The organism is Chromobacterium sp. CCUG 30098, assembly GCF_059916605.1.
The window spans coordinates 107,464-219,136 of sequence record NZ_JAUCGS010000008.1; the positions used below are offsets into that span (position 1 = coordinate 107,464).

General features: G+C 64.4%; 109 protein-coding genes (2 of these 109 running past the window's edge). 36 read left to right on the plus strand and 73 right to left on the minus strand.

Annotated elements, in window-relative coordinates; translation table 11 throughout:
• The 11 genes from QUG03_RS17720 to QUG03_RS17770 form a co-directional block, all read left to right on the plus strand.
• Positions 1–427 carry the 3' end of a hypothetical protein gene (locus QUG03_RS17720; RefSeq protein ID WP_500820572.1) on the plus strand. 449 nt of this gene lie to the left of the window's left edge, so the window shows 427 of its 876 coding nt (coding positions 450–876); its start codon lies off the left edge, out of view; the stop codon is at positions 425–427.
• A 163-nt stretch (positions 428–590) separates the two neighbouring features.
• Positions 591–824 carry a helix-turn-helix transcriptional regulator gene (locus QUG03_RS17725; protein WP_500820573.1) on the plus strand — a complete coding sequence of 78 codons (234 nt, stop codon included), beginning with the start codon at positions 591–593 and terminating at the stop codon, positions 822–824.
• Positions 824–1,585: a KilA-N domain-containing protein gene (locus tag QUG03_RS17730; RefSeq protein ID WP_337883922.1), complete on the plus strand. Its 762-nt coding sequence runs from the start codon at positions 824–826 to the stop codon at positions 1,583–1,585. The genes QUG03_RS17725 and QUG03_RS17730 overlap by 1 nt, the downstream gene beginning before the upstream one ends.
• A gap of 281 nt (positions 1,586–1,866) precedes the next feature.
• Complete coding sequence (locus tag QUG03_RS17735; protein WP_019102716.1) at positions 1,867–2,070, plus strand: hypothetical protein; 204 nt, start codon at positions 1,867–1,869, stop codon at positions 2,068–2,070.
• Between the two features lie 90 nt (positions 2,071–2,160).
• A complete protein-coding gene (locus QUG03_RS17740) occupies positions 2,161–5,043 on the plus strand; it encodes a DUF927 domain-containing protein (protein ID WP_500820574.1) in 2,883 nt (960 codons plus the stop codon).
• The gene (locus QUG03_RS17745) at positions 5,040–5,774 is read left to right on the plus strand and encodes a hypothetical protein (RefSeq protein ID WP_500820575.1); all 735 of its coding nucleotides are present in this window, start codon (positions 5,040–5,042) and stop codon (positions 5,772–5,774) included. The genes QUG03_RS17740 and QUG03_RS17745 overlap by 4 nt, the downstream gene beginning before the upstream one ends.
• Positions 5,771–6,124 carry a hypothetical protein gene (locus tag QUG03_RS17750; protein ID WP_500820576.1) on the plus strand — a complete coding sequence of 118 codons (354 nt, stop codon included), beginning with the start codon at positions 5,771–5,773 and terminating at the stop codon, positions 6,122–6,124. Before QUG03_RS17745 ends, QUG03_RS17750 begins: the two co-directional genes overlap by 4 nt.
• 527 nt (positions 6,125–6,651) lie before the next feature.
• Positions 6,652–7,089: a hypothetical protein gene (locus QUG03_RS17755; protein ID WP_500820577.1), complete on the plus strand. Its 438-nt coding sequence runs from the start codon at positions 6,652–6,654 to the stop codon at positions 7,087–7,089.
• An 81-nt stretch (positions 7,090–7,170) separates the two neighbouring features.
• The gene (locus tag QUG03_RS17760) at positions 7,171–7,779 is read left to right on the plus strand and encodes a hypothetical protein (RefSeq protein ID WP_500820579.1); all 609 of its coding nucleotides are present in this window, start codon (positions 7,171–7,173) and stop codon (positions 7,777–7,779) included.
• Between the two features lie 415 nt (positions 7,780–8,194).
• Positions 8,195–9,898, plus strand: coding sequence for a sensor domain-containing diguanylate cyclase (locus QUG03_RS17765; protein ID WP_500820580.1), 1,704 nt, complete (start codon positions 8,195–8,197; stop codon positions 9,896–9,898).
• Between the two features lie 88 nt (positions 9,899–9,986).
• Positions 9,987–10,169 (plus strand): hypothetical protein, encoded by a 183-nt coding sequence (locus QUG03_RS17770; protein WP_500820581.1) that lies wholly within the window; start codon positions 9,987–9,989, stop codon positions 10,167–10,169.
• Positions 10,170–10,239: 70 nt separating this feature from the next.
• Here the strand turns inward: QUG03_RS17770 and argS are convergent, their stop codons facing one another.
• The 12 genes from argS to QUG03_RS17830 form a co-directional block, all read right to left on the minus strand.
• Positions 10,240–11,958 (minus strand): arginine--tRNA ligase, encoded by a 1,719-nt coding sequence (argS, locus tag QUG03_RS17775; RefSeq protein ID WP_107799585.1) that lies wholly within the window; start codon positions 11,956–11,958, stop codon positions 10,240–10,242.
• Positions 11,959–12,125: 167 nt separating this feature from the next.
• A complete protein-coding gene (locus QUG03_RS17780) occupies positions 12,126–13,160 on the minus strand; it encodes an MBL fold metallo-hydrolase (protein WP_500820582.1) in 1,035 nt (344 codons plus the stop codon).
• A gap of 108 nt (positions 13,161–13,268) precedes the next feature.
• Positions 13,269–14,108 (minus strand): ABC transporter permease subunit, encoded by an 840-nt coding sequence (locus tag QUG03_RS17785; RefSeq protein ID WP_500820583.1) that lies wholly within the window; start codon positions 14,106–14,108, stop codon positions 13,269–13,271.
• Positions 14,105–15,013 (minus strand): ABC transporter permease subunit, encoded by a 909-nt coding sequence (locus QUG03_RS17790; protein WP_500820584.1) that lies wholly within the window; start codon positions 15,011–15,013, stop codon positions 14,105–14,107. The genes QUG03_RS17785 and QUG03_RS17790 overlap by 4 nt, the downstream gene beginning before the upstream one ends.
• A gap of 292 nt (positions 15,014–15,305) precedes the next feature.
• Positions 15,306–16,400 carry a polyamine ABC transporter substrate-binding protein gene (locus tag QUG03_RS17795; RefSeq protein ID WP_107799589.1) on the minus strand — a complete coding sequence of 365 codons (1,095 nt, stop codon included), beginning with the start codon at positions 16,398–16,400 and terminating at the stop codon, positions 15,306–15,308.
• A 742-nt stretch (positions 16,401–17,142) separates the two neighbouring features.
• Positions 17,143–18,486, minus strand: a complete 1,344-nt coding sequence (trhP, locus tag QUG03_RS17800; protein ID WP_500820585.1) for a prephenate-dependent tRNA uridine(34) hydroxylase TrhP — start codon at positions 18,484–18,486, stop codon at positions 17,143–17,145.
• A 32-nt stretch (positions 18,487–18,518) separates the two neighbouring features.
• Positions 18,519–18,938, minus strand: a complete 420-nt coding sequence (locus QUG03_RS17805; protein ID WP_107799591.1) for a hypothetical protein — start codon at positions 18,936–18,938, stop codon at positions 18,519–18,521.
• Positions 18,939–19,104: 166 nt separating this feature from the next.
• On the minus strand, positions 19,105–19,320 hold the full coding sequence (locus QUG03_RS17810) for a hypothetical protein (RefSeq protein ID WP_227107940.1): 216 nt from the start codon (positions 19,318–19,320) through the stop codon (positions 19,105–19,107).
• A gap of 32 nt (positions 19,321–19,352) precedes the next feature.
• Complete coding sequence (locus QUG03_RS17815; RefSeq protein ID WP_500820586.1) at positions 19,353–20,186, minus strand: ferritin-like domain-containing protein; 834 nt, start codon at positions 20,184–20,186, stop codon at positions 19,353–19,355.
• Between the two features lie 157 nt (positions 20,187–20,343).
• The gene (locus tag QUG03_RS17820) at positions 20,344–24,207 is read right to left on the minus strand and encodes an ATP-binding protein (protein WP_500820587.1); all 3,864 of its coding nucleotides are present in this window, start codon (positions 24,205–24,207) and stop codon (positions 20,344–20,346) included.
• A 10-nt stretch (positions 24,208–24,217) separates the two neighbouring features.
• Entirely contained in the window at positions 24,218–24,949 is a 732-nt protein-coding gene (locus QUG03_RS17825; protein WP_107799595.1) for a response regulator, read from the minus strand.
• Positions 24,946–26,160 (minus strand): EAL domain-containing response regulator, encoded by a 1,215-nt coding sequence (locus QUG03_RS17830; RefSeq protein WP_158274294.1) that lies wholly within the window; start codon positions 26,158–26,160, stop codon positions 24,946–24,948. The genes QUG03_RS17825 and QUG03_RS17830 overlap by 4 nt, the downstream gene beginning before the upstream one ends.
• Positions 26,161–26,366: 206 nt before the next feature.
• Between QUG03_RS17830 and fliW the strand changes: the two genes are divergently transcribed.
• Both fliW and QUG03_RS17840 read left to right on the plus strand, forming a co-directional pair.
• Entirely contained in the window at positions 26,367–26,801 is a 435-nt protein-coding gene (gene fliW, locus QUG03_RS17835) for a flagellar assembly protein FliW (protein ID WP_107799597.1), read from the plus strand.
• Entirely contained in the window at positions 26,801–27,367 is a 567-nt protein-coding gene (locus QUG03_RS17840; RefSeq protein ID WP_500820588.1) for a DNA-3-methyladenine glycosylase I, read from the plus strand. The genes fliW and QUG03_RS17840 overlap by 1 nt, the downstream gene beginning before the upstream one ends.
• 59 nt (positions 27,368–27,426) lie before the next feature.
• Here QUG03_RS17840 and clpB read toward each other — a convergent pair whose 3' ends face one another.
• Positions 27,427–30,006, minus strand: coding sequence for an ATP-dependent chaperone ClpB (clpB, locus tag QUG03_RS17845; RefSeq protein WP_107799599.1), 2,580 nt, complete (start codon positions 30,004–30,006; stop codon positions 27,427–27,429).
• Between the two features lie 244 nt (positions 30,007–30,250).
• Between clpB and QUG03_RS17850 the strand changes: the two genes are divergently transcribed.
• Complete coding sequence (locus QUG03_RS17850; RefSeq protein ID WP_253314886.1) at positions 30,251–30,733, plus strand: hypothetical protein; 483 nt, start codon at positions 30,251–30,253, stop codon at positions 30,731–30,733.
• A gap of 159 nt (positions 30,734–30,892) precedes the next feature.
• On the opposite strand, the gene QUG03_RS17855 is transcribed toward QUG03_RS17850, so the two are convergent.
• Complete coding sequence (locus QUG03_RS17855) at positions 30,893–31,390, minus strand: LexA family protein (RefSeq protein WP_253314885.1); 498 nt, start codon at positions 31,388–31,390, stop codon at positions 30,893–30,895.
• A 10-nt stretch (positions 31,391–31,400) separates the two neighbouring features.
• Positions 31,401–32,441, minus strand: a complete 1,041-nt coding sequence (selD, locus tag QUG03_RS17860) for a selenide, water dikinase SelD (protein ID WP_107799602.1) — start codon at positions 32,439–32,441, stop codon at positions 31,401–31,403.
• A gap of 20 nt (positions 32,442–32,461) precedes the next feature.
• Here selD and mnmH point away from each other — a divergent pair, with 20 nt between their 5' ends.
• Together mnmH and mnmC are read left to right on the plus strand one after the other, a co-directional pair.
• Entirely contained in the window at positions 32,462–33,499 is a 1,038-nt protein-coding gene (mnmH, locus tag QUG03_RS17865; protein ID WP_500820589.1) for a tRNA 2-selenouridine(34) synthase MnmH, read from the plus strand.
• 100 nt (positions 33,500–33,599) lie between these two features.
• Positions 33,600–35,585: a bifunctional tRNA (5-methylaminomethyl-2-thiouridine)(34)-methyltransferase MnmC2/FAD-dependent 5-carboxymethylaminomethyl-2-thiouridine(34) oxidoreductase MnmC1 gene (gene mnmC / locus QUG03_RS17870; protein WP_227107926.1), complete on the plus strand. Its 1,986-nt coding sequence runs from the start codon at positions 33,600–33,602 to the stop codon at positions 35,583–35,585.
• 71 nt (positions 35,586–35,656) lie between these two features.
• On the opposite strand, the gene QUG03_RS17875 is transcribed toward mnmC, so the two are convergent.
• Positions 35,657–36,085 (minus strand): acyl-CoA thioesterase, encoded by a 429-nt coding sequence (locus QUG03_RS17875; RefSeq protein ID WP_107801826.1) that lies wholly within the window; start codon positions 36,083–36,085, stop codon positions 35,657–35,659.
• A gap of 1,037 nt (positions 36,086–37,122) precedes the next feature.
• Between QUG03_RS17875 and QUG03_RS17880 the strand changes: the two genes are divergently transcribed.
• On the plus strand, positions 37,123–37,851 hold the full coding sequence (locus tag QUG03_RS17880; protein ID WP_488877470.1) for a peptidylprolyl isomerase: 729 nt from the start codon (positions 37,123–37,125) through the stop codon (positions 37,849–37,851).
• A 60-nt stretch (positions 37,852–37,911) separates the two neighbouring features.
• On the opposite strand, the gene QUG03_RS17885 is transcribed toward QUG03_RS17880, so the two are convergent.
• Positions 37,912–39,153: a chitinase gene (locus QUG03_RS17885; protein WP_488877469.1), complete on the minus strand. Its 1,242-nt coding sequence runs from the start codon at positions 39,151–39,153 to the stop codon at positions 37,912–37,914.
• A 222-nt stretch (positions 39,154–39,375) separates the two neighbouring features.
• Between QUG03_RS17885 and QUG03_RS17890 the strand changes: the two genes are divergently transcribed.
• Positions 39,376–39,960, plus strand: a complete 585-nt coding sequence (locus QUG03_RS17890) for a LysE family translocator (RefSeq protein ID WP_488877468.1) — start codon at positions 39,376–39,378, stop codon at positions 39,958–39,960.
• Here the strand turns inward: QUG03_RS17890 and QUG03_RS17895 are convergent.
• The 5 genes from QUG03_RS17895 to QUG03_RS17915 form a co-directional block, all read right to left on the minus strand.
• Entirely contained in the window at positions 39,934–40,797 is an 864-nt protein-coding gene (locus tag QUG03_RS17895; protein WP_500820590.1) for an AraC family transcriptional regulator, read from the minus strand. The genes QUG03_RS17890 and QUG03_RS17895 overlap by 27 nt on opposite strands.
• 3 nt (positions 40,798–40,800) lie before the next feature.
• Positions 40,801–41,565 carry a YdcF family protein gene (locus QUG03_RS17900; RefSeq protein ID WP_107799609.1) on the minus strand — a complete coding sequence of 255 codons (765 nt, stop codon included), beginning with the start codon at positions 41,563–41,565 and terminating at the stop codon, positions 40,801–40,803.
• 53 nt (positions 41,566–41,618) lie between these two features.
• The gene (locus QUG03_RS17905) at positions 41,619–42,701 is read right to left on the minus strand and encodes a type 1 periplasmic-binding domain-containing protein (RefSeq protein ID WP_227107920.1); all 1,083 of its coding nucleotides are present in this window, start codon (positions 42,699–42,701) and stop codon (positions 41,619–41,621) included.
• Between the two features lie 25 nt (positions 42,702–42,726).
• Positions 42,727–43,581, minus strand: a complete 855-nt coding sequence (locus QUG03_RS17910; RefSeq protein WP_500820591.1) for a hypothetical protein — start codon at positions 43,579–43,581, stop codon at positions 42,727–42,729.
• 208 nt (positions 43,582–43,789) lie between these two features.
• Positions 43,790–44,821 (minus strand): flagellin N-terminal helical domain-containing protein, encoded by a 1,032-nt coding sequence (locus QUG03_RS17915; protein ID WP_227107918.1) that lies wholly within the window; start codon positions 44,819–44,821, stop codon positions 43,790–43,792.
• A gap of 229 nt (positions 44,822–45,050) precedes the next feature.
• Here QUG03_RS17915 and QUG03_RS17920 point away from each other — a divergent pair, with 229 nt between their 5' ends.
• Entirely contained in the window at positions 45,051–45,800 is a 750-nt protein-coding gene (locus QUG03_RS17920; protein WP_227107917.1) for an MgtC/SapB family protein, read from the plus strand.
• Between the two features lie 105 nt (positions 45,801–45,905).
• Complete coding sequence (locus QUG03_RS17925; RefSeq protein ID WP_500820592.1) at positions 45,906–46,931, plus strand: SPM autocatalytic domain-containing protein; 1,026 nt, start codon at positions 45,906–45,908, stop codon at positions 46,929–46,931.
• Between the two features lie 64 nt (positions 46,932–46,995).
• Here QUG03_RS17925 and flgL read toward each other — a convergent pair whose 3' ends face one another.
• From flgL to flgB, 11 genes are all read right to left on the minus strand, one after another.
• Positions 46,996–47,919 carry a flagellar hook-associated protein FlgL gene (gene flgL / locus QUG03_RS17930; RefSeq protein ID WP_227107915.1) on the minus strand — a complete coding sequence of 308 codons (924 nt, stop codon included), beginning with the start codon at positions 47,917–47,919 and terminating at the stop codon, positions 46,996–46,998.
• Positions 47,920–47,929: 10 nt separating this feature from the next.
• Positions 47,930–49,711, minus strand: a complete 1,782-nt coding sequence (flgK, locus tag QUG03_RS17935) for a flagellar hook-associated protein FlgK (RefSeq protein WP_500820593.1) — start codon at positions 49,709–49,711, stop codon at positions 47,930–47,932.
• Positions 49,712–49,792: 81 nt separating this feature from the next.
• Entirely contained in the window at positions 49,793–50,779 is a 987-nt protein-coding gene (gene flgJ, locus QUG03_RS17940; RefSeq protein WP_500820594.1) for a flagellar assembly peptidoglycan hydrolase FlgJ, read from the minus strand.
• A gap of 94 nt (positions 50,780–50,873) precedes the next feature.
• Positions 50,874–51,950 (minus strand): flagellar basal body P-ring protein FlgI, encoded by a 1,077-nt coding sequence (locus tag QUG03_RS17945; protein ID WP_370445216.1) that lies wholly within the window; start codon positions 51,948–51,950, stop codon positions 50,874–50,876.
• An 80-nt stretch (positions 51,951–52,030) separates the two neighbouring features.
• On the minus strand, positions 52,031–52,711 hold the full coding sequence (locus QUG03_RS17950; protein WP_500820595.1) for a flagellar basal body L-ring protein FlgH: 681 nt from the start codon (positions 52,709–52,711) through the stop codon (positions 52,031–52,033).
• 58 nt (positions 52,712–52,769) lie between these two features.
• Positions 52,770–53,552 (minus strand): flagellar basal-body rod protein FlgG, encoded by a 783-nt coding sequence (gene flgG, locus QUG03_RS17955; RefSeq protein WP_253314873.1) that lies wholly within the window; start codon positions 53,550–53,552, stop codon positions 52,770–52,772.
• Between the two features lie 72 nt (positions 53,553–53,624).
• Positions 53,625–54,368, minus strand: a complete 744-nt coding sequence (locus tag QUG03_RS17960) for a flagellar basal body rod protein FlgF (protein ID WP_107799621.1) — start codon at positions 54,366–54,368, stop codon at positions 53,625–53,627.
• A gap of 17 nt (positions 54,369–54,385) precedes the next feature.
• Entirely contained in the window at positions 54,386–55,630 is a 1,245-nt protein-coding gene (flgE, locus tag QUG03_RS17965) for a flagellar hook protein FlgE (protein ID WP_081546719.1), read from the minus strand.
• A gap of 36 nt (positions 55,631–55,666) precedes the next feature.
• Entirely contained in the window at positions 55,667–56,377 is a 711-nt protein-coding gene (locus QUG03_RS17970; RefSeq protein ID WP_227107912.1) for a flagellar hook assembly protein FlgD, read from the minus strand.
• An 11-nt stretch (positions 56,378–56,388) separates the two neighbouring features.
• Positions 56,389–56,799 (minus strand): flagellar basal body rod protein FlgC, encoded by a 411-nt coding sequence (gene flgC, locus QUG03_RS17975; protein ID WP_019102824.1) that lies wholly within the window; start codon positions 56,797–56,799, stop codon positions 56,389–56,391.
• Positions 56,799–57,212 (minus strand): flagellar basal body rod protein FlgB, encoded by a 414-nt coding sequence (gene flgB / locus QUG03_RS17980; protein ID WP_019102825.1) that lies wholly within the window; start codon positions 57,210–57,212, stop codon positions 56,799–56,801. Before flgB ends, flgC begins: the two co-directional genes overlap by 1 nt.
• 301 nt (positions 57,213–57,513) lie before the next feature.
• Between flgB and QUG03_RS17985 the strand changes: the two genes are divergently transcribed.
• Positions 57,514–58,311 (plus strand): response regulator, encoded by a 798-nt coding sequence (locus tag QUG03_RS17985; protein ID WP_107799623.1) that lies wholly within the window; start codon positions 57,514–57,516, stop codon positions 58,309–58,311.
• 23 nt (positions 58,312–58,334) lie between these two features.
• Here the strand turns inward: QUG03_RS17985 and QUG03_RS17990 are convergent, their stop codons facing one another.
• Positions 58,335–59,162: an AcrVA2 family anti-CRISPR protein gene (locus QUG03_RS17990; protein ID WP_500820596.1), complete on the minus strand. Its 828-nt coding sequence runs from the start codon at positions 59,160–59,162 to the stop codon at positions 58,335–58,337.
• A 76-nt stretch (positions 59,163–59,238) separates the two neighbouring features.
• A complete protein-coding gene (locus QUG03_RS17995) occupies positions 59,239–60,768 on the minus strand; it encodes an EAL domain-containing protein (RefSeq protein ID WP_500820597.1) in 1,530 nt (509 codons plus the stop codon).
• 519 nt (positions 60,769–61,287) lie between these two features.
• On the opposite strand from QUG03_RS17995, the gene QUG03_RS18000 reads away from it, so the two are divergent.
• Positions 61,288–62,607, plus strand: coding sequence for a DEAD/DEAH box helicase (locus tag QUG03_RS18000; protein WP_107799626.1), 1,320 nt, complete (start codon positions 61,288–61,290; stop codon positions 62,605–62,607).
• Between the two features lie 71 nt (positions 62,608–62,678).
• Here the strand turns inward: QUG03_RS18000 and QUG03_RS18005 are convergent, their stop codons facing one another.
• Both QUG03_RS18005 and QUG03_RS18010 read right to left on the minus strand, forming a co-directional pair.
• Positions 62,679–64,361, minus strand: a complete 1,683-nt coding sequence (locus QUG03_RS18005; protein ID WP_500820598.1) for a glycoside hydrolase family 9 protein — start codon at positions 64,359–64,361, stop codon at positions 62,679–62,681.
• A gap of 128 nt (positions 64,362–64,489) precedes the next feature.
• Entirely contained in the window at positions 64,490–65,701 is a 1,212-nt protein-coding gene (locus tag QUG03_RS18010; protein ID WP_227107905.1) for an ROK family transcriptional regulator, read from the minus strand.
• A 232-nt stretch (positions 65,702–65,933) separates the two neighbouring features.
• On the opposite strand from QUG03_RS18010, the gene QUG03_RS18015 reads away from it, so the two are divergent.
• The 4 genes from QUG03_RS18015 to QUG03_RS18030 are packed head-to-tail and all read left to right on the plus strand — an operon-like array spanning position 65,934 to position 69,824.
• Positions 65,934–66,800, plus strand: coding sequence for a glucosamine kinase nucleotide-binding domain-containing protein (locus QUG03_RS18015; RefSeq protein ID WP_500820599.1), 867 nt, complete (start codon positions 65,934–65,936; stop codon positions 66,798–66,800).
• 28 nt (positions 66,801–66,828) lie between these two features.
• Positions 66,829–68,073 carry an ABC transporter substrate-binding protein gene (locus QUG03_RS18020; protein WP_107799630.1) on the plus strand — a complete coding sequence of 415 codons (1,245 nt, stop codon included), beginning with the start codon at positions 66,829–66,831 and terminating at the stop codon, positions 68,071–68,073.
• A gap of 10 nt (positions 68,074–68,083) precedes the next feature.
• Positions 68,084–68,950, plus strand: a complete 867-nt coding sequence (locus QUG03_RS18025; protein WP_500820600.1) for a carbohydrate ABC transporter permease — start codon at positions 68,084–68,086, stop codon at positions 68,948–68,950.
• A gap of 16 nt (positions 68,951–68,966) precedes the next feature.
• Complete coding sequence (locus QUG03_RS18030; protein WP_500820601.1) at positions 68,967–69,824, plus strand: carbohydrate ABC transporter permease; 858 nt, start codon at positions 68,967–68,969, stop codon at positions 69,822–69,824.
• Between the two features lie 19 nt (positions 69,825–69,843).
• Here the strand turns inward: QUG03_RS18030 and QUG03_RS18035 are convergent, their stop codons facing one another.
• From QUG03_RS18035 to hmpA, 3 genes are all read right to left on the minus strand, one after another.
• A complete protein-coding gene (locus QUG03_RS18035) occupies positions 69,844–70,701 on the minus strand; it encodes an endonuclease (protein ID WP_500820602.1) in 858 nt (285 codons plus the stop codon).
• Between the two features lie 96 nt (positions 70,702–70,797).
• Positions 70,798–71,247, minus strand: a complete 450-nt coding sequence (locus QUG03_RS18040) for an Rrf2 family transcriptional regulator (protein ID WP_235088217.1) — start codon at positions 71,245–71,247, stop codon at positions 70,798–70,800.
• A 198-nt stretch (positions 71,248–71,445) separates the two neighbouring features.
• Positions 71,446–72,663, minus strand: coding sequence for an NO-inducible flavohemoprotein (gene hmpA, locus QUG03_RS18045; RefSeq protein ID WP_500820603.1), 1,218 nt, complete (start codon positions 72,661–72,663; stop codon positions 71,446–71,448).
• Positions 72,664–72,911: 248 nt separating this feature from the next.
• Between hmpA and QUG03_RS18050 the strand changes: the two genes are divergently transcribed.
• The 7 genes from QUG03_RS18050 (at position 72,912) to crcB (ending at position 78,350) form a co-directional block, all read left to right on the plus strand.
• On the plus strand, positions 72,912–73,691 hold the full coding sequence (locus QUG03_RS18050; RefSeq protein ID WP_500820604.1) for an oxygen-binding di-iron domain-containing protein: 780 nt from the start codon (positions 72,912–72,914) through the stop codon (positions 73,689–73,691).
• Entirely contained in the window at positions 73,684–75,069 is a 1,386-nt protein-coding gene (locus tag QUG03_RS18055; protein ID WP_500820605.1) for a type IV pilus assembly protein FimV, read from the plus strand. Before QUG03_RS18050 ends, QUG03_RS18055 begins: the two co-directional genes overlap by 8 nt.
• 8 nt (positions 75,070–75,077) lie before the next feature.
• Entirely contained in the window at positions 75,078–76,130 is a 1,053-nt protein-coding gene (locus QUG03_RS18060; protein ID WP_500820606.1) for a hypothetical protein, read from the plus strand.
• 18 nt (positions 76,131–76,148) lie between these two features.
• Entirely contained in the window at positions 76,149–76,697 is a 549-nt protein-coding gene (locus tag QUG03_RS18065) for a GTP-binding protein (RefSeq protein WP_107799639.1), read from the plus strand.
• Positions 76,694–77,326 (plus strand): peptidase M23, encoded by a 633-nt coding sequence (locus QUG03_RS18070; RefSeq protein WP_227107887.1) that lies wholly within the window; start codon positions 76,694–76,696, stop codon positions 77,324–77,326. The genes QUG03_RS18065 and QUG03_RS18070 overlap by 4 nt, the downstream gene beginning before the upstream one ends.
• A 48-nt stretch (positions 77,327–77,374) precedes the next feature.
• Positions 77,375–77,737, plus strand: a complete 363-nt coding sequence (locus QUG03_RS18075) for a roadblock/LC7 domain-containing protein (protein ID WP_048410238.1) — start codon at positions 77,375–77,377, stop codon at positions 77,735–77,737.
• A gap of 223 nt (positions 77,738–77,960) precedes the next feature.
• On the plus strand, positions 77,961–78,350 hold the full coding sequence (crcB, locus tag QUG03_RS18080) for a fluoride efflux transporter CrcB (protein ID WP_107799641.1): 390 nt from the start codon (positions 77,961–77,963) through the stop codon (positions 78,348–78,350).
• Positions 78,351–78,476: 126 nt separating this feature from the next.
• On the opposite strand, the gene pcp is transcribed toward crcB, so the two are convergent.
• The 7 genes from pcp to pxpB all read right to left on the minus strand — a co-directional run bounded on the left by pcp (position 78,477) and on the right by pxpB (position 84,207).
• Positions 78,477–79,121, minus strand: coding sequence for a pyroglutamyl-peptidase I (gene pcp / locus QUG03_RS18085; protein WP_500820607.1), 645 nt, complete (start codon positions 79,119–79,121; stop codon positions 78,477–78,479).
• Positions 79,118–80,128, minus strand: coding sequence for a DUF2891 domain-containing protein (locus tag QUG03_RS18090; RefSeq protein ID WP_500820608.1), 1,011 nt, complete (start codon positions 80,126–80,128; stop codon positions 79,118–79,120). Before QUG03_RS18090 ends, pcp begins: the two co-directional genes overlap by 4 nt.
• A 9-nt stretch (positions 80,129–80,137) precedes the next feature.
• A complete protein-coding gene (locus QUG03_RS18095; protein ID WP_486635371.1) occupies positions 80,138–81,124 on the minus strand; it encodes a DUF979 domain-containing protein in 987 nt (328 codons plus the stop codon).
• Positions 81,121–81,834, minus strand: coding sequence for a DUF969 domain-containing protein (locus QUG03_RS18100; RefSeq protein WP_107799645.1), 714 nt, complete (start codon positions 81,832–81,834; stop codon positions 81,121–81,123). The genes QUG03_RS18095 and QUG03_RS18100 overlap by 4 nt, the downstream gene beginning before the upstream one ends.
• A gap of 63 nt (positions 81,835–81,897) precedes the next feature.
• Positions 81,898–82,635 carry a 5-oxoprolinase subunit PxpA gene (gene pxpA, locus QUG03_RS18105; protein ID WP_500820609.1) on the minus strand — a complete coding sequence of 246 codons (738 nt, stop codon included), beginning with the start codon at positions 82,633–82,635 and terminating at the stop codon, positions 81,898–81,900.
• A complete protein-coding gene (locus QUG03_RS18110; protein ID WP_500820610.1) occupies positions 82,620–83,552 on the minus strand; it encodes a 5-oxoprolinase subunit C family protein in 933 nt (310 codons plus the stop codon). The genes pxpA and QUG03_RS18110 overlap by 16 nt, the downstream gene beginning before the upstream one ends.
• Positions 83,545–84,207, minus strand: coding sequence for a 5-oxoprolinase subunit PxpB (gene pxpB, locus QUG03_RS18115; RefSeq protein WP_227107880.1), 663 nt, complete (start codon positions 84,205–84,207; stop codon positions 83,545–83,547). Before pxpB ends, QUG03_RS18110 begins: the two co-directional genes overlap by 8 nt.
• A 155-nt stretch (positions 84,208–84,362) precedes the next feature.
• Here pxpB and QUG03_RS18120 point away from each other — a divergent pair, with 155 nt between their 5' ends.
• The 3 genes from QUG03_RS18120 to QUG03_RS18130 all read left to right on the plus strand — a co-directional run bounded on the left by QUG03_RS18120 (position 84,363) and on the right by QUG03_RS18130 (position 88,666).
• Complete coding sequence (locus QUG03_RS18120; protein ID WP_081546777.1) at positions 84,363–84,872, plus strand: winged helix DNA-binding protein; 510 nt, start codon at positions 84,363–84,365, stop codon at positions 84,870–84,872.
• Positions 84,873–85,351: 479 nt separating this feature from the next.
• On the plus strand, positions 85,352–87,775 hold the full coding sequence (locus QUG03_RS18125; RefSeq protein ID WP_107799649.1) for a putative bifunctional diguanylate cyclase/phosphodiesterase: 2,424 nt from the start codon (positions 85,352–85,354) through the stop codon (positions 87,773–87,775).
• A gap of 96 nt (positions 87,776–87,871) precedes the next feature.
• Complete coding sequence (locus QUG03_RS18130) at positions 87,872–88,666, plus strand: iron-containing redox enzyme family protein (RefSeq protein ID WP_500820611.1); 795 nt, start codon at positions 87,872–87,874, stop codon at positions 88,664–88,666.
• 117 nt (positions 88,667–88,783) lie between these two features.
• Here QUG03_RS18130 and gltX read toward each other — a convergent pair whose 3' ends face one another.
• From gltX to QUG03_RS18260, 26 genes are all read right to left on the minus strand, one after another.
• Complete coding sequence (gltX, locus tag QUG03_RS18135) at positions 88,784–90,169, minus strand: glutamate--tRNA ligase (RefSeq protein WP_500820612.1); 1,386 nt, start codon at positions 90,167–90,169, stop codon at positions 88,784–88,786.
• A 120-nt stretch (positions 90,170–90,289) separates the two neighbouring features.
• Entirely contained in the window at positions 90,290–91,321 is a 1,032-nt protein-coding gene (locus QUG03_RS18140) for a substrate-binding domain-containing protein (RefSeq protein ID WP_227107874.1), read from the minus strand.
• A 134-nt stretch (positions 91,322–91,455) separates the two neighbouring features.
• On the minus strand, positions 91,456–92,394 hold the full coding sequence (rbsB, locus tag QUG03_RS18145) for a ribose ABC transporter substrate-binding protein RbsB (RefSeq protein ID WP_107799653.1): 939 nt from the start codon (positions 92,392–92,394) through the stop codon (positions 91,456–91,458).
• 235 nt (positions 92,395–92,629) lie between these two features.
• Positions 92,630–93,568 carry an ABC transporter permease gene (locus QUG03_RS18150; protein ID WP_019099980.1) on the minus strand — a complete coding sequence of 313 codons (939 nt, stop codon included), beginning with the start codon at positions 93,566–93,568 and terminating at the stop codon, positions 92,630–92,632.
• 66 nt (positions 93,569–93,634) lie between these two features.
• Positions 93,635–95,128 (minus strand): sugar ABC transporter ATP-binding protein, encoded by a 1,494-nt coding sequence (locus QUG03_RS18155; RefSeq protein WP_235088190.1) that lies wholly within the window; start codon positions 95,126–95,128, stop codon positions 93,635–93,637.
• Positions 95,129–95,139: 11 nt separating this feature from the next.
• Positions 95,140–95,538, minus strand: coding sequence for a D-ribose pyranase (gene rbsD, locus QUG03_RS18160; RefSeq protein ID WP_107799654.1), 399 nt, complete (start codon positions 95,536–95,538; stop codon positions 95,140–95,142).
• The gene (locus QUG03_RS18165; RefSeq protein WP_500820613.1) at positions 95,535–96,422 is read right to left on the minus strand and encodes a ribokinase; all 888 of its coding nucleotides are present in this window, start codon (positions 96,420–96,422) and stop codon (positions 95,535–95,537) included. Before QUG03_RS18165 ends, rbsD begins: the two co-directional genes overlap by 4 nt.
• A gap of 296 nt (positions 96,423–96,718) precedes the next feature.
• Positions 96,719–97,444 (minus strand): YebC/PmpR family DNA-binding transcriptional regulator, encoded by a 726-nt coding sequence (locus QUG03_RS18170; protein WP_107799656.1) that lies wholly within the window; start codon positions 97,442–97,444, stop codon positions 96,719–96,721.
• A 97-nt stretch (positions 97,445–97,541) separates the two neighbouring features.
• Positions 97,542–98,318 carry a flagellar biosynthetic protein FliR gene (fliR, locus tag QUG03_RS18175; RefSeq protein ID WP_107799657.1) on the minus strand — a complete coding sequence of 259 codons (777 nt, stop codon included), beginning with the start codon at positions 98,316–98,318 and terminating at the stop codon, positions 97,542–97,544.
• Positions 98,318–98,587 (minus strand): flagellar biosynthesis protein FliQ, encoded by a 270-nt coding sequence (gene fliQ / locus QUG03_RS18180; RefSeq protein ID WP_019099986.1) that lies wholly within the window; start codon positions 98,585–98,587, stop codon positions 98,318–98,320. Before fliQ ends, fliR begins: the two co-directional genes overlap by 1 nt.
• Positions 98,588–98,658: 71 nt before the next feature.
• Complete coding sequence (fliP, locus tag QUG03_RS18185) at positions 98,659–99,405, minus strand: flagellar type III secretion system pore protein FliP (RefSeq protein ID WP_107799658.1); 747 nt, start codon at positions 99,403–99,405, stop codon at positions 98,659–98,661.
• The gene (fliO, locus tag QUG03_RS18190; protein WP_233246691.1) at positions 99,402–99,851 is read right to left on the minus strand and encodes a flagellar biosynthetic protein FliO; all 450 of its coding nucleotides are present in this window, start codon (positions 99,849–99,851) and stop codon (positions 99,402–99,404) included. Before fliO ends, fliP begins: the two co-directional genes overlap by 4 nt.
• Positions 99,852–99,862: 11 nt before the next feature.
• Positions 99,863–100,312, minus strand: a complete 450-nt coding sequence (fliN, locus tag QUG03_RS18195; protein WP_048414031.1) for a flagellar motor switch protein FliN — start codon at positions 100,310–100,312, stop codon at positions 99,863–99,865.
• A 29-nt stretch (positions 100,313–100,341) separates the two neighbouring features.
• Positions 100,342–101,343, minus strand: coding sequence for a flagellar motor switch protein FliM (gene fliM, locus QUG03_RS18200; RefSeq protein WP_048413985.1), 1,002 nt, complete (start codon positions 101,341–101,343; stop codon positions 100,342–100,344).
• Between the two features lie 5 nt (positions 101,344–101,348).
• Positions 101,349–101,810: a flagellar basal body-associated FliL family protein gene (locus QUG03_RS18205; RefSeq protein ID WP_227107866.1), complete on the minus strand. Its 462-nt coding sequence runs from the start codon at positions 101,808–101,810 to the stop codon at positions 101,349–101,351.
• Between the two features lie 166 nt (positions 101,811–101,976).
• On the minus strand, positions 101,977–102,918 hold the full coding sequence (locus QUG03_RS18210) for a flagellar hook-length control protein FliK (protein ID WP_227107864.1): 942 nt from the start codon (positions 102,916–102,918) through the stop codon (positions 101,977–101,979).
• A 73-nt stretch (positions 102,919–102,991) separates the two neighbouring features.
• Positions 102,992–103,441, minus strand: a complete 450-nt coding sequence (gene fliJ, locus QUG03_RS18215; RefSeq protein WP_107799662.1) for a flagellar export protein FliJ — start codon at positions 103,439–103,441, stop codon at positions 102,992–102,994.
• A 9-nt stretch (positions 103,442–103,450) separates the two neighbouring features.
• Complete coding sequence (fliI, locus tag QUG03_RS18220) at positions 103,451–104,845, minus strand: flagellar protein export ATPase FliI (protein WP_227107860.1); 1,395 nt, start codon at positions 104,843–104,845, stop codon at positions 103,451–103,453.
• Positions 104,826–105,653, minus strand: a complete 828-nt coding sequence (locus tag QUG03_RS18225; RefSeq protein ID WP_107799664.1) for a flagellar assembly protein FliH — start codon at positions 105,651–105,653, stop codon at positions 104,826–104,828. Before QUG03_RS18225 ends, fliI begins: the two co-directional genes overlap by 20 nt.
• The gene (gene fliG, locus QUG03_RS18230; protein WP_048413990.1) at positions 105,634–106,632 is read right to left on the minus strand and encodes a flagellar motor switch protein FliG; all 999 of its coding nucleotides are present in this window, start codon (positions 106,630–106,632) and stop codon (positions 105,634–105,636) included. Before fliG ends, QUG03_RS18225 begins: the two co-directional genes overlap by 20 nt.
• On the minus strand, positions 106,625–108,319 hold the full coding sequence (fliF, locus tag QUG03_RS18235; protein WP_227107856.1) for a flagellar basal-body MS-ring/collar protein FliF: 1,695 nt from the start codon (positions 108,317–108,319) through the stop codon (positions 106,625–106,627). Before fliF ends, fliG begins: the two co-directional genes overlap by 8 nt.
• A gap of 101 nt (positions 108,320–108,420) precedes the next feature.
• Entirely contained in the window at positions 108,421–108,741 is a 321-nt protein-coding gene (gene fliE, locus QUG03_RS18240; protein ID WP_019099998.1) for a flagellar hook-basal body complex protein FliE, read from the minus strand.
• 2 nt (positions 108,742–108,743) lie between these two features.
• Positions 108,744–110,120, minus strand: coding sequence for a sigma-54-dependent transcriptional regulator (locus tag QUG03_RS18245; RefSeq protein WP_107799666.1), 1,377 nt, complete (start codon positions 110,118–110,120; stop codon positions 108,744–108,746).
• A 22-nt stretch (positions 110,121–110,142) separates the two neighbouring features.
• Positions 110,143–110,850: a chemotaxis protein CheB gene (locus QUG03_RS18250; RefSeq protein WP_107799667.1), complete on the minus strand. Its 708-nt coding sequence runs from the start codon at positions 110,848–110,850 to the stop codon at positions 110,143–110,145.
• 70 nt (positions 110,851–110,920) lie between these two features.
• Positions 110,921–111,418: a low molecular weight protein-tyrosine-phosphatase gene (locus tag QUG03_RS18255; protein WP_255701213.1), complete on the minus strand. Its 498-nt coding sequence runs from the start codon at positions 111,416–111,418 to the stop codon at positions 110,921–110,923.
• 129 nt (positions 111,419–111,547) lie between these two features.
• Positions 111,548–111,673, minus strand: the final stretch of a protein-coding gene (locus QUG03_RS18260; protein ID WP_107799668.1) for an ATP-binding protein. 2,100 nt of this gene lie beyond the right edge of the window; the window shows 126 of its 2,226 coding nt (coding positions 2,101–2,226); the start codon falls outside the window, past its right edge; its stop codon occupies positions 111,548–111,550.

The following is a 111,673-nucleotide window of genomic DNA, read 5'->3' on the forward strand; positions in this document are numbered from 1 at the left end:
CAAAAAGCTTGAAGCATCTGAAGCTCGAGAGGTAAAGCTAAAGCAAGAGTTGGCGACCTTGAAATCCGAATATGACGCTCTGCTTCAACAAGCAATTGATGAGCACACCTCTCGGCTGGAAATATCGCACCAGCTTAATGAGCAAGAGAGACAACCCCAAAAGCCCCACACAAATATATCCCGTGAAGCCACACTTCCGCCTCTAATCTCATTAGCAATCCAAGTCTTTCAAGAACACTGGCAAGGACAGTTGGAGCCATCAGAAGAAGTTCGGGCCAGAGCGAACCAAGACTCCATAGTACAAGGGCTACAAGAACAATACCCAGAACTGACTCAAGCCGTTGCAAAGGCTATCGACAAAGTAGCTTCGCCTATCGACCGAAACCCCAAAAATCAATCCGGAAAATATCAATTGGGGAAGAAATGAATCATTACCCTCAGGGGAAAAAGTCCAACAACAACGAGACTTTAATCATACCCTGAGGGTACCGCCCCCCCCTCAACCCTGAACCTTTCTAGTGTTGCCATGTGGGTATAGGAATGAGCTTTCATTAGGCCGTCAATCACGACGTGCCATAGGAAAGCGCCTCATGCAAACACAAGTCATAACCCTTCCCCAAACAGGCTATATTCGACAGTCAATATTGGTTGGCGACAACAAAACTGGGATGCCTGGTGTCCTGCCGTTTTCAGCCTCCACTCTATGGCGCCGTGTTCGCGCCGGCACCTTCCCCGCTCCGATTAAGCTTTCCGAACGTGTCACAGCGTGGAAGGCAGAAGCAATCCGCCAATGGCTCGATGAGCAAGACAAGGAGGCCGCATAATGGCCAAGCTCATTCAAGTCCAATACCAGGGCCTGGCCCAGCACTTCACCGCGGATGCATGGTTCAACGCCACCCGCGCCGCCGGCCACTTTGGCAAGGAGCCCAGCGACTGGCTCCACCAGCGCGATACCGTCGATTACCTGGCCGCACTGGCCCAGCACCAAGGCAATTCCGAGTTTGTGCAGGAGTTGAATAAAATCAGCACCTTGCCCAGCACATCGGGTGCGTCTCGCGCCAAGCTCCTAAAACTGGCCAAGCAAACCGGCTTCGTCAGAAGCAAGCCCGGCAACCCCGACACCGGCGGCGGCACCTGGCTGCATCCTAAGTTGGCCACCGCCTTTGCCCGCTGGCTGGATGTGCGCTTTGCCATCTGGTGTGACGAGCAGATAGACCAACTCATCCGCGGCGCCAGTAGCCCAGAGAGCTGGGCCCTGGCCCGCCACGATGCCGGCGCGCGCTTCCGCGGCGTGTGCGACATGGTGAACCTCTCGCGGATGGCGGCCGGCAAAAGCACCGCCCAGCACCACTACAGTAATGAGGCGCGGCTTCTCAACTGGGTGCTAACCGGTCAGTTTGATTCGGTGGACCGTGACCGGCTAAGCAAGGCCGATTTGCGCCTGCTTGAACTGCTGGAAGCCCAAGATATGGTGCTTCTGGGCATGGGCAAGAGCTACGACGAGCGCAAGCACGACCTGCTAAGCTTTGCTCAGGTCCAACGCCAGCGGCTGGCCGCCAACGACACCGGGAGGCTTTCTGCATGAGCCGCCTTGCCACCTTCCCCCTACCGCGCAATAATGCCCATGTCCCGCCCTCTTGCGGGACCGGGTTTGGCGACCTGGATCACAATGGCGGACTGCCGCCACATGCGGCATTTTTTGCGTCCGTACACCGCTATAGTCACGTCCAGTTTCGGGCAGGCCGTAGCGGGGAGCCCGATAAGGGCTGCCAGTTCCATTGTGCTGGTTCGCCAACCCCGTTACGTGCCTGCTCTCTCCGTTTGGCGACGGGAGGCAGGTTCCAAACTCACAATGGAAACCTACTCATGTCTATCACCAACCACACCCATTCCGTCCCCGGCACGCGCGACGCCACCGGCAAGACCGTTCACGCCCACTTGGCAATCACCCTATATACCGATGGCAGCATGCGCTATCACAGCCACGGCAGTACCGCCGACATGCTGGCCGCCTTCAAGCGGGAGATCGAGCGCATGGACGCCGGCACGCCCACCGCCACCCCAAGCTAACCCTCTCTCCACAATTTGACCTGGGGCGGCCCTGACCACCGAACGGACACGTTTCCGGGCGCGGGCCTCCCTACGTCCGAAAGGCATGCAATGAGCAGCAACACCGAGCACATTCGCCAGGCGCTCCAGCACCTAGACGCCCATGAGCGGGAAGGCTGGGTGCTGATGGCCATGGCCATCAAGTCCGAGCTGGGCGAAGCCGGCTTCCCTATCTGGGACGACTGGAGCCAGACTTCCAACAACTACCAGGCCAAGGCCGCCAGAGCCGTCTGGAAGTCGATCAAGCCGGCCGGGCGCGTCACCATCGCCAGCCTGTTTGCCGAGGCCATCCGCCAAGGCTACCGACCAGAGCAGCCCTACACCGCGCCGAGTGCTGAAGAGCGGGCCCGCCTTGACGCTGAGCGCGCCGCGGCACTGGCCGAGGCCGAAGTACTGGCCGAGCAGCAGCGCCAAGCAGCCAAGCTCAAGGCCGCCCACCTGTGGAGCCGGGGGCATAGCATCAGCGCCCAGCACCCCTATCTGAGCCGCAAAGGCATGGTGCCGACCGGCGCGGCCCAACTGCGCGACATGCTGCTGATCCCCCTGCGAGCCGCCGGCGAACTGGTCAACCTGCAGATCATCGGCGCCGACGGCGGCAAACGATTCCTGACCGGTGGCCAGGTCAAAGGGGCATCGCTGGTGTTGGGCCGGCTCAAGAACGCTGACACGGTGCTGATGTGCGAAGGCTGGGCCACCGGCTGCAGCTTGCACCAGGCCACCGGGCGGCCGGTAGTAGTGACTTTCAACGCCCACAACCTAGTGACGGTAGCGGAGCGTTTGGCCGGCACCCTGCCGCCGGCGGTGCACGTCATCGTGTGCGGCGACAGCGACACCAGCCAGACCGGCCAGCAGGCGGCCGCCAAAGCGGCCACCTTATTACAGCCACGCGCGCAGGTCGTGGTGCCGCCGTTCTCCCCCGAGCTGGTGGCGCAATTCCAGCAGCAGCATCAGACACTGCCGAGCGACTTCAACGACCTGCACCAACTGGCCGGCCTGGAAGCCGTCATCGAGAGCGTTTTTCGGGGTGACTGTTTTTTGGTGGGAACAGTGGGAACAGTGGGAACAGTGGGAACAGAACCGCTACAACCCAAGCCAGACGAGGCTTTCAGCTGTTCCCATTTTTCCGTTCCCACTCCCGAGTGTTCCCACTTTTTGCCGGCAAACAGCCCTTCCGCGCCGGCGGATGGCTCCCCTTTCTTCATCGTGGAAGGCATTCCCGGGCAGCGAGATGGCGTGTATTGGGTGCCACCGGCGGAGGACGGCAAAGATCCGGCGCCGCCCTGGTGGCTGGCCTCGCCACTGCATGTGCTGGCCGAAACGCGCGATGCCCAGCAGTCCAATTGGGGCCGCTTGCTGGAGTGGCGCGACAACGACGGCCATGCCCACCGCTGGGCCTGCCCGGTAGAGATGCTGGCCGCCAGCGACACCACCGACTTTCGCCGCGAACTGGTGCGGGGTGGCCTGACCATCTCCACCAGCACTAAGGCGCGTCTGAAGCTGGTGGACTATGTGCTGAGCCACCGCCAGGCCGCCGCCACCCGGCTGCGCTGCGTGTCCCGCATCGGCTGGCACGATCTGCGCTATGTGCTGCCCGGCCAGGTCTTTGGCCAGCAGGATGGCGAAGGCGTGATTTACCAGGGTGCGGACAGCGGCGACTTTGACCAGGCCGGCACCTTGGCCCAGTGGCAAGCTCACGTCGCCGCGGCGGCGGCCGGCAACAGCCGCATCGTGTTCGCTATCGCCGTCGCATTCGCGGGGGTACTGGCCGACATGGCCGGCGAGTCCGGCGGCGGCTTCCACTTCGTCGGCACCACCTCCAAAGGCAAGACTTCCACCCTGCTGGATCCGGCGGCCAGCGTCTGGGGCCACCCGGACCAGTTCGCCAAGAAGTGGCGCACCACCCAGAACGGACTTGAGGCGCTGTGCCTGGGCCGCAATGATGGCTTGCTGATCCTGGATGAGCTGGCGCAGATTGCCGCCGCTGACGCCGGCGGCGCGGCCTACCTGATTGCCAACGGCCAGGCCAAGGCGCGCATGAGCAAAGAAGGCGGCAACCGACCAGCCCACACCTGGCGCGTGATGTTGTTGTCGGCCGGGGAGATCGACTTGGCCCAGCACATGGCCGAAGCCGGCAAGCACGCCAAGGGCGGCCAGATCGCACGCTTACCGGCCATCCCTGCCGATGCCGGCGCAGGCCTGGGCACGCTGGAGCTGCTACACCAGCACGACAGCGGCCAGGCCTTTGCCGACGCCATGAAGGCCCACACCCGGCAACTCCATGGCACCGCCGGCCCGGCCTTTCTCGCCGCGCTGACTCCGCCCGAGGCGCTGGACGAGATCCGGCACGACATCAAAGCCAGCATCACCGGCTTGATTGAGTTTCTGGGCGTGCCGGCCGGCGCCGCGCAAGAGGTGGGCCGCGTCGCCGCGCGCTTCGCCCTGGTGGCATTTGCCGGCGAACTGGCCACCCGTTACGGCGTCACCGGCTGGCGCCCGGGCGAGGCCGCACAGGCAGCCCGGCGTTGCTTTCGAGAATGGCTGGCCGAGAACAATACCGGCATGGCCGCCGATGACCGCGCGCTGTTCGCTCAAGTCAGCGGCTTCATGCAAGCCCACAGTTCGACGCGCTTCCCTCCGCATGACGCGGCGCCGGAGGTGCTGGCCCGACACCTGAACCGCGCCGGCTTCACCTTCACAGACGATCAAGGCGTGCTGCAGTTCTGGGTACTGTCTGAACCGTTCAAGAAAGAGTTGTGCCGCGGCTACACACCACTGATCGCCGCCCGGGCGCTGCTGCGTTGCGGCTGGCTGCTACCCGGCGACACCGAGGGTAACAAGCGGCGCAGCACCCGCAAGAAGCGGATCAAGGCGCTGGATTCTGCAACCGTGAACGTGTACGTGCTGACCAGCGCGACACTGGAGGGCGAAGAATGACCTTACCCAAATGGCTGAGCACCACCCTGCACCCGGACGACAAAACCGCCCCGGACAACTCAAAAAGTGGGAACACGGGAACGGGGGAACAAAAAGTGGGAACGTCTGAAATCCAAGCCCAGAAAGGGTTTCAGGAAGTTGTTCCCACTGTTCCCACTGTTCCCACCAAAAAACAGTCACCCCTGAAAATTGATCAGGAGGAGGAAAAAACACCCCCTGGCCTGCCCGATGACCTTCGGCGGCGTGTTGCCCAGATTTGCCAACTTGAGCGCTGGGACGCTGCCGCACGCATCGCATGGCAACACACCCTCCGCCGGCAACTGGATCTGGACCGGGTGCCGGTGGCCGAGCTGGTGTCTTGCCTGGATGCCCACCTCACGCGACACCATACCCACCCTGCCGACCGCGAAGCTTTCGAAGAGCGCGCCGCCATCATGGAGCACGACGGCGGCTTGCCCCGCGCGCTGGCCGAGACGCTGGCCGCACAAGAAGGCAACTGCATGAACTGCGCCCATTGGCTGGGGGTGCAGGCTTACAGCGAGAACCGGTATCAGGCGCTGACCGCCGCCGGCCTGCCGGGCAAACCGCGCTCCGTCGTCATGGGCCAGTGCCGCCATCATCACCGCCCCTGGCGCGTCAGCAACCTGCCATCAGACCCGGGCTATCAGCACTGGCACTTCCTGGGCATCTGCCACTACCAACCCCTCCAACACTGGGAGCAAGCCGCATGACCTCATCCATTGATACCAACGACCATTTCAAACCGAACCCGGAAGACCCTGAGGGCGGCTACCTGCTGAGCATGCCGGCCACGCTCCTACTACTTGCCGGCCTGATGCATGACCACAGCGACGGCACACCAGAAGGCCGGGACCGAGCACGACGCATCTTGGAAGCCACCATCGCCCTGTTTCGTGCCCACCGATACCCTCGGGCCGAGTATCTGGAAACCTGGCTGATGAGCGAACAGGTCAACACTCGCCGCGCCTTCCCGCTGCTGGTGGAAGCCTGCGCGGCGGTAGGCAATCAGGCGGTAACGGAGATCATTCAGCGCGGGCTGAGCGAGATCCGGAAACCCTAGGCCACGCCACCAAACCGGCACATATGGGGCGCCGGTGCGCTCCATTTTGTACTCAACCGCAGGAGAAACACGCATGGTTCCACCCCGCCCCAGCCGACGCGCCAGCCTGTCGCAACGCGTTCTGTGGTTGCTTGAGGACGCCGGCGCACACCGCCGCGGGCTGACGCTGAACGAGATACAAACCTACCTGGAAGACTATGAGGAGCTGGGGGCACTGTCGGCCTGCATGGTACGCCTGGTAAGGCTGGGCCGCGTTCGGGCTGAGTTCACCGAGCGAACCACCGCGCGCGGCCGGCGCCAGGTGAAGTGCTACCGCTTGGAAGCCCCAAGGGAGGGGGGGTGAAATCCTTCAGGGATACCGACACAGGCGGAACCGCGTGCTTCGGTCTGTATTTTTTACCGCGAAATAAAAAATTTAGGGGGTAGCGAAATGGTACGCGGGCTTTCACGAGTGGCGTCAGACTGCTATCCTAACGTCATCAAAATCTATGCGCCGAAGCCTCTCAATAGACAAGGAAGCTCTCTCCATGGAACCGCCTATCATTGTGGCTATTGTCACAGGCATTTGTAGCATCCTAATCGCCATTGGCTCATTCTACTGGACCAAGAAAAAGGAACGCGATGCCGATTGGCGCAAACAAAAGCTGGAGCATTACAGAGAATTCTTGGATGCGCTAAGCGGAATTGTCGGTACTGACTCAACTCCAGATGGGCAAAAGAGATGGACCCGTGCTTGCAACACCCTTGTTCTTGTCGCCTCACAGGCTGTCATAGCTGCATTAATGCAGTATCAGCAAACGACAGCTCGCAACAACCCAAATTCATCCCACGAAGAACATGACCAAAGCTTGAACAAGCTCATACTAGCCATTCGCAAAGATCTAGACATTTCACCCGCTGACGACCCCGAGGTGTTTAATTTTCAGCTTTGGTGCTCAGGAACAAACGAAACTCAGACTATCTGACCCAATTAAAATTACCACACTTAAAGACCACATCAGATAGAGGTGCGCCTCATATAGCCATATGATTTCGGAGCCCACAAAATGAATTCCGCATGGGATGTAGCAAAAGAGGTATTTTACACACTAGGATCCATTGCCGGAGTTATTGCACTATCAAGACCTGTACTTGAGTCAAAACATAACAGAGACATAGAGCGCATTAAAAGCATCACTTCGGACATATCAGAAGAACTACTATCAGATTTAGCCTATAGACTATGGTACAGCCGCTTAATTCCCAAAGATCACTTAGAGCCGCTAACCAGGATACAAAATGAAGCAGACACAGGCCACAGCAGACTAGTATTTACAGGAATTACAGCCCCTCTGATCAATTCAGAAATTGAAACATTGCTATTAAATTACCAAAGGCTTCGCACTTACATTCAGGTTCCGTACTGGCTCCCTTTCACAGACAAAGACAATGAAGAGAAAGACTACTGGAGCTTCAACAAAGAGTTGTTTTTGAAAGAATATGGATCAACATTTGACTACAGCCAGCCATTGCGAGAAGCAGCGACATGTGTTGATGAAATCCGAAAATCACAAAGACGTCTAATAATTATTTCAGAAATGCATTTCCTTGAAACACCGTTTGCAAAGTACATTTTGCCACGCCGCTCAATAAAACAAGATATAAAAGCCATTTAATTGTGTCCTTCAAAAATAGATAAAACCAGATAATCAATGAGGATATAGTCTCAGCAATAATACACTCCCAACCTTGTACACTATCGCCTCAATAACTAGCGACCAAACAGTATCTGTAAAGACAATGCAGAACAACAGACCAAGGTACAAAACGGGAAGAGTCAATTAGAGATTCGGGGGCACAAATGGGGGCACAAATAGAAAAACAAATAAAATATCAATTTAAAATCAATAGCTTTACGCTTGATTTATGTAGACGCCGCCACCACCACACCGCTTCATGACCCGTCATGAAGACTCGGAAACCCCGATAGCTCAAGGCTTTCGGGGTTTTTTGTCGCCTCAGCCTCGGCAAGGCGGCCCCCGCCCCGCCGCCCATCTATAATCCAGTCATTCCCATCTCCGCAAAGCGACCATGCCTCGCCTGTTGCCCAATTTGCCGGACAGTTTCCGGCTACGGCTGACCGCGCTGTTCGGCGGGCTGTTTCTCGCCTCGGCGCTGCTGGCCGCGCTCTTCCTGGATCAAGTGCTGAGCAGCCGCATCGTGCAGAACCAGGGCGTGGCCATGCATGCGCTGGCCGACAACATCGCCAAGGCCATCTCCACCAATCTGCAGGAACGCCATCGCGAAGTCTTGCTGCTGGCGCAGACGCCCGCCTACGTCCGCGCGCCGCTGGACGGCGACGACCTGCGCCAAAGCCTGGAACGCACCAAGCGGGCCTACCGCTACTACGCCTGGATTGGCATCACCGACCCGGACGGCAACATCGTTTCCGCCACCAGCGGCATGCTGCAGGGCCAAAGCGCGGCCAAGCGCCCCTGGTTCATCCACGGCCGCCAGGCTCCCTTTGTCGGCGACGTACACCAGGCCGTGCTCTTGGCCAAGCTCATGCCCTCCACCGCGAACCATGGAGAGCCGCTGCGCTTCGTCGACTTCGCCTCGCCGATTTACGACCCCGCCGGCAAATTGCGCGGGGTGCTGGCCACGCACGCGCTCTGGGCCTGGGTGGAGGAAACGATACGGGAACGCCTGCCCGCCAAGACGTCTCAGCAGGTCTTCATCATCGACAAGCGCGACAATACGCTGTCGCCCTTCGAGGCGATAGGCAAGGAGCGCCCGCCCGCGCCCCTGCCTTCCGGCCGGGATTTTCAGCTCGGCGTCTGGCCCGACGGCAAGAATTACCTGTATAGCGAGGCCTGGGTGCGCGAGGCCGGGCTGGACTGGCGCGTGGTCGTCCGGCAGCCGCAAGGGCAGGCCTTGGCGGCCTTGAACCAGTTGCGCGCCAGCCTGATCCTGCTGGGCCTGGTCGCCACCTTGCTGCTGATGGTCGCCGTTTATCGGCTGGCCGCCCTGTTCAGCACACCGCTGGAACAATTGGCCGGCATCGCCCGACGCATCGGCCAGGGAGAGGAACACGCCGATTGGACGCTGCCCAGCGGCGCTCAGGAACTGCGCCAGCTGTCGCAGGCGATGCGAAGCATGGCCACCGCCCTGCTGGCCCGCAAACAGGAGCTGACCGACATCAACGCCAAGCTGGAGCAGCTCGTGGAGGAGCGCACCGAGTCCCTGCGCGAGGTCAACCACGAGCTGGTGCGCACCGCCACGCGATTGGCGCAGCAGGCGCGCAGCGACGCGCTCACCGGACTGAACAACCGCATGGCCTGCAACGAACAGCTCAGGGAAGAGCACCTGCGCTACGGGCGCAGCGGCGCGCCCTACTCGGTGTTGTTGCTGGACGTCGACCACTTCAAGCGCGTCAACGATCATTTTGGACACGACGCCGGCGACCGCGTGCTATGCCACATCGCCCGACTCCTGCAAGCCACCGCCCGCCTCACGGACTTCACCGCCCGCTACGGCGGCGAAGAGTTCCTGCTGCTGCTGCCCGACACCGACGACAAGGGCGCCGCGGTGCTGGCCGAAAAAATCCGCGCCGCCGTCGAACACTCGCCGGCGCCGGACGCCGGCAAGGTCACCCTCAGCATCGGCCTGGCCATGGCCCGCCCCGCCGACGCCCAGCCTGAAGCCGTGGTCAAGCGCGCCGACCAGGCCCTGTACCGCGCCAAGGCCAACGGCCGCAACCAGGTTGCGCTGGACACCACGGACGGATCGCATTAAAAGTGAGCCATCGGCCCGGCCGAATCATGACAAAGAGATTCCGCCCGGCGCTGACCGCGCCCGCCACCCTAACACCAAGGATGTGAAGATGAAAGAGCAAACGCCGCCGCCCAAATATCAGATCAAACCGGAAACCTCAACCCCGCCCCTGCCGGCGGGCCTGTCCAAGGTGCTGGATATGCTCAGCGACGCGATGCGCGCCAAAGAGGCTGAGCCGGCCGCGGACGCAAACGCGGAAGCCGGCACCGGCAAGCCGCCCCCGGCGCGCTGAACGCCCGACGCGCATGAAAAATGCCGCCGGCGCAAAGCGCGGGCGGCATGCTTGAAGCGGGAAGACCGGTTTACATCGAGGCCAACACCTTGATGCCCAACAGATCCAGACCGGTTTTCAGCGTCTTGCCGGTCAAAGCGGCCAGCTGCAGACGGCTGGCGCGGACTTCGCCCTCGCTCTTGAGAATGGGGCAAGCCTCGTAGAAGCGCGAGAACAGCGTGGCGATGTTGTACAGATACTGGGACAGGTAGTGCGGATAGCAACCGTCCACCACCGCCTGCAAAGTGTCTTCGAACTGAGCCAGCGCGGCGGCCAGGTGCTTCTCCGCCGGCTCGGTGATCACGATGGCGGCGTTGGCATCGTAGCCGTCGGCCTTGCGGAACACGCTCTGCACGCGAGTGTAGGCGTATTGCAGATAGGGCGCGGTATTGCCCTCGAAGGCCAGCATGGTGTCCCAGTTGAAGATGTAGTCGCTCATGCGGTTCTTGGACAGATCGGCGTACTTGACCGCGCCGATGCCCACGGCGGCGGCGATGTCGCGGCGCTCCGCTTCCGGCAGATCCGGATTCTTCTCCGTCACCAGCGCGAAGGCGCGCTCTTCCGCTTCCTGCAACAGCTCGATCAGCTTGACCGTGCCGCCGGAACGGGTCTTGAACGGCTTGCCGTCGTCGCCCATCATCACGCCGAAGCCGACATGCTCCAGCTTCATGCTCTCCGGCGCGAAGCCGGCCTTGCGGCAGATGGAGAACATCTGGGCGAAATGCTGGCTCTGGCGCGCGTCCACCACATAGATGACGCGGTCCAGGTTCAGGGTCTTATGGCGATAACGCACCGCGCCCAGATCGGTGGTGGTGTACAGATAGCCGCCGTCCTTTTTCTGGATGATCACGCCCATGGGCTTGTCTTCCTGGGTGCGGAACTCTTCCAGGAACACCACTTGGGCGCCGTCGTCCTCGCTCAGCAGGCTGGCCGCGCGCAATTCGTCGACGATGACCGGCAGGTCGTCGTTGTACGAGGACTCGCCGCGCACGTGCTCGCGCTTGAGGCCGACGTTGAGCTTCTGGTACACCGCCTCGCAATGCTTCAGCGACACGTCGACGAACTGCTCCCACAGCTTCAGCACGTCCTGGTCGCCGCCTTGCAGCTTGACCACGTAGTCGCGGGCGCGGTTGGCGAAGTCTTCGCTTTCGTCGAAACGCACTTTGGCGTTGCGGTAGAAGGTTTCCAGGTCGGACAGCTGCAATTCGGCGTCGCCGGCGTGGCTGGTTTCCACCAGGTAGGCGGTCAGCATGCCGAACTGGGTGCCCCAGTCGCCCACGTGGTTGGCGCGCACCACGTCGTGGCCGACAAACTCCATCACCCGGGCCAGCGCGTCGCCGATGATGCTGGAACGCAGATGGCCAACGTGCATTTCCTTGGCCAGGTTGGGCGAGGAGTACTCCACCATCACGCGCTGCGGCGCAACGCGGCTGATGCCAAGCTTGTCGTCTTTCAGGGCGGCTTCGCTTCGTCGGGCAAGATATTCAGGGGCTAGATGAATATTGATGAAACCCGGGCCGGCGATTTCCACCTTGTCGGCGATGCCGGCAAGATCCAGCGCGGCGACCACTTTCTGGGCCAGTTCGCGCGGGTTGGTTTTCAGCAGTTTGGCGGCGCTCATGACGCCGTTGGCCTGATAGTCGCCGAATTCCGGCTTGGACGCCGGCTGCACCACGGCGGGCGCGTCCGGCGCGCCGGCTGCCGCCAGAGCGGCCTGCACCCGTTGATTGATGAGTTGAAGAATAGTCATTAGAGCCCCAAGAATTGCCGCGAAAACGAAAATTAGTCTTCGCTTCTGAAAAAAACTACTTGTTGATTGTATTCCCGCTTGCCATCAGGGGCAATGCTTGCAACCAAGCCGCGTCGGTAAAATAAGCCTCAAGCGGCGGCGTTTGGGATTTCCTGCCAAGATAGGGCTTAAAACCAGCGGGTTTCGCCCATGGCCGGCAGTTGGAACCTCGATGCGGGGATATTCCATTGCGCTAGCGCGGCGGCGAGATCGTCCTGTGGTTGGTCCAGCGGCTCGTCGGTCAGAATGAAGCTGCCCCAATGCACCGCCCAGGCGGCGCGCGCGCCGGTGTCCAGCAGAATGCGCACCGCCTCTTCCGGATTCACATGCTGAGGATGAAGAAACCAGCGCGGCTCGTAAGCGCCTATCGGCAGCAAGGCAAGGTCCGCGGCGCCGATGCGCTCGCCGATCAGCCGGAACAAGGACTCCTGATAACCGGTGTCGCCCGGATACCAGAACTGAAGCCCGTCGCCACGCACGGCGAAGCCGCCCCACAGCGCGCGGTTTTCATCGCCCATCATCCAGCGCTTGCTCCAATGATGGGCCGGCGTCAGTTCCGCCTCCACGCCGCCCAGACGGCAACGCTGCCACCAGTCCAACTCCTGAATCCGCGACGCCGGCACGCCGGCGCGCCGCAGGGTCGCGCCCACGCCCAGCGGCGCGGCGAACTGCGGGCAGCCGGCCGGCTGGCGCGCCAGACTGCGCACGGTGTTGAAATCGAGATGATCGTAATGGTTGTGGGTGATCAGCACCAGATCGATGGCCGGCAGCTCCCGCAAAGCCATCGGCGGCGGCGACTGCCGCGCCGGCCCCGCCCACTGAAACGGAGAAGCGCGTTGCGACCAGATCGGGTCGATCAGAATGTTCTTGCCGCACAGCTGGATGAAGCTGGTGGCGTGGGCGACCCAGGTCAGCGACGGCCGGTCGCGGTTGGCGTTCAGCGCGGCCAGCTCCGGCGCCTGGCGCGGGATGCGCTCCAGCCTGTGCGTCACTGCCGGCATGCGGCTGCGCTGCCACTCCCAGCGCAACACGTCGGCCAGGCTTGGTTGGCGGAACGGAAACAGATTGCGGTAGCCGTCCGCCTGATGATGCGGCTGCCGCGGGTCCGGCCGGTAGACGGGCAGCGGCCAGCGGTCTTGCAGCCAGGACTTCAATCGCGACATGACGTCACCATACCGAAAGAATTCCGGCATTGTCGCCGATGAAAGAGGAAAACAAAAGACGGCCGGCGCCGCCGTCTCGCCGACGGCGCCGGCCCGCCTCCCCCGCGGTCAGCCTTGGGCGAAGGCCAGCTTCATTTCGCGCTCGCGCTTGCGTTCCGCCGCGCGCATATAGAAGTTGGCGGCGATGACGCCGACGGAGACGAAGAGAATGAACAAGGTGGCCAGCGCGTTCATTTCCGGGTTCAAGCCCAGCCTCACCCGCGAGAAGATCACCATGGGCAAGGTGGTGGAGCCGGGGCCGGACAGGAAGGCGGTCAGCACCAGATCGTCCAGCGACAGCGTGAACGACAGCAGCCAGCCGGAAATCAGCGCCTGGGAGATCAGCGGCAGCGTGATCACGAAGAACACCTTCAAAGGCCGCGCCCCCAAGTCCATCGCCGCCTCTTCCAGCGACAGATTGAGCTCCCTCACCCGCGACTGCACCACGATGGCGACATAGGACACGCACAACATAACATGACCGATCCAGATGGTGAACACCCCTCGGCCCTCCGGCCAGCCAAAAGCCTGCTCCATGGCGACGAAGAGCAGCAACAGCGAGATGCCCTGAATCACTTCCGGAATCACCAGCGGCGCGTTGACCATGCCGGCGAACAAGGGAAACATGCGGAAGCGGCCAAAACGCGCCAGCACGAAACCGGCCCAGGTGCCGATCACCACCGAGGCGGTGGCGGTCATCAGGGCGATCTTGACGCTGAGCCAGGCCGCGTTGATCAACTCCTCGTCCTCCAGCAGCGCGGCGTACCACTTGGTGGAGAACCCGGACCACACCGTCACCAGCTTGGATTCGTTGAAAGAGAACAGAATCAGCAGCGCGATGGGCAGATAGAGAAAGACGTAGCCCAGGCCCAGCACCAGGAAGGACAGCGGCTTGTTCGGCTTGATCATTTCGCGGCCTCCATATTCTTGACCTGGTAGTGCTGGAACAGCGCCATCGGCACCAGCAACAGCAGCACCATCGCGCAAGTCACCGTCGCCGCCATCGGCCAGTCCATATTGTTGAAGAACTCATCCCACATCACGCGGCCTATCATCAGCGTGTCGGAACCGCCCAGCAGCTCCGGAATCACGTACTCGCCCACCGCCGGAATGAACACCAGCAGGCTGCCGGCGATGATGCCGTTCTTGGACAGCGGCAAGGTCACCAGGACAAATGCCTTCCACGGCTTGGCGCCCAGATCGTAGGCCGCCTCCAGCAAGCGCAGGTCCATTTTCACCAGATGGGCGTACAAGGGCATGATCATGAACGGCAGGTAGGAGAACACCATGCCGATATACACCGCCCAATTGGTGTGATACAGCCGCAGCGGCGTGTCGATCACCCCCAGCCACAACAGGAACTGATTAAGAAAGCCGTCGTTCTTCAAAATGCCGATCCAGGCGTAAACCCGGATCAGGTAAGAGGTCCAGAACGGCAGAATCACCAGCATCATCAGGGTGTCGCGCGCGCGGTCTGAGGCCCGGGCGATGTAATAAGCCATCGGATAGCCGATCAACAGACAGAGCAGCGTGGAGACGAAGGCCATCTTCACCGAACTGATGTAGGTGGCGAAGTACAAGTCGTCGCTCAACATGAACTTGTAGTGGCTGATGTTCAGCGCGATGGAGAAGACGTCGTCTTCCAGCTTGGTGAGCGGGGTGTAGGGCGGGATGCCCAGTTGCTGCTGCGAGAAACTGATGCCCACCACCAGCAGGAAGGGCAGCAGGAAAAACACGAACAGGAAGATGAACGGGATGCCGATGACGGTGGTCCGTCCGCTGGGCAACCATTGTTTTAATTTTAAACTTTTCATGTCAGCACCACGTGGCCGGCGCGTTCCGGCTTGGCTTGCATTGCTTGTCTTGCCGGCGGCCCCTCCCATCTGACGCGGGCGGTGGCTGGGCGGCTTCCTCTTGATCTCTCCTCGGAGTCCGGTCCGGCCCGCTGCTCGCTAGGCCGGAAAGCCGGCTCCAGACCACCCACAGCCGACGGCTGGATGGCCCGGGACTATTCTCCACGCTGCGCCGGACGCGGCCGCCCGCGGGCCGCGCGGCGCGGGCCCGGGGTGGCGGATCGGCATGGGTTCGTCAGGTCCGGTCTTGCGGTCAATGACCGGTCTTAAGCTGTGTCCACAGCCGGTTTTGCAGGCGCATGATGTCCGCCGGCAAGGGCTTGAGCAGGAACAGCGTCTTCACCACCGCCTCCGGCGGATACACCGCCGGATCGTTGGCGATTTCCGGCTTCACGAATTTGCGCGCGGCGGCGTTGGCGGTGGGATAGAACACTTCATTGGTGATCGCGGCGTTGACTTCCGGCGACTGGATGTAATTGATCCATTTGTGCGCCGCCTCCGGATGCGGCGCGTCCTTGGGCACCACCATCACGTCGAACCAGAGCGGCGCGCCGCTCTTGGGGATCACATAAGCCAGCTGGTAAGGCCGCTTGGCCTCGCGGGCGCGGTGCTTGGCGATGTTGATGTCGCCGGAGAAGCCCAGCGCCAGGCAGATGTCGCCGTTGGCCAGGTCGTTGATGTAGCCCGAGGAGTTGAACTGGGTGATGTAGGGCCGGATTTTCTTCAGCGCGGCGAAGGCGGCCTGGTAGTCGGCGGGGTTCTTGCTGTTCGGGTCCTTGCCCAGATGGTGCAAGGCGACGGCGAACACGTCGTTGGCCTGGTCCAGCACCGACACGCCGCAGCCTTTCAGCTTGGACACGTATTTGGGATCGAACAGGATGTCCCAGCTGTCCAGCGGCGTGTCCTTGCCCAGCGCCGCCTTGACCTTGTTCAGGTTATAGCCCAGGCCGTCGGTGCCGTAGGCCCAGGGCACGCCGTGGGCGTTGCCCGGGTCCGCGTCGACGATCTTGGCCATCAAGGCCTTGTCCAGATTGGCCAGATTGGGCAGCTTGGATTTGTCCAGCTTCTGATAGATGCCGGCCTCGATCTGCTTGGCCATGAAGTTGGACGTGGGCGCCACGACGTCGTAACCGGCACGCCCTGTCAGCATCTTGGCCTGCAAGGTGTCGTCGCTGTCGTAAACGTCGTACTTGACCTTGATGCCGCTCTGTTTTTCAAACCCGGGGATGGTGGACTTGGCGATGTAGTCCGACCAGTTGTACACGTTCAGCGCCTTGTCTTCCGCCTGCGCGCCCATCGCGGGGAGCAGCAGCAGCGAACAACACAGATTGCGAACCAGCTTCTTCATGACAGGTTTCCTCAATGGAACGACCGCAGCCGGCGTAGGCGCGGCCTGACCGACGACAAGTTCAGCGCCGCCCTCCTCGCCCGTTGCCGGGCCATGACGCCGCTCCCTCTCCCTTGGCGGCGGAAGCCGCCCAAGGCCCAAGGCGATGCCTGCGCGCCGAAACGCCGTTGCCGGCGACTGCCGACGACACGCGCCGCATTGCCAACTTACACTGCATCGCGCGAGATTCCAGCTGTCCGTTCGCTACGATTTGTAAGAGCCGGCCCTCAAGCCGCCGCGCATCGGGATGAGGCGCGCGGCTCGCGAGCGCTCCCGAGATCGCGGACAACTTCCACGCGCCAGCTCCAAGCGACAAGGTGCCAAGGGTCATTATGGCCCGCGCGCCGTCGAAACGACGACGCGCGGACAAGGGAAACCTGTGCGGAAAACCGGCTGGCGCCGCCCCCAACAGGCTGCGGCCGGCCTCCATCGTCTCCTCTTCTTTCTCATCTCTCCGCGTCCAGTGTGTGTTTAATAAAATTCACACATCTATCTGTAACGCCATTACTTTTTAACCATGTTTTTAGAGCTGCGCAACTTTTATCGATGCTGCCGCGCAAAAAAATAAACACGATTACCACAGACTGTGCTCGTCACGTTAACTATGTTCAACATTCAACAGCCCGTTTCCCAAGCTGGCGGCCATGAAAAACGGGCGGCCGCAATGGCCGCCCGCTTAGGCGAAAATCCGCGTCGACGCGCTTCAGAACAGCCGCGCCAGCAAGGCCTTTTCCTTGCCATGCATGCCGGGGATCTTGACCTGCATGCCGTTGCCGGCCGCCACTTCCACCGGCTGGTCCTTGCGCGTCATCTGCGCCAGCTCGATGATCTGATTGCCGCTGGGGTGGATCACTTCGATGCGATCGCCCACCGCGAAGCGGTTCTTCACCTCGATCAGCGCCCAGCCGCCGGCGTCCACCGACAGCACGTCGCCGACGTACTGGCTCTGCTTGGCCTTGGAATGGCCGGTGAGGTAGTTCTGGTATTCCTGGGTCTGGTGACGCTCCAGGAAGCCCGGGGTGTAGCCGCGGTTGGCGAGGCCGTCCAGCTCGGCCAGCAGGCCGAGGTCGAACGGGCGGCCGGCCACGGCGTCGTCGATCGCCTTACGGTAGACCTGGGCCGCGCGCGCCACGTAGTACAAGCTCTTGGTGCGGCCCTCGATCTTCAGCGAATCCACGCCGATTTTGGCCAGCTTCTCCACCTGCTCCACCGCGCGCAGGTCCTTGGAGTTCATGATGTAGGTGCCGTGCTCGTCTTCGATGATGGGCATCAGTTCGCCGGGACGGCTGCCTTCTTCGATCAGATAGGTCTTGTCCGCCAGCGGATGGCGCTCGGCGCCGCCGCAGGAGGCGAAACTCTGATTGGCCTCTTCCAGCGCCTTGTTGAAGTCGAACTGGATGGTCTGCACATCGCCGGCGTCGTCGCCCTGAGTGTCGTGCACCTTGTAATCCCAGCGGCAGGCGTTGGTACAGGTGCCCTGGTTCGGATCGCGGTGATTGAAGTAGCCGGACAGCAGGCAGCGGCCGGAGTAAGCGATGCACAGCGCGCCGTGCACGAAGACTTCCAGCTCGATGTCCGGGCATTGCTGGCGGATTTCGGCAATCTCGTCCAAGCTCAGTTCGCGCGACAGAATGATGCGCGACACGCCCAGCTTCTGCCAGAACTTGACGCCCATGTAATTGACGGTATTGGCCTGCACCGACAAATGGATGGGCACTTCCGGCCATTTTTCGCGCACCATCATGATCAGGCCGGGATCGGCCATGATCAGCGCGTCCGGCTTCATCGCGATCACCGGCTCCATATCGGCCATATAGGTCTTGATCTTGCTGTTGTGCGGCAAGAGGTTGCTGGCGACGAAGAACAGTTTGCCGCGCGCGTGGGCTTCGTCTATGCCCTGCTTCAGCTCTTCCAGCTTGAAGTCGTTGTTGCGGGCGCGCAGGCTGTAACGCGGCTGGCCGGCGTAAACGGCGTCGGCGCCGAAGTCGTAGGCGGCGCGCATCTTGTCCAGCGTGCCGGCCGGCAACAGAAGTTCTGGTGCTTTCATTGTTTATTCTGTGGGTTCGTTGAGCGGTGGGCTCAGTGCAGCAGACAGGACATCGGCAGCGGCTCGCGGTCCGGCTCGACAAAGCCTTTGCGCGCCGAATCGTCGTCCAGGCGCTCTGAAGAATAGTGTTGCAGAATCACGGCGCGGGGGTCGGCCAGCATGTCCGGGCAGTGGCTGGCGAACGCCTCCCAATCGTCCAGCAACTGCGGCTGGCTGGCCATCCGGCTGTACAGAATCACCAGGATGGCCATGGTCAGGGTGTGGTGGTACTTCATCGCCGCGCCGTTCACCATGGCGAAACGGGACAGCGCGCGCGCGCAGCGGGCGGCGGCTTCCGGCGCCGGATATTGGCGGCGGTAGGCCCAGGCGGCGTACAGGTGCGCGCGGTGGTTGAAGTCGGATGCAGGCAGCGCGTTGGTTTCCAATTGGCGCAGGAATGCCTGATGGTCCATGACTCGGTTTCTCCGAAAATTCCAAAAAGCAAAGGCTCCACCCAATGTGGAGCCCTGACCCTTATCGATACGGGGGCGATTATGCGCGGCCTGCCGGTGGCAGTCAAGTCCGCGCGCCGTCCGCAAGCAACACTTTAAGCCGCTGTTTTAAAAATCCTTTTCCGGTTTAAGGTCTTTTCGCCAATGCCAACAAAGCGCTGAACTGGCAGATCAGGGCCAGCAGCATCGCCAGCGGACACAGAATGGCCAGCAAGGGGCCGGGGCCGCCGTCCAGGCCGCGCCACAGCGCCGAGCTGAGCGCAAAGGCCAAGGTGCTGAGCAGCAGCACCGTCATGGCGAAGCGCCGCTGCCTTTGCATCTTCTTAAACAAATTCAATAGCATGTTTCATCGTTCCAGGTGAGGCCGCCGGCATTCTAGCCGGCTGGAGCTGTATCGTCTTCGCACAAGGCGCGCAGCGCTTCCAGCTCCTTGGCTGAAAACCCCGCCCGCTCGCGGGCGGCCAGATTATAGGCCCCGCGGTAAAGCTGGACATCGTGGCGCCGCAGCAGTTCCTGAAAACAGGCCTCCGGCTCCAGCCCCCGCTGCCGGCACAGCCGGCCGAACCAGGCGTTGCCGATGCGCACATGCCCCACTTCCTCCCGCAGGATGATGTCCAGCACCGCCACGCTCGCGTGATCGCCAATGCCGGCCAGCCGCCGCTGAATGCCCGGCGTCACGTCCAGGCCGCGCGCCTCCAGCACCCTGGGCACCAGGGCCATCCGCGCCAGCGGGTCGTAATCGGTCTTGCAGCTCATCGCCCACAGGCCGTTGTGAGCGGGGAAATCGCCGTAGTCGTGGCCCAGCTCCCGCAGACGCCGCAGCAGGAGGGAGAAGTGGCGCGCTTCTTCCGCGGCGACTTGCAACCAGTCGCTGACGAAGGCGTCCGGCATCTCGCGGAAACGCCAAGCGGCGTCCAGCGCCAGGTTGACCGCGTTGAATTCGATATGGGCGATGGCGTGGAGCAGCGCGGCGTGCCCCTGCCGGGAGGACAGGCTGCGCTTGGGCACCTTGGACGGATGGACCAGTTCCGGCAGCGGCGGCCGCCCGGCCTCCGGCAAAGGATAGGCCGGCGGCGCGTCCGCGCGGCGCGGCAACGCGTCTAGACGCCAGCCGTGCAAGACCGCCGTCGTCAGCGTCATCTTGCGCTCGACGTCGCCGCACAGCAGCGCCGCTTCCAACTGCGGGTAAAGAGATGTCGACTCGCTCATGGCCGGGTATTTTAGCCGATCTCGCCTCGCCTCAGAACCTGTTCAAAGTCTAGCGGCCTGCGACAAAGAAAGCGGTTTCGCTCATGCGGCGCATGGGCATTTCAATGCCCGGCTCCCCCGCCGCGTCGTCGGCGCGCTGCGGACTTTGAACCGTACCTCAGGCCGGATTGGTTTCATTCTGCCTGGCCAGCCAGGCCTCGAACTCGGCCAGCGCGGCGTCGAAAGCCGGCATCAAGGCCGCCACCTGCTCCATCGCCTGGGCCTTGCCCGCCTTTTCCACCGCTTCGGCCGCCTCGCCCAAGGCCTTGATGCCCACCATGCGGCTGGCGCCCTTGACCCGGTGGGCGGCGAAGCTGACGCGGTCGCTGGAGCCTTCCGCGATGGCGCTGCGCAGCTCGGCCACGTCCTCGGCGTTGCCTTGCTGGAAGTCGCGCAGGATTTCCAACTCCACTTGCAGCTCGCCGTTGCTGTACACCTGCAGCACGGAGCGGTCCACCGGCCCGTCTTCCGGCCCGCCCTCAGGTTCGGCCTCGGCGGGCGGCGCCGCCGTTTTTGCCCCGGCCTCCGCCGTCGTCCACTTTTGCAGCGCGGCGGACAGCTCCGCAATCGACAGCGGCTTGGTCAGAAAATCATCCATGCCGGCTTCCCGGGTCTTGTCCAGCTCCTCCTTGGCGGCGTTGGCGGTGCAGGCGACGATGGGAATACGGCTTCCTTCCGCTTCCTCCTGTTCGCGCGCGCGCACCAGCCGCGCCAGCTGATAACCGTCTATGCCCGGCATATGGCAATCGGTCAGGATCATCGAGTAGCGGCCGGACTGCCATTTGGCGAAAGCCTGCTCGCCGTCCTCGGCCCATTCCGCCGCATAACCCAGCTTTTCCAGCTGCTTGAGGGTGAGCTTGCGGTTGGTGGGATTGTCCTCGGCGAACAAGATGGGCAGCGCGCTCCGCTCCGGCGACGGCGCCGCGGTTTCGACCTCCTCTTCGCGCGGCGTCTCCGCCGGCACGTGGACCTGGGGCAGGCTGACCGGGGCCACCACTTGTTCCGACCACTCCGCCTCCAGCAGCAAACGCGCGCAACTGCCCTGGCCCAGCTCGCTCTCCAGTTCCACATGACCGCCCATCAAGCCGGCCAGCCGCCGGCAGATGGCCAGGCCCAGGCCGGTGCCGCCAAACCGCCGGGTGGTGTCGGAGTCCGCCTGGGTGAAGGGCTGGAACAGCCTGGACAAGCTGTCCTCGGACATGCCGATGCCGCTGTCCTCCACCTCGAAGCTGAGCGACTGGTAATTGGCCATGGTGCTGAGCACCTTGACGCGTATGGTCACGCCGCCCTGAGCGGTGAACTTGATCGCGTTGCTGATGAAGTTCTGCAAAATCTGCCGGACGCGCAAGGGGTCCAGCACCAGCGTCGGCGCCAGTTGCTCATCCACTTCTAACTGGAAATCCAGCCCCTTCTTATAGGCGTTTTCCTGGTACAGGCTGCGGATGCTCTCCAGAAACGGCCGCGTCGCCGTCGGCGCGGTGACGATCTCCAGCTTGTCGGCCTCGATCTTGGAGAAATCCAGGATGTCGTCGATCAGCCGCAGCAGCGTGTGCGCGGAATCGTGTATCGTCGCCACCGCGTCCCGCTGCTCGCCGTCCAGCCGGGTCATGTTCAACAGTTCCAACATGCCCAGCACCCCGTTCATCGGCGTGCGGATCTCGTGGCTCATGGTGGCGAGGAAGGCGCTCTTGGCGCGGTTGGCGGCATTGGCCTGGTCCCGCGCCATGCGCAGTTCGAATTCGGCCATCTTGCGTTCCGTGATGTCCAGGCAAGCCAGGATCATCACGCCCTCCACCGTTTCCGTCGCCACCATCTGGCCTTCGAACAGGACCCAGATCGGGAGGCCCGCGCCGGTCAGGCATTCCAGTTCGCAGTGGATGCGGGTGCCCTGACGCATTTGCTGCAAGTGCTCGGTCAACTCTATCCAGCCTTGATCCGACGCCATCAGCTCCATCAAATGCATGCCCACCAGGCCGTAATCGCCGACGTCGAAAATCATCTCCGCCGTCTGGTTGGAGCGGGAAATCTGCAATTGCTCGTTCAGGCGCAGCAAACCCACCGGAGACGAGGCGAACACCGCCTCCTCTTCCTGCAACACGGTGCGCAACTGCGCCTCCGACACCTTGCGTCGCGCTTCCTCATCGTAAAAGCCCAGGATATTGGCGTAGGCGCCGATCAGCGGCTGCATGCCCACGCCCAGACGGAACACGTCCGGCTGCTGCATGCACACCGCCGCGGCGACATCGCCGCCCAGCATCACCGGCAGGGAAATCCAGGTGGAGCGCTCGCTCAGCAGCTGGAACAATTGGCTGAGCGGAGCCGCCGCGTGGGTGACCTCCTGCAGCGACGGCAATTCCGGCGGCCAGCTGCCGGCCTGCAAACGCAGGGATTGCCCGCATTCGTCCAGCGGCGACCAGGCCACCAACAGGCATTCGCGGGCGCCTGTGTGATGGCAGAACACGCGGTGCAACTCCTCGAACACCTTGTCGCGCGGCTCCCGCGCCAGCAGCATGCCCTCCACCACCGAAATCGCCGACAACAGTTCCACGCTGCGCTCCAGCGAGGTTTCGGCCTGCCGTCTTTGTTGCTCGTTGCGCACCGTCAGCATGCGCCAGCCGTGGTCTCGGCTATTGCTGAACTGGCTGAGCGAGATCGCCACGTAGAAGCGTTCGCCGTTGGCGGGCAAGCCTTCTCCGGCCAAGGCCACGGTTTCCTGATCGTTCAAGGCCTGGGTCAGATGCGCGGCGCCGCCCGGCACCTCCAGCAAGCTATAGGCCGACATGCCGTGCAAGGCCGCTTGCGGATAGCCAAACATCTTGCCGGCCCCGGCGTTGGCGATTTCGATCCGACCGTTGCGATTGACGATCAACACCGCGTCGCCGGAGGCATCCAGCATATGCTTCAGCGCGGACAGCGGCCGCAATACGCGGCGCACCATGTAGTACAGCAACACCAGCACCAGGCTCAGCGCCAGCACGCCGAACAAGCCGTCGCGCACCATGCGCAGCAGATAAGTGCGCCGGCTTTCGTCAATGCGCTCGGCCGTCATCCGCTCCACCATGCCGAAGGTGCGCCGCAGCTCCTCATCCAGTTCCAGCAAGTTGACGCGGAAATTCGTGACCTGACGGAAAGACTGAACGCCGTCTATCTGTTCGTATTGCAGTTTGACGACCAGTTGCAGCTTCAGCGTCAAGGTGGTCAGATTGGTGAACGCCGCTTTCAAGGCGTCGTCGTGCACGCCCAGGATCACCGGGCGCAGCTGCTCCACCATGACCATGGCGGAGCTGAGCCGGAAGGCCAGATCGTCCTCGATGTCGCGGTTCATCCGGTGCCCCAGCTGCTCGCGCATGATCAGCGCCACCGCGTTGCCGCGCAATTGCCCACCCAGCTGCCACAGGCTCTGCTTGATCATCATCAGGCTGTTGAGCGTGGGATCGCCCTGACTGGCCAGCTGCGCCATGTCCGCGGCCAGGATGCCGCCGGCCTCGTTACGCATCCGCGCGGTGGCCAGGTAGAGCAGATTGCTCAGCGATTCGTTCTGAAAATCCGGCTGGCTCAATATCTTTGTGGTTTCATCGCGCAGCACCTTGAAATCGTGGGCCAGATTACGCAGCCGCCCCTGGCTGGAGGCGTCCGCCCCGGTCATGACGGGAACCGACGCCAGCGCCACCACGAACTTGGCGTCGGTGTCGCGGGCTAGCTGCTTCAGTTCTTCCTGTTGTTGCGGCGTAGGCGGCGATTTTGCCGTCAGCAGCAGCCGCAGCTTGCTGCTCTCCAGGTTTTCCGCGCTGACCGCCTGATACAAGGCCGAGATGTCTCGATTGAGCTCGGCCACGTGCCGGGCCCTGCGATAGGAGTCCCAGGACTCGTCCAACAGACGCAAAATGGCCCCGGTCTGCAGCACGCCCAGCAATAAGACGATCAGGATCACCGCGCGGCGGATGGATTTGATGTGCTCCTGACGCGGCCTGGAAAACTTCATCGACGGCCGCTCAGAGCTCACGTGACGACTCGGCCTCCGTCTCGGAAACCTCCTCGACGAAGAGCCGCAAAACACCGTAGCGGTCGCTGAAATCGCGCAGCACCGTGATCTGGTTGGCGGAGATGGCCGCGCCGCGCGGCAGCAGCAAATGGCCGTGCTTGCTGTGCAGGTCCTGAGCCAGCACCGCGCCCGCCTTCACCGTGAGCAGGCTGACCGCCATGCCAGGCGGCGCTTCGGGCAGCGCCGGAGCGTCGAACAGCCGGCCGAAAACCTTGCGGTCGTATTCGGTGCCGGTGGACACGCCGTAGTAGCTGAACGGATCGATCTCCGGCCGCTTGCGCTGCATCGCCGCCACGATGGCCTTCTCCACATCGGCCGGCTTCGGCGGCTTGACCACGAAGCCGTCTGCGTGCAACTGGCTGGCCAGCACCACATTGCTGCGGTCCGCATGGCCGGACAGGAACACAAAGGGCAGATTGGAAGGATTCATGGTGTGGCCGCAGCGCAGTTCCTTGAGCAGATCCATGCCGTTCATCGGCGCCATCTGCACATCGCACAGCACCAGGTCCACCATGCGGATATCCAGCAAGCGCATCGACGCGGTGCCGTCCGCGGTCTGGAAGATGGCGTCCGAGCGCATGCCCATGGTCTGCAAAGCCTGACTGATCAAGGAGCGCACCAGAGTCTGGTCGTCCACGACCAATATCCGCATCCGCGAGAAGTCCACCGCCGCGATACTCATCCCGCGCCCCCTTCCGCCGCCGCGGTTTCCTGACTCCGCCGCAAATAGTCGCTCAATTCGTTTTCACGCACCGGCAAGGCCATATAAGCGCCTTGCACGCAGGGGCAACCCATCTCCTGCGCCAGCGTCACATCCTCCTCCTCGTCCACCCCGCTGGCGGTGATGGCTCCCGGCGGCAAGCCGTAGATGCGCAAGAAACGCAGCGCCTGCGGGTCCGCGCCCAGCATGGCGCGTATCCATTGCAGGGATTCGATGGGGATGTTCACATGGTCGAACGGCAGCTTGAGCATATTGCTCTGGGTCAGCGAACCGCTGCCGAAATGATCGGCGATCAGCCGGAAGCCCAGATACTTGATCTTGGCGACGTTCTCGAAAGCCTGGGCCGGCGATTGCTGCCCCAGCCCCTCGGCCAGCTCGAAACCCAGCAAGCGCGGCGGCACGCCGCGCTGCTGCAACTGGGCATGGCAGTGGTCGAACAGGTTCTCGCTCTCCAAACAGGCTTTGTCTATGCGCACGTTGACGCCGCACTCCTCGCCCAGACCCTGCTGGCGCAGGCTGGCCAACAGGCTGGCGATGCGGGCCACCAGCTCCTCCAGCACCAGGGCGGAGACCCCCTTGCGGCGCGCCAGCACATTGAAAAGACCGGCGCCCCACTCCACCCGCCCCTGCGGCCGAATCAGGGCCGTCACGTCGAAGCCGGCGAGCCGATGGCCGGGCAGGCCCAGGATGGGTTCGATCTCCAGCTTGAATTCGCCGGAGCAGACGTCGGCGAAAAAGCCCTCCACGTCCAGCTGCTGCACCTGGTAGGCGCGCTCCAGATCGTTGAACACGCTGTTGAGCGCGGTGAGAAAGGACTCCGCCGAGTACGGCTTGGACAGGAAGCGGGTGCTGCCTATGCCCAGGCTGCAAGCCATCTCGCTGATGGTGTTCAGGGTTTTGCCGTCATAGCCGGAAATGATCAGCAAGGCCGCCCGGTAGCCGAGCAAGGCCACGTGCTTGATGAAGTCGATGCCGTTCATGCCCGGCATGCCGATATCGGTGACGATCAGGTCGTAGTGGTTCTCCCCGATGCTGCGCAGCGCCTCGGCCGGGTCGCTGAACTCGTCGATGGCCACTTCGTAGCGACTAAAGAAACTGGCCTGACGGGAAATCAGTTTCCGCAGCACCAGCTGGTCTTCAAGAATCAGAAACCGCTTGGCGGGCAAGCTCATGGGATCTCCCCTTAGCATCGCGCGCGGGCGCCCTGCCGGCTGTCCGCAACCCAATTTAGATACGACATTCGAGTAATATTGATATAGGCCGATAAGCCCTCGGCCACAACCACGGCTTGCAATCTTCGCGCGCGGCGGCGTTCCGCTTGTGCAATTGCCGTCGTCGCCATGCATAATGAGAGCATTGTCACGCCAGGAGGCACGCCATGCGGTTCCAGTCCAGCCAGCTCGGCCAAGTCGATATCGACGAGAGCACCGTCATCACCTTCCCGCGCGGCATTCCCGCGCTGGAAAACTGCACCCGCTTCAAGCTGTTCCACAACGCCACCCAGGCCCAGCCGCAGGTGTTCTGGCTGCAATCGCTGGACGACGCCGGCGTCATCTTCAGCATCACCACTCCGGAAGCGCTGGACATCCGCTATGAGATAGAGCTGGACGACGCCGAAGTGGCCGAGCTGCAATTGCAGCGGCCGCAGGATGTGGCCATTCTGCTGATGCTGAGCAATCAGGCCGATGAACAGCACCCGGCGCTGTCCACGATGAAGGCGAACATCCGCAATCCTCTGGTGATCAATCTGCAAAGCCGCACCGGCCTGCAAAAAGTGGGGCTGCAGTGCGACATCCTGCTGCATAACCGCTGATGCCGGCCCCGGCCCGCTGCGCCTGGTGCGGCGACGATCCGCTCTACGTCGCCTATCACGACGAGGAATGGGGATGTCCCGAGCGCGACGACCGCAAGCTGTTCGAGATGCTGATTCTGGAAGGCGCGCAGGCCGGCCTGTCCTGGATCACCATCCTGCGCAAGCGCGACGGCTACCGCCGCGCTTTTCACGGCTTCGACCCGGTCAAGATGGCGGCGATGGACGACGGCGACGTTGAGCGCCTGATGCAGGACGCCGGCATCGTGCGCAACCGGCTGAAGATCCGGAGCGCCATCCGCAACGCCAAGGTGTTTCTGCAGATGCAGCGGCAACACGGCAGTTTCGCCGACTGGCTGTGGGCGCATGTGGACGGCCGGCCGATACTGCGCTGCCGCGACGACGAGCGGGTGCCCGCCAGCACCGAGCTGTCCGACCGCATCAGCAAGGCGCTGAAAAAAGCCGGCATGAACTTCGTCGGCAGCACGGTGATTTACGCCTATCTGCAGGCCTGCGGCGTGGTCAACGACCACATGTCAGCCTGCTTCCGCCACCCCGATCGCGGCTGAGCGCGCCGCCCAAAGAAAAAGCCCGGATTCCCGGGCTTTTTTTACGAGCGGGCCTGCGTTCAGGCAAAGCTCAGATGGCCGTCCCGCGCTTCCACCAGGATGGTGGATTTCGGCGGGTATTCGCCGGCCAGGATGGCCTTGGCCAACGGGTTTTCCAGTTCGGACTGGATCGCCCGCTTCAAGGGCCGCGCGCCGTAGACCGGATCGAAGCCGGCTTCGGACAGCAAGGCCAGCGCCTCCTCGCTGATCTGCAAGTCCAGATCCAGCTTGGCCAGCCGGCGCTCCAGGCTCTTGAGCTGGATGCGGGCGATGGACTTGATGTGCTGCTCGCCCAGGCCGTGGAACACCACCACCTCGTCGATGCGGTTGATGAACTCCGGCCGGAACTGGGTTTTTACCTCCGCCATCACCGCCAGCTTGATCACCTGGTAATCGTCGCTATCCATCGCCTGGATCTGCTGGCTGCCGATATTGGACGTCATCACCACCACGGTGTTCTTGAAATCCACGGTACGGCCCTGGCCGTCGGTCAGACGGCCGTCGTCCAGCACTTGCAGCAGGATGTTGAACACGTCCGGATGCGCTTTCTCCACCTCGTCCAGCAAGATCACGCTATACGGCTTGCGGCGCACCTGCTCGGTCAGATAGCCGCCCTCCTCGTAACCGACATAGCCCGGCGGCGCGCCGATCAAGCGGGACACCGAATGCTTCTCCATATACTCGGACATGTCGATGCGGATCAGGTGATCTTCGCTGTCGAACATAAAGCCGGCCAAGGTCTTGCACAGCTCGGTCTTGCCCACGCCGGTCGGCCCCAGGAACAGGAAGGAGCCGTAAGGCTTGTTGGGATCGGCCAGCCCGGAACGGGAGCGACGGATGGCGTCGGCCACCGCGCTGACCGCCTCGTCCTGCCCCACCACGCGCTGATGCAGCACCTCCTCCATGCGCAACAGCTTGTCGCGCTCGCCTTCCAGCATCTTGGACACCGGAATGCCGGTGGCGCGGCTGACCACTTCCGCGATCTCCTCCGCCCCCACCTGGGTGCGCAGCAAACGGTTGGGCCTGGCCTGCTCGCCGGCGCCGGCCGCCTCGGCGTCCTGCAGCCGCGCCTCCAGCTGTGGCAGCTTGCCGTACTGCAGTTCCGCCAGCTTCTGCCAATCGCCCTTGCGTTTCAGGTCCTCCATCTCCACCTTGAGGCGCTCGATTTCCTCCTTGATGCTCTGCGAGCCCTGTTGCGCGGCTTTTTCCGCCTTCCAGATCTCGTCCAGGTCCGCATAGGCGCGCGACAGTTCCGCGATCTCGTCCTCGATCAGCTTCAGCCGCTTTTGCGAGGCCTCGTCGCTTTCCTTGTTCACCGCCTCGCGCTCGATCTTCAGCTGGATCAGCCGGCGGTCCAGCCTGTCCATCTCTTCCGGCTTGGAATCCAGCTCCATCTTGATGCGGCTGGCGGCCTCGTCGATCAAATCGATGGCCTTGTCCGGCAAGAAGCGGTCGGTGATGTAGCGCTGCGACAGCTCGGCGGCGGCGACGATGGCCGGGTCTGTGATGTCCACGCCATGATGGATTTCATACTTTTCCTGCAAGCCGCGCAGGATGGCGATGGTGTCCTCCACCGAGGGCTCGCCGACCAGCACTTTCTGGAAGCGGCGTTCCAGCGCCGCGTCCTTCTCGATGTAACGGCGGTATTCGTCCAGCGTGGTGGCGCCGATGCAATGCAGCTCCCCGCGCGCCAGCGCCGGCTTCAACATATTGCCGGCGTCCATCGCGCCCTCCGCCTTGCCCGCGCCCACCAGGGTGTGGATCTCGTCGATGAAGATCAGGGTCTGGCCGTCGTCCTTGGCCAGATCGTTCAACACCGCTTTCAGCCGCTCTTCGAATTCGCCGCGAAACTTGGCGCCGGCGATCAGCGCCGCCAGATCCAACACCAGCAGGCGCTTGTTCTTCAGGCTTTCCGGCACTTCGCCGTTGACGATGCGCTGGGCCAGGCCCTCGACGATGGCGGTCTTGCCGACGCCGGGCTCGCCGATCAACACCGGGTTGTTCTTGGTGCGGCGCTGCAATACCTGGATGGCGCGGCGGATCTCGTCATCGCGGCCTATCACCGGGTCCAGTTTGCCCAGGCGCGCGCGCTCGGTCAGGTCCTGGGTGTACTTCTTCAAGGCTTCGCGCTGGCTCTCCGCGTCCTGGCTGGACACGCTTGCGCCGCCGCGCACCGCGTCGATCGCGGCCTGGATCGCCGCCGGCTGGCCGCCGTGCTCTTTCAGCAGCCGCGCGGCCTCGCCCTTGTCCTGGCTCAGCGCGGACAGGAACAGCTCGCTGGCGATGAATTCGTCGCCCAGCTTCATCGCCGCCTTGTCGCTCAGGTTCAGCAGATTGGCCAAATCCCGCGAGACAGTGATCTCGCCGCCATTGCCCTGCACCCGCGGCAGGCGCTGCAAAGCCTGGTTCAAGCCGGCTTTCAGGCCGGGCACGTTGACGCCGGCGCGCGCCAGCAGGCCGGCGATGCCGCCGTCGGCGTCGTCCAGCATGGCCAACAGCAGATGCTGCGGCTCGATGTAAGCATGGTCTTGAGACAAGGCCAGGCTCTGGGCATCCCCCAGCGCCTGCTGGAACTTGGTCGTCAGCTTGTCGAATCGCATGGAGTGGCTCCTTCGGAAGATTGATAAACACTATCTGGGCATGGCCAGTTGCTTTTCAAGCCTCGCAATCGTCGATCTTGAACCCGATTTTCCCTCAGACGCATTTTATTTATGGCTTTGGCAAAAAATTTAATCTATGCATTAAATCAAGAGCGGAACCGGACTGGCCCAACAAGAGCCGCCCACCCAAGTCCCGAGCCGCCTGACTTGCGTAATCGCTTATCTTCCTTAAAGGGGTATCACCATGAAGCCACTCCTGACCGCCGGCCTGCTATTGACCGCCTGTTCCCTGGCCCACGCCGACAATGATCTTTCCTTGCTGGCCTACGGCGCGTCCATACACAGCCAATGCAGCGGCAAGCGTTGTGATTTCAACGGAGAAAACCCCGGCCTCGGGCTGGAATGGGCGCCGCTGGGCAACGACGCGGACGGCCGCTGGATCGGCCGCGTCGGCTCTTATCGCGACTCCTTCCGCGAAACGGCCTGGTTCGTCGCCGGCGGCTGGCGCAAGGAATGGCAGTTGGGATCCAGCCCGCTCTACGCCGGCACCACCTTATTGGTCGGTTATCTGGACGGCTCCGGCGTCAAGCAGGTGGTCGCCTTCCCCATGCTCAGCATAGGCACTCGCAAACTGGCGCTGGAAGTGGGCTATGTGCCCAAGATGGACTACACCCCGCACAAGACGCGGGTTGCCGTCACCACCTTCAGCCTGCGCTGGACCTTTTAAGAACCTGTTCAAAGCCTGCCGTGCTTCGGCGATACGACGTTGAGAACACCTTCGAAATGCTCATAGACCCTATGTGCATTCCGCTTGCTCAGCCGTTTTCGCCTGGTATCGCCCTAGCTCGCAAGACTTTGAAATAGGCGCTAAGCCGCGCCGGCAAACTCAGCGCAGCGAACGCACCACCGAGCTGACCACGCCCCAGATCTCGACATCGGTCTCCGCCTGTAAATCGGCGTAGCCCGGCTGAGCGGCGCGCAAGCAGGCGCGATCAGGGCTCAGGTGCAGCCGGCGCACCAGGAATTCCTCGCCCGCCACCGCCACCACCACATCGTTGTGACGCGGCGGCAGCATGCGATCGACAATCAGCAAGTCGCCGTCGAAAATGCCGGCCCCGGCCATCGCGTCGCCGGCGACGCGCACGAAGAAACTGGTGTCCGGGTGCTGGATCAACAAATCGTTGAGGTTGAGCGAACGCTCGAGATAGTCGTCGGCCGGCGATGGGAAACCCGCCGCCACGCTGCCGTCGAACCAAGGAATCTGGGCGTCGTCGGCGCTGGCGCGCCGCGCGCCGCTCACCCGGCCGGGCGCCAGCCGCGCCAGCTCCGTCAAGGGCCGGTCGCGGGCGGCCAGCCGCAGGCGCTCCGGACGCGCGTCTTTCACGTCGCGCCGCTCAGCGGACGATGACGCGGGCCTCGCCCGCGGCCAGGCGGCCGATCTTGGCCGCATAGCCGAAACCGGCGCGCTGGAAACGCGCCAACACCTCGTCGGCCTGTTCCGGCGCCACCGCCGCCAGCAAACCGCCGCTGGTCTGCGGGTCGGCCAAGAGCCGCAGCTGCCACTCCGGCAGCCCCGCGCCAAAATCGACGTGCTCGCCGAAACTGGCCAGATTGCGCTCGATCGCGCCCGGACCGCAGCCTTGCTCCGCGAAAGCGCGCGCCTCCTCGATCACCGGCACCGCGGCCATATCGATGTGCGCCGCCAGCTTGGCGCCCTTGCACACCTCCAGCGCATGGCCCAACAGGCCGAAACCGGTGACGTCGGTCAGCGCGTGCACGCCGTCCATGGCCGCCAGTTCCGCTCCGACGGTATTCAATTTGGTGGTGGAAGCGATCAAGGCCTGATAGCCCTTATCGTCCAGCTCCCCTTTCTTCATCGCCTGCGCCAGCACGCCCACGCCCAGGCCCTTGCCCAGGATCAGCACATCGCCGTCGCGCGCCTCGCTATTGCGCTTGAGCTGGTCCGGATGCACCACGCCCAAGGCCACCAGACCGTAGATCGGCTCGGGGGAATCGATGGAATGGCCGCCGGCGAGCGGGATGCCCGCGGCGTGGCATACCGACTCTCCGCCGGCAAGAATGTCGCGGATGGTTTCCACCGGCAACACCTTCACCGGCATGCCGACAATGGCCAAGGCCATGATGGGCGTCGCGCCCATCGCGTAAATGTCGGACAGCGCGTTGGTGGCGGCGATGCGGCCAAAGTCACGGGCGTCGTCGACGATGGGCATGAAAAAATCAGTGGTCGCCACAATGGCTTGCGAGGCGTTCAACTGATACACCGCGGCGTCGTCGCTGGTTTCCGCCCCCACCAATAGATTGGGGAAAACCATTTTTTCCTTGGCCGTCGACAAAATGGACTCCAGCACCGCCGGGGCAATTTTGCAGCCGCAGCCGCCGCCGTGAGACAATTGCGTCAATTTGATTTCAGCCATTTGCGGACTCCGCCATATTTATGCTTTTCAAGGTCGCGAACGTATCACAGCTTGGGCAGTTTGACGAGATCATCGACGTCCGATCTCCGGCGGAATTTGCCGAAGATCATATCCCCGGCGCCATTAACTGCCCGGTTCTGGACAACGACGAGCGGATTCGCGTCGGCACGCTGTATAAACAGGTTTCCCCATTCGAAGCGCGCAAGGTCGGCGCCGCGCTGGCGGCCAAGAATATCGCCCGCCATATCGAAGAGCGCTTCGCCGATCGCCCCAAATCCTGGCGCCCGCTGATCTGCTGCTGGCGCGGCGGCCAGCGTTCCGGCTCCATGGCCCTGATCTTCGCCCAGATAGGCTGGCCCGCGCATCAGCTGGAGGGCGGCTACAAAGCCTATCGCCGCCAGGCGCTGCAATGGCTGGAGGAACTGCCCGGCCAGCTCAAGCTGCGCGTGATCTGCGGCCCCACCGGCTCCGGCAAAAGCCGCTTGCTGCAGGCGCTGGCGCGCGCCGGCCACCAGGTGCTGGATCTGGAGCAGCTGGCCAATCACCGCGGCTCGGTGCTGGGCCGCCTGCCGGACTTGCCCCAGCCGCCGCAAAAATGGTTCGACACCCTGCTGCTGCAACAGATCCGCGGCCTGGATTCCGACCGACCCGTCTTCATCGAATCGGAAAGCAAGAAGGTCGGCTTCGTCACCCTGCCCGACTCGCTGTACCGCCAGATGCACCAAGGCGACTGCCTGCTGATCGACGTGCCTTTGGCGGAGCGCGTGCGCTTTTTGCTGGAGGATTACGACTTCTACCTGCGAGACCCCGAAACCTTGATCCGCCAACTGGGCTTCTTGAAAGGGCTGCACTCGGGCGAACAGCTGGACGCCTGGAACCAGTTGATCCGGGCCGGGCGCTTCGACGCCCTGGTGGCGGAGCTGCTGGCCAAGCACTACGACCCGCTCTACTACCGCTCGCTGGGCAAGCATTACCCGCAGCTGGCCAAGACCTCGCCTTTGCGGCTGGACAGCCTGGCTCCGGAGCAACTGGACCTGGCCGCGGCGCGGATAGTCTGAACAGAGGCCGCGGCGCCGCTCATCAGCGGCGCAAAACTGCGGTATCATCAGAACATCCTAATTCACCCGCGGCGCCGCGCCGCGCCCCGACTCCGCGCGCATGACCCCACACGCTCAACTTGACTGGCACGACGGTCAACCGGTTTCCCTCGCCTTCGGCGACGTCTACTTCTCCCGCGCTTCCGGCCTGGACGAGACCCGCCATGTCTTCCTGCGACACAACCGCTTGGCCGAGCGCTTCGCCGAACTGCCCGCCGGCGGCCACTTCGCCATTGCCGAAACCGGCTTCGGCACCGGCCTGAACTTTTTATGCGCGTGGGAATGCTTTTTGCAATACGCGCCGGCCGATACGCGCCTGCACTTCATCAGCGCGGAGAAGTTTCCGCTGACCCCGCGCGATCTGGCCCGGGCGCTGGCGCTCTGGCCCCAGCTCGCCGGCCTGGCGCAGCAGCTGCTGGCCCAATACCAGTCCCTGCCTCCGGGCTGGCACCGCCTGCTGCTCAGCCAGGGGCGCGTCACGCTGACCTTGCTGATCGGCGATGTCCTGGAAGTGCTGCCGGAGGTGGACGCTCGCGTGGACGCCTGGTTCCTCGACGGCTTCGCCCCGTCCAAGAACCCGGACATGTGGCAAGCGGAGCTGTTCCAGACCATGGCGCGGCTCTCCGCGCCCGGCGCCACCTTCGCCACCTTCACCAGCGCCGGTTTCGTGCGTCGCGGCTTGAGCGAGGCCGGCTTCGCCGTCAGCAAGACCGCCGGCTTCGGCCATAAGCGGGAAATGAGCCACGGCCATCTGCAAACCCTGCCCGACGGCGAATGGTCGCCTCCGTGGTTCGCCCGCCCGGCGCGGCGCCACGGGGAACGCAGCGCCATCGTCATCGGCGGCGGCATCGCCGGCGCCGCCAGCGCCTACAGCCTGGCCTGCCGCGGCTGGCAGGTCACCGTGGTGGAACGCCTGCCCGAACTCGCGCGCGGCGCCTCCGGCAACCCGCAAGGCGTGCTGTACACCAAGCTGTCCCCGCACTTCACCCCGCTGACCCGCCTGATCCTGTCCGGCTACGGCTATAGCCTGCGCACGCTGAAAACCCAGCTGCCGGAGGACGACGCGCACTGGCGCGGCTGCGGCGTCTTGCAACTGGCCTACGACGCGGCCGAGGCGGAACGCCAGCAAGGGCTGGCCGCGGCCGGCTTCGGCGAAGACTTCCTGCGCCCGGTCGACGCGCGGGAAGCCAGCGAGCTGGCCGGCGTCGAGCTGCAGCACGGCGGCCTGTTCTTTCCGCAGGGCGGCTGGGTCAATCCGCCCGCCCTGGTGCGCAAGCTGGTGGAGCATCCCAATATCCAGGTCCGCACCAGCCGCACCATCGTGGAGCTGGACTACAACCCGCTGGACAAGAGCTGGGTCGCCATCGGCGATGAAGGCTCGGTGGCCATCGGTTCCGTGGTCATTCTGGCCGGCGCGGCGGAAACCGGTGCCTTCGACGCCACCCAGCACCTGCCCTTGAAAAAGATTCGCGGCCAGGTCACCGTGACGCGCGCCACCGAACACAGCGAGGCGCTGCGCACCGTGCTGTGCGGCGAAGGCTATATCTCCCCGGCCCGCTTCGGCGAACACTGCCTGGGCGCCACCTTCAAATTCAACACCGAAGATCTCGGCGTCAACCTGTTCGAGCATCAGGAAAACCTGCAGATGCTGGCGGGACTCGCGCCCAGCCTGTACCAGGCCCTGGGGGGCGAAAGCCTGCTGGACAAAGCCCTGGCCGGACGCGCCGCGCTGCGTTGCACCAGCCCGGACTATCTGCCCATCGTCGGACCGGTCGCCCACGCGCAAGGCCTGATCGACGCCTATCTGCCGCTGAGCAAGGACGCTTCCTTGAAGCTGACCGCCGCCGCGCCCTGGATAGACGGCCTCTACGTCAACACCGCCCATGGTTCGCGCGGCATGATCACCGCGCCGCTGTCGGGCGAAATACTCGCCGCCCTGCTGGAGGACGAACCGGCCCCGGTGGCCCGCAGCCTGATGCAGGCCACCCACCCCAGCCGTTTCCTGATGCGCGATCTGATGCGCAACAAAGTGCCGCGGCAAAGCTGACCCGGCGGCAGCCGGGCGCGAAAAAGCCCCCGCCGCGCCAAGGCGACGGGGGCCGGAAAAACCCGGTCATCTCAAGCGGCGGACTTGGCCGCCGTCTCCACCGCCGCGCGAATGTCCTCCGGGATGGCGACCGACTTGCCCGCCTGATAATCCACCCACACCAGCGTCACCTCGCCGCTGGCGTACACCACGCCGGGATCGTCGCGCCGATAAAAATGATGGCGCAGCTTCAAGCTGCTGCGTCCCAGTTTTTCCAGTTCGATGCTAATGTCTAGCGTGGCCGGATAGGTGATCTCCTTGCGGAACACGCAGGCGGTGCCCGCCAGCACCGGACCGCAGCCTGAGGGGTCGATGCCGTGCCCCAGGCTTTCCAGCCAATCCAGGCGGATCTGCTCCAGATAACGGAAATAGTACGTATTGTTCAGATGCCCGACGGCGTCCATATCGCCCCAACGCATCACGATGCTGCGGGTATCGATAACCGGGTAATGCTTGTCCACGCTGTTCCCCTTGAAAGACGAGCCGGCGCGGCGTCCATAGGCGCGCCGTTCACGGCCGGCGCGCCATGATTGTTTGCACTGCGTCATGATAGCGGCCAATCCCGTCCGGGTCACATAGCGTCACATAAAACACAACAAATCCAAATATCCGGCCTCGAAACAAATCGGCATACTGGTTTCCGTCAGCAGCCAGGGCTCGCAAGAGTCCTGATCTGGCATGATCAGCGCGCGGGTTCTGTTGGAAATTACCTACCCCTTCTGGCCGGCGCGTTGGTCTCCTGAGCGAAGGTGCAAATTGGGGCCCCATCTGGGGCTCTTTTTTTATGCTTCGCCCTCCCTCAGCCAGACCTGCGCGCCAATTCATTGCGCAAATGTTAAGCCCGCCCCGATTTCATCACAGCCCGTCACACAAGCCCCCAATAATCACTCTATTTGGCCCGTGCCGGCAGGCGCATACTGCGTCCATCGAATCGGCTCTCCCCCGAGGGCGGTTCGATACGATCGAAGCGCTGCCGGCTGTGGATACACGCCCACCGGCAACCGCGACGATCACCTGAGCGAAGGTGCAATTCAGAGCCCCCTGATCGGGGCTCTTTTTTTATGCTCCCTTCCCGGCGGCGCGAGCCAAGCCGGCATGCTTTCGTGTTATGCTCTGAGGGCTGGGCAAAAAAAGAGGCCGCACGGAGGCGGCCCAAACGGGGATCTCAATTCACCAAGTGTCCAAGCCCAAGCTTGGCGCACCAGAACGAAGTACAGACGGACGACGTCTACGTACACATGAACATCAAGACTCGGCAAGCGGCGTACAAGCATGAGCAGCCAACCGGGTTTTCATGCAAGCCCTGAAGCTGCATGGCTCGTATACTAGCGATTAAGCGACCGGGCAAATATAAGATTATTCTTAAAATTTTCGCGCTTTATTCCAACGCCCCTCGATAAGACTCGCCGCCTTTCTTGACAAGCGCGGCGAACGCTTTTTAAATCGCACATTTCCCGCCCTTGGGCGCATCCCTCATCTACCATCACAGGAAATCTCCATGACCATTCGAGTCAACGGCATCGAAATCACCGAAGACACGGTGCAAGCGGAACAAGCCCACTACGCTGACGCGCCGAACCCGCGCGACGCCGCCGTTCAGGAGTTGGTCCTGCGCGAACTGCTGTTGCAGAAAGCTAAGTCCCTCGGCATCGACACCGCCGACCAAGGCGCCGCCATCGGCGCCTTGCTGGAACAGGAACTGCACGTTGACGCCGTGGACGAGGCCGCATGCCTGGCCTTCTACAATCAATACCCCGAGCGCTTCAGCAGCGGCGAGTCCGCCGTGGCCAGCCACATTCTGTTCCCGCTGGGCGAAGGCCTGGCCGGCAGCCTGGCCAAAGCCAAGGCGGAAGGCGTGCTGGAAGAAATCAAGGCCAATCCGGCCCGCTTCGCCGACCTGGCCCGCGAACACTCCACCTGCCCGTCCGGCCAGCAAGGCGGCAGCCTGGGCCAGTTCGGCCGCGGCCAGATGGTGCCGGAATTCGAACAAGCGGTATTCAACACCGCCGCCGGCCAGCTCGCGCCGGATCTGGTGCAGACCCAGTTCGGCTACCACATCATCCAGGTTCAAGAGCGCCACGAGGGCGGCAAGGTGAGCTTTGAGGAAATCAAGGACCGCCTGCAGCAATACCTGAACGACATGGCCGGCAACAAGGCGATGCAGGCCTATCTGGGCCAGCTAGTCACCGCCGCTCAGATCGAAGGCTATGCGATGCCGGCGCTGTAAGCCACGGCTCGAACCCGTACAAAACCGAGGCGCAATCGCGCCCCGGTTTTTTTACGTCCATCAGTTGCGGCCGCGCAGCGAGGCCCCCACCGGCCGCGAGAACGGGAAGCCGTCCTTGCGGTCCCAGTTGATCGACCAGCTCATGACGCCGCGAAACGACGGGTAGGCCTGACTCGGCTTGACGCTGCCGCAATTTTTCAAGGCCATCAGGCAATCCAGCGACTTGATCACGGTATCCGCGCTGACAAAGCCGGAATTGGCGGAACTGCGGCCGGAAGGCACGCCGAAAGCCACCTGATCCGGCCGCAAACCCTTGAAGCTGCCCGAAGCGCCGTAAGCCAGCGGGAAGCCCTCGATCAACATCTTGCTGCCGCCCACCAACATGTCCACGCTGCCCTCAGCCAATGCGGCGTTGGAATAAGGCGTGTTCAGCCCGCCGTTGTTGTAGTACTGGACATGGATCACGCTCAAATCGTCGCGCAACGCGTCGATGATGGGCAGATAAGCGCCCCAGATGCTGCCGTAGGCGACATAGCCGCCCTGGACATAGGGGTGCTCCGGCGCCATGGACAGGTAGAAACCCGCCCCCACCTTGGCCTTCAACTGCTTCACCGCGCCAATCAGATTGCCGATGATGGGCGCGCCTTGCGACACCCCGCTTTCCAGATCCAGATCGATGCCGTCGAAACCGAATTTGACGATGATGGCGTAGAGGCTATTGACGAAATTCTGGGCTTGCGCCGGAGTGTTCAGCGTGACCGAGCCATTCTGCCCGCCCAGCGACAGCACCACCTTCTTGCCCTTGGCCTGCTTGGCGCGAACATCCTGGATGAACTGAGCTTCGGAGCCTGCCTTGGGATCCAGCGCGAAGCTGAGCTTGCCGTTGCCCGCGTCGTCGGCGAAGGCCACCGCGATCACGTCCCAATCGTCGCTGACCTGGCTCAGCGGATAAGCGTCGCCGCTGGGGTTGGCGAAATTGTGCCAATAGCCCACCAAAGCATGTTTGGCGAACGGCGCGGATGGCCCAGGAGCGGGAGACGGCGTCGGCTCCGGCGTTGGCTCCGGCGCCCCCGCGCAACTGCCTCCCGCCAGCCACAGAGTCGGCGACGCCGGAGGATTCCAGTTGGCGCCGACATGGGCGGTATGCTCCACCCGCGCGGTGTAGTTGGCCGCGGCATACGCGACCGTGTCGCCGGTCCGATAGCTGGCGCCCTCCTGCCATGCCGGGCAGATCGCCCACGCCTGCCCCGCCGCCAGCGCGCACGCGGACGCCCGCATCACGGTTATCCAGTTCAACGACATGCGTCTTCCTCCTTGGATTGCAGCGTCCGCGTCGGCGCGCGCAGGAGACGGGAGCCAAACGGGACGTCAGCCCAGACCTTGCTGGTATTTAATTGGTATTACATTAAACCATTCATGTCAAAGGCATTTTTTGATAAACCTCTCCGACAGGTCAATTTTCTACAATACGCCCCGCCCTCGCCCGGCTACTTTGTCCGCATCGCCCACCCTTCAGGACACATCATGAATCAGACTCTCGCCATGGCCGGCTTCGCGCTGGCCGCCTCCATCACGCCCGGCCCGGTCAATATCGTCGCGCTCAGTTGCGGCGCTCAGCATGGCGCGCGCGCCGGCATGCGCCATGTCGGCGGCGCCACCGTCGGCTTCACCCTGCTTCTGTTGCTGACCGGCCTGGGCCTGGAACAGACCCTGCGGCAATGGCCGGCGCTGACGCAGGCGCTGCAATGGGCCGGCGTGGCGTTCTTGCTCTATATGGCGTATCAATTGGCTCGCAGCGACGGCACGCTGGACTGGGACAAAAGCGGCGTCCAACCCGGCTGGTGGCGGGGCGCGGCGATTCAATGGCTGAACCCCAAGGCCTGGGTCGCGGCGCTGGCGGGCTGCGCCGCGTTCACCTCGGGCCAAGACGCAATGGCCTTATGGCGCTTCGCCGCGCTTTACTTTCTGATTTGCTACGCCTCGGTAGCTTGCTGGGTTCTGGCCGGCGCCTGGCTCGGACAGAAACTGGCCTCGGCTGGGCGGCTGCGCCGCTTCAACCAAGCGATGGCGGTCTTGCTGGGACTAAGCGCGCTGGGCTTGTTGACCTGAGCCCGCGCGGTACTGTCCCGGCGTGGCGGCCACGTACTGCTTGAAGATTTTATGCAGATGAGCTTGATCGGAGAAGCCGACGGCCTGCGCCACCTCCGCCAAGGGCAGGCCGCCGCGCATCAGCCGCCGCGCCAGCTGCACCCGCTGATTCAGCAGAAAGCCATGAGGCGTGACGCCATAACGCCGCTTGAACGCGCGGATCAGATAGGAGGCCGACAAGTCCGCCGCCGCGCAGATCTCCTCCAAGCGCAAGGCTTGATCGCAATGCGCGGCGATATATTCCGCCGCGCGCGCCAAACGCTGATTCGATTCCGCCGCCGGCTCGACGGCCAAGCCCAATACCCGGTGCGCGCCGTCGAAGAAGGCGGTGGCCGCCGCGTCTTTCTCCAAGAGCTCCCGCCCCTCCGCGCACAGCACATCGAACAAGGCGTTGAAGCCGGAGAACAGCCGCGGGTCCCGGCTCGCCGCCTCGCCAAAGGGACGAAAGCCGCCGGCCTGGCCCTGACCCAGCCTTTGCTGCAAGCCGCCCAGCCAGCCCACATCCACATACAGCATGCGATAGGACCAGGCCTGCCCCGCCACCGGATTGCAGGCATGGATGTCGCCCGGATTCATCAACACCAAGGCGCCCCGCTCGCTGCGGCGCACCTTGCCGTTGAAGTAGTCGCAGGCGCCGGCGGTGATGACGCCCAGGGAAAACGTCTCATGCGCGTGCCTGGCGTAACAGACGCGGCGTCCGTCCGCCACTGAGCGCGCCTCGAACTGCGGCAAGGCCGCGTCGCGCCAGAAGCGATGATCGACGCTTGGCCGCGCGGGCGCGGCGGATTGCGTCGGCATGGGCTACTCTCCCTTCATCCGGTAAAACAGCATGCCCAGCCATTCCCTCAACGCGGCGTGGCACTCCTGCATCGCTCGGCCGCTAGGCAGATACCAGGCGACGCCGCCGCCGTCGTAGCGGATAAAGGCGGTTGGCGCGGCGGTGACTTCCAAACCCTGACGCTGGAAAAACGGCAAGGCTCGGCGCAAATGCCAGCCCTGGCTGACCAGCGCAATCCGCTTGATCCCGGCCGCGCGCAGCAATTCGGCGGAGTAGCGGGCGTTTTCCAGCGTGGTGTTGGAACGCGTCTCCACCCAACGGGGGACGATGCCGTATTCCTCGCGCAGGACCCGAGCCATCACCGCGCCTTCGGCTTCCCCGCCCATCGGCGCGCCGCCGGTCAGCAGTATCGGCTTGCCGCTTTGATGCGCCAGCCGCGCGGCGTAACGCAGCCGCGCCAGCGAGTCCGCGCCCGGTTCCATGCCGCCGTATTCCGGCGCGGGCTTCTTGCCGCCGGACAAGACCACGATGGCCTCCGCCCGGCTCAACGGCTCCGCGCCTATCACCGGATAGCGTTCCAGGCCCCGGTTCAGCCACATCGCCATCATCGGCGTGCTCAAGGCGTACAGGCCCGCCATGCCCAAGGTCAGCAGGCCGGCGCCCAGGCGCCGCCAGCGGCGGCGCAGCCCCAGTCCCAGCAAGATCAGCAACAACATGTTCAGCGGCGGCAGCAAGAAGGCGCCCAACACCAAATGGACCAGCGCCTGCGTGGAAATCGTGGAGATCATGGGGATGACGATGCGTGGATTGAGCGCCAGTTAAGCACGCGTCGCGCGGCAAATCAATGCCGCGGGAACCAAATGGCCGCGTAGGCGCGGCGGTAGCCGTTGGCCGGATCGTAGCCGATGCTCAGATAACTGTCGCGTATCGTCTGTTTGACCAAGAGATGCGGCTGGGTGACGTACAGGCTGGGCGGCTGGCGGGCAAAGGCGCGGTTCAGCTCATCGGCCATCTGCCAGCCATGCAAGTGCAAAGGCTCGGCGATGGTCGCCTCCTGCATCAGGCCCGCCCGAATCCGCCTCATCGCGCTCAGCGAGCCGTCGCCCAGCGAAATATTGACGACGGAGGCGTTCAGCTTGCCCAGCGGATAACCGATGGAGTCGTAATACAGATCGTTGATACCTATGCTGTGGGTCCAGGCCTTGCCGTGGCGCCGATACAGTTCCGCCACCCGCGCCGGCAACAGCTGCTGGACCTGAGCCAGCGAGATGTCTTCCACCGCCAGCACCTTGCAGCGCCGGCACGTCTGCAGCTGCCGCACCGCCTGCCGGGTTTTGGCGGTGGCGATGGCGAAACGGCTGTCGGTGAACAGCACCACGCCGACCGGGCCGCGGCTGCTGGCCGCGATGTAATCGGCGGCGGCTTGCGCCGCGGCCAAGGGGCTGGTGGAGATATTCGTGAACAGCAGTCCGGGCACCGGGCCGGGCTTGTCTCCGGCATGCCAGCCGAGCACGGGCACGCCCAGCGCGTGCAGGCCTTGAATCTGCGGCTGGAATTCCTGGGCGTCGAAACCGCCCAAAGCCACGGCGGCCGGCCGCTCCCGCTGCGCGCGCTCCAGAAACTGGAGCAAGGAATTCCGCTGCCCCTGCCCATCCAGCAGCGTCACGCGCCAGCCCAGCAAACGCCCCGCCTCGGCCAGGCCCCGGTAAACCCCGACCACGCCGCCGTTGCGCAAGTCCGACGCCAAAAACCAGACGCTGCGGCCAGGCTGCGCCGCGGGTCCGCTGACGGGGCCGTCCCACTCGGTCCACTCTCGCGCCGGATTATCCCGGGCTGGCGGCGCGCCGGCGCCCTTGGCCGCCGGATCGGCGGCGACCGGCTCCACGCTCAGCAGGCACAGAAGCAGTATGAGAAGGCGCAACATGGACCCACTATAGACCACGGCCGGGTCAAAGCGGCGCACCGTCTCCCGCCAGCAACTGGCCGGCCACTTCCGCCGCCACCGCAAACAGCAGCGGCGACAGACGCTGCGCCTGCAAACCCGTTGCGCCGTGCCGGCTGATCGCCAAGCCGCTCCACGGCATGCGCTCGCCGATCAAGCAAGCGGTGAGCCTGCCTCCGCCTCGCTCCGCCGCGGCCTCAATCTCCGGCAGGCGCCGACGCAGAGCCCGGCACACCTCGGCCTCGGCCACAAAGGCCAGCGCCACCCCGGCCGCCACGCGGCGGATGCGCAGGCAGAATGCGCCGATTCCCGGCGCCGTCAGCCACAGCAGCAGGTCCAGTTCGTCCTGTTCCGGCTCGGACTCGCGCTCCAGCGCGTCCTCTACGCTCAAGGTCAGCGCCGGACCGCCCCACAGCCAAAACGGCAGAGTCAGCGGCAAGGGCGGCTCGCCGGCGGCCTGCCTGAGGCCGGCCAGAGCCAGCTCCGGCAACTGCTGCAACAAGGCGCCCGGCAGATGGCTGCCGCCCGCCTGCTGGAACTGGGTCGCGGCCTGGGTCAAGCGTCCCAGCAAAGCCTGCCGCCAGGACTGCGCCAATTCGGCGGCGGCCGGCTGAGGTCTCGCCAACTTCGGCATCGCGGCCTGCTCCAGCTGCCAGGCCCGCGCCGGCGCTTCGCCACCGCTGTCGCCATCCGGCTTTTCCATCGACAGCGACAGTTCCAGCCGCGGCTGCGTGGCCAGCACCAGTACTTTCAACACCGTTCCCGGCGTCAGCTCCGCCAGACCTTGCGGCCATGTCGGCAGGGCCAGCTGGACGCCGTCGCCGCTCAACAGCGGACGGCCGTCCGCGGTACGGCTCAGCACCGCTTCCCACTGCCGGCCCGGCGTCAGTTCCGCGCCCGGCTGCGCGCCGTTCGAGATCGGCGCGCTCGGCGTAACCGGGGTCGCCGCCGTGATCGCTCTGATTGAAATCGCCTTGCCCCTTCACAAAAGCCCGCTCGCATGACGCAAAAAAAGCCAGCCGCGTACGCAGCTGGCTCCAGATTCGCGCCGGATCGACGCTGAATCGCGATTACTGCAGCAGGGACATCGCCAGGCTGCTCATGCTGCCGCTTTGCTTCAGCATGGAAGTGCCGGCTTGCATCAGCATTTGCTTGGAAGTCATGCTGGCGCTTTCGTTGGCGTAGTCGGTGTCCATGATGCGGCCTTTGGCGGCCAGGGTGTTGTTGTTCACGTTGGCCAGGTTGTTGTTCACGTGGTCCAGACGGTTGGCGTTGGCGCCCAGGGAGGAGCGAACCGAACCTACCGAATCCAGAGCGGCCTGGATGGTGTTGATGGTGTCGGTTTTGCCGATTTCGTCGCCCTTGGCGGCTTTGTCCAGCGCGGCTTGGCCGTCTTGCTGAGCCTTCAGCGCGGTTTCGTAAGCGGTTTTCTTGGCCGGATCGGTCGGAGCGGCGTCGTAGTCGGCTTTTGCGGTATTCGTCGCGGTCACCAGGGCCGGCATCGCATCGGTAGCGGTCTTAACGGCGGTGGCGTAAGCGGTGCCAGCGGCATCATCCTTGAAGAAGGTCTTGGAAACACTGCCCAGCGCGTCGTTCAGCGCGGTCATGCCATCCTTCATGTTCACCGTCATGGATTCGTCGGCCGACGCGCCGATCTGGAACTTCATCTCATCGGTCAGCTTGCCGCCTTGCAGCAGTTTCTCGCCGCCGAAGGAGGTGTTCTTCATGATGTTGGTCAGTTCCTTGCCCAGTTCGGCGAATTCGGACTGCATCGCGCTCTTGTCGGCTTTGGTGGAGGTGGCGTTGGCGCCTTCGGTGGACAGGTCCTTCATGCGCTGCAGGATGTTGGACACTTCGTTCAGCGCGCCTTCGGCGGTTTGCAGCATGGAGATGCCGTTCTGCGCGTTTTTCATCGCCACTTGCATGCCGCGGCTTTGCGCGTCCAGACGAGTCGCGATCTGCAGGCCGGCGGCGTCGTCCATTGCGGAGTTGATGCGGAAGCCGGTGCCCAGACGGGTCATCGAGGTGGACAGCGCGGTTTGGGTGCCGGTCAGGTTGGACTTGGTGTTCAGTGCGGCGATATTGGTGTGCAGGCTCAGCATAGCTTTTGCTCCAGAAGTCAGGTTGGTTGGTCCGGCATTGCTGCCGTCACCATCACAAGGCGGCCGTCTACTGACAAACTTAAGCCCGCCCAAAACGTGAAAAATCACATCGCCGCCTTGCCTCGCCTCCTCGCCCCTGAGCATGCCGCGCCCTCAAGCCAGTAGCCGCCGGCCTCGCAACTTGCTATCGTCGGTCCGTTCGCCGTTTCAAAGCGCCGCAGGAGCCCGCATGGCACTATCCTTTTCCGAACTGATCGGCCAGTACTGGTCCACCCCCAAGTGGGAAGTCAATCTGCTGATCACGCTGAACCTATTGGGCGGCCTGTTGCTGGGTTGTCTGGTGGGTTACGAGCGCTGGTTCAACGGCCGCGCCGCCGGCATGCGCACCTACGGCCTGGTGTCCATGGCCTCCGCCGCGGCCATCAGCATCGTCGGTTACTCCGGCTACTGGTACGGCGGCCTCTATCCCGACATGACCCACGGCGACATGACCCGTGTGGCCCAGGGCGTGCTGACCGGCGTCGGCTTCCTCGGCGCCGGCATGATCATGAAGGAAGGGCTGAGCATCAGCGGCCTGACCTCGGCCGCCTCGATCTGGATGTCCTCGGTGATCGGCATCCTGGTCGGCGTAGGCTTCTACGCCGCGGCCATCGCCATCACCTTGCTGTGCGTGCTGTGCATGCTCTCCATCAATCAGATGGAGAACCGCTTGCCGCGCCGCTTCAGCCTGTTCATCGTCATCCGCTTCAAGCCGGAATACCAATGGACGGTGCAGACGCTCAGCGCCGGCCTGCTCCGCTTCGGCGTGCGCCTGCACGAGGACAGCATCGCGCTGAACGCCGGCCCGGACGCCACTGAGTGGAGCTTTCTGGTCTCCGCGCAAAACCGGCGCGACCTGATCAATGTCGTGGATCTGTCGCGCGAAATCATGCAGATCGACCATATCGAAACCCTCAGCATCCAGCCCGCGCGCAATTAAGGCCTATCGCCCGGCCGGCCCGCCGGCTAGGTGTTTCCACGCCATCAAGTTTCCCTCCGGATTGACGATATCAGTTCACCTACACTTCCTGTTCCGGAGTCTGCAATGCGAGTCGCGTCCATGGCGCTGTCGATGAGCAGCCAATACAGTTTCAGCCAAAGCCTCAGCGTTCAACAACAAAGCCGCACCTGGGTGCAGCTGCCCCCGTCCTCCCCTCCGGCCAAACCTTCCTCCGACGTCAGCCTAAGCCCCGACGGCGTCAACGCCAGCGCCAAGGACAAGGCCTTCGCCGATGGCATGACGCCGATGCTGGGGCTGATCAAGGACATTCTGGAAAAGGTGCTGGGCGTCAAGTTCAAGGTTGTTGACGGCACTTTGCAAAGAGACGACGGCCAAGATGAGCCATCCGCCGACTCGCGCCCCGCGCGATCCGGCCAGTCCTCTGCCCCGCAGTCGCAGCAAGCGCGCGCCGGCGGCGAGTTCAAACAGACCGTCGACTACCAGGAAAGCGAAAGCCTGGCGTTTTCAGCCAAGGGCTCGATCAAGACACAGGACGGACGCGAGTTCAATTTCGCGCTGGACGTGCAAATGAGCCGCAGCTTCGAATACCACAGCAGCAGCACGATACAGTTTGGCAACGGCAAGGCCACCGACCCGCTGATGCTCAGCCTGGGCAACGACGCCGGCAGCTTCAGCGGCGCCAGCGTCAGCTTCGATCTGCAGAGCAAGGGCCAGCAAAGCCAGCTGCCCTTCATCAACAACGGCGGCTGGCTGGCCCTGGACCGCAACGGCGACGGCAAGATCAACGACGGCAAGGAATTGTTCGGCACTCAATCGGGCAACGGCTTCGCCGATCTGGCCAAGCTGGATGGCAACGGCGACGGCGTGCTGGACGACGGCGACGCCGCGTTCGCGCAATTGAAGCTCTGGTCCGGCCGCGACGGCGACAAAGACCAGTTGATGGGCTTGAAGGAATTGGGCATCGGCGCCATCCTGCTGCCCAGCGTGGACAGCCCGTTCAGCATCAAGAACGCCGACAACCAGTCCCAGGCCGATATTCGTCGCTCCGGCGTCTACCTGACCGAAGACGGCCGCGCCGGCCGCATCAGCCAGGTGGACGTCTACGGCTGAACCCGGCCCGCGCCAACGACAAAGGCCGCTTACGCGGCCTTTGTCTTGTCCGGCGCACGCCGGATTAGGAGATATAGTTGAACAGCGAAAGCTGAGTCACCTTGTTATAGGTCAGCTGGCTGTACTTCAACGAAGTCTGCGCCAAGGTGAAGTCCGATATCGCCTGCGGCATATCCAGATCCTGCAAATCGCCGATGCTGCTGGCGTATTGCAGTTTCAGGCTGCCCCCGACATTCTGCATATTGTCGTTCTGCTGGCCGCGCGCGCCGATGGACGCCAAAGACAGCGACATCTGCTGCTGAGCCGCATCGATGGCGTTGATCGCGCTGTTCAGCTGGGTGCCGAAGTTGGCGGGCTTGGGATTCTGGCCCAGCAGAGTGTTCAGCTGGATCAGGCCGTCGAAGGCCGCGGTGGCGCTGCCGCCGGGCGTGCCGAACACCGTGCTGCCCGGATCGGAAATCGTCATCTGCTGCGAAGCGCTGATCTGCACGCTGCGCTGGCCGGTATCGCCCAGATACGAAGCTGGCGGCACCGCCGACAAGCTGACCGCGAAGGGCAGCGTATCGGTCTTGTTGCCGCTGAACAGATAATTGCCGCGGCCGTCGGTGGAGTTGGCGTAAGTCGTCAACTCGGTGATGCCTTCCTGCAGCTGCTTCTGGATCGCCTGCAGCTCGGTTGGGCTCAACGCGCCGCTGCCGGCGGAAATCGCCAGGCTCTTCATGCTGGCCATCAGGTCCGACGAACTCTTGATCGCGGTTTCCGACAGCGACAGCCAGGAACTGACCGCCTGGGTGTTGTTGATGTACTGGCTGTTCTGTCCCTGCGACTGGCTGATCAGCAGGATGCGCGCCGCGGCTACCGGATCGTCCGCCGGCGTCACCACCCTTTGCTGATTGTCGATCTGCATGGTGAGCTTGTAGATGTTGGCCTGCAGGCTCTGCATATTGTTCAGGCCTGACTGATAAATATTGTTGGAGCTGATACGCATCGGTCTCTCCTTAGCCCATCAGGTTCAGAATGCTGGAGAAGGTGGTTTGCGCCACCTGTATCACCTTGCTGCACGCCTGATAGGACTGTTGGTACTTGATCAGATTGGCCGCCTCCTGATCCAGGCTCACCCCGGTGACATTGGACAGGCTTTCCGTGGTCTGCTTCAAAGTAGTCTGCATGGCCGCGGACTGCAATTGCGCAGTATTGGTCTGGTTGCCCACCGAGGCCACCAACGTCGAATAATACGAACCGTAGGACTGATTGCCCATCAGCTTGAGGTTCTGCTGCGCCAGCAGCTCGCGCAAATTGGTGTTGTCGCCCGGCGGCGGCTTGGTCCCTGCCGGCGCCGGCCCCACGGTAAAGGTCTGGCCGTTGATCGGCGCGCCGGACAGCTGAAAGCTGACGCCCACGTCCACCGGCGGCACCGCCGTGGTCTGCAGTTTGAAACTATTGCTGGCGCCGCCGCCCACCGGCACCACATTGTAAGGTCCGCCGCCGTTGGGGCCGGCGATGGTGGCCGTCATCGTCGCCGGGCTGCCCGCTGCGGTGATGGTCATCCCGGTCATGCCGATGGACGGATGCGTGCCGGTGCCGGGAAAGACCGGCGGCACGCTGTTGATGCTGCCCGCGTAACCGCCCGGCAAGGTGGCCCACACGCCGCTCATGGTGACGCCGTTGCCGCCGGCGCCGCCGGTGGACACCATATTGGACGCGGTGGCCAGTTTATTGGGATCGCCCATCAGCACTTGCAGATTGCTGGCCGCATTCTGCGGATTGGAGGCGTAGCTGCTCAGATCGTTGAAGATGGGCAGGCCGGCGGCGCCGGTATTGTCCACGCCCAGCTGGTTCTGATAATTGATCGAAGCGGAAAAGTTGATCGCCATCGTGCCCAGCTGTTGCCGGGCCTGCAACAAAGGGCCGTCGCGGAAGTTCAGCAAACCGCCCAGTTGGCCGCCGGACATCAGATTGTTCGGAATCGCCGTCACCGTGCCGTTGGGATTGTTGAACACCAATTGCAAGGTGGTGGGATCGCTGGGCAGCGGCTGGGTGGCCAGGGTATTGGTCTGACCGCCGGTCACCAGGGTCTGGCCGTTGCCGACGTATACCGAGTAAGTGCCGTCCGCCTGCGGCACGGCCTTGGCGCTGACCAGCTTGTTCAATTCCAGCATGGCCTGATCGCGCTGGTCCATCAGCGTGTTGGGCTGCGCACTCAGCTGATTGCCGCCGGTCAAGGCGGCGATTTCGGTGTTGAGGCTGGCGATCTGCGAGGCCAGCGAGTTGATGCTGTCCACCGTGCTCTTGATCTGGCCGTTGGCGCCGGACTGCAGTTGCTGCAGTTGACCGTCGACGGTAGCGAACTTGGTGCTCAGCGCCTGGGCCATATTGAGCACGGTCTGCCGGCTGGGAATGGCGTCCGGCTGCTGAGACAGCGTCTGCATCGCGCCGAAGAAGTCCTGCAAGGCGGGCAGAATGGACACGTCGGTCGACGCCATCAGATTATTGATCTGATTCAGCTGCTTGACCTGGGTGCTGTAATAGCTGCTGTTGGTCTGCGCGGTCTGCACCTGGCCGGACAGGAATTTGTCATAGGTGCGCAGCACATTGGTGACGTCCACGCCCTGCCCCAGGAAGCCGAAGCCCTGATATTGCGGCGTGCGGCCGGCCTGGGTGATGTATTGAACGTTGTACCCCGGCGTGGAGACATTGGCGATGTTGTTGCCGGTTACCGACAAAGCCGTTTGAGCCGCATTCAGTCCGCTCACGCCGATCGAGAAAATATTGGAGCTCATGATTTACCTCTCTTTGCCTTATCGGCCCGGCGCGCCAAAACTTGACCCTGAAGTGCAAGCTCGGCCGCCGCTGCCTTGTCCTTAACTGCGCGTGGTTTGCTGCGCCAAAGTCGCCGCCACGTCCACCAGCTTGCGCGCGTAGCGCGGATCGGTGGCGTAGCCGCCGGATTGCAGCGCATGCGCGAAGCCGTACATATTCTGCCCCTGATTCAGCGCGCTCTTGTAGCGCGGCGAATCCTTCAACAAACGGGCGTAGTCGCTGAAGGCCTCGGAATAAGAACCGTAGGCGCGGAATTTCTCCACCCGCTTCTGCGCGACGCCGCCCTCGTATTCGGTGGTCATCACGCTGACCGTGCGTCCCTGCCAATCGCCGCTGGCCTTGATGCCGAACAGATTATGGCTGTTGCTGCCGTCCGGATGGCGGATCGCCCGCTTGCCCCAGCCGCTTTCCAGCGCCGCGTGCGCGACCACGGCTTCCGGCGCCACGCCCAGCTGGGCCGCGGCCGTGCGGGCATGCGGCAGCATTTCGGCGGCGAAGTCGCGGCTGCCGCCCTTGCCGGCCGCCTCGGCCTTGGTCTGAGCCACCGGAGCCGTCAAGCTCAACACCGCGCCGGCGGTCTGCTGCGCTTCCTGGTAGGCCTGCAGGGCCTTGGCGCCGCCGGCCGGACGCGCGGCCAATTGCGGACCGGGAGCGGCGTAAATCGTGCGCGCGCTCTTGTCGTCCGGATCGAAGTTCGACTGCTTGGCGATCTGGCGATACAGCATATCGCCCAGCCCCAGGCCGCCGTTGGAGCTCAAAGCCTGGGTCAGTTGCTGATCGTACAGGCCTTGGTAGGTGCTCAAATCGTTGGACTCGCCTTCCGGGTCGAACTTGGTCTCGCGCATGCTCTTGAGCAAGGTGCTCATCAACAAGGCCTCGAACTGCGACGCAGCCTGTCTCGCCGCGCCCTTGGGGTCCTTGATCGCTTGCGCCCGCAGCTCGTTCAGCTGGTTCGGATCCACGGCCAGCTGCCGGTTTAGCAAATCGTTGGCGCTCACGGCGCCGGCATTGATGGACTGAATCGTCATTTCTCGCTCCTGGAATCCAGCTAATAGCAAGATTCGGGCCAGGAATAAAAAGACGGCCGCGCGGCCGTCTTTTTGTTCGCCGTCCTGGCGGCGCTCAGATAATCTGCAGATCCGCTTTCAACGCGCCGGCGGATTTCATCGCCTGCAAGATGGAAATCAGATCCTGAGCGTTGGCGCCCAGCGCGTTCAACGCCGCCACCACCCGGGACAGATTGGCGCCGTTGGGCAGGCTGATCAGCTTGCTGCCCGGGGTGTTGATGCTGATGTCGGCCTGGTTGGTCACCGTGGTCTTGCCGCCGGACAGCGGGTTGGGCTGGCTCACTTGCGGCGTGTTGCTGACGGTCACCGTCAAGTTGCCGTGCGACACCGCGCACGGCGCCAGGGTCACCGCCTGATTCATCACGATGGAGCCGGTGCGGGCGTTGATGATGACGGTGGGGGAAACATCTGCCGGGTCGACGGCAATATTTTCCATCTTGGACAGAAACTGCACGCGCTGGTCCGGATCGAACGGCGCGCGCACTTCGATCAGCCTGCCGTCCACCGCGCGCGCGGTGCCCTGGCCGAACGATTTGTTGATCGCCTGCACCACGCGGTTGGCGGTGGTGAAATCGGACTCGCGCAGTTCCAGATTGACGAATTCGCCGGACCCCAGCGCGGTGGGCACTTCGCGCTCCACCGTGGCGCCGGCCGGAATGCGGCCCACGCTGAGCTGATTGATCTGGGCGGAGCTGCCGCCCGCGGAGGCGCCGGCGCCGCCGACGACCACATTGCCCTGCGCCATCGCGTAAATCTGCCCGTCCGCGCCTTTCAGCGGAGACAGCAGCAAGGTGCCGCCGCGCAGGCTTTTGGCGTCGCCGATAGACGAGGCCGTCACGTCTATCGCCTGCCCCTGCCGCGCGAACGGCGGCAAGGTCGCGGTCAGCGTGACCGCGGCGATGTTCTTGGGATCGAGCTTGGTGCCCGGAGGCACTTGCACGCCCAGCTGATTCAGCATATTGGACATCGCCTGGCCGGTGAAGGGCGAGGAGGTAACCTTGTCGCCGCTGCCGTCCAGGCCCACCACCAGGCCGTAGCCTATCAACTGGTTGGGACGCACCCCGCCGACATTGGTCAGATCCTTCAAACGCTGCGCCGCCATGGCCGGAAACACGGCCAGCGCCAACAGCATCGCTAACATCAATCGCTTCATTTTCGCCCGCTTTCAGCCCGCCGCGCCCGCCAGATGGCCGCGCCCGGGCCGGTAATCCGTTAAATCGGCAATATACTCATGAAAAACTTGGCCAGCCAACCCGGCTCATTGTACAGCCGGTGCGTGCCCTTGGTCTGCTGCTCGATGCGGGCGTCCGCCACCTTGAGCGAAGACACGCTGCGGTCCGCGCCGATATCGCGCGGATTGATCACGCCGGACAGGCGGATCGACTCGGTGTCGCTGTTCACCTTCACGACTTTCTCGCCGCTGACCGACAGATTGCCGTTGGGCAACACCTCCAGCACCGTGACGGTGATGGAGCTGACGAAGGAGGTGGCCACCTTGTTGTCGCCCTTGCCGGTATTGTTGGCCGAACCCGAGCCGCCGAAATTGGCGCCGGCCAAACCGCCGGCGGCGCCGCTGGGCAGGAAGGGAATCTTGATGCCGGCGTTGATGCTGCTGTTCAGGCCCGAGGTGCGGGTATTGGTGGTCTGCTCGGAAGCCGAGGTCGACGAGTTTTCCTGGATGTTCACAGTCAGGGTGTCGCCGACATAAGCGGGCATCCGGTCCTGAAACAGCGGCCGGTAGCTGGCCGCCTGGAAAATCGAGCCGTTGCTGGGCATGCTGACCGGCTGCGGTTGCGGACGCGCGCTGGTCGGCTGCTGCACCAGCGGCGGCTCCTGGGTCACGCAAGCGCTCAATAGTGCGGCCAACATCGCCGCCATCGCCATCGCCTTCATCAAACACCTCGTCAATTCAAATCCGAATCGGCCGCCTCAGCCGGCGGCCCGTTCTTGCTTACAGCTGGCTCAGTTTCTGCAGCATCTGGTCCGCGGTGGTGATCGCGCGCGAGTTCATCTCGAAGGCGCGCTGCGCGGTGATCATATTGACCAGTTCCTCGGTGACGTTGACGTTGGACGCTTCCACGAAGCCGGAACGCACCGCGCCGCGGGTATCGGTCTGCGGATCGCCGTCCTGCGGATCGCCGGAGGACGCGGATTGCAGATACAGGTTGTTGCCCACGCTCTCCAGACCCTGCGGGTTGATGAAGGTGGTCAGCTGTATGGTGCCCGCGGTTTGCGCCGCCGGATTATTGGGCAAGAAGTACTGCACCACGCCGGCGGAGGACACCGTGATCTGGTTGGCGGTGCCGGGAATATTGATATTGGGGTTCAGCGGATAACCGTCCGGATTCACCACGTCGCCGTTGGAGTTGCGCTTGAACTCGCCGTTGCGGGTATAGGAGGTGGTCCCGTCCGGCAATTGAATGCGGAAGAAGCCCTCGCCGGAGATCGCCATGTCCAGCGGCTGCCCGGTCTGGGTCGTATTGCCCTGGGAGTGGATGCGGGCGGTGGCCACCGCCGCCGAGCCGGTGCCCACCTGCAAGCCGGTGGGCGTGGTGTTGCCGTTGGCCAGCTGCGCGCCGGGCTGGCGCAGGGTCTGGTAATACAAGTCCTCGAAAATGCCCCGGCTACGCTTGAAGCCGACGGTATTGACGTTGGCCAGGTTGTTGGACACCACGTCCAGTTGGAACTGGCTGGAATCCATGCCGGTCTTGGCGATATACAGTGCGCGCATCATGGCTTGTTTACCTCGTCTCCAGAGCCGCGTTCCCTTACAGGGCCGCCGCGGCTCGCAATCTCATATTATGGTTTAACCGTTGGTGGACAACAGTTGAGCCGCCTGCTGATCGCCTTGTTGCGCGGTTTGCATCAGGCGGACGTTGAGGTCGTACTGGCGGGCGTGGGAAATCATCTGCACCAGGCTTTCCACCGAGTTGACATTGCTGGCCTCCAGCATTTCCGGCACCAGCTTGACGTTGGCGTCGGCGGCCGCGTTGCCGCCGCCGTTAATGCGGAACAGGCCGTCCTCGCCCTTGTACACTTCCTTGGGGCCGGGGTTGACCATCTTGATCTGCCCGACCAGTTGCGGCGTGCGCACCGCGCCGGACAGCGGAATCGCCACCACGGAGCCGTCCTGACCCAATTGCACGCGGGAGCCGGTCGGCACCACGATGGGACCGCCGTCGCCCATGATGGGCAGGCCGGAGCGGGTGCGCATCATGCCGGTGGCGTCCAGCACATAGCCGCCGTCGCGGGTATAGGCCTCGGCGCCGTCCGGCGCCTGCACCGCGAAGAAACCCTTGGAGCCGATGGCGAAGTCGCTGACGTTGCCGGTGTGCATCAAGCTGCCCTGGCTCAGATCGTGGCCCACGGTGTTGTCCACCACATAGGTCCGCGTCGGCGCGCCCTCGCCCACCACCGGCAAGGCGCGGAAGGCCACCACGTCGGCCTTGAAGCCGTTGGTGTGCACATTGGCCAGATTGTTGGCGGTGGTGGCCTGCTGCCACATCACGTGCTTGGCGCCGTTCATCGCCAGGTAAAGCATTCTATCCATCGCGCGCGCTCAGCTCATCAGATGTTCAGCAAGGTCTGCACCAGGGTGTCCTGGGTCTTGATGGTCTGCGCATTGGCCTGGTAATAGCGCTGCGCGGTGATCATATTGACCAGTTCCGCGGTCAGGTCGACGTTGGAATCCTCCACCGCGCCGGCCTGGATGGTGCCGGTATTGCCGGTGCCGGGCGCATTGTAGGAGGCGATGCCGGAATCGTAGGTCTGCGCCCACAGATTGTTGCCCTTGGACTGCAAGCCTTGCGGGTTGATGAAGTTGGCCAAGGCGACCTGGCCTATGGTCTTGGTCTGGCCGTTGGTGAACGTCGCCTGGATGATGCCGGAGGACGAAATATTGATGCCCTTCAGATTGCCGGGCGCAGAGCCGTCTATGGTCGGCGGCGTGGTCACGCCGAAGTTCTGCCCCACCTGGGTGGAGCCGGTGAAGCTGAAGGCCACGGTCTGCGGCACCGCCGAGCCGTTGAGCGGGCTGGGGGTGAAGTTGATGTTGAACGGTCCGGGCGTGGTCAACACGCCGGAGGTGTTGAAGGTCAGCGAAAAATTATTGCTGTTGGGCGGCGTGTTATTGGCCGGATTGCCGTCCACATAGGCGGTTGCGGTCCAGGTCCGGCCGGCGGCGGTGGGCGCGCCGGCGACATAGTACATGGTCACCTGGTGCGGGTTGCCCAGCGAGTCGTAAACCGTATTGGTGTTGGACCAGTTGTAGGAGGCCGAATTGGTCGGATCCAGCGGCGTAACGGTCGGCACCGTGCTGCGAGAATCCAGATTGATGCCGAGAGTGGCCTTGGTGGTGGCCTGCGGCGACACCAGGTTGGAGTTCAGCTGTATTTTGCTGACCGGCCCCTGGGTGATGTTGCCTGCCGCGTCCGCCTGCCAGCCCTGCAGGAAATTGCCGTTGTTGACCACATAACCCTGATTGTTGATCTGGAACTGGCCGTTGCGGGTGTAGGACAAGGTGCCGTCCGGCTGGGCCACGGTGAAGAAGCCGCCGTTGTTGATCGCCAGGTCCAGGCTGCGGCCCGTGGTGGTCACGTTGCCGTTGCTCATGTTCTGCGTCACCGCGGCCACCTTGACGCCGATGCCCGGCGTGGTGGTGGCGATGCCGTACAAGGTGTTGCCGTACATGTCGGCGAACTCGGTGCGCGAACTCTTGAAACCCACGGTGTTGGCGTTGGCCACGTTGTTGCCGATGGTGTCCAGCTGGGTGGAGGCGGCGTTCAAGCCGCTCAAACCTTGTTGAAAGCCCATGATGTCAGTCCTTGAAGTCGAATGAGGTCAGTGGAATCAGGCGGTCATCTGCGCCACATCGCCCAATTGGGCGCGGCTGCCGTCCGGCAGCACCAGTTCGGGAACGCCTTTATCCCACGCCACCGCGGTCACCGTTTGCGTGTTGTAGGCCACGGCCGTGGTGCTGCCGTTGGCGCTGGCCTGGGTCACGTCGGCGCTGAAGCTGTACTTGCCGGCCGGAACCACTTCGCCCTTGTCGTTCTTGCCGTCCCAGCTGAAGGTATTGACGCCGGCCACCGGCTTGTCGATGGTCATGGTGCGAACCACATTGCCGTTGGCGTCCTTGACGTTGACTTTCACCGTTTGCGCCGGCCCGTTCAGCAAGACGCCGGCCGGGGTGGTGCCGCCATCCGGCGGCTTGGGCAGGCTGCTGCCGGCCACCAGCACTTTTTTGCCTATCATGCTGGACGCCATCAGCGACTGGGAGGCCGCCTGCGCGCCGATCAAGGCCTGCATGGACTGGTTCAGCTGCTGAATGCCGCCCACCTGGCTGATCTGCGCCATCTGGGCCGTCATCTGGCTGTTGTCCATCGGATTCATCGGGTCCTGGGAACGCATCTGGGCCACAAACAGCTTCAGAAAGGTGTTCTGAATGTCGCTGGCGCTGGAGCCCACCACGCCGGAATTGCTCTTGCTGCCGTTGACGCTGCTGTTCGGATTGGTCTGAGTCTGACTGTTCAACACGTCATAAGGATTTGCGCTAGCCATCGCCTAACTCCTCACTGGCCAAGCTGCAGCACTTTTTGCTGCAGCGTCTTGGCGGTATTCATGATTTCGACATTGTTCTGATAGGCGCGGGAGGCAGCGATCATGTCGGCCATCTCCTCCACCGGATTCACGTTCGGCATCGTCACATAGCCGCGCTGGTCGGCCAGCGGATTGCCCGGATCGTACTTGAGCCGCGGCGGGGTCTGGTCTTCGACCACCGCGGTCACGCGCACGCCGGCCACCTGCGGCTGCGCCGCCGTCACCGGAATCGCGGTGAACACCGCGTGACGCCCTTTGTAGGGCTCGCCGGTGGAGCTGGTCGAGCTTTCCGCGTTGGCGATATTGCTGGCCACCAGGCTGAGGCGCATCGATTGCGCCGACATCGCCGAACCGGAAATGGAAAACACATTGGACAAAGACATCAGCTATTGCCTCCCTGGCCCTGGATCGCCGAACTCAGGCCGCTGATCCGCTTGTTCAGAAAAGTCAGCGTCGACTGGAAGCGGACCGCGTTGTCGGCGAAAGCCGCCCGCTCCACATCCATGTCCACGGTGTTGCCGTCCACGCTGGGCTGCACCGCCGCGCGGTATTGCAGCGCGGCGCCGTTACCCGCGCCGCCAGCCCCGGCAAGGTGGCGGGCATCGGTCAGATTCATCGCCAAACGACCCTGCGCATCGGTCTGCGCCTGCAAGGCCTTGCCGAAGTCGAAATCCACCGCTTTATAGTTGGGGGTTTCGTCGTTGGCGATATTGCTGGCCAGCACCTCGGTGCGATAGGCCCGCAAATTCAGCGCTCGCTGCTGAAAGTCGAAATGTTTGGCGATTTTGTCTAGCATGTCAGCCTCCTTGAGGCGACCATAAAGCAGGAAGCGTGCCAAGCCATTCAATCACGCCAGCGCATTGATTTTTCTAGACAATCCGTCAAACCCTCGGCCAAAACGGCCCAAACGGCAACAATGAGCGGCAAGATTTGCCGCCTCCGGCCCAAGCGACAGATTTTGCTTGCCGCACCGCGCAATTCGTGCCAAACCAACATAAGAACCATTGAAGACACGTCCGGAATCGCCGACACTCAGACATTGGCCGGCGATGGCGGGCGGCTTTGAGAAAATAGAGAAGACAGGCGGGGGAAGAGGCATGCTGGAAGTACAACATTTAATCATCTCGCTGGCGGAACCATCGCATGTGCAAGCGCAGATCATCAGCAAGGCGCTGGGCGAGATGGGCATCTCCAAAGTGGAGATCCATCCCAACGGCGAAGCGCTGCTCAACCGCGCGCGCGAGTCGCGCCCCGACTTGGTGATCAGCGCCTACTATCTGCCCGATATGACCGGCCAGCAGTTGCTGCAGCAGATGCGCGAAAGCGCCGATCTCAGCGGCATGCCCTTCATTCTGGTCTCAAGCGAAACCAATCCGGAACGGCTGGAGCCCATCCGCCAGGCCGGCAGCCTGGGCATTCTGCCCAAGCCCTTCACCAGCGGCCAACTGGACGAGGTGCTGGCCAACGCGCTGGACTTCATCAATACCGAGAGCCTGGCCATGGAGGTGGACACGGATCTGGCCAACGTCCAGGTGTTGATCGTCGACGACAGCCAGACCTCGCGCCGCCATGTGCGCGCCGTGCTGGAGCGCCTGGGCTTCGAACACTTCACCGAAGCCGCCAGCGGCGCCGACGCGCTGCCCTTGCTGGAAAACGAAAGCTTTCAGCTGATCATCGTCGACTACCACATGCCCGGCATGGACGGCTGCGAGCTGGCGCGCCACATCCGTCAGAACAGCGCTCAGGGGCGAACGCCCATCCTGATGATCACCAGCGAGACCGATCACGACCGGCTGGCCGAGGTGGAGGCGGCCGGCGTCTCGGCCTGCTGCGACAAGCCCTTCTCCACCAACAAGCTCAGAGACACCATACGCGAACTGCTGCAGGAGTACTGAGAGCCGGCTCCAAGCCGCCGCTCTTATTTCGGCGCCACCCACACCAGGCGCGAATTCGCCTTGGCTTCGCCAAACGCCTGCCGCCGCCAGTAACCCTGGGTTGCGTAAGCCTGCGCGGCGTCCAGCTCGGGAATACGGCAGAAACTCACCTCGCTGAAACCCGCTTTCAGCAATTGGCTGCGGCCGCGCTGCCGGGTCTTGACGCAAGCCGGCGCGCCGGCCTGCTCCACCCATGGCTGCGGCGCGCCCGGCTGCCAGGCCTGCTCCCGTTCCAGTTTGCGCTGGGTCATCATCGCCAGGCCGTTGAGCACCGCGGCCAACAAGGCCTGCCAACGCTCGGCCACCGCCGCGATCTGCGGCGCCAGTTCGCCCGGGTAGCTGACCAACAAGGCCTCCACCCCGTCGGACTCGTGCAGCCATTGCGCGGCGTCGCGAGAAAAGCCCTCGCCCACCAGCGTCAGCAGCAAGGCCCTGCGCTCCGCTTGATGCGAGACGAAGGCCCCGCCGCCGCCCGGCACATGTAAAAAGAAGGCATCGGCCGGCAAGCTCAGCGTATCCGGCAATTGCGAGGGCAGCCGGGTGTGGGCCAAGGCCTGCACCAGGCCGTCGTCCAGATGGGAAATCACGCGGCCATGGCGGGCGAAGCAGCCCCAGGACTCCGCCAAAGCCAGTTCGGCGACAATGGTCTGCTGCCCCACTTCGAACACCTGGGCGGCGCGCTCCAGTTCGCGCTTGATCACTTCCTTCATGTCCTTGCGCGCCGCGGACGGCTGCAAAGCCTGAACATACAGCTGGCTGACGCGCTTGGCCCAAGGACGGGAGGCCGCATAACGCTGCACGGCATACATCATTCCCTACCCCTTTCCTGAAACAAAAAAGGGCGCATTGTAACAAAGCGCCCCCGTCGCCCCAAGCCGCGATCCGGTTTCAGCCGCCGCCCTCCCTTTTGCCGGAGGGGCGGGTACGGCTTTCGGCGATGCCGGAATACAGCCACTGCCGGAAATGATTCAAGGTCATCGGCTTGCCGAAGTAAAAACCCTGCAAATACTCGAAGCCCTTCACATTCAAATAGCTTTGCTGCCCCTGGGTCTCCACCCCTTTCACAATCACCTGCACCCCCATTTCATTGGAGGACAAGAGCAGGCCGTCCAGAATATTGCCCTTCAGGCTATCCTGCCCCAAGGCGGACACATAGCCTTTTTCAACCTTTAGATAATCAAAGCCCCAGCGGCTCAAATAGGTCTTGTCGGCGTAGCCGGCGCCAAAGTCGTCCAGCGCCAGCCTCACCCCCATCTGCCGCAAACCGTTGATCACCTTCTGCGCGCCGGACGCCTCTTGCAGCGGCGCCCGCTCCGACACCTCCAGCACCAGTTGCGCCTGCTTCTCGCGCAATAGATTGACCAGCGGCCGGCAATCCTCCAGCAATTCGGGCAAGGCCAGATGCTCGGTGGAAATATTGAGCCCCACCATAAAGCCGGGCGGCAGCACGATCTGCTTCAACTCCTCGGCCACCCGCCGCAACATGTAGCGCGTCAGCGACACGATCAAGCCGGCCTCGATCGCCGTCTGGATGAATAGCTCGGAGCGCACATTGCCCTGCACCGGGTGCCGCCAGCGCGCCAGCACTTCCACGCCGACGCATTCGCCGCTGGCCGCGGTGACGATGGGCTGATAATGAGCGAAGAACTCTTTTTGCCGAATGCCCTCGGATATCTCCCACCCCGTCGCCTTGCGCCCGCCCGAACCGCGGCGCGCGCCCCAGGCGATGCCGCAGCCCAGCGCCGTGGCCAGCAACAAGGCCAGCCACTGGGTTTTCAGCACCAGCAAGGGCGCCGCTCCCCATTGCGGCGCCGCCAACACGCCGATGCGCGCCGGCGCGGACGGCACCCAGGCCACCTCGCCGCCCGCGTCCGGGCCCTGCTCTCTGACCTCGCCGTTGGCGGCCAAGGCTCGCCCTCCGGCCAGCAGGCTCACTTTCACGCCTTCGCGCTCGGCCAGGGCCAATTGCGCGACCAGCGGGCCGGCGTCCAGCTCCAGCACTCCGGCCGTATGCGCCAGCCGCAAACCAGGCAACAACTGTCCGCTGCCGGCCGGCAACAGGCTCGCCCCGCCTTCCACGCCGTCCGCCTCCACAACCCCGCCGCGCCGCGATGCGCATAGCAGGCCTCCGGCGCCGCGCGCCTGGGCGAAGCGCACCAGCGAAGTGCGCTGGACCAATTCCGCCAAGGCCTGGGTCTGGGCGCGGCAATCCGGCTCCGGCGGCGGCAGCGTGTCCAATCGCGTCAAGGCGGCGAACGCCGGCGACAATTGCCAAGTGAGCTGGCCGGCGACCAGTTCGGCCTTTTCCCCGGCCAGCGACTGCAAGCGCCACGCCGTCAGCGCCAGCGCCAGGCCCAGAGTCAAGGCCAGGGTCAAGGCGACGCAAACGGCATAGGCCGCGCCAGGGGAGCAGGACATCAACCAGGAGTGAGCCCGGTCCGTGCTTGCGAATCTGTTTTTTCCACTCATTGCCAGCCCTCAACGAAGGTTTCACGCGTGGCCCGTCATCGTTGAAGTGTAGTTAGAAGCCAGCAAATCTCCATAAGCGGACGTCGCTTGGTCCAAGCCTGGCTGTCGGTCGTCTTTGCGGATTCCAACAGTTTTTTTGCAAAATCGCCGCGGCAAGCGGCAAACAATCAAATACTTAGCCGGCATGTTTTGAAAAAACAGTTGTAAACCCGCCTGATTTACCGTATAGTCCGGCCTCTTGTGTTTCCACCGGGCATTCCAAACCACGCCTCAGCCCGAGTGAGATTGCTTCATCGTCCCTGACCATTTCCAGGCTTCGTCCACGCTTATAATGTCGCATCAGACTGGACCGCTGTTCGCCGCTTGTCAGGTTAGTGCCGATGATTTACGGCTTAAAGGCGCCGTATAACCGACCGCCACCAACCTGGCTACAAGTGACGCCGGCAGTTTCCGGCTTGAAAGGACATCATGCATTTTTCCGACCTGGGCATTGCCCCGACCATCCTGCGCGCGCTGGAAGCCGCTGGTTACTCTTCCCCTACCGAAGTACAGGCTCAAGCCGTGCCCGCAGCCATCGCCGGCCGCGACCTGCTGGTTTCCGCCCAAACTGGTAGCGGCAAGACCGCAGCCTTCCTGCTGCCGGCGCTGACCAAGCTGTCCGAGCGCTCCACCGGCAAAGGCCAGGGCCCGCGCGTACTGGTGCTGTGCCCGACCCGCGAACTGGCCCAGCAAGTGGAAAAGAACGCGCTGGAATACGGCAAGGACCTGCGCTGGATGAAAACCGTCTGTCTGGTGGGCGGCTCCTCCTTCGGCTACCAGACCCGCGCGCTGTCGCGTCCGGTAGACCTGATCGTGGCCACTCCCGGCCGTCTGATGGACCACATGCGCTCCGGCCGCATCGACTTCTCCCGCCTGGAAATGCTGGTGCTGGACGAAGCCGACCGCATGCTGGACATGGGCTTCATCGAAGACATCGAGACCATCGTCAAAGCCACTCCGGAAACCCGCCAGACCGTGCTGTTCTCCGCCACGCTGGACGGCACCGTGGGCCGCATGGCCGAGAAGATGACCCGCGATCCGCAACGCATCGAGATCGCCCGCACCGAGACCTCGGGCGGCACCATCGAAGAGCACCTGCTGTACGCGGACGACCTGAACCACAAACACCGTCTGCTGGATCACATCCTGAAAGAGTCCGGCTTCGACCAGTGCGTGATTTTCTCCGCCACCAAAGCTTACTCCGAAGAACTGGCCGACAAGCTGTCCGACCAGGGCTATTCCGCCGCCTGCCTGCACGGCGACATGCCGCAAAGCTGGCGTAACCGCACGCTGAACGATCTGCGTCGCGGCCGCATCAAGATCCTGGTGGCCACTGACGTGGCGGCACGCGGCATCGACGTGCCCACCATCACCCACGTGGTGAACTTCGACCTGCCGAAACAGGCTGAAGACTACGTGCACCGCATCGGCCGCACCGGCCGCGCCGGTCGCGACGGCACCGCCATCACCCTGGCGGAGTCCAAGGAATTCCACAAGGTGCGCCGCATCGAGCAGTACCTGAAGCGTCAGATCACCGAAGGCGTGATCGAAGGCATGGAACCCACCCGTCGCCCGCCGAAAGGCCCGCGTCGCAACACCAGCGGCAAAGGCGGCTACGGTGATCGCCGTCCGGGCAGCGGCGGTGGTCGCGGCGGCTACGGCAATCGTCGCGAAGGCGGCTACCAAGGCCAACGCCGCGAAGGCGGCTATCAGGGCAATCGCGGTCCGCGCAGCACCCAGCAGCAGTAAATCTCAGACGCCCCCGGCAGCGGGGGCCGCTGAAACAGAACGCCATCGGCTTGCCGATGGCGTTTCGCATTTCAAGCGCCGTCCGCCCTTCCACGCAAAGCCAGGGCCAGAAACAGCCAGGCGCCGTGCGGCAGCCATTGCTCGGTCCAGCGCCAGGACTGGCTGATATCGGTCTGTTCCGGGCTCAGGAAGGCGATGCCCTCGTCCGCGCCCGGCGCGGCGGTGATTCCATTGCACACCCCTCCGCAGGCGTTGTAATAGCCCGGCTCATAGCGCGGATTATTACGACCCCAGCCCTGCAGCATGCAAACGTCGAAGGGATTGCGCCCCAGAATCCAGTCCAGCGCGCCCTGCGCGTACTTCAGCATCGCCGCGCGAGCGTCCCCCTCCTCCCTCTCCGCCAAGGCGCAGCTCGCGGCGGCCAGCGACGCCAGCCGCGCGTTTTCTCCCTGCCACCAATAAGCGCTTTCATTGGTTTGCGGCATGAAAAAGCGCGCCGCGCCCTCCTCGCCGTCGCGGGCCACCCATTGCCGCGGATAGGCGAAAGGATTGCCCGCCGCCGCCGTCAGCGCCATTTCGGCCTCCAGCCCCCGCCGGACCGCCTGCCGCGCGGCGCTCGCCAACGGCGAAGCCGGCAACACCGCGGCGAAGCGCAACAAGGCGAGATAGGGCAAGCCGGCGTCGGCGCCGTGGTAAAAACTGCGCCGGCGCTCCGCGTCCATCCAGAAGCGGCCCGTCTCGTCCTGCCGCGCCAATATCCGCCGCGCGCGGCGGTCAGCGGCGTCGGCGAACACCGGCTCGCCGCTGGCCGCGTACAGCTCGCAAGCGGCCAGCAGGGCGCAATAGTCGTCGATGAGGTTTTCGCTGCCGTCGTCCAGATAGCGCGCATTGTATTGCTGCAGATGGGCGAAGCCGCGCCGCGCCGCGGCCAGATAATCGCCACGACCGAACTCGCCGTCGCGCGGCAATTCCGCCGCGCGCGCCAGCGCGGCGATCGCCAGGCCGCCGCCCTGGCGGAAGCCGGCTTGAAAACGCCCCGACTTGAGCCCGCGCTGAGTGGAATAGGCGCACAGTTCGCGCTGTTCCGGCGCCTTGCTCCAGCCATCGAACACCGTCATATAGAAAAATCCCGACGAATGCTGCATCCGCAACAGAAAGTCCGCGCCATGCAGCGCCTCGTCCACCATGCGCTCGTCGAACCAGCGCGGCTGCGGCGGCAGCGCCTCGCGGCCGGCCATCAGCCCCCAGGCCAGCAAGGGCGTCTGCTGCGGATTCATGAAGTTGGCGTAAGACAGGTGCGACAGGTATTTGGAACAGTCGCCGGAAGCGTCGAACCAGCCGCCGCGCACGTCCCGCCGCGCTTCGCCGCCCCACTCCGGCGCCGCGCGATCCGCCTGGTCGTAAAGACCGCTGCAGCGCTGCGACTTGAAATAATGCAATAGGTCGGACAACACCTGCCCGCCCAGGCAGCCCGGCCCCACCTCGAACTCATGGCTGATCACCGGCGGCGCGCTGTCCCGCAGCCACAGCCGATAACGGCCTGGCCGCGTCCAGCCGCTGAAATCCGCCTGCCAGTAATGCCACTCCGGCCATCCCTCCGCCATGCCCTGCGGCTGCAAAGGGATTTCGGTCGCGGCGCGCCCCTCGGCATCCAGCAAGACCAGCGCCGTCGGCGCGGCCTGGGCCGGCGCCTGCAACAAGGCCAGCTTGGACGCTTGCGGTTCGAAACCGATATGGTTCAGCAGAATCTTCATGGCGCGCCCCCGTTCAATTAAATAAAGCGTTTTGCTTTAATGATGGGCAATATTTACGCGCCGCGATGGCCAGGTCAAGCCAATGACATAAAAAGATCTCGCCGTGACGCCGATTCGCCAACCGCTTCTCAGGCTTTGAGCAAAACCTCGTACTGCGGATTGAACTCGTCGAAGATCGGCAGGGCCGCCGCGCCCAGCGCCACCGTATCGCGGCCGGCTCCGCCCAGCAGCACCCGCGGGCCGCAGCTTTGCCGGATAGACACCGGCAGCGGATGCAGCCGCTGCTCCAGCTGCTCCAGCAAGGCCGGCGGCAGAAAACCGCCTATCACCACCGCCTCGATGTCCAGCAGGCTTTCCAGGATATTGATCGCCTGGCGCAGCGGCGGCGCGGCGGTGGCCAGCCAGCGCTCGATGCCGTAGCAGATCTCCGGCGTCGGCCGCTGCAGGCTGCGGGCCGCCAGCTCCGCGTCGTCGGCCAGGCCCAGCGTTTCGTATAGCGCGCGCAGCGACACATAGCGCTCCAGGCAGCCATGGTTGCCGCAATCGCAGGGCCGTCCGTCCGGCATCACGATCATGTGGCCGATCTCGCCGGCGTTGTGGCGGACACCCGCGTACAAGCGCCCGTCCAGGAACAAGCCCGCTCCCAGCCCGGCGCCGATAAACAGATAAACGAAGTTGCGCAGCGCGGCGGCGCGGCCGTACAGCCGCTCGCCGATGGCGGCCGCGGTGGCGTCTTTTTCCAGCAGGACAGGCAGATCCAGCCTGCGCTCCAGCTGCGCCGCCGCGTCCACCTCCTCCCAGCCCGGCAAGGTGGTGGGGCCGACCGAACTCATGCCCTCGACGCCGAAAGGGCCCGGCATCACCAGACCCAGGCCCAGCACCCGCCCCCAGTCTATGCCCGACTCGGCGCGCAGCCGGCCCACCACCTCTTCGATCAAGGGCAAGGCCAGTTGCGGATCCGGCCGCCTCACCGGCGCCTCCACTCGCGCGCGGCATTGACCGGCCAAGTCCACCGCCACCGCGATCAGCGACTGGGTGTCCAGCTGAATGCCCAGCGAGTAGGCCCCGTCCGGGTTGATGCTCAAGGGTATCGCCGGCTGGCCGCGCGCGCCCTCCCGCATCGGCTCTCCGGCCAACAGCATGCCGCCGTCCAGCAATTCCGCCGCGATATTGGACACCGTCTGCGGCGTCAAGGCGGTCAGGCGGGCGATTTCGGCGCGGGTCAGCTGCCCGTTCAGGCGTATGGTCTCGATCACCGCGCGACGGTTGTGCGCGCGGGCGTGCTCCAGATTGGTCCCCGCCACCGTGCGCGGGTCCTGGCCTGCAGGAATAGATTTCATGCCGGCAGTATGGCGAGCCGGCCCCGGGCGGACAAGCGCGTCCGCCGGCCTTGTTGCGGCGGCGGCGACAGCCAGGCGCCCCAGTCGCCGCAATTAAATAAATCAACTTGACTAAATGCCATCGTAATGATTGAATTTTCAAAAATTCTAATGGCATCGGACGCCGGCCATGCAAACCCATGATGTTGCGGGGATTTGCGCCGGACGCCCGCATTTGACCAAGGACAGCACCGTGACTGAAGCTTTTGAATACCGCCTGGGCGTTGACGGCGGCGGCAGCGGCACCCGCGTCTGCCTGTGCGACGCCGCCGGCCGCCTGCTCGCCCGCGCCGAAGGCGGCCCCTCCGCGCTGTCGCGCGGCGTGCCGCAAGCCTGGGACGCCGTGAACGAAGTCGTCGCCCACGCCTTCGCCCAAGCCGGCCTGCCGCCGGCGCCGCCGGCGCGATGCGCGATCGGTCTGGGCCTGTCCGGCGTGCACAACGCCGCTTGGGCGGCCGCCTTCCGCGCCGCCGATCCAGGCTACGCCCGTCTGCGCCTGGCCACCGACGGCTACACCACCTTGCTGGGCGCCCACGGCGGCCGGCCCGGTGTGATCGTGGCGCTGGGCACCGGCAGCATAGGCGAAGCGCTGTATCCGGACGGCAGTCATCGCGAGGCGGGCGGCTGGGGTTATCCCAGCGGCGACGAAGCCAGCGGCGCCTGGCTGGGCCAACGCGCCGCGCAATACGCGCAGATGGCGCTGGACGGCCGCCAGGCCGCCACGCCGCTGACCCGGGCGGTGCTGAAACATGTCGGCGGCGACTGGCAGGCGATGATGACCTGGAACGGCCGCGCCACGCCCACGCTGTTCGCGCAGTTGGCGCCGCTGGTGGTGGCCAATGGCCGCCGCGACTCTCTGGCCGCCGAATTGCTGCGCCAGGCCGGCCGCGATGCCTGGTCCATCGCCAAGGCGCTGGATCCAGACGAGAGTTTGCCGACGGCCTTGTGCGGCGGCCTGGGCCAGGCGCTGCGCGATTGGCTGCCGCCGGAATTCGCCGGCCGCCTCAGTTCGCCGCAAGGCGACGCCTGCGCCGGCGCGCTGCTCCTGCTGGCCGACTGACCCCCTCCTCACTCCATAAGGACATCCCATGCGCCTCTCCCCGCTGCTGCTCGCCGGCCTGCTGGCCCTGGCCGGCCCGGCCCGCGCCGACAAGATCGTGGTCGAGTACTGGACCGACTCGCTCAAGCCTCAGTTCGACGCCTACTTCGCCGCGGCGAAGAAGCAGTACGAGGCGCAGCACCCCAATGTCGAATTGCGCTGGGTGGACGTGTTCAACGAGGGCTTCGAAACCAAGCTCAACGCCGCCATCGCCGCCGGCAAGCCGCCGGCGCTGATCAACCACGACGTGCCGCGGCTGTACAAATACGCGCAGAAAGGCGCGCTCTTGCCGCTGGACGGCGCGCTGGCCGCGGACAAGGCCGGCTATCTGCCCAATGCGCTGGCCGACCTCAGCGTGGCCGGCAAGCTCTACGCCTATCCCTGGTACAACAACGTCAACGTGCTGGTGCTCAACGGTGAATTGTTCCGTAAAGCCGGCCTGGACCCGGCGCGCCAGCTGCTCAGCCTGGAACAGCAGCTGGCCGCGGCCAAGGCCATCCGCGCCAAGACCGGCGTGCCCGGCCTGCTGCCGCAACTGGGGCAGATCGACGGCATCATGCTGGGCCGCGGCCTGCCCTTGCTGCAAAACGGCAAGGCGGTCTTCAACAGCCCGGCGCACGCGGCCTTGCTGCGCCAATACGCCGACGCCTACAAAGCCGGCGCGCTGGCCAAGGAGAACCTGTTCGCCGACGACAACTACCAGGCCAGCGTCAAGCTCTACAACAGCGGCCGGCTGGCGATGATGGAGACCGCGCCCACCGCGGTGCGGCGCACTCAGACCGACGCCCGCGCCATTTTCGCGGTCAGCCGGGTGCAGCCGGCGCCGCTGGGACCCACCGGCGTGGTTCAGGGCGGCTATCAGTTCGGCTGGGCGGTGTCCAAGGGCTTGCCGGCGCCCACCCAGGCCGAAGCGATCAAGTTCGCCCGCTTCCTGACCAGCGACGCGCAGCAACTGGCGTTTTCCAAAGTCACCGGCGCCACCTTCCCCTCCACCCGCGCCGCGCTGCGCGATCCTTACTTCACCCAGGCCGGCGGCAGCCTGGTCGACGTCGCCCGCGCCCAGGGCGCCAAGGCCGCGCCGGACATCCGCACCTTCAGCCTGGGCGGCGTGCCGCGGCTGGCGGACCTGAAGAAAAAACTGGTGGACAGCGTGGAGGCGGCGGTCACCGGCCGCAAGGACGCCCAGCTGGCGCTGGACGAGGCGGCCGCCTTCTGGAACCGGCAGCTGAAGTAAGCGCGCCGCGATGAAATCCAGCGCCCGCAACGCCTGGCTGTTCCTGGCCCCGGCCCTGCTGCTGATGGCGGCGTTCACCTTTTGGCCGCTGCTGTTCGGCAGCTATCTGGCCTTCACTCGCTACGATCTGCTGTCGCCGCCGCAGTGGGCGGGGTTGGAGAACTTCGACTATTTGCTGCAGGACGAGGTGTTCTGGCGCGCGCTGCGCAATTCCCTGCTCTATCTGCTGGTGGTGCCGGTCATCCAATTGGCCGCCATCGCGCTGGCGCTGCTGGCCAACCAGCCGCTGCGCGGCGTCAAGCTGTTTCGCGCCGCCGTCTATCTGCCGGTGATCACCACCGTCGCCGTGGTCGGCATCATGTGGAACTGGATGTACGCCGATTACGGCGTGCTCAACAGCGCGCTGCGCTGGCTGCGCCTGCTGGCGGCGCAGCAGGAAATCGGCTTTCTCAGCGACGAGGACATCGCGCTGTTTTCCGTGATGTTCGTCACCTTCTGGCGCGGCGTCGGCTATTACATGGTGCTCTACCTCGCCGGCCTGCAGGCGATCCCGGCGGAAATGCAGGAAGCGGCCTTGCTGGACGGCGCCAACGCCTGGCAGCGTTTCTGGCGCATCACCCTGCCCATGCTGAAGCCCACCATTCTGTTTTGCAGCCTGATTTCCACGCTGGACGCGCTGAAAGCCTTTGAGGAAGTGTTGGTGATGACCCGCGGCGGCCCGCTGAATTCCACCTATACCGTGCTGTATTACATGTTCCACCAAGGCTTCGATCAGCTGGACTTCGGCCGCGGCGCCGCCGCCGGCCTGCTCTTGACCGTGATCTGCCTATTGCTGGCCGGCCTCAACTTCCGCCTGCTGCGCCCGGCCCACCGCTAGTTTCAGGACGCCCGCCATGACCGCCGTCTCAAGCCCGCTTGCCCGCCCCGCCCGGCAAACCCGTTCGCGCGCGCTGCGGCGCCTGCCGGACTATCTGCTGATGCTGGCGCTGGCCTGCGCCGCCTGCTATCCGTTTTGGTGGACCTTGATGATCGCGCTGGGCGACGGCGAGCAGGTGTTCGACTTCCCGCCGCGCTTGCCCGAGCCCTTGTCGCTGGCTCACTTTCGCGAAGTCTGGACCCAGATTCCGATGGGACGGTTTTTATGGAACTCGGCGCTGATTTCCGCCTTGACCACCGCCGGCACCCTGCTGGTTTCCAGCTGCGCCGGCTTCGCGCTGGCGCAGCTGCGCTTCCGCGGCCGGCAGTGGGTGTTTTACGCCATCATCGCCACCTTGCTGCTGCCCAGCGAAACCAATGTGCTCAGCAATTACGTGACGCTGTCCTGGCTGGGCCTGGACGACAGCCGCGTCGGCGTGGCGCTGCCGGCCTTGGCCGGGGCCTTCGGCATTTTTCTGATGAAGCACGCCTTCGAGGAGATTCCCGAAGAAATCGTCGCCGCCGCGCGCATGGACGGCGCCGACGACTGGCAGCTGTTCTGGCGCGTCTGCCTGCCGCTGAGCCGGCCTTATCTGGCCACCCTGGCCATCTTCACCCTGGTCTGGTCGTGGAACAGCTATGTCTGGCCCAGCGTGGTGCTGAAGAACCCGGACCTCTACCCGCTGTCCGTCGGGGTGCAATACCTGAAGGGCGCTTTCGCCACCTCCACGCGCATGGTGGCCGCCGGCGCGGTGCTGACCATCGCGCCGGTGCTGCTGGTCTTCCTGTTTTGCCAGCGCTATTTCATGCGCGGCATGGACGGCGCGGTCAAATAAGGCCGCCCGGCCGCCGCGCTCAAGCGCCGCACAGCTCGGCCAGCCGCTGCGGCTCCGCCACCAGGAAATTGCCCTCGCCCTGCAGTTGAACGATGCGCGCGTCGCGGCGGCGCTCCCAGGCGTTAACCGGATACTGGCGCGCCCAGGCGCACATCAGTTGCTGATCCTGACGGCTCATGCGCAGCTGGTAGCGCGCGTGCATGTACAAGGTGATGCGCGCCGCCGCGCCGCGTACTTCCTCGCGCGGCTGGAAACGCTTGTTGCCGAAATCCGTCACCGATTGGCATTGGCCGTACATGGTCGCCGGCTTGCGGCTCCACGCGCCGTAGGCGAAGTTGGCGCGGTCGCCGTTGACCTCGCCCACCGCCGGCACCAGATTGTTCAGATCGCCTTCCGCCATGCGGAACACCGGATCGCTGGACGCGCAGTTCTTGCGGCCGCCCTGCTGCCAGCATTGGCGCTGATGGCCCAGATTCCAGGCCGGCACCACGTGTTCCCACTCGATGCGGCTGGCGCGGGTTTCGGACTTGCGCGGCACATAGCCGCAGGACGCCCAATCCACCGCCTTGCCGCGGTAATCGCAGCCGCAATAGAAGTCCTGCTCCATGCCGGAGAACACCCGCGGCAGCACTTTCTTGGCGTTGGAAAAATCGCGGTGCCCCACTTGCTTGACGCCGCTGACCAGCTGCGCCGCCTGGACCCGGCCCGGCGCGCCGGCCTCGGCCGCGGGCCGCGTCGCCTGCTCCAGTTGGCGCACCACGGCCGCTCCGGCCTTGGCCAGGGTTTTGACTTCCGCGGATTGGCTGATTTTTGAAAATTCGGCCGCGTCGCAGCCGGCCAACAATAAAACGATGGGGAGGAGGATGGGATAACGCATGGCGGGCAGTGTAAGTACCCGCCGCGTTCACGACAATAAGATACAAAAAATATTACAAATGATAATCCATGTGAATCTCAAAAAAATACGCCAACATCATTTTGAGACAGACAAAGGCTGCCGATGCAGCCGGACGATGGCCTCGCCGGTGGGCGCGGCCATCATATCGCGCAAGGTGTATTGGTCCAGCGTACGGAAAAACGCCGTCAGCGCCTCGTCCAGCGCGCCCTTGAGCCTACAGCCCGGCCGCAGCGCGCACGGCGGGTCCGCGCAGTCTATCAGCTGCGACAGTCCTTCCAGCGTGCGCACCACCTCGCCGACGCGATAGCGCTCCGGAGCCCGCGCCAGCGCCAAGCCGCCGCCCTTGCCGCGGCTGGTCTGCAGCCAGCCCTGCTGCGCCATGAAGTGGACGACCTTGACCAGATGGTTGCGCGACACTTCGAAACGGGCGGCGATTTCGGGAATGGTGGCCAACTGCCCCTCTTCCTGCCAGGTCAGATACATCAGCACGCGCAGGCCGAGATCGGTAAAACGGGTCAATTGCATGATCTTAAAAACCTGTTCAAAGCCTCGCGAGCCAGCGCGAGACAAGGCAAAAATGGCTGAAGAAGCGAAGTGTACACATGGTACACCAGCATTCTAAAACTGTTTTCAAGGCCCTTTCCGACCCTATCGCGGACGCACGGCGGACATTGAACAGGTTCTAAAGCCCGCCGCTCAATAGAGCGCGGGCCTTGCCGCGGCTCAGCCGCCGACGGCGTTGGAGCCGAACACCTCGAAATGCACTCGTTCCGCCGCCACGCCCAAGTCCAGCAGGCTGGCGCGCTGCGCCAGCATGAAGCCCACCGGGCCGCACAGATAATAGTCGGCGTCCGGCAGCAGCGTCATCTCGCGCAGCTGGCTCAGTTGCAGGCGTCCCTGCTGCTGATAGTCCCGGTCCAACACGTCCTCCGCGCGCGGCGCCTCGTAGCAGACATGGGCGCGCAGCTGCGCGTGGCGTTCCTGCATCTGTCGCAAACCATCGCGCATCGCGTGCGCGCCGCCGTGGCGAGCCGCGTGCAGGTAGCGGATTTCGCGGCGGCTGCCGGTTCTCAGCAAATGCCGCAGCATGGACAGCATCGGCGTCTGACCGACGCCGGCGCTGATCAGCACCACTGGGCCGTCGCGCTCTTCATGCAGGAAGAAATCGCCCTGAGGCGCGCTCAGCTCCAGAATGTCGCCCTCCCGTTTTTCCGCGTGCAGCAGATTGGATACTCGCCCCGCCGGCTTGCCCTCGTCGCCGTCCTCGCGCTTGACCGAAATGCGCAGATATTCGTCGTTGGGCGCGTCGGACAGGCTGTACTGACGCGGCTGGGCCAGCCCCCATTCCTCGACGAAGCATTTGACCGACACATACTGGCCGGGCCGGAAGCCAGGCACCGCGCCGCCGTCGGCCGGCGCCAGATAGAAGGAAGTGATTTCCTCGCTCTCCGCCACCTTGCGCGCGATGCGAAACGGCCGCCAGCCGGCCCAGCCGCCTTCGGCGTTGGCGCTGGCGCGGTACAGTTCTCGCTCCTCCGCGATCAAGATGTCCGCCAATTGGCCGTAGGCGGCGGCCCAGGCCGCTATCAGCGCCGGCGTCGCCGCCTCGCCCAGCACTTCCTGGATGGACGCCAGCAAATGCTTGCCGACGATGGGGTAATGCTCGGCGCGGATGCCCAGGCTGACATGCTTGTGCGCCACCCGGGTCAGCACCGGCGCCAACGGCGACGGGTCGTCTATGTGCTGGGCGTAGGCCAGCACCGCCATGGCCAGCGCCTGTTGCTGCTGGCCGGAGTGCTGATGCCCCTGGTTGAAGATGTTTTTCAGCTCCGGGTTATGGCTGAACATGCGGCGATAAAAATGACTGGTCAGGCTCAGGCCGTGTTGCTGCAACACAGGAACGGTGGCTTTGACCAGGGCGCGGGTTTCGGGACTCAACATGGCGGGCTCCTAAAGATGTGTGCTTAATACATTTTATTGTGGGTAAAAAACGCCGACTCGGCGCCGGTCGGCTTAAAGATGTAAAAATAATACATCTTTATGGCGACGCTGTCACCGCCGCGTAAAAATATTCCTCCCGGGTGAGCTTGACCCAGGTCAAGACCCCAAGCATACCGCTTGCATAATATCTGAGCATTCTTAGGCATAGCACGTCCATTCGCGGGCGGGCCAAGCAAACGAGGCGGCTCATGGCATTGGTGCTTTACGACGACGGCAATCACAAATGCGTCGCCTTCACCGAACTGGTGCAGGGCGAAGGCATACAATCCAATCAGTTCGCCATCATCGACCAAGGCGAGGGCATTCTGCTGGACCCCGGCGGCAACCTCACTTACAAGCACCTGATCGCGGAACTGGCCGATTACTTCCTGCCCTCCCACACCCGCTACATCTTCGCCTCGCATCAGGACCCGGACATCATCGCCTCGGTGGGCGGCTGGCTGCTGATCACCGACGCCCAGGTGATTATCGCCGAAGAATGGACCCGCTTCCTGCCCCACTTCTGCATGCGCGGCGCCACCGCCGGGCGGCTGGTGGCGATTCCGCCGCGCGGCATGTGGATGCGGCTGGGCGGCGCGGACCTACAAATCGTGCCGGCCCATTACTTGCACACGGTCGGCTTTTTTCAGATCTACGACCCGATCAGCAAGATCCTGTTCTCCGGCGACATCGGCGCCTCCTTGATGGACGGTCACGCGGCCGGCCTGCCGGTCAGCGACTTCGACGCCCACCTGCACGACAGCCACATGCTCGCCTTCCATCGCCGCTATATGTCCAACAACAAAGCCTGCCGGCTGTGGGTGGACATGGTCCGCCGGCTGGACATCGAATGGATCGTGCCGCAACACGGCGGCTCCTTCCAGGGCAAGCCCATGGTGAAGCGTTTTCTGGATTGGTTCGAAACCCTGGAATGCGGCACCGATCTGATCGGCCCCGCCGATTTCACGCCGCCGCCGCGCCATGACTGACTGGCTGCCGCAGAACCCCGTCGATCTGGTCGTCGGCCTGGCGCTGGCCATGGGCCTGCTCGCCTTGCTGGCCGCGCTGCGCTGGCAGGCTCGCCGCGACCGCGCCGCGCAAGCGCGGGACGAGGACATCTCCTTGGCCGAGCCGGACCCAACGGACGCCGGCGACGCCGAGCAGCCCTATCAGGTGGACGAGCTGGATTCGCTCGCCGAAGTCGACATCTTCATCGAGTTCGGCTATCTGGAACAGGCGGCGCAGGCCCTGCGCCACTATGTGGACCGGCAGGCGCCGCACTCCTCCAAGCAGTTGCTGCGGCTGGCCGGCCTCTACCTCAAGACCGGCGCGCTGGACGACTACGCCGCGATGCTGGAACGACAGCACGATCTGGCGCTGATTGGACGGGAAGCGCTGGAACAAGCGGTGGAAGCCGGCCTGCGCATCGAGCGCAATCAGCTGGCCCTGCGCGTGCTGGCGGAACAAAGGCTGGGCTGGGGGCCGGAGGCCATCGGCCTGCGCCTGGGCGACGACGCGCCGGAACTGGCGGCGGAAGACGCCGAGGAAACCACGGCAGCCGTCCTCACCGCCCATCCGTCTCAACCCTCGCCTCCCGTAGCCGGACGGCCGCAAGTCTTGCTGCACGGCTGCGCCCCGCTGTTTCCGCTGAATGAGCGGGAGAAAGATGCCATCGCCGCGCTGCTGCCGGCCGAGCGTCAGGCCAAAGTCTGGCTGCGCTGGCAGGAATACGCGGCGGCGACGGCGGCGCTGGAACAGACGCTGACCTTGCGCCCCCACTCGCTGACGCATTTGCTGGACCTGCTGCACGCGCATTACCGGCAACGCCAGCTGCCGCGCTATGCGCGGACGCTATGGCGCTTCCATCTGGCGCTGGGCGAACACGGCGCCGGCCTCAAGGAACAATTGATCCACGCCGGCTGGCTGCTGGGCGCCCATCCGGTGCTGGACCTGCTGGCGCGACGCCCGGACAGGCCGGAACTGGAACGCATCGGCCGCAGCTTCGGCTTCAGCGGCGCGCCTCCGGCCGCCGCGCCTCAGCGCCGGCCGCTGGTGACGCGGCAGACCGAGACGGAGGCGGCCGAGAATCTGGACGCGCGCGGCGAGGCCGACGCCTACCTCAACGAAGGCCAGGTCGACATGGCGATCCAGACCTTGGAGCAAGCGGTGCTGAGCCGGCCGGAGGACGCCGCCAACTATCCTCCCCTGTTGCAGCTATACCGCCGCCAGGACGACCGGGCGCGCTTCCAGTGGCTATTGCGGCAACTGCGCGGCCATGTGGCCCAACTGCCGCTGGAAGTCAGCGCGCAGCTGGCCGGTTTCGACGCCGACGCCGGCCCCGCCCGCCGGCGCATGCTGGCCGCCTGAGCACGCCCATGCCGCGCGCCGCCCCTCCCGCCCCCGATATCGCCGTGCTCGCCGTCGGCATGGACGATCGCAAGCTGGCCCTGCTGCGCATGGCCTTCCGCCTGCACCACAGCTTGCGCTACCGCTTGCTCGAGTCCCCGTCCGACGAACGCGCGCCGGACCTGGCCATCGTCGATGTCGACAGCCCCGTCGGCTGGCAGGCCTGGGAAACATTCCGCCAGCGTCATCCGGCGCTGCCGGCCCTGATCGTCGCCGCGACGCCGCCGGAGCGCGCGCCCGTCCCGACGCTGGCCAAGCCGCTGCGGGTGGAGACCCTGTTTCCTCAACTGCAAGCGGCGCTGCGGCGCGCGCCCGACGCGGCAAGGGCAGCGGAAGCGCTCCCGGCGCCCGCGCCCCGGCCCGAACCGGTCGCCGCTCCGGCTCCGCCGCCGTCCATGCCGTCGATCTCCATCACCCGCTTCGACCCCCGACGCGGCCTGCTCGGCGCAACGACGCGGCTGGCGCGCCAGCCTCGGCCGGCGCTCCTGCTGGCCGAGGGCCGGCCGCTGCTGTGGCTGCGGCCGGACCGCGCGCAAGCGCAATGCCTGCAGCCGGTGGAGCAATTGCGCGAGCTCTGCCGGCAAGACGCGCCCGCGCTGCACGCTCAAGCCGCCGGCGCCAGCGCCGGCGTCATCACCCAGCCGCTGCCGGCGCTGCTGTGGCAGTTGGCGATCTGGAGCAGCCAGGGCCGGCTGCCGGCCGGCATCGGCGCGGACACTCCGCTGCGGCTGAGGCAGTGGCCCAACCTGACCCGGCTGGCGGCGCTGCCGGACGCGACGCGACTGAGCGCGCTGCTGACCAAGACGCCGGCCACGCTGCGCATCATCATCCGGCTGCTGCGCGTCGATCCCGAACACGCCTGCACCTTCCTCTCCGCGGCCCACGCGCTGGGCCTGCTGGACTGGAACAGCGACGCGCCGCCCCTGAAAGTGATCTCCAGCGCGCCGGTGCGCCCCGACGCCATCGCGCCCGAACGCGCCGGCCTCCTGTCCCGACTCTTGCAAAAAGTGACCCGTTTGTGAGCCTCACGACCTTCCATCATGCGCAGCCCAGATAACAAAATCCTCTTCGCGGGCCCGGTGGGCGCGGGCAAGACCACCGCCATCGCCGCCATCAGCGACATCGCCCCGATCCGCACCGACGCCAAGGCCAGCGACATGACCTTGCATCGCAAGGACCACACCACGGTGGCGCTGGACTACGGCATGTTGCGCCTGGACGCCGACACCAAGATCCACCTCTACGGCACCCCTGGCCAAGAGCGTTTCGACTTCATGTGGGACATCGTCAGCCGCGGCAGCATCGGCCTGATCCTACTGCTGGACCACAGCCGCGCCAATCCGCTGCAAGACCTCGGCTTCTTCCTGCGCGCCTTCGAGCCGCTGCTGCGTCGCGCGCCGCTGGCGCTGGGCGTCAGCAAGACCGACCTCGCGCCGCTGTCCGCCACCGCCGTCTACGCCGACGCCCTGGCCGCCCGCGGGCTGAGCGCGCCGGTGTTCGAAGTGGACTGCCGCCGCCGCGAAGACATCAAACAGCTGCTGCTGGCGCTGCTGTACTCGATAGACCCTGGCCTGGGAGAACCGCAATGAACGAAGAACTGCGTCTGAGCGGGCCGCTTTATCCAATGGCCACGCCGGCCGGCGCCTTTTACGCCGTCGCCGGCGCGGAGGCCGACCTGACCCGCCGTCTGCTGCTCAACATCCTGCGGCTGGGCCATGCGGTGCCGTTAAGCGAACCCTTGCTCAGCGAATGGTGCGACGACGAACTGGAGCAAGCGCTGGCCACCCTTTACCGCTTGCAACGGCTGGAATTCGTCCACGGCACCGCCGAGCCGCGGCCGGCCGCCGCCGGCAACCTGGAAAGCCAGTTGCCGGAGCTGCTGGCGGCGCTGTCCGGCAGCGGCCAGGCGCTGCTGGCCGACGACAACGGCCTCTATTACGCCACCGCGGGCTTCCGCCACGAAACCGCCGAGGAAATCGCCGCGCTGGCCGGCGACCTCATGTCCTTGAGCCGCCGGCATCACCTGCTGCTCAAGAACCACCTCAACCTGGGCAGCGCCGCCTGGGCCTCGGTGGATCCGGCCGGCCGCAGCCAGCTGGCCTTTTACCCCTTGCACGTGGCGCAGCAGGCCTTCGCGCTGATCATAGGCGGCGAACCGCGGCTGCAAAGCGAAGCCTTCGTCGGCCTGGTGGAGCTGCTGGTGCGCCGCTACGCCTGAACCCCGGCCGCGCGGCGGCCGGCGCATTGAACAATCCAGGAGAAACCCATGCGTGAACAAATGCTCAAATCCATTCTGAGCGACCTCAACGGCGCGTCCGCCGACATCGAAGCGTCCGCCATCATTTCCGCCGACGGGCTGACCATGGCGGCGCTGCTGCCGCAAGAGGTGGACGAGGACCGGGTCGGCGCGATGGCGGCGGCGATGCTGTCCCTGGGCGAGCGCACCGCGCGCGAACTGGCGCGCGGCGGCCTGGAACAGGTGATGGTCAAGGGAGAACACGGCTACATCCTGATGAGCCACGCCAGCCCTGACGCGGTGCTGACCGTGATCGCGCGGCGCGAGGCCAAGCTGGGCCTGATTTTTCTGGACGCCAAGCGCGCGGCGCGCAGCATTGCCGAAATCCTTTAAATCAACGGCTCAATGTCTGCTGCACGTAGGCGGGCTAGCCGGGCAAAGGCCTTGAAAGCCGCTTCGGAAACGCCCATTCCCCCTTGCGCGTTCCGCCTTCTCGGCGGTTTCGCCTGGTCTCGCCCCGGCGCGCGAGGCTTTGAACTCGCTCCGGCAAACCGGCCTATACTTGGCGGCGTCTGGCCGGCACAATAGGGTTTTGCTTTTATGCCAGACCCGCTCCATGTGGAAAACCATACTCGCCATCTCCGTCGGCGCCGCGCTGGGGGCGCTGCTGCGCTGGGCGCTGGGCGTCAAGCTCAACAGCCTGTGGCCCAGCCTGCCGCCGGGCACCCTGGCCGCCAATCTGGTCGGCGGCTACATCATCGGCCTCGCCGTCGCCTTCTTCGCCAGCGCGCCGGGCGTGTCGCCGCTATGGCGGCTGCTGGTGATCACCGGCTTCTGCGGCGGCCTGACCACCTTCTCCACCTTCTCCGCCGAAGTCGTCTCCCTGCTGCAGCAACAGCGGCTGCTGCCGGCGCTGACCGCCGTCGCCGTCCATGTCTGCGGTTCGCTGCTGGCCACCCTCGCCGGCATCGCCAGTTGGCAGTGGCTGCGCGCGCTCAAGAGCTGAACGCCGTCCAAGAACGCGCTTAGCCGTTCACACCGCCAGGCTTCGCGGCGGGGAGCGCGGCATGCGGCGGCGCGGGAACGCTTGCAGACCGTACCCGCCGTGCCGCGCCGTGGATCCTACACCGCGCTAATGCGTCGCCCCGCCGGTTTCCACGATGTCCGTCGTCGCCGTCAACGCCGTTTCCAGGGCCAGCCTCAAGCCGGCGACTATCGTCTCCAAGCTCATGCTGGCCGCGCCGGGATGCGCGGCGGCCTGCTCCGGCAGATACGGGATGTGAATGAAGCCGCCGCGCGCGGGCGTTCCGGCCAAGGCGTGCATCAGGCCGTAGAACACATGGTTGCAGACAAAGGTGCCGGCGCTCTGCGACACCTCCGCCGGAATGCCCGCCGCGCGCAGCGCCGCCGCCTGAGCCTTGATCGGCAAGGTGCTGAAATAGGCGGCCGGCCCGCCCGGCACCACCGGCCTATCTATCGGCCGTCGCCCGGCGTTGTCCGCGATGCGAGCGTCGTCGACATTGATCGCCACCCGCTCCAAGGATAGCTCGGGCCGCCCGCCCGCCTGCCCCACCGCCACGATCAGCGCCGGCCGCAGCGCGGCCATCTCCTCGCGCAACGCGGCCAAGGCCTCGCCGAACACGCAGGGCAGCCGCCGCGCCGCCACCGCCGCGCCCGCCAGCGTCTCGCCGTCCAGCCGGCGCACGGCCTCCCACGACGGGTTCACGCTCTCGCCGCCAAACGGTTCGAAGCCCGTCAACAAAATGGTCTTGCTCATTCGCACTCCCCCTCTTCCAAGGCCAGCAGGGCGAAAGTCCCCAGCCAATGCTCGCCGGTGTAATGGCCGCTGACCACATGCGGCAGGCCGGCGTCCAGATGCGCCCGCGCGCTTTGATTCAGCAGAGGCCTCCAAGCGTCATCCGGCGGCAAGGCGGCCGTCAACTGGCGCAAACACCAGGCGCGGCTCAAATTCAGACCGATGAGGTGACCGATCTTGGGGTCCGAGCCGTCGCTGACCCGGACCGGGCTCAGCAAGGCAGCGCTGCGCGGCAAATCCGGCGAGAAGGCGCGCAGCCAGTCGCGGAACGCCTCGGCCGACAATAGCCGGCCAAGCAGCAAGGCCTGACACAGGCTGGGCGACAGAAAGTCGTCGCCGCTCGGTTCCAGCCGCGTCGGATAGTCCGCATCGGCCAGGAAGTAACGCCGGGCGGCCGCCTCCAGCGCCTGCGCCAGCTCGGCATCGTCGGCGGCGCGGGCGTAGTCCAGGCTCAGCAGCAAGGCGAAGGCGGTGTTGGCGTGCCCGCCGCCGCGGATCGGGTAATCCTGCAAAGGCAGAAACCTCAGCCAGCGCTGGCGGATCAAGGCCAATAACGGCTGCATCGCCGCCCGCCATGACCCGGCTTGCGGCAGATCCCAGGCCTCCAGCTCCTGCGCCAGGGCCAGCAGCCAGGCCCAGCCATAGGGCCGCTCGAAGCTGGCGCGGCCCGGCGCGGCGAAATAGTCCGCCTCCGCCTGGAAAGCCTGCGGCGTAAAATGGCCGGCGAACAGGGAGGCGATCTCGGCCTGCTCCGGCAAGGCCGGGAAACGACGAGCCAGCCGCGCCAGCAGCCAGAAGCCGTGCACGGCGGAGTGCCAGTCGTAGCAGCCGTAGAACACCGGGTGCAAATCGCGCGGCGCGCGCGCGTCCTCCGGCCCGTTCAGCAGATGGCTCAGCAGATTCGGATATTCCCGAACCAGGCCGGCCAGCGGCAGCGCCGCCAGCTTGGATGCTTGTTGCGGATTCATGCGGTCTCCTCAACGGAACACGATGAAATACATCAATAGGATATTCACGCCCAGCAAAGCCAGCGCGGTGGGAATCTGGGTCTTGATCACCAGATATCGGTCCTTCAGCTCCAGCAAGGCCGCCGGCACGATATTGAAATTGGCCGCCATCGGCGTCATCAGCGTGCCGCAATAGCCGGAATACATGCCTATCGCCACCAGCGGCGCCGCGTCGGCGTGATGGCCGACGATCAGGAAAGGCAGCGCGATGCCGGCGGTCATCACCGGGAAAGCCGCGAAGGCGTTGCCCATGATCATGGTGAACAGGGCCATGCCGATACAGTAGATCGCCACCAGCAGAAAACGATTGCCCGGATCCACGAACAAGCTCACCGCTTCCTGCACCGCCTGGCCGGTCTTGGCGGCGACGAACACCCCGCCCAGCATCGCCAGCATCTGCGGCAGGATGGCGGCCCAGCCGATGGCGTCCACCAGACGGCGCGATTCCCGCACCGCCTGCAGCGGCGTTCCGCCGGTCAGCCTCCAGCCCAGCAGCACCGCGCAAACGCAGGCCACCGCCAAGGCGGCCAGGGTCAGATGCTTCTGATCCAGCAAGGCGAGACCGCCTACCCCCACGCCCTTCAGCGCCAAGGTGCAGGTCACGGTCAGCAGGGGAATCAGCAAGGCGGGCAGGAAGATCTTGTTGCCCAGGCGCTGGGCGGCGTCCTGCCGCTGCCCATCGCTTCTTTGGCCATAACTGCCCGGAGCCAGCAGGCCGGCGCCGGCCAATAGGGCCAGCGCGACAACAACGAGTCCCACCAGGCGGTAGGTCATCGCCTTGCCCAAAACGGCCGTCATCAAGTCCCCGAACAAAAAGGTGGCGCCGAACAAGAACCAGAACAGCGCGGTGGTGTAACGCTTGGGGTTGCCGCGGTCGCGCAGCGTCATGCCCACCAGGAGCATCACCACGATGCCTATCAGATAATAAACGTCATTGATGCTGAACCATGCATTCATGCCGCGGCCTCCTGTTTCGCGCGCCAGGCGGCGATATCGCCTTGCAGACTGGCGTCAAGCCGCGCCAAGCGCGCCATATGGATGATCAGCGCGCTGATGGCGGTAGGAATCGCCCACAGGCCGATGTGCAGCGGCTCGATATTGGCGATGCCGTTTTCCTTGAGGAAGGCGTCCATCAGCAAGACCGCGCCAAAGGCGATAAAGATGTCCTCGCCGAAAAATACGGCGATATTGTCGCAGGCGGCGGCATGGGCGCGGATGCGGTCGCGCAGCGCCTGAGGCAGTTCTCCCAGCTGATTGGCCGCGGCGCCTTCCGCCATCGGCGCCAGCAGGGGGCGCACGGTTTGGGCGTGGCCGCCCAGATTGATCAGGCCCAGCGCCGCGGTCAGCTCGCGCACCACGAAATACAGCATCAGGATGCGCGCGGTGGTGGCGCTCTTGATGCCGGCTATCCATTGCTGCGCGCGCTCTTTCAAACCGTAGCGCTCCAGCAGGCCGATCACCGGCAGGATCAGGATGAAGGTGGCCAATTGACGGCTATTGAGGAATTTCTCGCCGAAGGTTTCCAGCAGCGTCCCCAGGTCCATGCCGACCGCCAGGCCGGTGCTCAGACCGGCGGCGGTGACCACCAGCAGCGGATTGAAGCGCAAAGCGAAGCCCGCCACCACGACGGGAATGCCCACCAGGGGCAGATAGGATGCAAGATCCATGCAGTTTCTCCTTTGTATGATGGAAATGGCCGCCTGCGGACGGCTCTAGTTTCCGGCTAACGCTCACAAGGCGACGATGTGTACCCCCTCCTGTTCCAAGCGTTGGCGCAGCAGCCGCGCGAAGAGCAGCGCGTGCGCGCCGTCTCCGTGCAGGCAAACGCTGTCGGCGCGAAGCGCCAGCTCGCCGCCGTCCAGGCAGGCCACGCGACCGCGCAGCACCAGATCCAGCGTCTGACGCAAAGCCTGCTCCGCGTCTTCGATCACCGCGCCCGGCGTTCCGCGCGGCGCCAGGCTGCCGTCGGCCAGATAGGCGCGGTCGGCGAACACCTCTTCCACCGCCTGCAGACCGTGGCGCCGCGCCGCGCGGCCGGACTCGCCGCCGGCCAGGCCGACCAGCCTCAGCTCAGGATCCCAATCCCTCACCGCGCGGGCGACGGCGTCGGCCAGCGCCGGATCGCGCGCCGCCTGGTTGTACAGCGCGCCGTGCGGCTTGACGTGACGCAGCCGCGTTCCGGCGGCCTTGGCCATGGCCGCCAGCGCGCCCACCTGGTACAACACGTCCTGGTACACCCGCTCCGGCGCGCGCTGCATAGTCCGGCGGCCGAAATGCTCCCGGTCGGGAAAGCCGGGATGGGCGCCCAGCGCCACGCCTCGCCGCGCCGCCGCCTGCACCGCCAGCCACATCTGTTCGGCGTCGCCCGCGTGCCAGCCGCAGGCGATGTTCACCGAACTGACCTGATCCATGATCGCCGCGTCGTCGCCGCAGCCCTCGCCGATATCGGCGTTCAAATCGATCTGCATGCCTGACTCCAGTCCTGTCCCTGCAAGTACCCGCGCAGACGCGCGCGCGCCGTCGCCGCCTGCTGCGCGTCCACCATCTCGAAACGCAGCCTGGCGCCCGGCCGCGCCTGCGCCAGCTTCCACAAATCCGCCTCGATCACGCAGGCGATGCGCGGATAGCCGCCCGTCGCCTGCGCGTCCGCCAGCAACACGATGGGCTGGCCGCCCGGCGGCGCCTGCACCACGCCGGGCAGCACGCCGTGGGACGGCAAGTCCCCGTCGGCCTCGCGCGCCAGCGCGTCGCCCTGCAGGCGGTAGCCCATGCGATTGCTCTGCGAGCTCACCGTCCACTCGCCTTCGCTGAAGGCCTGCCGCGCCTCCCGGGCGAATTGCCGCCACTCCGGGCCCGGCAGCGCGCGCAGCGTCGGCGACCAAGCAAGATTGCGCCGTCCCAGCCGGCCAGACAGCGCCGCCGCCGGCCCCAGCGGCAAGCGGTCGCCCGCCTCCAGCGCCCGCCCCATCCAACCGCCCAGACCGGCCTGCAGATCGGTGGCGCGCGCGCCCAGAGCCAGGGGCGCGTCGATGCCGCCGGCCAGGGCGAGATAGGCGCGCATGCCGTGGCGGCAGCCGCGCAGCAGCAGGCGCTGGCCCGCGCGCGCCGGATAACGCCAGCCGCTCCACACCGGCTCGCCGTCCAGTTCCGCGTCAAAATCCGCGCCCATCAAGGCGAACCAGCCGTCGCGCAGAAAGCGGACGCCAAACGGCCCCAGGGCCACTTCGATGCCGGCCGCGTCCGCGGCATTGCCCAGCAGGCGGTTGGCCATGATCAAGGCCGGCGCGTCCAGCGCGCCGCTTTGCGCCACGCCGAGGTGGCGCAAGCCGCGCCGGCCCAGGTCCTGCACCGTGCTTTGAATGCCGGCCTGCGTGATTTCAATCATCTCCGCCCTCCTGCGGCACAAAGCGCACGCTGTCGCCCGGCAGCAGCAGGGACGGTTCCGCGCGCCGCGGATCGAATAATTTCAATGAAGTGCGGCCGATGATCTGCCAGCCGCCGGGGCTGGTCGCCGGATAGATGCCGGTCTGGCCGCCGCCTATGCCCACCGAGCCGGCCGGCACCGCCAACCGGGGCTCGGCGCGCCGCGGCGTGGCCAGGCGCTCGGGCAAGCCGCCCATATAGGCGAAGCCGGGCTGAAAGCCGAGGAAGTACACCACGTAGTCGGCCGCGGCATGAGCGGCGGCGACATCCTCCTCGCTCAAGCCCGCATGCGCCGCCACCGCGGCCAGGTCCGGACCGTGGCGGCCGCCGTAGCGCACCGGCACGTCCACCCGCCGCAAGCGCGGCTCGGCCTCTTGCGCCGCCGCCCAGCCGCGGCGCAAGCGCTCCAGCCAGGCCTCGCCGTCGTCGGCGTCCGGATCGAAAATCAAGGTGAGATTATTCATGCCGGGCACCACGTCGATCAGCCCGGCCGCGCCCGTCAGCGTCTGCGCCAGCCACCAGATGCGGCGCTGACACGCCAGATCGGCCGGCTTCGCGCTCTCCAGCACGGCGGCGCGTTCGCCCAGCAAGTAATAGCGCATTGGGTTCGATGCCAAACCATTCTCCATATGCAACCGTCCGCCTCGCGGCGCTCGAATTTATTATTTTGCAGACAAAACATCTATAAATTATTTGTATTTATTGGCGATGTCCAGCACAAATGACGTTTTGCTATACTGGCCGGCCAGCCACCTCGTCGCCAGGCCCGTCCATGAACGCTCAACGCAATATCGTCTCCTCATCGCATCTGGTTTCGGAGCGTTGCGCCGAACTGTCCGAGTTCGAATTCGGGCTGATCGTGGCCAACAACGCCTTCAACCGCTGGATGATCCGCTGCATGGCGGCCGCGGGAGAAACCGATATGACCGCGATGGAGGTGTCGCTGCTGCATCACGTCAACCACCGCGGCCGCAGCAAGAAACTGGCGGACATCTGCTTCGTGCTGAACATCGAAGACACGCACGTGGTGTCCTATGCGCTGAAGAAGCTGGTGAAGATGGGCTATGTCGGCAGCGAAAAGGTGGGCAAGGAGGCTTTGTTCGCCACCACCCAGGCCGGCGTGGAACTGTGCCAGCGCTACCGCGACGTCCGCGAGCAATGCCTGATCAACGCGCTGATAGACAACGGCGGCCAACAGGCCGATATCGGCGACAACGCCCAGTTGCTGCGCATGCTGGCCAGCTTGTACGACCAGGCCTCTCGCGACGCCGCCTCCATGTAAGAAGCGCTTCAAAGTCCGCGGCGCTTCAGCGATACGGCGTTGAAAACCCATTCATAAGAGATCCGGCGCGGCGGCCGCGGACCAGCCCTCTTTCTCCTCTCGCGCCGCCGCTTCCCACCGGCGCGCGCACGCGCGCCGACCGCTCCCCGCCCCGCCTTGCGCGCGCCGGCCGCCGCCATGGTCAAGCCAATAGCAAGCCCATGGAAATTAGGCTATTCATTTATTATCAAACTTTCTCATCTAAAATAAACATTCGATATAGTTGTCAAAAACATTGAATAATTTCGAATGGGATGATAAAAACGCCATACACCAGCACATAGACCGGTGAACTTCCGCCCGTCGGCGGGCGCGCCGCGACGGGCAGGCTCCGGACTCAAGCGCGGCGCCGGCTCGCCGCTCGGGCCGGAGAGGTCGGCGGCGGCGCTTGATGGGGACCATTAGCCGCATAGTTACCATATTCATCAGCCGGAACCGCCATGAGGTCGAATACCGCCAACCGACAGTTGCTCTTTGTCGTGCTGCCCTTCCTGCTCATTGTCGTCATGCAGGTGGCGCTAAGCGCGTTCAGCCTCTACGTGGTGTCCACCGCCCGCGCCTACGTGGCGGGGGAAGGCCTGTGGTCTAAAGCGCAGAAGGACTCCATCTACCACCTGACCCGCTACGCTCAAACCGGCTCCGACCACGACTTCCAACGCTATCGGCTGGCCATCTCCATCCAATTGGGCGACCACCGGGCGCGGCTGGCGCTGGACCGCAAGCCGCCGGATCTGGACACCGCGCGCCAAGGCTTTCTGGACGGCGGCAACCACCCCGACGACATCGAAAACATCATCCGCGCCTATCTGTGGTTTCACCACGTCAGCTATCTGGCCGAAGCCATCCGCTATTGGAAAATCGGCGATTACTACCTGCAGGAAATTCAGACCATAGGCGAGCAATTGCGCCAAGGTTACGCCGACGGCTCCTTGAGCCAGGACGACAAGGCCGCCCTCACCTCGCAGATCGCCGAGATCAACGAAGCGGTCAAGGCGCCGGCCCAGGGCTTTTCCCGCGTGCTGGGCAACGCCTCGCGCGAGGTGAGCCAGGCGGTCTGGCGCGTCAATCTGCTGGTGGGCCTGCTGCTGGTGCTGCTGACCATTTTGCAGATCCGCCGGCTGATCCAGGCCTCGGACAATTACAAGGCCGCCTTGCAGGCTGAGCAGCAACGCGCCGAGATCACCCTGCAATCGATAGGCGACGCGGTGATCACCCTCAATATGCAAGGCGCGGTGATCTATCTGAACCACAGCGCCAAGCGCATGCTCAGCCACCTGGAGACGGAAAGCCTGGGCCTGCATTTCGACGAATTGCTCAGCCTGATCAAACAGGGGCAGGACAAGGACAGCACGCTGAGCTTCGCCGAGCTCTGCCGGCTGGACGAAAGCAGCCGCACCTATCCCAAGCTGAACATGCTGCGCCACAACGCGATTCCGCTGCAGGTCAGCCTGGTGGCCGCGCCGATACGCGACCGCCGCGGCGAGCAATACGGCATCGTGCTGGTGCTGCACGACAATACCGCGGAACAGCAATACATCAACGAGTTGTCCTGGCAGGCCAGCCACGACGCGCTGACCGGCCTGCTCAACCGCCGGGAGTTCGAAACCCGCGCCATCAAGGCGATCAAGCAGCTGGGCCAGGCCGAGGCGTCGCTGGCGCTGATGTTCATCGATCTGGACCAGTTCAAGCTGATCAACGACACCTACGGCCACGCCGCCGGCGATGAACTGCTGTGCCAGATCAGCCGTTCGGTGGCGCGGCGGCTGCGCGCCTCGGACACGCTGGCGCGGCTGGGCGGCGACGAGTTCGGCGTCTTGCTCGGCAACAGCTCGGTGGAATCCGCCATCGCCAAGGCCAATAATCTGCGCCAGGCCATCATGGAATGCAGCTTCCAGTGGGAAGGCAACCAATTTTCCATCAGCGCCAGCATCGGCCTGGTCTGCGTGTCCGACGCCGACACCTCGCTGGCCGAGGTGATGCGGTCGGCCGACATCGCCTGCTATATGGCCAAGGAAAAAGGCCGCAACCGCATCCAGCTCCACATCCCGCACAATTCCGAAGTGTCGGCGCGCTTTCACGAAATGGACTGGGTGCAAAGGCTGCGCCAGGCGCTGCGCGACGACAGCTTCACTCTCTACGCCCAGGACATCGTCCCGCTGGCCGCCCATCCGGAACGCGGCCGCTATGTCGAAGTGCTGCTGCGCCTCAACGCCGACGACGGCAGCCAGGTGCCCCCCGGCTTGTTCGTGCCGATCGCGGAGCGCTACGGCCTGATGACCGAAATCGACCGCATCGTGGTGGAAAAAGTGTTTCAGGAGCTGGCCCTGCTGCGCCGCGCCGGCAATCAGGACATCCGGCATTGCGCGATCAATCTGTCCGGCTCCACCTTGTGCGACGACGGCTTCCTCGCCTTCGTGCAGCAGCAGTTCCAGCGCAGCGGCGTGCCGCCGGAGCTGATCTGTTTCGAGATCACCGAAACCAACGCCATCGCCAATCTGGAAGCCGCGCAACGGCTGATCCACGAGCTGCGCCGGATCGGCTGTCTGTTCTCCTTGGACGATTTCGGCACCGGCATGTCCTCCTTCGCCTACCTGAAGCACTTGCCGGTGGACTTCCTGAAAATCGACGGCAGCTTTGTCCGCGAGATGGCGACGGACCCGATAGACCACGCCATGGTGGAAATGATCAACCACATCGGCCACGTCACCGGCAAGCGCACCATCGCCGAATTCGTCGACACGCCCGAGATCGTGGCCGAACTGCGCAAGCTGGGCGTGGACTACGCCCAGGGCTTCCACCTGAGCCGGCCGGAGCCCTTCGGCTTCCGCCACGCGCATGGAGACCGCCGAATGCGACAGCAATAGGCTACCGGCCTGGTCGTCAGGCCGGATCTGGGCGGCCGGGAGGCCGCCGCGTCTGGCCGGCTTGGCCCGGCTTTGCTTCTAAGGAAAGGGGACACCATGAGTAAAGAGATCGGTTTTGTCAGGAGCGGCCCGCTGATGGACCTCCACAGCTATCCGGAATGGACGCGGGAGCTGGTGCGCCATTGCGACGCCTTCAAACGCCAGGTGGTGGAACACGAGTTGTTCCGGCAAATGCGCGACGGCGTGCTGCCCGCCGCCATCCACCAGGCCTTTCTGCGCGGCGGCTGGCCGGTAATCGAACAGTTTCCGCAATACATGGCCAAAAACCTGCTGAAAGTGCGCTACGGCCAGCATCGCGGCCATGATATGGCGCGCCGCTACCTGATCCGCAACATCCGGGTGGAGCAGAACCACGCCGACCACTGGGTGCAATGGGCCGCGGCGTCCGGCGTGGACACGGACAGCCTGCTGCGCAACCCCCAGGCGCTGGAAACGCTGAGCCTCAGCCACTGGTGCCATCAGGTTTGCGAGCGCGAATCGCTGGAGGTGGCGATGGCGGCCACCAATTACGCCATCGAAGGCGCCACCGGAGAATGGTGCGCCGCCGTCTGCTCCAAGGAGGACTACGCCCGGCAGTTCCCCAAGGAAAAGCGCGCCAAGGCGATGAAATGGCTGGCGCTGCACGCGCATTACGACGACGAACACCCCTGGGAGGCGCTGGAAATCATCGTCACCCTGGTGGGCGAAAATCCAAGCGCGCAGCAAGTGGCCGAGTTGCGCCACGCCATCTGCCAAAGCCACCGCTACATGCGCCTGTTGCTGGATCATTATATGAGCCAGCCCGCGCCTGAGACTTGCGCGCGCGTCTACGCCGAGCCGGCGCTGGCCTGAGGATCTGTTCAAGGCCTGGCAAGAGGCGCGCGCCTGCGCCGCATGGGCGTGCCGCCTAAAACAAACCGCCCCGCAAGCCAACGCTTGCGGGGCGGTTTTTTAACGTCGACGGCCGGCTCAGCCGCGCAGGCGACGCAGCACTTCGTCCTTGCCGATCAAGGCAAGCACCGCGTCCACCGACGGCGTCTGCGTGGTGCCGCACACCAGCACGCGCAGCGGCATGCCCAACTGGCCCATCTTGATGCCCTCTTCCGCGCAGAAAGGCTTGAACAGCTCGTGGATGCCTTCCGCGGACCAGGCGTCCAGCGCCGCCAGCTTGTCGGCGAAACGGCCCATGCGCGCCACGCTGTCGCCGGACAGATGCTTGTCCACGTCGGCCGCGGCGGCCTCGCGCTTGCGGTAGAAATAATCCACTTCCAGCGCCAGCGCGTTCAGGTCCTGCACCCGCTCCTTGACCAGGGCGATCACCTCCTCGATGGCGGGCCCGCCGGCCAGCTCGACGCCGGCGGCGGACAGGCGCGGCGCGATCAGTCCGGCCAGGCGGCCGTTGTCCGCGCTCTTGATGTGCTGGGCGTTCAGCCACATGAATTTTTCATGGTTGAAGCGGCTGGCGGACGCGCTCACCGCTTCCAGGCTGAACCACTCGACGAACTGCTCCATGGAGAAGAACTCGTCGTCGCCGTGGCCCCAGCCCAGGCGCGCCAGGTAGTTGAGCAGCGCTTCCGGCAGAATGCCCTTGTCGGCGTAGTCCACCACGCTGACCGCGTCGCGGCGCTTGGACATTTTCTGGCCGTCCTCGTTGAGGATCATCGGCAGATGGCCGTACACCGGCAGCGGCGCGTTCAAGGCCTTCAGGATATTGATCTGGCGCGGGGTGTTGTTGACGTGGTCGTCGCCGCGGATCACATGGGTGATCTGCATGTCCCAATCGTCCACCACCACGCAGAAGTTATAGGTCGGGCTGCCGTCCGGACGGGCGATGATCAGATCGTCCAGTTCCTGGTTGGCGATCTCGATGCGGCCCTTGACCGCGTCGTCCCAGGCCACCACGCCGTCCAGCGGGGTCTTGAAGCGCACTACCGGGGTCACGTCCGCGGGGACGGCCGGCAAGGTTTTGCCGGCTTCCGGACGCCAGCGGCGGTCGTAACGCGGCTTCTCGCCGCGCGCTTCCTGCTCCGTCCGCATCGCTTCCAGTTCTTCCTTGCTGCAATAGCACAGGTAGGCGTGGCCGGAGTCCAGCAATTGCCGGATCACGTCCTTGTAACGGTCGAAACGATGGGTCTGGTAGAACGGGCCTTCGTCGTAATCCAGGCCCACCCAGTGCATGCCGTCCAGAATCGCCTTCACCGACTCCGGCGTCGAGCGCTCCAGATCGGTGTCCTCGATGCGCAGTACGAACACGCCGTCGTTCTTGCGGGCGTAGGCCCAGGAAAACAGCGCGGTGCGCACGCCGCCGATATGCAGATAACCGGTGGGACTGGGAGCGAAACGGGTACGGATCATGGTGACTCAGGCTCGAAAATCGTGAAACGGCTATTGTACGCCGGCTGGCGAAGCGGCAGCAAACCCCAGGGTCTGTTGAGCTTTGTTTTTCCGCCGGGGAAAAACAGAGTTCAACAGACCCTAATCCGGCCAGCGCCGGTGCAGGCTGGCCGGCACCAGGGCCTCCGGCTCGGTCAGCGTCTGCCCTTCCAGCAGAGCCAGGGCCAGGTCCAGGCTGCGCGCCGCCATTTCGCGGCTGTCCTGCACGATGGCGTCGACGCGCAGCGGCAGGCAGTCCAGCAAGGAGTGATCGTCGAAGGTCAGCAGGCGCAGCGGCGCGTTGGCCAGACCGCAATGCTGATTGAGAAAGGCCAGCGCGCCCTCCAGCAGCGACACCGAGGCGGTGAACAAAGCCTGAGGCAGGCGTTGATGCTGTTGCCGCCATTGCTGCATCAGTTCGAAACCGGAACGGCGCAGATAATCGCGATGGCACACCCAGCCCGGCCCTTCCTCAACGCCGTGAAGCGCCAAGGCCTGACGATACCCTTGCAGACGGTCGCGGCTGGGCGACAGCTCGGGCTGGCCGCCGAAGAACACCACTTCGGACACGCCCTGCTCCAGCGCGTCGCCCACCAGGCGCTCCACGCTGGCGCAGCCGTCGGTCACCACCGACGGGATGCCGCTGCCGTCCACCCGGCGGTCGACGAAGACCAGCGGCAGCCGCCGCACCCATTTCTGGTAGGACTTGGCCTCGTGCGTGCACGGCACCACGATCATCGCGTCCACCTGCCGCGCCGCCAGATGCGCCATCACCTCGGCCTCGCGTCGCGGATCTTCGTCGCTGGTCACCAGCAGCATCTGGTAATCGCGCTGGCGGCACAGTTCCTCCATCGCCTGGGCCAAGGCCGCGTGGGCGGAGTTGGTCAGGTCGGGAATCACCAGCCCCACCGAGTTGCTGCGCCGCGAGCGCAAGGAGCGCGCCGACTGCGACGGGTTGAAGTGCTGCTCGCGCGCCACCTTCTCCACCCGCTCCACCGTGGCCCGGGAAATGCGGTAGCGCTCGGCATGGCCGTTGAGCACCATGCTGGCGGTGGTGCGCGACACGCCGGCCAGTTCGGCGATGTCGTCTATGGTCAAACGCTTGTAGCCGCTCATCGACAGCCTATTCCTCATGCGGCGGCGCCATGCCGCCGCGGACTCGATTGCAAAACAGCCCCGGCCTGCGCAAGCGCGGGACGGGGCCGCCGATTGCCGGCCACCTTACCTCAAGCCGGCCCTCATCGCCAGAGCGAGACCGGTCTTCAGGCTTACTGCTTGACCAGGTTCAAGGGCACCGGGATGAATTTCTCCACCTGCTGGCCGTCGATCAGCTTCTTGGCGGTCTGCACGCCGTACTGGCCGATCAGTTCCGGCTGTTGCTGCACGGTGGCGGCTAGGCCGCCGGCCTTGACCGAGGCCACCGCGTCGGCGGTGGCGTCGAAGCCCACCACCGCGACGTTCTTCAGGCCGGCGGCCTGGATCGCCTTCAAGGCGCCCAGCGCCATTTCATCGTTGTGGGCGAACACGCCCTGCACGTCCTTATTGCCCTGCAGGATGTTTTCCATCACCGACAAGCCCTTGGCGCGGTCGAAATCGGCCGGCTGCTTGGCCACGATCTTGACGTCGGCCTTGCCGTCCGCCACCGCGTGGAAGCCCTGACCGCGCTCGCGGGCGGCGGAGGAGCCGGGGATGCCTTCCAGTTCCACCAGCCGGCCCTTGCCGCCCAGCTTCTGCAGCAGGAAGTCGGCCGCCATCTTGCCGCCGGCCACATTGTCGGAGGCGATGTGGGCGCTGACTTCGGCGCCGTTGACGCTGCGATCCAGCGACACCACCTTGATGCCCTTGCTCACCGCTTCCTTCACCACATTGGCGACGGCGGAGGAGTCGGTCGGATTGATCAGGATCACGCTCACCTTCTTCTGGATCAGATCCTCCACGCTGGCCTGCTGCTTGGCGGAATCGTCCTGCGCGTCCACGGTGATCAGGCGCACACCCTCCTTGGCCGCCTCGTCTTCCGCGCCCTTGCGCAGCGAGACGAAGAACGGATTGTTCAGCGTGGACACCGCCAGGCCCACCACCGGCTGGCCGGCGGCCGCGGCCGGCGCGCTGGCGCCGGACGAGGCGCCGTCGGCCGGACCCTGCTTGGTGCAGGCGATCAGACTGGCCGCGATGACACTGAAAACCAAAGGCTTGATTAAGCGTTGCATATCGGAACTCCCCCTAGTGTGATGAAAGCGCTGCATATTGAAACTCCCCTAGTGTTATGGTCGCTTGCGCTGTTGTCCCGCCGCTGGCGGGCCGCGCTCTGAACCTGTTCACGATCTGTCACGCATCGACGACACGGCCTTGAAAACGGCTTCAGAATGCTGGTGCGACATGATGCGCGCGCCACACCCTCAGCCTTTTTCGTCTCGTCTCGCTCGCGAGATCGTGAAAACGTGCTTACTTCTTGCCGCTGCGGTCCAACAGCACCGCCAGCAGAATCACCACGCCCTTGATCACCTGCTGATAGAAGGACGATACGCCCAGCAGATTAAGGCCGTTGTTCAATACCCCGATCAGCAAGGCGCCGATCAGCGTGCCCACAATCCAGCCGCGGCCGCCGGTCAGGCTGGTGCCGCCCAGCACCACCGCGGCGATGGCGTCCAGCTCGTAGCCGGCGCCGGCGGTGGGCTGCGCCGAATTCAGCCGCGAGGTCAGCACCGCGCCAGCCATCGCCGACAGCGCGCCGGACAAGGTATAGACCCAGATCTTGACCCGATCCACCTTGACGCCGGACAGCCGCGCGGATTCCTCGTTGCCGCCGGTGGCGTAGACATGGCGGCCGAAAACGGTTTTCTTCAACATGAACCAGAAGCCGGCGAACATCAGCAACATCCACACCACCGGCACCGGCACCACGCCGGCCACATAGCCGCCGCCCAGCATGGAGAACATATCGCTGCCGAAGCCGGTGATCGGGCTGCCGTTGGACGCCACCAATGACAGGCCGCGCAGAATGGTCATCGACGCCAGCGTGGCGATGAAGGGCGCCACCTTGCCCTTGCTGATCACCAGACCGTTGCAGCAGCCCATCAGCGCGCCGGACAGAATGCCCAACAGCGTGGCCAGCAGCGGATCGACGCCGGCTTGCAGCAGCATCGCGGTCAGCACCGACGACAAGGCCAGGATGGAACCCACGGACAGATCGATGCCGCCCAGCAGGATGACCAGGGTCATGCCGAAGGCGATCAAGGCGTTGATGGAGACCTGGCGCATCACATTGAGCAGATTGCCCATGGTCAGGAAGTCGGCGCTCATCACCGACAAGCCGGCGCAGATCGCCAGCAGGGCGATGAAAGGCCCGAGTTTTTGCAGCGTTGCTTTTTGTTGCGGGGTCATCTTGCTTACCGTTTCCCTTGCTTGCGCCCGATGGGCGCGACCTGAATATTCAATGCGCGGCGACGCTCAGTCCGCCGTCGCGCCGGCCGCCGCGGCCATGATGTCTTCCTGCGTCGCCGCGCCGGCCTCGAACAGCCCGGCCCGGCGCCCCTCGTGTATCACCAGGATGCGGTCGCTCATCGCCATCACTTCCGGCAATTCGGACGACACCATGACGATGGCCGCGCCGGCGGCGGCCAGTTGATTGATGATGTGGTAGATCTCGGCCTTGCCGCCCACGTCGACGCCGCGCGTCGGCTCGTCCAGCAACAGCAGCTTGGGCGGCTCCGCCAGCCACTTGGCGAACACCACTTTTTGCTGATTGCCGCCGGACAAGGATTTGACGTCCAGTTCCGCGTCGCGGGTGCGGATGCGCAATTGCTCGATCAGCCGTCGCGCCTCCTCGTTCTCGGAACGGCGGTTCACCACCCCCAGCCGCGCGTGGCGGCGCAGATGCACCAGGGTGGCGTTCTCCCGCACCGACATGCCCAGCACCAGGCCCTGGCTCTTGCGGTCTTCGGTCACGTAGGCGATGCCGGCGGCGATGGCGTCGCCGGGCCGGCGGATGTCCAGCTCCGCGCCGTCCAGCCTCACCCGCCCCTGCCGACGCGGCCGGACGCCGAACAAGACATTGAGAATCTCGCTGCGGCCCGCCCCCATCAAACCGGCCACGCCCAGCACCTCGCCGGCGCGGACCTCGAAGCCGATGTCCCGGATGCGGCCGTCGTCGGCCAGCCCTTCCACTTCCAGACGCACCGCGCCGGGCGCGGACGCGCGCTTGGGAAAACGGTCGCCGATCTCGCGGCCCACCATCAGCCTCACCACCTCGTCGAAATCAGTGGCGGCGATCTGACGCTCGCCGACGAAGCAGCCGTCGCGCAGCACGCTGATCTTGTCGCAGACGCGGAAGATTTCCTCCATCCGGTGCGACACGTAGACAATCGCCACGCCGCGCCGCTTGAGCTGCTCCATGAAGACGAACAAGGCTTCGATCTCGCGCTCGGTCAAGGCCGCGGTCGGCTCGTCCATAATCAACACCTTGGCGTTCAAGGACATGGCCTTGGCGATTTCCACCATCTGCTGCTGGCCGATGGACAGCTTGCCGGCCTCCGCTTCCGGGTCGATCTGACCGGCGCCCAGCTGCTGCAAAATCTGGCTGGCCTCGCGCCGCATGCCGGCGCGCCGGATCACGCCGAAGCGGCTATGCTCGCGTTCGCGTCCTAGAAACAGGTTTTCCATCACCGACAGCTGCGGAATCAAATTCAGTTCCTGATGGATGATGGCGATGCCTTGGGCTTCGGCCTCGGTGGTGGAGCGTATCGTCGCCGGCCGGTCGTTGAGCAGGATCTCTCCGGCGTCGGCCTGATGGACGCCGGACAGAATCTTCATCAAGGTGGATTTGCCGGCGCCGTTCTCGCCCATCAAGGCATGCACTTCGCCGCCCGTCACGGTGAAATCCACCGCCTCCAGCACCTTGACCGGGCCAAAGGCCTTGCTGATGCCGCGCATGCTTACCTTCATCGCCCGTCCCTTCAAAAGATCACGCCGGAATACAGGATCACATTGGCGTACGGCGTGCATTCGCCGGTGCGGATCACCGCCTTGGCCTCGCGGCAGCGGCGCTTGAACTCCTCGTGCGGCGCGTACTCCACCGCCACGCCGTGCGCGGCCATATCGTTGGCCAGCACTTCCACCGCCGGGCTGTGCTGCAGGCATTCGGAGGCGAACAAGGCCCGCTCCGCCTTGAAGTCCGCCAGGATGGAGTCCAGCACGCTGGGAAACTCCGGCACGCCCAGGCGCAGGCTCAGGTCTATGCACTCGACGCCGGGCGGAATCGGCAGGCCGCAATCGGCGATCACCAGACTATCGGTGTGGCCCATGCCGGCCAATACCCGCGCGATGTCCCGGTTCAGATGTCCCAGCCGCTTCATGCCTGTTCCTTCAGCATCTGTTGCAGCGCGGCCAGCGTCGGCATGCCGCTCTGCGCGCCGGATCGCGTCACCGACAGCGCGGCCGCGGCGCAGGCCAAGGCCATCGCCGCCTCCAGGCCCTGCGGCCAGAACGCGGCCAAGGCGCCGTTGAAGGTGTCGCCGGCGCCGGTGGTGTCCACCGCGGACACCACGAAGCCGGCTTGATGATGCAGGCTGCCGTCGGCGCGGCAGAAATAAGCGCCGTCCTTGCCGCGCGTCATCGCCACCCGTCCCGGCAGTTTGCGCATCAGCGTTTGCCAATCGCCCTGCTCGTCCAGCGCCTGCGCCAGCTCGTGTTCGTTCGGCGTCAACAAGGCGGTCCGTTCCAGCAGGCTGGACGGCAAGGGGCGGGCCGGCGCCGGATTCAGCAAAAAGGGCTTGCCGTGGCGTTGCGCCAGCTCGGCCGCGCGCTCCACCGTGGCCAGCGGCACCTCCATCTGCGCCAGCACCACGTCGGCGTCGCGGAAGGCTTGTTCGTCCTGATCCAGATGCTGCGGCAGCAACTGATGGTTGGCGCCGGGCACCACCACGATGGCGTTGTCGCCTTCGGCCAGGGTAATCGTCGCCAGCCCGGTGGCCACGTCCGCCTCGCGCAAGCGGCCGATGTCCACGCCCTCGGCCCGCAAGGTCTCCTTGAGCTGGGAGCCGAACATATCGCGGCCCACGCAACCCAACAAGCTCACCTGCGCGCCCAGGCGCGCGGCGGCCACCGCCTGATTGGCGCCCTTGCCGCCCGGATAGGACGCAAAGCGCTTGCCAAACAAGGTTTCACCCAGCCGTGGATAGCGCTCCGCTTCCACCACCAGATCCATATTGACACTGCCCACCACCAGGACCCGGGTCATAGTTTCCTCATCGTGATCAAACGACGCCGCGGCTAGCCCGGCGGCGTCAATTGCTAAAACGTAATCAGCTGACGCTTTATAGCAGAGCCGCCCACGCGCCGGAAGCGATAAACTCAATCTGTTCAGCAAATGCAACAGTCCGCGCCAAGCCCTTCGGCGGCGCTTGACGCCGGGCGAGCTTCAATGTAGCGGCAAAACTACAGAGGGGCCGCGCAGCCTGGACGCAAAAAAAGCTCCCCTGGGGGGAGCTTTTTTTCCTGCCGCCGCGGGGCCTGTGGCCTACCCGCGTCCGCGTCTTACTCGTCCAGCACCGCGGAGGTGTAGACGTCCTGGACATCGTCCAGGTCTTCCAGCGCGTCCAGCAGCTTCTGCATGCGCGCGGCGTCGTCGCCGGACAGTTCGGTCTCGTTCTGCGGCTTCATCGTCACTTCGCCCATCTCCGCCTTGAAGCCCTTGGCTTCCAGCGCGTCCTTGACGTCGGAGAACTCGTACGGACCGGTGATCACTTCGATGGAGCCGTCGTCATTGGCGACCACGTCCTCCGCCCCGCTTTCCAGCGCCGCCTCCATCAAGGCGTCCTCGTCCACGCCCGGCGCGAACACCAGATAGCCGCAATGGCTGAACTGGAAGGACACGCAGCCGTCGGTGCCCATATTGCCGCCGTACTTGGAGAAAGCGTGGCGCACGTCGGCCACGGTGCGGGTCTTGTTGTCGGTCAGACAGTCCACCATCACCGCCGCGCCGCCGATGCCGTAGCCCTCGTAGCGGCATTCCACGTAATCGACGCCGTCCAGCTGGCCGGTGCCGCGCTTGATCGCGTTCTCGATATTGTCCTTGGGCATGGACTCGGCCTTGGCCTTGTCCACCGCCAGGCGCAGGCGCGGGTTCATATTGGTGTCCCCGCCGCCCATCTTGGCCGCAACGGTGATTTCCTTGATCAAGCGGGTAAAGATCTTGCCACGTTTGGCATCCTGACGACCTTTGCGGTGCTGGATGTTAGCCCATTTACTGTGACCTGCCATAGTTGCCTCTGTCTGTTGTCCGGTCCACTGCGGACCTTTCAGTCAAAATTGGCGCTTATTTTAGCAGAACTTGAATCTGGACAGGAATGGCGGCCGCCTACTTGGCCTTGAGCATGGCCAGCATCATCTCGAAACCGGCCTGGTACATCTGCTCCAGCACCGGCACCATCATCGGCAAAGTCAGATAGATGCTGATGAAACCTATCATCAGGGTCAGCGGAAAACCGAAAGTGAAGATGTTGAACTGCGGCGCGGCGCGGGTCATCACCCCGATCGCCAGGTTGGTGATCAGCAGCGCCGCGATCACCGGCATGGCCAGCCAGACGCCCCACTCGATCAGATGGCCGCCCCACAGGGCCAGCGCCTTGATGCCCTGGTCCGGCATGCTCATGCCTATCGGCAGCACCCGGTAGCTTTCCACCAGGGTGGACAGCACCACCTGGTGGCCGTCGAAGGCCAGAAACAATAGAAAGGTGAACAGGGTCAGCAGCTGCGACACCACCGGCACCTGGGCCGAGTGCATCGGGTCGAAGAACATGGCGAAACCCAGGCCGGTTTGCGAGCCCATGATGAAGCCAGCCACTTCCACCGCGGAAATCACGATGCGCATGACGAAGCCCATCGCCAGGCCGATCAACAACTGCTGCAACAGGATGGCGATGCCCTCGGCCGACACCAGCGGCACCGCGGGCAGCGGCGGCAGCAAGGGCGCCAGCATCACGGTGAGGATCAGCGCGAAGCCGGCCTTGAAACGGCGCGGCACGCCGCGATAGGCGAACACCGGCTCCACCAGCAGCAGGCCGACGATGCGCGCGAACGGCCAGACGAACATGGCCACCAGCGCGTTGATCTGCGCGTCGGAAATGCTCAGCATCAGCCGATCACGTGCGGAATGCTCTGGAACAGCCGCGTGGTGTACTCGATCAGCGTGTTCAACATCCACGGCCCGGCCAGCACCAGCACCAGGAACATCGCCAGCAGCTTGGGAATGAAGGTCAGCGTCATCTCGTTGATCTGAGTCGCCGCCTGCAGCACGCTGACCAGCAGGCCCACCAGCAGCGACACCAGCAACACCGGCGCCGCGACGATGATCAGGATGTACAGCGCGTTCTGCACGATATTGATGATCAGCTCCGGACTCATGCCGCCCGCTCCTCGCCTAAAACGCCGGGCCCAACCCGGCGACGTTTCCAGTCACAAGCCATCATGCCGCCTCAGCCAGTATAGAAGCTCTGCACCAGCGAGCCCATCAGCAAGGTCCAGCCGTCCACCAGCACGAACAGCATCAGCTTGAACGGCAGCGAGATGGTCACCGGCGACACCATCATCATACCCATGGCCATCAGGATGCTGGCCACCACCAGATCGATGATCAGGAAGGGAATGAACACCATGAAGCCGATCTGAAACGCGGTTTTCAGCTCGCTGATCACATAGGCCGGCACCAGGGTCTTCATCGACACGTCGGCCTTGGTTTGCGGCTTTTCCGATTGGGAAATCTCGATGAAGAAGGCCAGATCCTTCTCCCGGGTCTGGCGCAGCATGAAGGCCTTCATCGGCTTGCTGGCCTCGTCCACCGCCTGTTGCAACGTGATCTTGTCGTCGGAGAACGGCACCCAGGCCTTGGCGTAGACCTGATCGAAGGTCGGCCCCATCACGAACAGGGTCAGAAACAGCGACAAGCCGACGATCACCTGGTTGGGCGGCGACTGCATGGTGCCCATCGCCTGGCGCAGCAAGGACATCACGATGATGATGCGGGTAAAGGCCGTCATCATCAGCATCATCGCCGGGATGAAGGTCAACCCGGTCATGAACAGCAACATCTGCAGGCTGAGGGAGTAATTCTGCCCGCCGCCGGCCGCCGGCGTGCTGCTCATCATCGGCAGGCCGCCGGCCGCGTCCGCGATCAAGGGCGTCGCCAGCAAGGCCAAGGCGCCGTATCGGAGACAGCGCTTCATCGCGGCCCCGCCTTGTCCTTGCGGTTCTTGTCCATCGCCGCCTTCAACCAGCGCGCAAACGGCTCCGCCGCCGGCGCGACCTCGGTTTCCGCGCCTTCCGGCCGCGGCAGCTTGCTCAGCAGATTGACTTGCTGCGGCGTCACGCCCAGCACCAGCCACTCGCCCTCCAGCTCCACGATCACCACGCGCTCCTTGGGCCCCACCATGGTGCCGCTCACCACCTTCAGGCGGTTGGACGCGCCCAGCATGCCGCCGGACAGCCGTTTGAACAGCCAGGCCATGCCGACGATGGCGCCCAGCACCACTGCCAGGCCGAACAAAACCTGCAGCAAACTCATGAACGGCGACGGCGCGGCCGCCGGCGGCGCGACGGTGGCCGCGGCGGCCAGACTGGACGCCGCCAAATAAAAAGCGCCCTGCACTGCACGGCGCGTCATCGCAAACATGGCTGACCTCGTCATTTTTGCAGGCGGCGAATGCGCTCCGCGGGCGTGATGATATCGGTCAGCCGGATGCCGAACTTGTCGTTGACCACCACCACCTCGCCCTGGGCGATCAGGCAGCCGTTGACCAGCACGTCCATCGGCTCGCCCGCCATGCCGTCCAGTTCCACCACCGAGCCCTGCGCCAATTGCAGCAGGTTGCGGATGGCGATCTTGGTGCGGCCCAGTTCCACGGTCAATTGCACCGGGATGTCCAGAATCATGTCCAGGTTCTGCGGCACGCCGGCGCCGGACGTGCTCGCGCCCAGTTCCTGGAACAGGTTCTGCGCCGGCACCGCCTCGGGAGCGGCGTCCACCACTTCCTGCTCGGCCATCGCGGCCGCCCAGTCGTCCATCGATATCTCTTCCTCGCCGCCGGCCCCGCCGGCAGCGGCTGCCGCGGCGGCGGCCGCTTCGGCCTCCATCTGCGCGGCTTGCAATTCTTCTTCGCTCATTACTCTTTATCCCCCAGAGGCTCGTGAAAATCATTCGCGCCGGCCAACACTTGCTCCACCTTCAGCGCATAGCGCCCCTGCACGGTGCCGTAGCTGGCTTCGAACACCGGAATGCCCGACACATCGGCCTCCACCCGTTCCGGAATCTCCAACATCACCACGTCGCCGTTCTTCAAATTCAGAATCTGACCCAAGGTCACCTTGGTCTGGCCCAAGGTCGCCACCAGCTCCACTTCCGCCGCCTGCACCTGATGCGTCATCAGGTTGACCCAGCGGTTGTCCACCTCGGTGCGGTCCGCCTGCATGGTGCTGGACAGCATGTCGCGGATGGGCTCCACCATCGAATACGGCAGACAGATGTGGAAATCGCCGCCTCCGGCGCCCAGTTCGATATGGAAGGTCATCGCCACCACCACCTCGGTGGGCGTGGCGATGTTGGCGAACTGGGTGTTCATTTCGGAGCGCAGGTAGACGAACTCGATCGGGTGCACCGGCTCCCAGGCCTTCTGGCATTCGACGAACACCACGTCCAGCAAACGGCGGATGATGCGCTGCTCGGTGGGGGTGAAGTCGCGGCCTTCCACCCGCACATGGTAGCGCCCGTCGCTGCCGAACAGATTGTCGACGATCAGGAAGACCAGATCCGGGTCGAAAATCAGCAGGCCGGTGCCGCGCAAAGGCTTGACGTGCACCAGGTTCAGGTTGGTGGGCACCACCAGGTTGCGGATGAACTCGCTGTACTTCTGCACCCGCACCGGCCCAACCGAGATTTCCGCGTTGCGGCGGATGAAGTTGAACAGGCCGATGCGCAGATTGCGCGCGAAACGCTCGTTGATGATTTCCAGCGTCGGCATCCGGCCGCGCACAATGCGCTCTTGCCGGCCGATATCGTAGCCGCGGACGCCCTGCGCGTCCCCGCCGCCGCTGTCATCCTCATCCTCCCCGGAGACGCCCCTGAGTAGGGCATCTACCTCTTCCTGGGAAAGAATATCGTCGCCCATGCCGCTTACTGCTTCTGGATGATGAAGGAGGTGAAGAGCACGCTTTCCACCGGCTGCTCCTCGCCGGCGTCCATCGACTCATTGATGATCTGCTTGACCTGGGCTTTCAGCCGCACCTTGCCGTCCGGCGTCGCCAGCTCAACCGCGGACTTGGACGACAGCAGCAGGATCAGCGCGCTGCGAATCTTGGGCGCGTAATCGGTGAATTTCTTTTTGGCTTCCTCGTCGGCCAGCTCCGCCTGCATGTCCACTTGCAGCAAAGAACCGTCGTTGCCGGCCAGATTCACCACGAAAGTGTCCAGCTTTTCAAAGATCGGCGGACCTTCTTTTTTCTTCTTGGGTTTTTCCTTGGTCTGCTCGGCATGTTCGCCGGCCGCCGCCGGTTTATTCATATTAGTGAACATGTAAGCGGCCAAGCCCCCCACCGCGGCCAACACCAGAACCAGCAACACAATGACGATCAGCATCAATTTGCCGCCGCCCCCTGCTTTTTTCTCTGCTTTTTCCGCTTTTTTATCTTCTGCCATATACCTGCCCTGTTCACTGGGTGTTCATAGTGAAATCTTAAACGATTTCTTCACTATATTTTCTAATTTTAGATGCCAATTGAACAGGGGAGATTATCACAAATGATCAGGCGAAAATGCTGAGAATGCCTCGAGCGGCCTTGATGCTGCTCAATGCATCCATCGGCTCGGGCTCGGCGCTCTCGTTCTCGCGCTGCGATTGTCCGCGCTGAAACGCCTGCTGTTGCTGTCCGGATTGTCCGCTGGACACTTGCGCGTCGGTCAGCTGAATGCCGCCGGCGGCCAGCATGGAAGACAGACGGTGCATATTGTTTTCCAGCGCTTCGCGCGTGGCCGGCACCGCCGCGGCGAACAATACCTGGGCCTGGTCGTTGCCGTTCATCTTCAGCGTCACCTCGATCGGCCCCAATTGCGGCGGATTCAACTGGATCTGCGCCTTGTCGGCCTTGAGGCTGACCATGCCCATCACCTGCTCGCTCATCGCCTTGGCCCAATTGGGATCGGTCACCGGCTGCTGCACGGTGAACACCGGCGTGGGCGCCGTTTGCTTGACCGCCAGCTGTTCATGCCCCTGGAGCGGCAAAAACTGCGGCAGGACCTTGCCGTCTTCCGGCAAATTTTGCTGCGCCTGCAGGGGCAGGTTGCGGGTCTTGCCAAGAGCGGCGGGCAGAGTCGCGGCGACGTCCGGCTTGAGATCCACCGGCTTGGCGCCGGTCGGCAAATCGCCGCTGGCCCGCGGCGCGGCCATCGCCTGCTGCTGGACGGGCTGCTGCGCGGCGGCCATCAGCGGCATGCCCGGCAAGGGCGTCGCCTGCGCCTGGCCGTCCTCGCCCTTGGCCGGCTTATCCTTGTCCAGGCCTGCGTCCGCCAGCGGATCGGCGTTGGCGCCCGGCAGGAAGGAGCTGCCCAGGGCGCTCATCTGCAGACCCAGCAGGCTGGCGAACAGGTCGCCGGCGCCGGTATCGCCGGCAGTGGCCAGATTGCCGCCCGGCATATTGGCTTTGCCGCCGACCGGATTGGCCGCGGCTGCGTTCACAGGTGTCGTCATGGCCGACTCTCTACAAGTAAGACGCAGACAATAAAGCAACTAGCGTGCCAAGCGCCGGCCTATGGGCAAGACCTTATTCCTCGCCGTGGGTGCTGTCCCAGAAACGCCGGGTGGCGAATTCGTCGCTGGCCTTTTGCTGCAGCCGCGCCTCGCGCACGGCGGCGCGCTCCTGCTCCCGCTGCAACAGTTTTTCATAGGCCTTGAGCTTTTTGTATTCATGCTGCCAGGCCTGACGCTCCAGCAAGAAACGCTGGGTGCAGCGCTCCACCTCGCCCTGCTGTTGCACCATGGCCTCGTCCAGACGGGCGAGAAAACGCTGGAAATCCTGATACTGCAAAGCGCTGATGCCCTGAGCGCCGCGGCTGGTCAGCCGTTGCCGGTACTCGCCGCGAAACGCGTCCAGCTGCTCCTGACGCGAACGGGCGTCCGCCAGACGGCCTTGCGCCAGCCGCATGCGTTCGGCGGCGGCCTTCTGCTTGTCCTCGGCCAAGCGAATCAACAACAGGTATTTGCTCTCCGCCACGGCTCAGCCTCAGGACAACACGCCCTGCAATTGTTCGCAGCTGGACGGGAAATCCTGCGACTCATGCATAGGCTGGGTCAGAAAACCGACCATGGGCAGCTGACGCCGCATCGCCTCGTCCAATACCGGATCCGAGCCCGGCACATAGGCGCCGACGCTGATCAGATCGCGGTTGCGCTGATAGCGCGAATACAGCTGCTTGAATTGCCGGGCCAAAGCCATCTGCGACTGCGGCACCACGTCCACCATCACCCGGCTGATGGACTGCTCGATGTCGATGGACGGATAGTGGCCGGATTCTGCCAGTTCGCGCGACAGCACGAAGTGGCCGTCCAGAATGGCGCGCGCCGAGTCCGCGATCGGATCCTGCTGATCGTCGCCCTCGGACAGCACCGTGTAGAAGCCGGTGATGGAGCCGCCGCCCTCGGCGGCGTTGCCGGCGCGCTCGATCAATTGCGGCAGACGCGCGAACACCGACGGCGGATAGCCCTTGGTCACCGGCGGCTCGCCGATGGCCAGCGCGATCTCGCGTTGCGCCATCGCGTAACGGGTCACCGAGTCCATCAGCAGCAATACGTCCAGGCCCTGGGCGCGGAAATACTCGGCCAGCGCGGTGGCGTAGGCGGCGCCGTGCAACCGCATCAGCGGCGGCATGTCCGCCGGCGCGGCCACCACCACCGAGCGGGCGATGCCCTCGTCGCCGAGAATGTTTTCGATGAAGTCCTTGACCTCGCGGCCGCGCTCGCCGATCAGGCCCACCACCACCACGTCGGCCTTGGTGAAGCGCGCCATCATGCCCAGCAACACCGATTTGCCCACGCCGGAGCCGGCGAACAGGCCCAGACGCTGACCGCGCCCCACCGTCAACAGGCCGTTGATGGCGCGCACGCCGACATCCAGCACGTCGCGCACCGGCGATCTGTCCAGCGGGTTCATCGGCTGGCTGTGCAAGGGAAACCAGGCGTCGGGATGAATGTCGCCCTTGCCGTCCAGCGGCCGGCCCAGCGAGTCCAGCACCCGGCCCAACAGGCTGAGCCCCACCGGCACCATGCGGCCGGACGCGCCGTCGCCGGCGGCCTGGGCTCGGGTCTTGCCGAATTGCGGCGGGTGCTGCGGCGTCAGCGGCATCACCGGCGTGCCCGGCAGCAAGCCATGCACATTGCTCAGCGGCATCAGAAAGACTTTGTCGCCGGAGAAGCCCACCACCTCGGCTTCCACCAGGCGCTTATCCGCCAGGGCCACCTGGCAGGCGCTGCCCACCGGCAGCTTGAGGCCCACCGCCTCCATCACCATGCCGGTGACGCGGACCAGCTTGCCGCAGGGCTGCCACAGCTTGGCGGCGCGCGCGCTGTCCGCGCAATCGCGCAGCCAGGCGCGCTGGCGCTCAATCAGCGGCGGGCTCATCGTCCATTCCCAAGGCTTTGCGCATGGCGGCGATGCGGGTGTTCATGGTCAGATCCAGACGCAACGCCGCGGTGTCTATCACGCAGCCACCGCGCTCCACTTCCGGATCCTCTATCCATTGCCACTGGGTTTCCGGCGTCTCCTGGGCCAGAAACTCCCGCGCCACGGCCAGATCCGCCGGGTTCAAGCGCAGCCGCGCCTGAGCCAGCGTGGCCGGCAAGTCCTCCAGCGCCTCGCGCAGCAACTCCTGAATCAACAAAGGATTCTGCCGCGCCAGCCCATGGCTCAGCTGGCCGGCGAGCTCCAGCGCCAGCGCCAGCCAGTCCGCCGACAATTCGGTTTCAAAACGGGAAATATCTTGCGCCAGCCCTGCCGCCAGCGCTTGCAGCGGCTGCCAGGCCGCGGCGAAGCGGGCCTCCTGCTCGGCGCGCACCTCGGCCAGCCCTTGCTCGCGCCCGGCGGTCAAACCTTCTTGATAACCGGCGGCGCGGCCGGCTTCCTCCCCGGCCTCATGACCGGATTGCCAGGCTTCCTGATGGATGGCTTCCAGCTCCGCCGCGGTGGGATAACCGCTGACCGCGCGCTCGTTTTCGGCCCCGCCGGTTTCCGCTTCGGGCTCGGCCGGGGCCGGCTCGGCGGCGGACTCCGCCTGCGCCTGCTCCTGCTGGCGGCGGCGCTGCTGCGCCAGCTCCATCAGTTGCACCGGCGTCAGTCTCTGAGTCAGGCCGTCCAGCGCGTTGGGACTCCAACTGCTCCAGCCCTCCAGCTCCTCGCCGGGGATGATGGGATTACTCGACGAGACCTTCATCACCGCCCTTGCTGCCTAGTACGATCTGGCCGTCGTCGGCGAGCTTGCGCACCACCTTGAGGATTTCCTTCTGCTCGGCCTCCACTTCGGACAGCTTGACCGGGCCCTTGGACTCCAGGTCGTCGCGCAACATTTCCGCGGCCCGCTGCGACATATTGCGGAAGATTTTGTCCTTGAGCTCGGCGCTGGTGCCTTTGAGCGCGATGACCAGAGAATCGGACTGCACTTCGCGCAGAATCGTCTGGATCGAACGGTCGTCGATTTCCAGGATGTTCTCGAACACGAACATCTTGTCCTGAATGCGCTGAGCCAGCTCCGGGTCGTACTCGCGGATGTAATTGAGCGCGGCGGCCTCGACGTTGGAGCCCATGAAGTTGAGGATTTCCGCGGTCAGGCCAATGCCGCCAGCCGCACTCTTCTTGATGCGGTCGGAACCGGACAAGAGCTGGGTCAGCACGTCGTTCAGTTCGCGCAGCGCCTGCGGCTGCACGCCCTCCAGCGTGGCGGTCCGGATCAGCACTTCGTTGCGCATCCGCTCCGGGAAGAAGGACAGAATAGAACTGGACAGATCCGGCTCCAGATGCACCAGAATGGTGGCGATGATCTGCGGGTGTTCGTTGCGGATCAGGTCCGCGGCGGAAGAAGGGTCCATCCACTTCAGGCTTTCGATGCCGCTGTGGTCGTTGCCCTGCATGATCTTGTCCAGCAGGTTGGCCGCCTTGTCCGGACCCAACGCCTCGATCAGCACATTGCGCAGGTATTCGTCGGACGCGCCGATGCTGGCGCGCGCCGCGCACTCGCCCTTGAACTCGCTGACCACCTCGTCGATCTGTTCGTAGCTCAGATTATTGATCGCCGCCATCGCCAGCGAAATTTTCTGCACTTCCTTGGGACCAAGGTATTTGAACACCTCCACCGCCTCGGCCTGTCCCAGGCTGAACAGCAACACCGCGCTTTTGCGCACTCCGTTCTCACTCATCGGCGCTTATCCATTCCTTGATGATCTGGGCCGCCATGCGCGGATCGGATTTCACCATTTCACGCACCGCTTCCAGATTGGTGGTGTATTGCCGCATCTGCGCTTCGCGCGGATCGCCGCCGCCCGCGGCGCCGCCGGCGTGACCGGCCGCGCCCTCCTCGCCTTCTTCTCCGGCCACGCCCAGCAGGCGGCCGCCCGCGGCGGCGGCCTGCGCCGCGGCCTCTTCTTCGCTGCCCTTGGCCGGCGCCGGCGGCTTGACCAGATCGCGCATGATGGGCCGCACCACGCCGAACAGCAGGTAGAGCACCGCGATGGTCAGCAGGCCGTACTTGATCAGGCTGGAGCCGTTGCTGGCCACGTAGTCGGTGACTTTTTCCTGCAGCGTCGCCGGCACTTCGGCGTCGGCGAAGGCGGCGTTGACCACGTTCAGGGTGTCGCCGCGCTGGGTGTTGAAGCCCATCGCCTCCTTGACCAGATTATTGATCTGCTGAACCTCCTGCGGGGTCAGCGGCGTCGGCTTCATTTCGCCGTTCTTGTCCGGCATGCGCCGGTAATTGACCACCACGGCGGCGGACAGGCGCTTGACGCCGCCCTGCGGCATCTTGGTGTGCTGGATGGTCTTGTCGACTTCGTAATTGGTGGTGATGTCGCGTTGCAGCGTGCCGGACGCGCCCATGGTCTGGCCGGACAGCGTGGCGGTGCCCGGCGCGGCGCCCGGCGGCAAGGTGATCGGAGCGGAGGCGGCCGACGGCGGCTGATTGGACAAGGCCCCCGGCACGCCGGACGGCAACGCTGCGCCGTTGTTCAGCTTTTCGCTGATCTGCTGGCTGCGGGTGGAGGACGGATTGGGGCTGGAATTGGGCTTGAAGGTTTCCGAGGTCTGCTCCACCTCGGCGAAATCGACGCTGGCGGTGACCTGGGCGCGAGAATTGCCCTTGCCGAAGATCGGCTCCAGGATATCCTCGATGCGCTTGACGTAGCCCTCTTCCACCTGGCGCACATAGCCCAGCTGGCGCTGATCCAGGCCCGAGTTCTCGTCCGGCCCGTTCTGTTTGGACAGCAGATTGCCGTCCTGATCGACGATGGTGACGTTCTTGACCGGCAGATTGGGCACCGAGCTGGACACCAGGTGCAAAATACCGGCGATCTGCCCGGCGTCCAGCATGCGGCCGCGGAACAGGCTCAGCATCACCGAGGCGGTGGGCTGCTGCTGTTCGCGCACGAAGACGCTTTGCTTGGGAATGGCGATATGGACGCGGGCGGTCTCCACCGAGCCCACTGCTTCAATGGTGCGCGCCAGCTCGCCCTCGATGGCGCGCTGGTAATTGACTTGCTCGGCGAACTGGCTGATGCCGAACTTCTGATTGTCCATCAGTTCGAAACCGACGCCGCCGGCCTTGGGCAGGCCTTGCGCCGCCAGCTTCAGGCGCGCGTCGTAGACCTTGTCCGAGGGCACGGAGATGGTGCCGCCCTCGCCCAACTGATACGGCACGTTCATCTGCTGCAGCGAAGCGGCCACCTGCCCGCCGTCGCGGTCGGAGATATTGGAGAACAGGACTTTATAGCTGGGCGTGCGGTTCAACACCACCGCGCCCACGATAACAGCGAAAATGGCGGCTACCGCCGCGAGGAACAGGACTTTTTTATTGTTGGGAAGCGCTTTGAAGCGATCGGACGCTTCATTCATGCGGCTTCGCCAAACGGGCGTAGCGTTTTCTTCTGCCAGGTCAGCCATACAGTGGTTTTAGGTTCGAGCCCACCGCCGCCGGCTGGTCGGGTCCGGCAGCGCTAGACTTGGGTATTCATGATTTCCTGATAGGCGGTGACCAGCTTGTTGCGCGCCTGAACCATGGTCTGGAACGACAGGCTGGCTTTCTGCAGCGACACCATCACGTCCTGCAGGTTGACCCCCTCGTCACCCAATTCAAATTGCTTCTGCATCTCCTGCGAAGTCTGCTGCGCCGAATTCACCTGCTCCAAGGTGGACTTTAGCACAGCGGAGAAGTCCACCTGGGACGCTTCCGGGGCCGTAGCGGCGGGCTTGCCCGCGGCCAGGGCCGAGGCGGTGCGCAGCTCGCCCAACAGTTGATCGATATTTGGCACTGACATGGTTACTCCAAGCCATTTCCATCTGGAACCTCCTGACATCCGTCGGCTGCGTCTTCATCACGGTAACGCTGCAATTTATAGCGCAAGGTGCGCTCGCTGATGCCCAGTTTTTCCGCGGCCAGCTTCTTGACGCCGCCCACTGCGGTCAAGGTTTCCAGAATATGGCGTTTCTCTAGCGTTTTCATGTCGGTTTCATCCGACACGGAATAGTCTTTTTCAGACGCTGTCCGGGTAACCTGAGCCGCGCCGGAGTCGTGATCCAGCAGCAGGTCGGCGGCAAAAATTTCCGCCCCGGCGGCAAGAATCACCGCCCGCTGCACCACATTCTCCAGTTCGCGGATGTTACCCTCCCAACTATAGGCCGTCAAATGACGTTCCGCATCCTCGGACAGGATCAGATTGCCTCTTCCGGCGGCCTCTGCGTACTTTTTAAGCATGATTCGTGCCAGCGGCAGAATATCGTCGCGTCGCTCGGCCAGCGCGGGGATGCGCATCGGGAACACGTTCAAACGGAAATACAGGTCCTCGCGAAATTGCCCCGCGTCCACCGCGGCCTGCAAATCGCGGTTGGACGTGGCCAGCACGCGGATGTCCAGCTTCAGGGTGCGCGTGCCGCCGACGCGCTCCACTTCCCGCTCCTGCAGCACGCGCAGCAACTTGGCCTGCAGCGACAACGGCATCTCGGTGACTTCGTCCAACAGGATGGTGCCGCCCTGCGCCTGTTCGAACTTGCCCGGCAAGGCCTGGGCCGCGCCGGTGAACGCGCCGCGCTCATGGCCGAACAAGGTGGACTCCAGCAGGTTTTCCGGGATGGCCGCGCAGTTGACCGCGACGAAAGGCCCTTCGCAGCGCTTGGAGTGCCGATGGATGTAACGCGCCAGCACTTCCTTGCCCACGCCGCTGGGGCCGGAGATCATCACGCTGACGTCGCTGCCGGCCACGCGGCCGGCCAGCGCGAACAGCTGCCGCATCGCGGCGGACTCGGCCACCACCTCGCCGCTCGTCTCGCTGGGCATGCGCAGCAAATGCTTTTCCACTTCGGCGATCAGGCTGGCCGGCTCGAAAGGCTTGAGCAGGTAATGCGCGGCGCCCGCGCGCAGCAGTTCAATCGCCCTTTCGATGACTCCGTAGGCGGTCATCAGGATGAAGGGCACGCCGGGATAGCGCTTTTTCGCTTCCTCGAACAATGCGTAGCCGTCCATCGGCGCCATCTGGGCGTCGGATACGATCAGCCCCACCGGGGCTTCTTTCAATTTGGCCAGGGCCGCGGCGCCGTCGCCGGCCTCCAAGGTGGGATAACCGGCCAGGCTTAGGGTGTCGACGATGGCTTCGCGCAGGTCCGCGTCGTCTTCCACCACCAGAATAGGGAGATACTTCATGTCTTCTTGTTCTATCAGAGGGTTAAGCCGAGCCGCCGGCTTGTTGTTGCTTTTGCGTGGCCAGCACCGACAAACGCGTGGCGATGCTTTCCAAGGCCAACACTTCGTGCGCGCCGCCCATGGCGATGGCCTCCTTGGGCATGCCGAACACCACGCAGCTGGCTTCGTCCTGGGCGATGTTCCAGGCGCCGGCCTGCTTGAGCTCCAGCATGCCGCTGGCGCCGTCCCGCCCCATGCCGGTCAGGATCACGCCGATGCAGTTCTTGCCCACCAGATTGGCGGCGGAGCGGAACAGCACGTCCACGGACGGGCGATGCCGGTTGACCGGCGGCCCGGCGTGCAGGCCGATGGCGTAGCCTATGGTGGGCGCCGGCTTGATCAGCAGATGGGAATGGCCGGGCGCAATGTAGACGGTGCCGTTTTGCAGCCGTTCATTGTCCTCGGCTTCCTTCACCGTCAGCTTGCACAAGGTGTTCAGACGCGTGGCGAAGGAATGGGTGAACATCTCCGGCATATGCTGGGTGATCAGGATGGGCGGCATCGAGACCGGCAGCGCGGTCAGCAAGGTGCGCAACGCCTCCGTACCGCCGGTGGAAGAGCCGATGACGATCACCGCCTGGCTGGCCAAGGGCACTTTGCCGGCCTGCTTGGGCAAGATAATGTCGGCGTTGTGGCTGGGCACTACGTCCAGCGGCTTCTTGGCCGCGTTTCCCCTCGTCAGCTGCCCCATACGCGTCCTTGGCTTTCTCTGGTTATTGTAAAAACAGCCCGCGCGCGCGGCGCCGCCGCGTCAAACGGCTTCATGGCGCCGGCTCCGTTTCGGCGTCCGCGATGCGGGCCAGCCAGGCGTCGCAAGCCGCCTCCACCAGATCCAGCACAGTGTCGAAACCGCCTGCGCCGCCGTAATAGGGATCGGGCACGTCGCGGGCGGCGCCGGACAGCGGCTCCAGCAGCAAATGCAGCTTGCCCCGATAGGATGGCGGACATTGGGTATTTAACAAAGCCAAATTTTGCCGGTCGGCGGCCAAAATCCAGTCGAAACGCTCGAAATCGCGCGCCTCCACCTGTCTTGCCCGCAAATCGGACAGGTCGTAGCCGCGACGCAGCGCCGCCTGACAGGTGCGCCGGTCCGGCGCTTCGCCGACATGGTAGCCGTGCGTGCCCGCCGACTCCACTTCAATCCGCGCCTCCAGGCCCGCGCGCTTCAGCTTGGCGCGCATCACCCCTTCCGCCGTTGGCGACCGGCAGATGTTTCCCATGCAAACAAATAAAATGGACAAGCAATCGTTCTGGCTCATGGACGGCTTCGGCTCTCTATTTTTATTCAGTATGGGATTCAGGCACCCACTCGCCCCGATCTTATCACTTCCGCCGCCGGCTACGCGTCCGCGAGAAAGGCGCCGGCTATTTTCCCTCCGCCCCCGCGGCTAACGCAGCGCCGGCAAATCCATGCCGGCCAGATAGCCGGCCGCGATGCAGGCGCTGCGCGTCGAGTCGAACAGCAGGCCCACTCTTTCCGCCTCGTCGGCCAAGCCCTCCTCCGCCGCCAGCGC

What these genes read in the sequence shown, in the direction of transcription:
- QUG03_RS17725 (WP_500820573.1), top strand. Translation starts at nt 591, where the DNA reads ATGCAAACACAAGTCATAACCCTTCCCCAAACAGGCTATATTCGACAG.
- QUG03_RS17730 (WP_337883922.1), top strand. Translation starts at nt 824, where the DNA reads ATGGCCAAGCTCATTCAAGTCCAATACCAGGGCCTGGCCCAGCACTTC.
- QUG03_RS17735 (WP_019102716.1), top strand. Translation starts at nt 1,867, where the DNA reads ATGTCTATCACCAACCACACCCATTCCGTCCCCGGCACGCGCGACGCC.
- QUG03_RS17740 (WP_500820574.1), top strand. Translation starts at nt 2,161, where the DNA reads ATGAGCAGCAACACCGAGCACATTCGCCAGGCGCTCCAGCACCTAGAC.
- QUG03_RS17745 (WP_500820575.1), top strand. Translation starts at nt 5,040, where the DNA reads ATGACCTTACCCAAATGGCTGAGCACCACCCTGCACCCGGACGACAAA.
- QUG03_RS17750 (WP_500820576.1), top strand. Translation starts at nt 5,771, where the DNA reads ATGACCTCATCCATTGATACCAACGACCATTTCAAACCGAACCCGGAA.
- QUG03_RS17755 (WP_500820577.1), top strand. Translation starts at nt 6,652, where the DNA reads ATGGAACCGCCTATCATTGTGGCTATTGTCACAGGCATTTGTAGCATC.
- QUG03_RS17760 (WP_500820579.1), top strand. Translation starts at nt 7,171, where the DNA reads ATGAATTCCGCATGGGATGTAGCAAAAGAGGTATTTTACACACTAGGA.
- QUG03_RS17765 (WP_500820580.1), top strand. Translation starts at nt 8,195, where the DNA reads ATGCCTCGCCTGTTGCCCAATTTGCCGGACAGTTTCCGGCTACGGCTG.
- QUG03_RS17770 (WP_500820581.1), top strand. Translation starts at nt 9,987, where the DNA reads ATGAAAGAGCAAACGCCGCCGCCCAAATATCAGATCAAACCGGAAACC.
- argS (WP_107799585.1), bottom strand. Translation starts at nt 11,958, where the DNA reads ATGACTATTCTTCAACTCATCAATCAACGGGTGCAGGCCGCTCTGGCG.
- QUG03_RS17780 (WP_500820582.1), bottom strand. Translation starts at nt 13,160, where the DNA reads ATGTCGCGATTGAAGTCCTGGCTGCAAGACCGCTGGCCGCTGCCCGTC.
- QUG03_RS17785 (WP_500820583.1), bottom strand. Translation starts at nt 14,108, where the DNA reads ATGATCAAGCCGAACAAGCCGCTGTCCTTCCTGGTGCTGGGCCTGGGC.
- QUG03_RS17790 (WP_500820584.1), bottom strand. Translation starts at nt 15,013, where the DNA reads ATGAAAAGTTTAAAATTAAAACAATGGTTGCCCAGCGGACGGACCACC.
- QUG03_RS17795 (WP_107799589.1), bottom strand. Translation starts at nt 16,400, where the DNA reads ATGAAGAAGCTGGTTCGCAATCTGTGTTGTTCGCTGCTGCTGCTCCCC.
- trhP (WP_500820585.1), bottom strand. Translation starts at nt 18,486, where the DNA reads ATGAAAGCACCAGAACTTCTGTTGCCGGCCGGCACGCTGGACAAGATG.
- QUG03_RS17805 (WP_107799591.1), bottom strand. Translation starts at nt 18,938, where the DNA reads ATGGACCATCAGGCATTCCTGCGCCAATTGGAAACCAACGCGCTGCCT.
- QUG03_RS17810 (WP_227107940.1), bottom strand. Translation starts at nt 19,320, where the DNA reads ATGCTATTGAATTTGTTTAAGAAGATGCAAAGGCAGCGGCGCTTCGCC.
- QUG03_RS17815 (WP_500820586.1), bottom strand. Translation starts at nt 20,186, where the DNA reads ATGAGCGAGTCGACATCTCTTTACCCGCAGTTGGAAGCGGCGCTGCTG.
- QUG03_RS17820 (WP_500820587.1), bottom strand. Translation starts at nt 24,207, where the DNA reads ATGAAGTTTTCCAGGCCGCGTCAGGAGCACATCAAATCCATCCGCCGC.
- QUG03_RS17825 (WP_107799595.1), bottom strand. Translation starts at nt 24,949, where the DNA reads ATGAGTATCGCGGCGGTGGACTTCTCGCGGATGCGGATATTGGTCGTG.
- QUG03_RS17830 (WP_158274294.1), bottom strand. Translation starts at nt 26,160, where the DNA reads ATGAGCTTGCCCGCCAAGCGGTTTCTGATTCTTGAAGACCAGCTGGTG.
- fliW (WP_107799597.1), top strand. Translation starts at nt 26,367, where the DNA reads ATGCGGTTCCAGTCCAGCCAGCTCGGCCAAGTCGATATCGACGAGAGC.
- QUG03_RS17840 (WP_500820588.1), top strand. Translation starts at nt 26,801, where the DNA reads ATGCCGGCCCCGGCCCGCTGCGCCTGGTGCGGCGACGATCCGCTCTAC.
- clpB (WP_107799599.1), bottom strand. Translation starts at nt 30,006, where the DNA reads ATGCGATTCGACAAGCTGACGACCAAGTTCCAGCAGGCGCTGGGGGAT.
- QUG03_RS17850 (WP_253314886.1), top strand. Translation starts at nt 30,251, where the DNA reads ATGAAGCCACTCCTGACCGCCGGCCTGCTATTGACCGCCTGTTCCCTG.
- selD (WP_107799602.1), bottom strand. Translation starts at nt 32,441, where the DNA reads ATGGCTGAAATCAAATTGACGCAATTGTCTCACGGCGGCGGCTGCGGC.
- mnmH (WP_500820589.1), top strand. Translation starts at nt 32,462, where the DNA reads ATGCTTTTCAAGGTCGCGAACGTATCACAGCTTGGGCAGTTTGACGAG.
- mnmC (WP_227107926.1), top strand. Translation starts at nt 33,600, where the DNA reads ATGACCCCACACGCTCAACTTGACTGGCACGACGGTCAACCGGTTTCC.
- QUG03_RS17880 (WP_488877470.1), top strand. Translation starts at nt 37,123, where the DNA reads ATGACCATTCGAGTCAACGGCATCGAAATCACCGAAGACACGGTGCAA.
- QUG03_RS17885 (WP_488877469.1), bottom strand. Translation starts at nt 39,153, where the DNA reads ATGTCGTTGAACTGGATAACCGTGATGCGGGCGTCCGCGTGCGCGCTG.
- QUG03_RS17890 (WP_488877468.1), top strand. Translation starts at nt 39,376, where the DNA reads ATGAATCAGACTCTCGCCATGGCCGGCTTCGCGCTGGCCGCCTCCATC.
- QUG03_RS17895 (WP_500820590.1), bottom strand. Translation starts at nt 40,797, where the DNA reads ATGCCGACGCAATCCGCCGCGCCCGCGCGGCCAAGCGTCGATCATCGC.
- QUG03_RS17900 (WP_107799609.1), bottom strand. Translation starts at nt 41,565, where the DNA reads ATGATCTCCACGATTTCCACGCAGGCGCTGGTCCATTTGGTGTTGGGC.
- QUG03_RS17905 (WP_227107920.1), bottom strand. Translation starts at nt 42,701, where the DNA reads ATGTTGCGCCTTCTCATACTGCTTCTGTGCCTGCTGAGCGTGGAGCCG.
- QUG03_RS17915 (WP_227107918.1), bottom strand. Translation starts at nt 44,821, where the DNA reads ATGCTGAGCCTGCACACCAATATCGCCGCACTGAACACCAAGTCCAAC.
- QUG03_RS17920 (WP_227107917.1), top strand. Translation starts at nt 45,051, where the DNA reads ATGGCACTATCCTTTTCCGAACTGATCGGCCAGTACTGGTCCACCCCC.
- QUG03_RS17925 (WP_500820592.1), top strand. Translation starts at nt 45,906, where the DNA reads ATGCGAGTCGCGTCCATGGCGCTGTCGATGAGCAGCCAATACAGTTTC.
- flgL (WP_227107915.1), bottom strand. Translation starts at nt 47,919, where the DNA reads ATGCGTATCAGCTCCAACAATATTTATCAGTCAGGCCTGAACAATATG.
- flgK (WP_500820593.1), bottom strand. Translation starts at nt 49,711, where the DNA reads ATGAGCTCCAATATTTTCTCGATCGGCGTGAGCGGACTGAATGCGGCT.
- flgJ (WP_500820594.1), bottom strand. Translation starts at nt 50,779, where the DNA reads ATGACGATTCAGTCCATCAATGCCGGCGCCGTGAGCGCCAACGATTTG.
- QUG03_RS17945 (WP_370445216.1), bottom strand. Translation starts at nt 51,950, where the DNA reads ATGCTGTTGGCGCTGGCCGTGTTTCCGGCCATGGCGGCGCAGCGTTTG.
- QUG03_RS17950 (WP_500820595.1), bottom strand. Translation starts at nt 52,711, where the DNA reads ATGAAGGCGATGGCGATGGCGGCGATGTTGGCCGCACTATTGAGCGCT.
- flgG (WP_253314873.1), bottom strand. Translation starts at nt 53,552, where the DNA reads ATGATGCGCGCACTGTATATCGCCAAGACCGGCATGGATTCCAGCCAG.
- QUG03_RS17960 (WP_107799621.1), bottom strand. Translation starts at nt 54,368, where the DNA reads ATGGATAGAATGCTTTACCTGGCGATGAACGGCGCCAAGCACGTGATG.
- flgE (WP_081546719.1), bottom strand. Translation starts at nt 55,630, where the DNA reads ATGGGCTTTCAACAAGGTTTGAGCGGCTTGAACGCCGCCTCCACCCAG.
- QUG03_RS17970 (WP_227107912.1), bottom strand. Translation starts at nt 56,377, where the DNA reads ATGGCTAGCGCAAATCCTTATGACGTGTTGAACAGTCAGACTCAGACC.
- flgC (WP_019102824.1), bottom strand. Translation starts at nt 56,799, where the DNA reads ATGTCTTTGTCCAATGTGTTTTCCATTTCCGGTTCGGCGATGTCGGCG.
- flgB (WP_019102825.1), bottom strand. Translation starts at nt 57,212, where the DNA reads ATGCTAGACAAAATCGCCAAACATTTCGACTTTCAGCAGCGAGCGCTG.
- QUG03_RS17985 (WP_107799623.1), top strand. Translation starts at nt 57,514, where the DNA reads ATGCTGGAAGTACAACATTTAATCATCTCGCTGGCGGAACCATCGCAT.
- QUG03_RS17990 (WP_500820596.1), bottom strand. Translation starts at nt 59,162, where the DNA reads ATGATGTATGCCGTGCAGCGTTATGCGGCCTCCCGTCCTTGGGCCAAG.
- QUG03_RS17995 (WP_500820597.1), bottom strand. Translation starts at nt 60,768, where the DNA reads ATGTCCTGCTCCCCTGGCGCGGCCTATGCCGTTTGCGTCGCCTTGACC.
- QUG03_RS18000 (WP_107799626.1), top strand. Translation starts at nt 61,288, where the DNA reads ATGCATTTTTCCGACCTGGGCATTGCCCCGACCATCCTGCGCGCGCTG.
- QUG03_RS18005 (WP_500820598.1), bottom strand. Translation starts at nt 64,361, where the DNA reads ATGAAGATTCTGCTGAACCATATCGGTTTCGAACCGCAAGCGTCCAAG.
- QUG03_RS18010 (WP_227107905.1), bottom strand. Translation starts at nt 65,701, where the DNA reads ATGAAATCTATTCCTGCAGGCCAGGACCCGCGCACGGTGGCGGGGACC.
- QUG03_RS18020 (WP_107799630.1), top strand. Translation starts at nt 66,829, where the DNA reads ATGCGCCTCTCCCCGCTGCTGCTCGCCGGCCTGCTGGCCCTGGCCGGC.
- QUG03_RS18025 (WP_500820600.1), top strand. Translation starts at nt 68,084, where the DNA reads ATGAAATCCAGCGCCCGCAACGCCTGGCTGTTCCTGGCCCCGGCCCTG.
- QUG03_RS18030 (WP_500820601.1), top strand. Translation starts at nt 68,967, where the DNA reads ATGACCGCCGTCTCAAGCCCGCTTGCCCGCCCCGCCCGGCAAACCCGT.
- QUG03_RS18035 (WP_500820602.1), bottom strand. Translation starts at nt 70,701, where the DNA reads ATGCGTTATCCCATCCTCCTCCCCATCGTTTTATTGTTGGCCGGCTGC.
- QUG03_RS18040 (WP_235088217.1), bottom strand. Translation starts at nt 71,247, where the DNA reads ATGCAATTGACCCGTTTTACCGATCTCGGCCTGCGCGTGCTGATGTAT.
- hmpA (WP_500820603.1), bottom strand. Translation starts at nt 72,663, where the DNA reads ATGTTGAGTCCCGAAACCCGCGCCCTGGTCAAAGCCACCGTTCCTGTG.
- QUG03_RS18050 (WP_500820604.1), top strand. Translation starts at nt 72,912, where the DNA reads ATGGCATTGGTGCTTTACGACGACGGCAATCACAAATGCGTCGCCTTC.
- QUG03_RS18055 (WP_500820605.1), top strand. Translation starts at nt 73,684, where the DNA reads ATGACTGACTGGCTGCCGCAGAACCCCGTCGATCTGGTCGTCGGCCTG.
- QUG03_RS18060 (WP_500820606.1), top strand. Translation starts at nt 75,078, where the DNA reads ATGCCGCGCGCCGCCCCTCCCGCCCCCGATATCGCCGTGCTCGCCGTC.
- QUG03_RS18065 (WP_107799639.1), top strand. Translation starts at nt 76,149, where the DNA reads ATGCGCAGCCCAGATAACAAAATCCTCTTCGCGGGCCCGGTGGGCGCG.
- QUG03_RS18070 (WP_227107887.1), top strand. Translation starts at nt 76,694, where the DNA reads ATGAACGAAGAACTGCGTCTGAGCGGGCCGCTTTATCCAATGGCCACG.
- QUG03_RS18075 (WP_048410238.1), top strand. Translation starts at nt 77,375, where the DNA reads ATGCGTGAACAAATGCTCAAATCCATTCTGAGCGACCTCAACGGCGCG.
- crcB (WP_107799641.1), top strand. Translation starts at nt 77,961, where the DNA reads ATGTGGAAAACCATACTCGCCATCTCCGTCGGCGCCGCGCTGGGGGCG.
- pcp (WP_500820607.1), bottom strand. Translation starts at nt 79,121, where the DNA reads ATGAGCAAGACCATTTTGTTGACGGGCTTCGAACCGTTTGGCGGCGAG.
- QUG03_RS18090 (WP_500820608.1), bottom strand. Translation starts at nt 80,128, where the DNA reads ATGAATCCGCAACAAGCATCCAAGCTGGCGGCGCTGCCGCTGGCCGGC.
- QUG03_RS18095 (WP_486635371.1), bottom strand. Translation starts at nt 81,124, where the DNA reads ATGAATGCATGGTTCAGCATCAATGACGTTTATTATCTGATAGGCATC.
- QUG03_RS18100 (WP_107799645.1), bottom strand. Translation starts at nt 81,834, where the DNA reads ATGGATCTTGCATCCTATCTGCCCCTGGTGGGCATTCCCGTCGTGGTG.
- pxpA (WP_500820609.1), bottom strand. Translation starts at nt 82,635, where the DNA reads ATGCAGATCGATTTGAACGCCGATATCGGCGAGGGCTGCGGCGACGAC.
- QUG03_RS18110 (WP_500820610.1), bottom strand. Translation starts at nt 83,552, where the DNA reads ATGATTGAAATCACGCAGGCCGGCATTCAAAGCACGGTGCAGGACCTG.
- QUG03_RS18120 (WP_081546777.1), top strand. Translation starts at nt 84,363, where the DNA reads ATGAACGCTCAACGCAATATCGTCTCCTCATCGCATCTGGTTTCGGAG.
- QUG03_RS18125 (WP_107799649.1), top strand. Translation starts at nt 85,352, where the DNA reads ATGAGGTCGAATACCGCCAACCGACAGTTGCTCTTTGTCGTGCTGCCC.
- QUG03_RS18130 (WP_500820611.1), top strand. Translation starts at nt 87,872, where the DNA reads ATGAGTAAAGAGATCGGTTTTGTCAGGAGCGGCCCGCTGATGGACCTC.
- gltX (WP_500820612.1), bottom strand. Translation starts at nt 90,169, where the DNA reads ATGATCCGTACCCGTTTCGCTCCCAGTCCCACCGGTTATCTGCATATC.
- QUG03_RS18140 (WP_227107874.1), bottom strand. Translation starts at nt 91,321, where the DNA reads ATGAGGAATAGGCTGTCGATGAGCGGCTACAAGCGTTTGACCATAGAC.
- rbsB (WP_107799653.1), bottom strand. Translation starts at nt 92,394, where the DNA reads ATGCAACGCTTAATCAAGCCTTTGGTTTTCAGTGTCATCGCGGCCAGT.
- QUG03_RS18150 (WP_019099980.1), bottom strand. Translation starts at nt 93,568, where the DNA reads ATGACCCCGCAACAAAAAGCAACGCTGCAAAAACTCGGGCCTTTCATC.
- QUG03_RS18155 (WP_235088190.1), bottom strand. Translation starts at nt 95,128, where the DNA reads ATGAAGGTAAGCATGCGCGGCATCAGCAAGGCCTTTGGCCCGGTCAAG.
- rbsD (WP_107799654.1), bottom strand. Translation starts at nt 95,538, where the DNA reads ATGAAGCGGCTGGGACATCTGAACCGGGACATCGCGCGGGTATTGGCC.
- QUG03_RS18165 (WP_500820613.1), bottom strand. Translation starts at nt 96,422, where the DNA reads ATGACCCGGGTCCTGGTGGTGGGCAGTGTCAATATGGATCTGGTGGTG.
- QUG03_RS18170 (WP_107799656.1), bottom strand. Translation starts at nt 97,444, where the DNA reads ATGGCAGGTCACAGTAAATGGGCTAACATCCAGCACCGCAAAGGTCGT.
- fliR (WP_107799657.1), bottom strand. Translation starts at nt 98,318, where the DNA reads ATGCTGAGCATTTCCGACGCGCAGATCAACGCGCTGGTGGCCATGTTC.
- fliQ (WP_019099986.1), bottom strand. Translation starts at nt 98,587, where the DNA reads ATGAGTCCGGAGCTGATCATCAATATCGTGCAGAACGCGCTGTACATC.
- fliP (WP_107799658.1), bottom strand. Translation starts at nt 99,405, where the DNA reads ATGAAGCGCTGTCTCCGATACGGCGCCTTGGCCTTGCTGGCGACGCCC.
- fliO (WP_233246691.1), bottom strand. Translation starts at nt 99,851, where the DNA reads ATGTTTGCGATGACGCGCCGTGCAGTGCAGGGCGCTTTTTATTTGGCG.
- fliN (WP_048414031.1), bottom strand. Translation starts at nt 100,312, where the DNA reads ATGGAGGCCGAAGCGGCCGCCGCCGCGGCAGCCGCTGCCGGCGGGGCC.
- fliM (WP_048413985.1), bottom strand. Translation starts at nt 101,343, where the DNA reads ATGGGCGACGATATTCTTTCCCAGGAAGAGGTAGATGCCCTACTCAGG.
- QUG03_RS18205 (WP_227107866.1), bottom strand. Translation starts at nt 101,810, where the DNA reads ATGCTGATCGTCATTGTGTTGCTGGTTCTGGTGTTGGCCGCGGTGGGG.
- QUG03_RS18210 (WP_227107864.1), bottom strand. Translation starts at nt 102,918, where the DNA reads ATGACGACACCTGTGAACGCAGCCGCGGCCAATCCGGTCGGCGGCAAA.
- fliI (WP_227107860.1), bottom strand. Translation starts at nt 104,845, where the DNA reads ATGAGCCCGCCGCTGATTGAGCGCCAGCGCGCCTGGCTGCGCGATTGC.
- QUG03_RS18225 (WP_107799664.1), bottom strand. Translation starts at nt 105,653, where the DNA reads ATGAAGGTCTCGTCGAGTAATCCCATCATCCCCGGCGAGGAGCTGGAG.
- fliG (WP_048413990.1), bottom strand. Translation starts at nt 106,632, where the DNA reads ATGAGTGAGAACGGAGTGCGCAAAAGCGCGGTGTTGCTGTTCAGCCTG.
- fliF (WP_227107856.1), bottom strand. Translation starts at nt 108,319, where the DNA reads ATGAATGAAGCGTCCGATCGCTTCAAAGCGCTTCCCAACAATAAAAAA.
- fliE (WP_019099998.1), bottom strand. Translation starts at nt 108,741, where the DNA reads ATGTCAGTGCCAAATATCGATCAACTGTTGGGCGAGCTGCGCACCGCC.
- QUG03_RS18245 (WP_107799666.1), bottom strand. Translation starts at nt 110,120, where the DNA reads ATGAAGTATCTCCCTATTCTGGTGGTGGAAGACGACGCGGACCTGCGC.
- QUG03_RS18250 (WP_107799667.1), bottom strand. Translation starts at nt 110,850, where the DNA reads ATGGGGCAGCTGACGAGGGGAAACGCGGCCAAGAAGCCGCTGGACGTA.
- QUG03_RS18255 (WP_255701213.1), bottom strand. Translation starts at nt 111,418, where the DNA reads ATGAGCCAGAACGATTGCTTGTCCATTTTATTTGTTTGCATGGGAAAC.